This window comes from Arthrobacter sp. YD4, assembly GCF_030410515.1.
Classification (GTDB): Bacteria; Actinomycetota; Actinomycetes; order Actinomycetales; family Micrococcaceae; genus Arthrobacter.
The window spans coordinates 451,648-565,890 of record NZ_JAUHHD010000003.1; the positions used below are offsets into that span (position 1 = coordinate 451,648).

The 114,243-nt window shown below is 68.9% G+C and carries 107 protein-coding genes and 1 pseudogene (2 of these 108 cut by a window edge); 52 read left to right on the top strand and 56 right to left on the bottom strand.

Annotated elements, in window-relative coordinates; translation table 11 throughout:
* Together QWJ39_RS10610 and QWJ39_RS10615 are read left to right on the top strand one after the other, a co-directional pair.
* A protein-coding gene (locus QWJ39_RS10610; protein WP_290257756.1) for a primosomal protein N' crosses the window boundary here: on the top strand, window positions 1–2,121 show its 3' portion. The gene continues 114 nt to the left of window position 1, outside the view; the window shows 2,121 of its 2,235 coding nt (coding positions 115–2,235); the start codon falls outside the window, past its left edge; its stop codon occupies window positions 2,119–2,121.
* A complete protein-coding gene (locus QWJ39_RS10615; protein WP_290257757.1) occupies window positions 2,122–2,646 on the top strand; it encodes an NUDIX domain-containing protein in 525 nt (174 codons plus the stop codon).
* 22 nt (window positions 2,647–2,668) lie between these two features.
* Here QWJ39_RS10615 and QWJ39_RS10620 read toward each other — a convergent pair whose 3' ends face one another.
* The gene (locus tag QWJ39_RS10620; protein ID WP_290257758.1) at window positions 2,669–3,292 is read right to left on the bottom strand and encodes a hypothetical protein; all 624 of its coding nucleotides are present in this window, start codon (window positions 3,290–3,292) and stop codon (window positions 2,669–2,671) included.
* 133 nt (window positions 3,293–3,425) lie between these two features.
* Between QWJ39_RS10620 and QWJ39_RS10625 the strand changes: the two genes are divergently transcribed.
* The 4 genes from QWJ39_RS10625 (at window position 3,426) to QWJ39_RS10640 (ending at window position 5,880) form a co-directional block, all read left to right on the top strand.
* On the top strand, window positions 3,426–3,845 hold the full coding sequence (locus tag QWJ39_RS10625; RefSeq protein ID WP_290257759.1) for a hypothetical protein: 420 nt from the start codon (window positions 3,426–3,428) through the stop codon (window positions 3,843–3,845).
* A 154-nt stretch (window positions 3,846–3,999) separates the two neighbouring features.
* Window positions 4,000–4,497 (top strand): GNAT family N-acetyltransferase, encoded by a 498-nt coding sequence (locus QWJ39_RS10630; RefSeq protein ID WP_290257760.1) that lies wholly within the window; start codon window positions 4,000–4,002, stop codon window positions 4,495–4,497.
* Window positions 4,498–4,558: 61 nt separating this feature from the next.
* Window positions 4,559–5,170, top strand: a complete 612-nt coding sequence (locus QWJ39_RS10635) for a GrpB family protein (protein ID WP_290257761.1) — start codon at window positions 4,559–4,561, stop codon at window positions 5,168–5,170.
* A 275-nt stretch (window positions 5,171–5,445) separates the two neighbouring features.
* Window positions 5,446–5,880 (top strand): DUF2975 domain-containing protein, encoded by a 435-nt coding sequence (locus QWJ39_RS10640; protein WP_290257762.1) that lies wholly within the window; start codon window positions 5,446–5,448, stop codon window positions 5,878–5,880.
* Between the two features lie 36 nt (window positions 5,881–5,916).
* Here QWJ39_RS10640 and QWJ39_RS10645 read toward each other — a convergent pair whose 3' ends face one another.
* From QWJ39_RS10645 to QWJ39_RS10660, 4 genes are read right to left on the bottom strand one after another with little or no spacing between them, the layout of a single operon-like run.
* Complete coding sequence (locus QWJ39_RS10645) at window positions 5,917–7,008, bottom strand: glycosyltransferase family 1 protein (protein WP_290257763.1); 1,092 nt, start codon at window positions 7,006–7,008, stop codon at window positions 5,917–5,919.
* Window positions 7,005–7,925 (bottom strand): alpha/beta hydrolase, encoded by a 921-nt coding sequence (locus tag QWJ39_RS10650; RefSeq protein WP_290257764.1) that lies wholly within the window; start codon window positions 7,923–7,925, stop codon window positions 7,005–7,007. The genes QWJ39_RS10645 and QWJ39_RS10650 overlap by 4 nt, the downstream gene beginning before the upstream one ends.
* A gap of 53 nt (window positions 7,926–7,978) precedes the next feature.
* Entirely contained in the window at window positions 7,979–8,848 is an 870-nt protein-coding gene (locus tag QWJ39_RS10655; protein ID WP_290257765.1) for an aldo/keto reductase, read from the bottom strand.
* 48 nt (window positions 8,849–8,896) lie between these two features.
* On the bottom strand, window positions 8,897–9,859 hold the full coding sequence (locus QWJ39_RS10660) for a sugar-binding domain-containing protein (RefSeq protein WP_290257766.1): 963 nt from the start codon (window positions 9,857–9,859) through the stop codon (window positions 8,897–8,899).
* Window positions 9,860–10,036: 177 nt separating this feature from the next.
* Here QWJ39_RS10660 and QWJ39_RS10665 point away from each other — a divergent pair, with 177 nt between their 5' ends.
* The 8 genes from QWJ39_RS10665 to holA all read left to right on the top strand — a co-directional run bounded on the left by QWJ39_RS10665 (window position 10,037) and on the right by holA (window position 22,131).
* The gene (locus QWJ39_RS10665) at window positions 10,037–11,746 is read left to right on the top strand and encodes a glycerol-3-phosphate dehydrogenase/oxidase (RefSeq protein WP_290257894.1); all 1,710 of its coding nucleotides are present in this window, start codon (window positions 10,037–10,039) and stop codon (window positions 11,744–11,746) included.
* Window positions 11,747–11,904: 158 nt separating this feature from the next.
* Window positions 11,905–12,657, top strand: coding sequence for an MIP/aquaporin family protein (locus QWJ39_RS10670; protein ID WP_290257767.1), 753 nt, complete (start codon window positions 11,905–11,907; stop codon window positions 12,655–12,657).
* A 60-nt stretch (window positions 12,658–12,717) separates the two neighbouring features.
* Window positions 12,718–14,232, top strand: coding sequence for a glycerol kinase GlpK (glpK, locus tag QWJ39_RS10675; RefSeq protein ID WP_290257768.1), 1,515 nt, complete (start codon window positions 12,718–12,720; stop codon window positions 14,230–14,232).
* Between the two features lie 358 nt (window positions 14,233–14,590).
* A complete protein-coding gene (leuS, locus tag QWJ39_RS10680; protein WP_290257769.1) occupies window positions 14,591–17,119 on the top strand; it encodes a leucine--tRNA ligase in 2,529 nt (842 codons plus the stop codon).
* Between the two features lie 73 nt (window positions 17,120–17,192).
* Complete coding sequence (locus QWJ39_RS10685; protein WP_290257770.1) at window positions 17,193–18,239, top strand: DegV family protein; 1,047 nt, start codon at window positions 17,193–17,195, stop codon at window positions 18,237–18,239.
* Between the two features lie 238 nt (window positions 18,240–18,477).
* Complete coding sequence (locus QWJ39_RS10690) at window positions 18,478–19,146, top strand: helix-hairpin-helix domain-containing protein (protein ID WP_290257771.1); 669 nt, start codon at window positions 18,478–18,480, stop codon at window positions 19,144–19,146.
* Between the two features lie 331 nt (window positions 19,147–19,477).
* Entirely contained in the window at window positions 19,478–21,184 is a 1,707-nt protein-coding gene (locus tag QWJ39_RS10695; RefSeq protein WP_290257772.1) for a ComEC/Rec2 family competence protein, read from the top strand.
* Window positions 21,118–22,131: a DNA polymerase III subunit delta gene (holA, locus tag QWJ39_RS10700; RefSeq protein WP_290257773.1), complete on the top strand. Its 1,014-nt coding sequence runs from the start codon at window positions 21,118–21,120 to the stop codon at window positions 22,129–22,131. The genes QWJ39_RS10695 and holA overlap by 67 nt, the downstream gene beginning before the upstream one ends.
* 133 nt (window positions 22,132–22,264) lie before the next feature.
* Here holA and rpsT read toward each other — a convergent pair whose 3' ends face one another.
* Both rpsT and QWJ39_RS10710 read right to left on the bottom strand, forming a co-directional pair.
* A complete protein-coding gene (rpsT, locus tag QWJ39_RS10705; RefSeq protein ID WP_290257774.1) occupies window positions 22,265–22,525 on the bottom strand; it encodes a 30S ribosomal protein S20 in 261 nt (86 codons plus the stop codon).
* 184 nt (window positions 22,526–22,709) lie between these two features.
* Entirely contained in the window at window positions 22,710–23,255 is a 546-nt protein-coding gene (locus QWJ39_RS10710) for a type II toxin-antitoxin system PemK/MazF family toxin (protein ID WP_290257775.1), read from the bottom strand.
* Window positions 23,256–23,425: 170 nt separating this feature from the next.
* Between QWJ39_RS10710 and lepA the strand changes: the two genes are divergently transcribed.
* Both lepA and hemW read left to right on the top strand, forming a co-directional pair.
* Window positions 23,426–25,279, top strand: a complete 1,854-nt coding sequence (gene lepA, locus QWJ39_RS10715) for a translation elongation factor 4 (RefSeq protein ID WP_290257776.1) — start codon at window positions 23,426–23,428, stop codon at window positions 25,277–25,279.
* Between the two features lie 2 nt (window positions 25,280–25,281).
* Complete coding sequence (gene hemW / locus QWJ39_RS10720; protein ID WP_290257777.1) at window positions 25,282–26,520, top strand: radical SAM family heme chaperone HemW; 1,239 nt, start codon at window positions 25,282–25,284, stop codon at window positions 26,518–26,520.
* A gap of 90 nt (window positions 26,521–26,610) precedes the next feature.
* Here hemW and QWJ39_RS10725 read toward each other — a convergent pair whose 3' ends face one another.
* Complete coding sequence (locus QWJ39_RS10725; RefSeq protein ID WP_290257778.1) at window positions 26,611–27,030, bottom strand: DUF4870 domain-containing protein; 420 nt, start codon at window positions 27,028–27,030, stop codon at window positions 26,611–26,613.
* 127 nt (window positions 27,031–27,157) lie between these two features.
* A complete protein-coding gene (locus QWJ39_RS10730) occupies window positions 27,158–28,015 on the bottom strand; it encodes a DUF3097 domain-containing protein (protein ID WP_290257779.1) in 858 nt (285 codons plus the stop codon).
* A gap of 243 nt (window positions 28,016–28,258) precedes the next feature.
* Between QWJ39_RS10730 and hrcA the strand changes: the two genes are divergently transcribed.
* From hrcA to QWJ39_RS10745, 3 genes are all read left to right on the top strand, one after another.
* Window positions 28,259–29,272, top strand: a complete 1,014-nt coding sequence (hrcA, locus tag QWJ39_RS10735) for a heat-inducible transcriptional repressor HrcA (RefSeq protein WP_290257780.1) — start codon at window positions 28,259–28,261, stop codon at window positions 29,270–29,272.
* A gap of 66 nt (window positions 29,273–29,338) precedes the next feature.
* Entirely contained in the window at window positions 29,339–30,469 is a 1,131-nt protein-coding gene (gene dnaJ / locus QWJ39_RS10740; protein WP_290257781.1) for a molecular chaperone DnaJ, read from the top strand.
* Between the two features lie 2 nt (window positions 30,470–30,471).
* Complete coding sequence (locus QWJ39_RS10745; RefSeq protein ID WP_290257782.1) at window positions 30,472–31,263, top strand: 16S rRNA (uracil(1498)-N(3))-methyltransferase; 792 nt, start codon at window positions 30,472–30,474, stop codon at window positions 31,261–31,263.
* 77 nt (window positions 31,264–31,340) lie between these two features.
* On the opposite strand, the gene QWJ39_RS10750 is transcribed toward QWJ39_RS10745, so the two are convergent.
* Complete coding sequence (locus tag QWJ39_RS10750; protein WP_290257895.1) at window positions 31,341–32,249, bottom strand: GerMN domain-containing protein; 909 nt, start codon at window positions 32,247–32,249, stop codon at window positions 31,341–31,343.
* Window positions 32,250–32,751: 502 nt separating this feature from the next.
* Between QWJ39_RS10750 and QWJ39_RS10755 the strand changes: the two genes are divergently transcribed.
* The 5 genes from QWJ39_RS10755 to QWJ39_RS10775 all read left to right on the top strand — a co-directional run bounded on the left by QWJ39_RS10755 (window position 32,752) and on the right by QWJ39_RS10775 (window position 38,274).
* Window positions 32,752–33,840 carry a PhoH family protein gene (locus tag QWJ39_RS10755; RefSeq protein ID WP_290257783.1) on the top strand — a complete coding sequence of 363 codons (1,089 nt, stop codon included), beginning with the start codon at window positions 32,752–32,754 and terminating at the stop codon, window positions 33,838–33,840.
* Window positions 33,837–34,310, top strand: a complete 474-nt coding sequence (gene ybeY / locus QWJ39_RS10760) for an rRNA maturation RNase YbeY (RefSeq protein ID WP_290257784.1) — start codon at window positions 33,837–33,839, stop codon at window positions 34,308–34,310. The genes QWJ39_RS10755 and ybeY overlap by 4 nt, the downstream gene beginning before the upstream one ends.
* Entirely contained in the window at window positions 34,307–35,638 is a 1,332-nt protein-coding gene (locus QWJ39_RS10765) for a hemolysin family protein (protein WP_290257785.1), read from the top strand. Before ybeY ends, QWJ39_RS10765 begins: the two co-directional genes overlap by 4 nt.
* The gene (gene era, locus QWJ39_RS10770; RefSeq protein ID WP_290257786.1) at window positions 35,622–36,581 is read left to right on the top strand and encodes a GTPase Era; all 960 of its coding nucleotides are present in this window, start codon (window positions 35,622–35,624) and stop codon (window positions 36,579–36,581) included. Before QWJ39_RS10765 ends, era begins: the two co-directional genes overlap by 17 nt.
* Before the next feature lie 106 nt (window positions 36,582–36,687).
* Window positions 36,688–38,274, top strand: coding sequence for an LCP family protein (locus tag QWJ39_RS10775; protein ID WP_290257787.1), 1,587 nt, complete (start codon window positions 36,688–36,690; stop codon window positions 38,272–38,274).
* A 78-nt stretch (window positions 38,275–38,352) separates the two neighbouring features.
* Here the strand turns inward: QWJ39_RS10775 and QWJ39_RS10780 are convergent, their stop codons facing one another.
* Window positions 38,353–40,305, bottom strand: coding sequence for a M13-type metalloendopeptidase (locus QWJ39_RS10780; protein WP_290257788.1), 1,953 nt, complete (start codon window positions 40,303–40,305; stop codon window positions 38,353–38,355).
* Between the two features lie 254 nt (window positions 40,306–40,559).
* Between QWJ39_RS10780 and leuA the strand changes: the two genes are divergently transcribed.
* From leuA to QWJ39_RS10795, 3 genes are all read left to right on the top strand, one after another.
* Window positions 40,560–42,299 (top strand): 2-isopropylmalate synthase, encoded by a 1,740-nt coding sequence (gene leuA / locus QWJ39_RS10785; RefSeq protein WP_290257789.1) that lies wholly within the window; start codon window positions 40,560–40,562, stop codon window positions 42,297–42,299.
* 122 nt (window positions 42,300–42,421) lie between these two features.
* The gene (gene recO / locus QWJ39_RS10790; protein ID WP_290257790.1) at window positions 42,422–43,177 is read left to right on the top strand and encodes a DNA repair protein RecO; all 756 of its coding nucleotides are present in this window, start codon (window positions 42,422–42,424) and stop codon (window positions 43,175–43,177) included.
* A 2-nt stretch (window positions 43,178–43,179) separates the two neighbouring features.
* Entirely contained in the window at window positions 43,180–44,022 is an 843-nt protein-coding gene (locus tag QWJ39_RS10795; RefSeq protein ID WP_290257791.1) for an isoprenyl transferase, read from the top strand.
* Here QWJ39_RS10795 and QWJ39_RS10800 read toward each other — a convergent pair.
* A complete protein-coding gene (locus tag QWJ39_RS10800; RefSeq protein ID WP_290257896.1) occupies window positions 43,992–44,972 on the bottom strand; it encodes an alpha/beta hydrolase in 981 nt (326 codons plus the stop codon). The two genes, QWJ39_RS10795 and QWJ39_RS10800, sit on opposite strands and share 31 nt — an antisense overlap.
* Window positions 44,973–45,016: 44 nt before the next feature.
* The gene (locus tag QWJ39_RS10805) at window positions 45,017–46,717 is read right to left on the bottom strand and encodes an FAD-binding dehydrogenase (RefSeq protein WP_290257792.1); all 1,701 of its coding nucleotides are present in this window, start codon (window positions 46,715–46,717) and stop codon (window positions 45,017–45,019) included.
* Window positions 46,718–46,796: 79 nt separating this feature from the next.
* Between QWJ39_RS10805 and QWJ39_RS10810 the strand changes: the two genes are divergently transcribed.
* Window positions 46,797–47,870 carry a quinone-dependent dihydroorotate dehydrogenase gene (locus QWJ39_RS10810; protein ID WP_290257793.1) on the top strand — a complete coding sequence of 358 codons (1,074 nt, stop codon included), beginning with the start codon at window positions 46,797–46,799 and terminating at the stop codon, window positions 47,868–47,870.
* A gap of 110 nt (window positions 47,871–47,980) precedes the next feature.
* On the opposite strand, the gene QWJ39_RS10815 is transcribed toward QWJ39_RS10810, so the two are convergent.
* Window positions 47,981–48,574, bottom strand: a complete 594-nt coding sequence (locus QWJ39_RS10815; protein WP_290257794.1) for a DUF3043 domain-containing protein — start codon at window positions 48,572–48,574, stop codon at window positions 47,981–47,983.
* A 152-nt stretch (window positions 48,575–48,726) separates the two neighbouring features.
* Here QWJ39_RS10815 and QWJ39_RS10820 point away from each other — a divergent pair, with 152 nt between their 5' ends.
* From QWJ39_RS10820 to QWJ39_RS10840, 5 genes are all read left to right on the top strand, one after another.
* Window positions 48,727–50,160 carry a dipeptidase gene (locus QWJ39_RS10820; protein ID WP_290257795.1) on the top strand — a complete coding sequence of 478 codons (1,434 nt, stop codon included), beginning with the start codon at window positions 48,727–48,729 and terminating at the stop codon, window positions 50,158–50,160.
* A 159-nt stretch (window positions 50,161–50,319) separates the two neighbouring features.
* Entirely contained in the window at window positions 50,320–50,709 is a 390-nt protein-coding gene (locus QWJ39_RS10825; RefSeq protein ID WP_290257796.1) for an iron-sulfur cluster assembly accessory protein, read from the top strand.
* A gap of 205 nt (window positions 50,710–50,914) precedes the next feature.
* Window positions 50,915–51,787: a cytochrome c oxidase subunit II gene (gene coxB, locus QWJ39_RS10830; protein ID WP_290257797.1), complete on the top strand. Its 873-nt coding sequence runs from the start codon at window positions 50,915–50,917 to the stop codon at window positions 51,785–51,787.
* Window positions 51,788–51,799: 12 nt separating this feature from the next.
* Window positions 51,800–53,518: a cytochrome c oxidase subunit I gene (gene ctaD, locus QWJ39_RS10835; RefSeq protein ID WP_290257798.1), complete on the top strand. Its 1,719-nt coding sequence runs from the start codon at window positions 51,800–51,802 to the stop codon at window positions 53,516–53,518.
* A gap of 2 nt (window positions 53,519–53,520) precedes the next feature.
* Window positions 53,521–53,922, top strand: a complete 402-nt coding sequence (locus QWJ39_RS10840) for a cytochrome c oxidase subunit 4 (RefSeq protein ID WP_290257799.1) — start codon at window positions 53,521–53,523, stop codon at window positions 53,920–53,922.
* A gap of 81 nt (window positions 53,923–54,003) precedes the next feature.
* Here QWJ39_RS10840 and QWJ39_RS10845 read toward each other — a convergent pair whose 3' ends face one another.
* The gene (locus QWJ39_RS10845; RefSeq protein WP_290257800.1) at window positions 54,004–54,288 is read right to left on the bottom strand and encodes an HPr family phosphocarrier protein; all 285 of its coding nucleotides are present in this window, start codon (window positions 54,286–54,288) and stop codon (window positions 54,004–54,006) included.
* A gap of 170 nt (window positions 54,289–54,458) precedes the next feature.
* On the opposite strand from QWJ39_RS10845, the gene QWJ39_RS10850 reads away from it, so the two are divergent.
* On the top strand, window positions 54,459–55,226 hold the full coding sequence (locus QWJ39_RS10850; protein ID WP_290257897.1) for a GntR family transcriptional regulator: 768 nt from the start codon (window positions 54,459–54,461) through the stop codon (window positions 55,224–55,226).
* A 106-nt stretch (window positions 55,227–55,332) separates the two neighbouring features.
* Here QWJ39_RS10850 and QWJ39_RS10855 read toward each other — a convergent pair whose 3' ends face one another.
* The 4 genes from QWJ39_RS10855 to QWJ39_RS10870 all read right to left on the bottom strand — a co-directional run bounded on the left by QWJ39_RS10855 (window position 55,333) and on the right by QWJ39_RS10870 (window position 59,707).
* The gene (locus QWJ39_RS10855) at window positions 55,333–57,012 is read right to left on the bottom strand and encodes a ubiquinol-cytochrome c reductase cytochrome b subunit (protein WP_290257801.1); all 1,680 of its coding nucleotides are present in this window, start codon (window positions 57,010–57,012) and stop codon (window positions 55,333–55,335) included.
* Window positions 56,990–58,060: a Rieske 2Fe-2S domain-containing protein gene (locus tag QWJ39_RS10860; RefSeq protein ID WP_290257802.1), complete on the bottom strand. Its 1,071-nt coding sequence runs from the start codon at window positions 58,058–58,060 to the stop codon at window positions 56,990–56,992. Before QWJ39_RS10860 ends, QWJ39_RS10855 begins: the two co-directional genes overlap by 23 nt.
* Before the next feature lie 96 nt (window positions 58,061–58,156).
* A complete protein-coding gene (locus QWJ39_RS10865) occupies window positions 58,157–58,945 on the bottom strand; it encodes a cytochrome c (RefSeq protein WP_290257803.1) in 789 nt (262 codons plus the stop codon).
* 87 nt (window positions 58,946–59,032) lie between these two features.
* On the bottom strand, window positions 59,033–59,707 hold the full coding sequence (locus tag QWJ39_RS10870; protein ID WP_290257804.1) for a heme-copper oxidase subunit III: 675 nt from the start codon (window positions 59,705–59,707) through the stop codon (window positions 59,033–59,035).
* 111 nt (window positions 59,708–59,818) lie between these two features.
* Between QWJ39_RS10870 and trpD the strand changes: the two genes are divergently transcribed.
* Window positions 59,819–60,877: an anthranilate phosphoribosyltransferase gene (gene trpD / locus QWJ39_RS10875; RefSeq protein ID WP_290257805.1), complete on the top strand. Its 1,059-nt coding sequence runs from the start codon at window positions 59,819–59,821 to the stop codon at window positions 60,875–60,877.
* A gap of 70 nt (window positions 60,878–60,947) precedes the next feature.
* Here the strand turns inward: trpD and QWJ39_RS10880 are convergent, their stop codons facing one another.
* Together QWJ39_RS10880 and QWJ39_RS10885 are read right to left on the bottom strand one after the other, a co-directional pair.
* On the bottom strand, window positions 60,948–61,229 hold the full coding sequence (locus QWJ39_RS10880) for an Lrp/AsnC ligand binding domain-containing protein (RefSeq protein WP_290257806.1): 282 nt from the start codon (window positions 61,227–61,229) through the stop codon (window positions 60,948–60,950).
* A 98-nt stretch (window positions 61,230–61,327) separates the two neighbouring features.
* Complete coding sequence (locus QWJ39_RS10885) at window positions 61,328–61,762, bottom strand: DUF3054 domain-containing protein (protein WP_290257807.1); 435 nt, start codon at window positions 61,760–61,762, stop codon at window positions 61,328–61,330.
* A 156-nt stretch (window positions 61,763–61,918) separates the two neighbouring features.
* On the opposite strand from QWJ39_RS10885, the gene QWJ39_RS10890 reads away from it, so the two are divergent.
* A complete protein-coding gene (locus tag QWJ39_RS10890; RefSeq protein WP_290257808.1) occupies window positions 61,919–62,494 on the top strand; it encodes a cysteine hydrolase family protein in 576 nt (191 codons plus the stop codon).
* Here QWJ39_RS10890 and QWJ39_RS10895 read toward each other — a convergent pair.
* The gene (locus QWJ39_RS10895) at window positions 62,491–62,880 is read right to left on the bottom strand and encodes a tautomerase family protein (RefSeq protein WP_290257809.1); all 390 of its coding nucleotides are present in this window, start codon (window positions 62,878–62,880) and stop codon (window positions 62,491–62,493) included. The genes QWJ39_RS10890 and QWJ39_RS10895 overlap by 4 nt on opposite strands.
* Window positions 62,881–62,990: 110 nt before the next feature.
* Between QWJ39_RS10895 and QWJ39_RS10900 the strand changes: the two genes are divergently transcribed.
* The 3 genes from QWJ39_RS10900 (at window position 62,991) to QWJ39_RS10910 (ending at window position 64,907) form a co-directional block, all read left to right on the top strand.
* Complete coding sequence (locus tag QWJ39_RS10900) at window positions 62,991–63,356, top strand: metalloregulator ArsR/SmtB family transcription factor (protein ID WP_290257810.1); 366 nt, start codon at window positions 62,991–62,993, stop codon at window positions 63,354–63,356.
* Entirely contained in the window at window positions 63,353–64,450 is a 1,098-nt protein-coding gene (locus QWJ39_RS10905; RefSeq protein ID WP_290257811.1) for a cation diffusion facilitator family transporter, read from the top strand. Before QWJ39_RS10900 ends, QWJ39_RS10905 begins: the two co-directional genes overlap by 4 nt.
* A gap of 109 nt (window positions 64,451–64,559) precedes the next feature.
* A complete protein-coding gene (locus tag QWJ39_RS10910) occupies window positions 64,560–64,907 on the top strand; it encodes a peptidase (protein WP_290257812.1) in 348 nt (115 codons plus the stop codon).
* 85 nt (window positions 64,908–64,992) lie between these two features.
* On the opposite strand, the gene glgX is transcribed toward QWJ39_RS10910, so the two are convergent.
* The 6 genes from glgX to QWJ39_RS10940 form a co-directional block, all read right to left on the bottom strand.
* The gene (glgX, locus tag QWJ39_RS10915) at window positions 64,993–67,044 is read right to left on the bottom strand and encodes a glycogen debranching protein GlgX (RefSeq protein ID WP_290257813.1); all 2,052 of its coding nucleotides are present in this window, start codon (window positions 67,042–67,044) and stop codon (window positions 64,993–64,995) included.
* Between the two features lie 154 nt (window positions 67,045–67,198).
* On the bottom strand, window positions 67,199–67,735 hold the full coding sequence (locus QWJ39_RS10920; RefSeq protein WP_290257814.1) for an SRPBCC domain-containing protein: 537 nt from the start codon (window positions 67,733–67,735) through the stop codon (window positions 67,199–67,201).
* Window positions 67,732–68,184, bottom strand: coding sequence for an ASCH domain-containing protein (locus QWJ39_RS10925; RefSeq protein ID WP_290257815.1), 453 nt, complete (start codon window positions 68,182–68,184; stop codon window positions 67,732–67,734). The genes QWJ39_RS10920 and QWJ39_RS10925 overlap by 4 nt, the downstream gene beginning before the upstream one ends.
* A gap of 496 nt (window positions 68,185–68,680) precedes the next feature.
* The gene (locus QWJ39_RS10930) at window positions 68,681–69,388 is read right to left on the bottom strand and encodes a hypothetical protein (RefSeq protein ID WP_290257816.1); all 708 of its coding nucleotides are present in this window, start codon (window positions 69,386–69,388) and stop codon (window positions 68,681–68,683) included.
* A gap of 120 nt (window positions 69,389–69,508) precedes the next feature.
* Window positions 69,509–70,018, bottom strand: coding sequence for a DUF427 domain-containing protein (locus QWJ39_RS10935; protein WP_290257817.1), 510 nt, complete (start codon window positions 70,016–70,018; stop codon window positions 69,509–69,511).
* 22 nt (window positions 70,019–70,040) lie between these two features.
* Window positions 70,041–70,385, bottom strand: coding sequence for a hypothetical protein (locus QWJ39_RS10940; RefSeq protein WP_290257818.1), 345 nt, complete (start codon window positions 70,383–70,385; stop codon window positions 70,041–70,043).
* 156 nt (window positions 70,386–70,541) lie between these two features.
* Here QWJ39_RS10940 and arr point away from each other — a divergent pair, with 156 nt between their 5' ends.
* Window positions 70,542–70,967, top strand: coding sequence for an NAD(+)--rifampin ADP-ribosyltransferase (arr, locus tag QWJ39_RS10945; protein ID WP_290257898.1), 426 nt, complete (start codon window positions 70,542–70,544; stop codon window positions 70,965–70,967).
* Between the two features lie 432 nt (window positions 70,968–71,399).
* Here the strand turns inward: arr and QWJ39_RS10950 are convergent.
* From QWJ39_RS10950 to QWJ39_RS10960, 3 genes and pseudogenes are all read right to left on the bottom strand, one after another.
* Window positions 71,400–71,873: pseudogene (locus QWJ39_RS10950) on the bottom strand (class I SAM-dependent methyltransferase); the annotation flags it as partial.
* 141 nt (window positions 71,874–72,014) lie between these two features.
* Window positions 72,015–72,404, bottom strand: a complete 390-nt coding sequence (locus QWJ39_RS10955) for a Rid family detoxifying hydrolase (RefSeq protein ID WP_290257819.1) — start codon at window positions 72,402–72,404, stop codon at window positions 72,015–72,017.
* A gap of 54 nt (window positions 72,405–72,458) precedes the next feature.
* Window positions 72,459–74,846: an excinuclease ABC subunit UvrA gene (locus QWJ39_RS10960; protein WP_290257820.1), complete on the bottom strand. Its 2,388-nt coding sequence runs from the start codon at window positions 74,844–74,846 to the stop codon at window positions 72,459–72,461.
* 140 nt (window positions 74,847–74,986) lie between these two features.
* Here QWJ39_RS10960 and QWJ39_RS10965 point away from each other — a divergent pair, with 140 nt between their 5' ends.
* From QWJ39_RS10965 to QWJ39_RS10975, 3 genes are read left to right on the top strand one after another with little or no spacing between them, the layout of a single operon-like run.
* Entirely contained in the window at window positions 74,987–76,204 is a 1,218-nt protein-coding gene (locus QWJ39_RS10965) for a type III polyketide synthase (protein ID WP_290257821.1), read from the top strand.
* An 8-nt stretch (window positions 76,205–76,212) separates the two neighbouring features.
* The gene (locus QWJ39_RS10970) at window positions 76,213–76,983 is read left to right on the top strand and encodes a class I SAM-dependent methyltransferase (RefSeq protein ID WP_290257822.1); all 771 of its coding nucleotides are present in this window, start codon (window positions 76,213–76,215) and stop codon (window positions 76,981–76,983) included.
* Entirely contained in the window at window positions 76,980–78,143 is a 1,164-nt protein-coding gene (locus QWJ39_RS10975) for an NAD(P)/FAD-dependent oxidoreductase (RefSeq protein ID WP_290257823.1), read from the top strand. The genes QWJ39_RS10970 and QWJ39_RS10975 overlap by 4 nt, the downstream gene beginning before the upstream one ends.
* Before the next feature lie 34 nt (window positions 78,144–78,177).
* Here the strand turns inward: QWJ39_RS10975 and QWJ39_RS10980 are convergent, their stop codons facing one another.
* Entirely contained in the window at window positions 78,178–78,582 is a 405-nt protein-coding gene (locus QWJ39_RS10980) for a nuclear transport factor 2 family protein (RefSeq protein WP_290257824.1), read from the bottom strand.
* Window positions 78,583–78,677: 95 nt separating this feature from the next.
* Here QWJ39_RS10980 and QWJ39_RS10985 point away from each other — a divergent pair, with 95 nt between their 5' ends.
* Together QWJ39_RS10985 and QWJ39_RS10990 are read left to right on the top strand one after the other, a co-directional pair.
* Window positions 78,678–79,742 (top strand): hypothetical protein, encoded by a 1,065-nt coding sequence (locus tag QWJ39_RS10985; RefSeq protein ID WP_290257825.1) that lies wholly within the window; start codon window positions 78,678–78,680, stop codon window positions 79,740–79,742.
* 9 nt (window positions 79,743–79,751) lie between these two features.
* A complete protein-coding gene (locus QWJ39_RS10990) occupies window positions 79,752–80,465 on the top strand; it encodes a peptide deformylase (protein ID WP_290257826.1) in 714 nt (237 codons plus the stop codon).
* Between the two features lie 23 nt (window positions 80,466–80,488).
* Here the strand turns inward: QWJ39_RS10990 and QWJ39_RS10995 are convergent, their stop codons facing one another.
* Window positions 80,489–82,552 (bottom strand): S9 family peptidase, encoded by a 2,064-nt coding sequence (locus tag QWJ39_RS10995; protein ID WP_290257827.1) that lies wholly within the window; start codon window positions 82,550–82,552, stop codon window positions 80,489–80,491.
* Window positions 82,553–82,705: 153 nt separating this feature from the next.
* On the opposite strand from QWJ39_RS10995, the gene QWJ39_RS11000 reads away from it, so the two are divergent.
* From QWJ39_RS11000 to QWJ39_RS11015, 4 genes are all read left to right on the top strand, one after another.
* Window positions 82,706–83,641, top strand: a complete 936-nt coding sequence (locus tag QWJ39_RS11000) for a methyltransferase domain-containing protein (protein ID WP_290257828.1) — start codon at window positions 82,706–82,708, stop codon at window positions 83,639–83,641.
* Window positions 83,642–83,769: 128 nt separating this feature from the next.
* Window positions 83,770–84,258 carry an NfeD family protein gene (locus tag QWJ39_RS11005; protein ID WP_290257829.1) on the top strand — a complete coding sequence of 163 codons (489 nt, stop codon included), beginning with the start codon at window positions 83,770–83,772 and terminating at the stop codon, window positions 84,256–84,258.
* A 78-nt stretch (window positions 84,259–84,336) separates the two neighbouring features.
* Window positions 84,337–85,317: an SPFH domain-containing protein gene (locus tag QWJ39_RS11010; protein ID WP_290257830.1), complete on the top strand. Its 981-nt coding sequence runs from the start codon at window positions 84,337–84,339 to the stop codon at window positions 85,315–85,317.
* 332 nt (window positions 85,318–85,649) lie between these two features.
* Window positions 85,650–85,997 (top strand): RNA polymerase-binding protein RbpA, encoded by a 348-nt coding sequence (locus QWJ39_RS11015; RefSeq protein ID WP_290257831.1) that lies wholly within the window; start codon window positions 85,650–85,652, stop codon window positions 85,995–85,997.
* A 99-nt stretch (window positions 85,998–86,096) separates the two neighbouring features.
* Here QWJ39_RS11015 and QWJ39_RS11020 read toward each other — a convergent pair whose 3' ends face one another.
* From QWJ39_RS11020 to QWJ39_RS11105, 18 genes are all read right to left on the bottom strand, one after another.
* Window positions 86,097–86,834, bottom strand: a complete 738-nt coding sequence (locus tag QWJ39_RS11020; RefSeq protein WP_290257832.1) for a polyprenol monophosphomannose synthase — start codon at window positions 86,832–86,834, stop codon at window positions 86,097–86,099.
* Window positions 86,835–86,977: 143 nt separating this feature from the next.
* Window positions 86,978–88,678: an amidohydrolase family protein gene (locus QWJ39_RS11025; protein ID WP_290257833.1), complete on the bottom strand. Its 1,701-nt coding sequence runs from the start codon at window positions 88,676–88,678 to the stop codon at window positions 86,978–86,980.
* 106 nt (window positions 88,679–88,784) lie between these two features.
* Entirely contained in the window at window positions 88,785–91,751 is a 2,967-nt protein-coding gene (locus tag QWJ39_RS11030) for a DEAD/DEAH box helicase (RefSeq protein WP_290257834.1), read from the bottom strand.
* A 24-nt stretch (window positions 91,752–91,775) separates the two neighbouring features.
* Window positions 91,776–92,570, bottom strand: coding sequence for a twin-arginine translocase subunit TatC (gene tatC / locus QWJ39_RS11035; protein WP_290257899.1), 795 nt, complete (start codon window positions 92,568–92,570; stop codon window positions 91,776–91,778).
* 48 nt (window positions 92,571–92,618) lie between these two features.
* A complete protein-coding gene (gene tatA, locus QWJ39_RS11040; protein WP_290257835.1) occupies window positions 92,619–92,888 on the bottom strand; it encodes a Sec-independent protein translocase subunit TatA in 270 nt (89 codons plus the stop codon).
* Window positions 92,889–92,924: 36 nt separating this feature from the next.
* A complete protein-coding gene (locus QWJ39_RS11045) occupies window positions 92,925–93,326 on the bottom strand; it encodes a hypothetical protein (RefSeq protein ID WP_290257836.1) in 402 nt (133 codons plus the stop codon).
* 10 nt (window positions 93,327–93,336) lie between these two features.
* Complete coding sequence (locus tag QWJ39_RS11050) at window positions 93,337–95,409, bottom strand: WYL domain-containing protein (RefSeq protein WP_290257837.1); 2,073 nt, start codon at window positions 95,407–95,409, stop codon at window positions 93,337–93,339.
* A 130-nt stretch (window positions 95,410–95,539) separates the two neighbouring features.
* Entirely contained in the window at window positions 95,540–95,935 is a 396-nt protein-coding gene (locus QWJ39_RS11055) for an FKBP-type peptidyl-prolyl cis-trans isomerase (protein ID WP_290257838.1), read from the bottom strand.
* A gap of 47 nt (window positions 95,936–95,982) precedes the next feature.
* Complete coding sequence (locus QWJ39_RS11060; protein WP_290257839.1) at window positions 95,983–96,921, bottom strand: FKBP-type peptidyl-prolyl cis-trans isomerase; 939 nt, start codon at window positions 96,919–96,921, stop codon at window positions 95,983–95,985.
* A gap of 112 nt (window positions 96,922–97,033) precedes the next feature.
* Window positions 97,034–98,398: a Pup--protein ligase gene (gene pafA, locus QWJ39_RS11065; RefSeq protein WP_290257840.1), complete on the bottom strand. Its 1,365-nt coding sequence runs from the start codon at window positions 98,396–98,398 to the stop codon at window positions 97,034–97,036.
* 1 nt (window position 98,399) lies between these two features.
* Complete coding sequence (prcA, locus tag QWJ39_RS11070; RefSeq protein ID WP_290257841.1) at window positions 98,400–99,107, bottom strand: proteasome subunit alpha; 708 nt, start codon at window positions 99,105–99,107, stop codon at window positions 98,400–98,402.
* Between the two features lies 1 nt (window position 99,108).
* Window positions 99,109–99,966, bottom strand: coding sequence for a proteasome subunit beta (gene prcB / locus QWJ39_RS11075; RefSeq protein WP_290257842.1), 858 nt, complete (start codon window positions 99,964–99,966; stop codon window positions 99,109–99,111).
* Window positions 99,967–100,029: 63 nt separating this feature from the next.
* Window positions 100,030–100,230, bottom strand: coding sequence for a ubiquitin-like protein Pup (locus tag QWJ39_RS11080; RefSeq protein ID WP_290257843.1), 201 nt, complete (start codon window positions 100,228–100,230; stop codon window positions 100,030–100,032).
* Between the two features lie 89 nt (window positions 100,231–100,319).
* Complete coding sequence (gene dop, locus QWJ39_RS11085; protein ID WP_290257900.1) at window positions 100,320–101,930, bottom strand: depupylase/deamidase Dop; 1,611 nt, start codon at window positions 101,928–101,930, stop codon at window positions 100,320–100,322.
* Window positions 101,931–101,977: 47 nt separating this feature from the next.
* Window positions 101,978–103,771 (bottom strand): proteasome ATPase, encoded by a 1,794-nt coding sequence (gene arc, locus QWJ39_RS11090; RefSeq protein ID WP_290257844.1) that lies wholly within the window; start codon window positions 103,769–103,771, stop codon window positions 101,978–101,980.
* A gap of 81 nt (window positions 103,772–103,852) precedes the next feature.
* Window positions 103,853–104,902 carry a tRNA (adenine-N1)-methyltransferase gene (locus QWJ39_RS11095; RefSeq protein WP_290257845.1) on the bottom strand — a complete coding sequence of 350 codons (1,050 nt, stop codon included), beginning with the start codon at window positions 104,900–104,902 and terminating at the stop codon, window positions 103,853–103,855.
* 136 nt (window positions 104,903–105,038) lie between these two features.
* Complete coding sequence (locus QWJ39_RS11100; RefSeq protein WP_290257846.1) at window positions 105,039–106,223, bottom strand: site-2 protease family protein; 1,185 nt, start codon at window positions 106,221–106,223, stop codon at window positions 105,039–105,041.
* Window positions 106,216–106,956 (bottom strand): HAD family phosphatase, encoded by a 741-nt coding sequence (locus QWJ39_RS11105; RefSeq protein ID WP_290257847.1) that lies wholly within the window; start codon window positions 106,954–106,956, stop codon window positions 106,216–106,218. Before QWJ39_RS11105 ends, QWJ39_RS11100 begins: the two co-directional genes overlap by 8 nt.
* Before the next feature lie 154 nt (window positions 106,957–107,110).
* On the opposite strand from QWJ39_RS11105, the gene QWJ39_RS11110 reads away from it, so the two are divergent.
* Entirely contained in the window at window positions 107,111–108,016 is a 906-nt protein-coding gene (locus tag QWJ39_RS11110) for a PAC2 family protein (RefSeq protein WP_290257848.1), read from the top strand.
* 69 nt (window positions 108,017–108,085) lie between these two features.
* Here the strand turns inward: QWJ39_RS11110 and mshC are convergent, their stop codons facing one another.
* A complete protein-coding gene (gene mshC, locus QWJ39_RS11115) occupies window positions 108,086–109,387 on the bottom strand; it encodes a cysteine--1-D-myo-inosityl 2-amino-2-deoxy-alpha-D-glucopyranoside ligase (protein WP_290257849.1) in 1,302 nt (433 codons plus the stop codon).
* Window positions 109,388–109,402: 15 nt separating this feature from the next.
* Window positions 109,403–110,236, bottom strand: a complete 834-nt coding sequence (locus QWJ39_RS11120; RefSeq protein ID WP_290257850.1) for an undecaprenyl-diphosphate phosphatase — start codon at window positions 110,234–110,236, stop codon at window positions 109,403–109,405.
* A gap of 51 nt (window positions 110,237–110,287) precedes the next feature.
* Between QWJ39_RS11120 and QWJ39_RS11125 the strand changes: the two genes are divergently transcribed.
* Entirely contained in the window at window positions 110,288–111,223 is a 936-nt protein-coding gene (locus tag QWJ39_RS11125) for an aldo/keto reductase (protein ID WP_290257851.1), read from the top strand.
* A 212-nt stretch (window positions 111,224–111,435) separates the two neighbouring features.
* Here the strand turns inward: QWJ39_RS11125 and QWJ39_RS11130 are convergent, their stop codons facing one another.
* Together QWJ39_RS11130 and QWJ39_RS11135 are read right to left on the bottom strand one after the other, a co-directional pair.
* Window positions 111,436–113,007, bottom strand: a complete 1,572-nt coding sequence (locus QWJ39_RS11130) for a DUF222 domain-containing protein (RefSeq protein WP_356903273.1) — start codon at window positions 113,005–113,007, stop codon at window positions 111,436–111,438.
* 95 nt (window positions 113,008–113,102) lie between these two features.
* Complete coding sequence (locus tag QWJ39_RS11135; RefSeq protein WP_290257853.1) at window positions 113,103–113,378, bottom strand: hypothetical protein; 276 nt, start codon at window positions 113,376–113,378, stop codon at window positions 113,103–113,105.
* A gap of 39 nt (window positions 113,379–113,417) precedes the next feature.
* Between QWJ39_RS11135 and QWJ39_RS11140 the strand changes: the two genes are divergently transcribed.
* Window positions 113,418–113,651, top strand: coding sequence for a DUF5703 family protein (locus tag QWJ39_RS11140; RefSeq protein WP_290257854.1), 234 nt, complete (start codon window positions 113,418–113,420; stop codon window positions 113,649–113,651).
* Between the two features lie 36 nt (window positions 113,652–113,687).
* Here the strand turns inward: QWJ39_RS11140 and QWJ39_RS11145 are convergent, their stop codons facing one another.
* Window positions 113,688–114,243 carry the 3' end of an acyl-CoA dehydrogenase family protein gene (locus QWJ39_RS11145; RefSeq protein ID WP_290257855.1) on the bottom strand. Its footprint extends 605 nt past the window's final position, so the window shows 556 of its 1,161 coding nt (coding positions 606–1,161); its start codon lies beyond the right edge, outside the window — the gene reads right to left on this strand; it ends in the stop codon at window positions 113,688–113,690.

A 114,243-nucleotide genomic window follows, 5' to 3' on the forward strand; every position in this document is an offset into this window, starting at 1 on the left:
GTGGCACGGGTGCAGTTGGAGAGCTTCCTGCCGCACCTGGACCGGCCCTTTGACTACAGCGTGCCCGCCGACCTGGACGCGGCGGCCCGGCCCGGCGTGCGGGTGAAGGTCAAGTTTGGCGGGCAGGAGCTTGGCGGCTTCCTGCTGGAACGCGTAGCCGCCTCCGATGCCGGGCATGCGCTGGTGCCGCTGCACAAGGTGGTTTCCCCGGTGCCCGTGCTGACTCCCGGGGTGGCAGCGCTGGCGGAGCGCGTTGCGGCCCGCTACGCCGGCACCGTCAGTGACGTCCTGCGCGTTGCCGTGCCGCCGCGGATGGCGAGGCTGGAGAAGGAATTCGCCCCAGGCGGTGACCTGGACCCGTCCGTGTTTACCGAACCCGAACCGGGGGACGACGGGACCGCGGACCCCCAGCCGGACAAGGCGGCCCCGGCGGCAGTTCCGCCGCCCTCGGGCTGGTCCGCCTACCGCAACGGCGGTGCGTTCCTGCAGCACCTTGGCGCGGGGGAGTCGCCCCGTGCGGTGCTCTCGGCGCTGCAAGGCTTCGGCCCCGCGGCGTGGCCCCGGCTGATCGCCGAAGCCGTCGCGGCCGTGCGCCGCTCGGGCCGGGGCGCCGTCGTCGTCGTTCCCGACTACCGGGACCTGGACCGGGTGGAGGCGGCGCTCTTGGAGCTGCTGCCCGCCGCCGACGTGGCGCGGCTGACCGCCGACGACGGGCCCACCCCGCGCTACCGGAACTTCCTGCGGGTGCTCAGCGGGGCGGCAGGCGTCGTGGTCGGGACGCGGTCCGCCGCCTACGCCCCGCTGCACCGCCTCGGACTGGTGGTCTGCTGGGACGACGGGGACGACCTGCACATCGAACAACGGGCGCCGTATGCCCATGCCCGTGAGGTGCTCCTGCTGCGGGCGGTGCACGAAGGAGCGGCCTGCCTGCTCGCCGGGCACGCCCGTAGCACGGAGACCCAGCGGCTGGTGGAGTCCGGCTGGGCGCTTCCCGTCGAAGCGGACCGCACCGTGGTGCGCCGGACCGTGCCGCGGGTGGTGAATACCGCGGACAGCTTCGAGCAGGAGCGCGACCCGCTGGCCCGGATCGCCAGGCTGCCCGGCGCTGCATGGCGTGCGGCGAAGGAGGGCCTGGAGCGCGGCCCGGTGCTGGTTCAGGTGGCCCGCGCCGGGTATGCGCCGTCGCTGGCGTGTGAGCGCTGCCGCGAACCGGCCCGCTGTACCGCCTGCAACGGTCCGCTGGCCATCAACGGCCCCGCCGGCAGCGGCGCCGTCCCGGTCTGCCGCTGGTGCTCCACCGCGGCGGGTCATTGGCGGTGTGCCACCTGCAACGGCACTCAGCTCCGCCGGGGCGCCACCGGGGCGCTCCGGACCGCGGAGGAACTGGGTCGCGCGTTCCCCGGCAAGCCCGTGGTGAACTCGTCCGGTGACCGGGTCCTGGCCACCGTCCCGGACACCAAGGCCCTCGTGGTGGCCACCGTGGGAGCCGAGCCCGTGGCGTCGGGCGGATACGCCGCCGCGCTACTGCTGGACGGCGATTCCCTGTTGCGCCGCGAGAACCTTAGGGCGGGGGAGGACGCCGTGCGCCGCTGGTTCAATGCCGCCGCCCTGGTCCGGCCCGCCGCCGATGGCGGCCTGGTGGTGATCACCGCCGACGACGCCGCGGGCGTGGGTGCGTTGCTGCGGTGGGATCCCGCCGGTTATGCCGGCCGGGAACTCGGACTCCGGCAGGAACTGTCGCTGCCCCCGGCGGTGCGGGTCGCGTCCCTGACCGGACCAAGGACGGCGGTCGGGCATTTCACCTCCGCCGTCGAGGCCGGCCTGGCGTCGCGGGTTATCACGCTGCGGACCGCCGGACCGGCGCCGCTTCCCGGCTCCGGGTTTCCGGCGCCGGGCGTGCCGGGTGCCGGTGTGTCAGGCACCGGTGGGCCGGGTACGGGTGGGCCGGGTGCCCAGGCCGGCGGCGCGTCCCGCGGCGAAGACGTCCGGACGCTGCTGTTCATTCCGTACGCCCAGGCAGCCGAAGTGACTAAGGCGCTACGGGCCGTGAAGGCGGCCGCCGCGGCCAAGCGAAGCGACGACCCGGTGCAGGTCCGGCTCGACGGCGTGGACGTGCTGTAGATGGCGCCCATCCATGGTCCGGAAGCCGTTGCCGCGGCGTTGAACGATCTGGCCGATGCCGAGACTGTCGAGGACGGGGCGGAGAGTTGGTTCCGAAGCGTCTGGATGGTGGAGCAGCGCCCCCTGGCAGCAGATGTGTGGGTTTTTTCGCCCGACTACCTGAGCATCCTCGTGGTGGATCATCCCTGGCGAGGGCTGGTACCGCCAGGCGGGAAGGTGGAACCGGGGGAGACCCCGCGTGAGGGCGCCGTACGGGAGCTGGCCGAGGAGACCGGGCTCGTCCTGGAGGTCGCCGCGGCTCCGGTGTTCGCTGCTGTCCGGTCCTACCGGGACGACTTGCCGCCGACGTTGAACCTCTCGTACTGGACGGTCGCCAGCCCTGGGACGGCCCGCCTCGTTCCCGAGGCGGACCAACCCGCCCTGTGGGTTGACGTCGGCAGCGCTTGGAGGACTTACCACGCCAACGACGCACAGGTGATCTCGGGATTTGCGGAACGGAAGCGCCGCGAACAGCGACCCCTTTAGGCAGACGGCTCGGCTGCTGTTCTCAGAGGAACGCTGAGGCGATGACCGCGCCCATGGAGAGCAGCCCGGCCACGATGACGGGAACACTCCACGTTGAGGCGGCAGACCCGTATTGGGCGGTGCCGTGCGCGGACCGGGCCAGCTGCCACGCCGCCACGATGTCATCCCGTCCGGTCCGGGTCTCCGGCTGGCTGAGCCGTTCGTTGCTGGGGAGCACAGTGAAGGGGCGGCTCTTCAGTTCGACCTCCCGTCCGAAGCCCGCACCGAACGCCGACGGCGGCGTCGGGGCACCCCAGCTCACATACTTCCTGCCGGCCGCGTAGATGACCGTGGTGAACCTGACTTCGATGTCGGTCACTGCCGTGAACGGTATCCGGTGATCGCGTACACCGTTGATCACGTCGAACCCCGTGGTGTCGACGCGCAGGCACGGGCGCCACTGCGAGATATAGACAAACCATGACGCCAGTGCCAGCCAGGGGGCGGCACTGCTAACGGTGTGAAGGTCGCCGGCGGCAACCAACCAGGTAAGCGCTGTCGTCGCGCAGACCCACACACCGGCGGCCACGGGCCGGGCCGATGCAGACCTGTAGGTCGCTGCCGGGCGCGCCACGCCAACGTCGCGGCCGGATACGTGGCCGCTCACCGGCTCCTCCTTCGATGTGCGCAATGGTCCCCCTCCATGCACGGGCGCCTGCCCGGATGAATGAAACCTATCCCATGAACCCGCCGTAGGCCGCGTCACGCCGGTCAATCGATGGAGGCAGTAGGCTCACCGCATGAGGACCCGGGGGATCTTGCTCATCGTGCTGGGAACGTTGGCCGTCGTGGTCGCCGTCGTGGTGTTTGTCCGTGGAGGGTCCAACACCGCTTGCCCGGCGATTGGTTACGTCTACACCGGGGACGTGGAACTGACGTTTCCGCAGGAGCCCCCGTCCGTCGCGGCCTGCTTCGGGAGCGGCTGCACTCCGGCCCCGGTCAGCCGGAGTGCGGACGGACGGTGGCTGGTGCCTCAATCCGCGCCGTACCTGGCGCCGGGGACGGCCGTGACTTCCATCGTTGTGAGGGCCGTCGATTCCTCCGGCGTCGGTGGCGCGAAGGAACTGAAGATCGAGAGCGAGTCGACGGGTGAGCACCCCTACGGTCCGACCTGCGGCGGACCGTTTCGTTTCACGCCGGTGCGGGTGCCACCGTCGTAGTAAATCGGTGGGATGGGTGCTGTGATGTCCCTGCTCGACGGCAGGGTCCGGACGTGCGCGCCACAATCTCATGGGCCGCCCCCGACGCGACACGGCCTCCATACGTCCTTCCGCTCGTCGTATCGTGGCAAGGCGGCTCTGGCATCATGTGGAGATGTCGTTCTCTCTGCGCCAACCCGCCCTCTCCGACGCGGCTAACGTCGCCGAACTGCACGTTCACACCTGGCGGGAGACGTACTCGCATCTGCTTCCTGAGGACTTCTTTACGGAACGGCATGTCCAGGGGCGCCACCGGATGTGGGAACACATTCTCGGAAACCCCGGCGGGGATCGGTGTGTCCGGATCGCCGAGGACGAGCAAGAGCAGATCCTGGGTTTTGCGATGACCGGACCCAGCTTCGGCCCCGAAGACGAGGAACTGCCCCGCGACCGCCAGTTGTTCTGCCTCTATGTGGCCGCGGCCCATCACGGCACTGGGGTGGGACAGGCACTGCTTGACACCACCGCAGGAAACGCTCCGACCATGCTGTGGGTCGCGAAGGACAATCCACGTGCGGTGGCCTTCTACCGTCGCAACGGCTTCGAGTTCGACGGCGTGGAGCAGCAAGATCCGGGCGCGCCGAAAATTACCGATGCCCGCATGGTCCGCTAAACGCACAACATGATCGGTCTCGGTCCATCCCGCGGAATCGGGGCCGCGCAATAATGGCCGGATGCCCTCCACCCATGACATCGTTACTTTCCACGATCCCCCCGTCCCCGAGGGACAGTCGCCCTATGTGGGCGACGCCGGCCCTTCGCCTGACGTCGATGTCGTCGAGTCGAAGGCGATCTGGCCCGACCAGTTCCGCCACCTTGAGGACCGAGTCCGACGGGCGCTGGGCTGGCGCGTCCTGGAACTGGAGCACGTCGGTTCAACCGCTGTTCCAATGCTCCCGGCAAAGGCCATTATCGACATCGATCTTGTAGTTGCGGACCCCAATAATGAGCGGGCGTACGTCCCGGCCCTCCTGGATGATGGTTTCGAGCTGCGCATCCGGGAACCTTGGTGGTTTGGTCATCGAGTACTTTGGCACGGTGAGCCCGCCTGCCATCTGCACGTTTTCGGTTACGACAGCCCAGAAACAGTGAAGCACCGGATCTTCCGCGACTGGCTGCGCGCCAATCCCGATGAACGTGATCTCTACGCGGCAGCCAAACAACAAGCGGCAGCGGAGGCCTTTTCCTCGGGCGAGCATTCGATGCAGTACAACGCACGCAAACAAAAGGTCATGAGGGAGATCTACCACCGGGCTTTCGTTGCCACGGGACTGCTGGACTCATAAGCGCAGGCTCCTGCTCGATCGGTACGCTCGTCTCCGTTGCGCCGCCCTCGTGCAAGAATGTGGTCATGACACCCAGCGACGGCGGGCGTAGAGTCGCTCACACTTCGGAGAGCAACGCAGTCGGCTTCGGTTCGCTCCCGGAGCGCCGGAATCAGCCATATACGTGAACTTTATCCGCGCTGATGCGGGTGACCGGGAGAAGTTTAAGGGCGGTGACATCGATGCGGACGAGTGAACTGGACGACGGCGGCCGGCGTCCCGGCACTACGGTGGCCGTGACAGTCGGACTCTCGGCAATATTCGGAGCGTCGGTGCTGGTTCAGGTATGGCTCTTGCCGGCGGCGGTGGCGAGGGCCGTTGCCCTCTTTCCGGAAGCAGTTCCGCTCGCCGCCCCCGCCCTTGTCTGGGGTGTTTGCGCCATCGCCTGCTGGCAGGCTGTAGCCGTGGGAGGGTTGCGGCTCGTCCACCTTCCTCGCACGCCGCAAGCAGAGGCGTCGACGCGCCGATGGGTCTTCGGAGTCATCGGCTGCCTGCTGGCCTTCGTAGTCCTCGATGGATTGGCCTTCACCCGGCTGAATGAAGCAGGCTTCACCCCTCCCGGGCTGATGCTAGGACTCATCGCGAGCGGACTTATCAGCCTGATCGCTGCCGCGGCATTGGCTCTGTTCCTGGCAAGCGGTCCGTCACTTCGCGTAGCGATCCGCCGCTAGATCTGCCCGCGCCCGGCAACGCCAACAACCGAGGCCCTACCGCCGTCGTCGGCCCTGCTTCCTCAGCGCCACCGCTTCCTCGGCCGCGGTGAGGAGCCGGCGGGCAGATTCGTCCCAGCTGAACTCCGCGGCCCGGCGCACGGACCGCACGGACCGGTCCTTCCACAGCGCCGGATCCTCCAGATCGCGGACGGCGGCCGCGAAGTCGGCCGGCGAGGATGGATCCACGTAGCTGACCACGTCGGAACCCACCTCGCGGAAAATTGGGATGTCGCTGGCGATCACCGGCGTCCCATGAGACATCGCCTCCACCAGCGGCAGCCCGTAGCCCTCTGCCTTGGACAGGCTTACCAGCGCGGTGGTCCGGGCCAGCAGGGCTTCGTACTCCGCATCCGTGACCCCGTTGTGGAACACCACATTGGCGCCCGCGGGAATCAGAGCCTCCAGCTCGGCACGGCGCTCGGGCGTAATCCGGCTCAGCAGGTGGAGCGTCATCTCCGGCAGCTCCGCCATGCCGCGGACCATTGTCTCAACGTTTTTGTAGGGCATGAACGAGCCCATGTAAAGCAGCGTCTTCTCGGCCCCGGCGCCGGGATCACGAGGGGTCAGCCCCGGCTGGGGTGCGTTCCCGACGATCCGCACCGGGCGCCTGGTCAGCCGGTACTTGGCCATCAGCGCCTCGGTGGTGGCGCTGATGGTGGCCACGACATCGGCCCGGTTGAGCAGCACCCGCTGCGGCCAGAACGCCTTGTGGTACAGCCTCCACAGCACCCGAACGGGCGCCGGCAGGAAGCCGGGGGGAGCCGGGTGCTCGTAATAGATCAGGTCGTGGAGGGTCAGGATTAGCGCGTACTTCCGCCCCCAGCTGCCCATGGTCTGCATCGGGCAGACGACGACGTCGGCCCCCAGCGTGTTGATCTTCCGGGCGACGAACAGCTCGGCCGGGGACAGCGGGCTGTTGATCAGCGTGTAGGGCACGTCCGGCAGCAGCGCGAGCTGGCGGGTGTCGCTGATCAGCATGGACACGTCGGCCACCTTGGCGGCGGCCGCGATCAGGCTGGAACCGTAGCGGCTGATGCCGTCGTGGTGGTCCAGCCGGGTGAAGCGGGCGTCGATGAGAATTTTCACGCGGCGTGGTCCTTCAGGAAGCGGCGGATGAAACCGGCGGCGGGTTCCGGGGTCTCATAGTGGATCAGGTGTCCGACGCCGGGGATGACGTCCAGGGTGCCGTCGGGAAGGCGGGGGAGCAGTTTGTGCTGGTCCGGCAGGGCGGCGATCTCGTCCTTCTCCCCGGCGATCAGCAGCACCGGCAGCGTCAGACGCTCGGCGACCTCAGCCACGTTGTTTCCCACCGAGGCCTTGAAGGCCTCCAGCAGGCTGTCCCGGTCCGCGAAGGCGGAGAAGTAGGCGGTGTGCTGGGCGTGGACGAATTGCCGCAGGCGCTTGTCCCTGGTCTTGGCCATGGTCTCGCTCATCACACGCACGATCAGCTGGTTGCGCAGCAGGGCGTTGCCCAGCCGGCGGGGGAGCCGGGCCGCGGCCTCGTAGTAGAGCACCGCGGCCTTGGTCATCAGCCCCTTCGGGCCCTCCAGGGCCGGCGCCGCGATCGGGTTGATGAGGATCAGTTCGGACACCGCGTCCGGGTGATGGGCGACGAAGTGGCTGGTGATGATCGAGCCGAACGAGTGGCCCAGCAGCACCGTGTCCGGTCCCAGCCCCAGGGCGGCCATGAAGTCGGCCACGAACCGCCCGTAGCCCTCCACGCTGTGCGCACCGGCGGCAAGGGCACCGGAGACACCGAAGCCCGGCAGGTCGGGCATGACCAGGCGCATCTCGGGGAGCTGGTCCGCCACCCGGAGCAGGCCGTGGTGGTCGCCGCGAAAGCCGTGGATCACCAGGATGGTGCGGGTGTCCGGGGTCTCCTGCTCGGGTTCATACGTCCAGTACGCCACCCGGGTGCCGTTGAGGTCCACGGTGGAGGCGGCGGCGCGGGTCTGCAGGGCGGCGCTGAGGAGCGGTTGCGGGGGAGGGGGTTGGGTCGCCACGTGTTCCATTCGTTGTGGTGGGGGGCCTGTGGTGGGGTGCGGGCGGCGGGGCGTCAGTTGACGTTGTCCGGGTTGGACCCGGTGCGGAAGCCGCGGTCCAGACCGGCCAGGGCGTCCAGGTCCGCCGTCGTCAGCTCGAACCCGAAGACGTCGTGGTTTTCGTGGATCCGGGCGTAGGAGCTGGCCTTCGGGATGACCACATTGCCCAGTTGCAGGTGCCACCGGATGATGACCTGCGCGGGGGAGCGGCGGTGGGCGGCGGCGATCTCCGTCACCACCGGGTCCTCGAGGACCTGGCCGCGGCCCAGCGGGCTCCAGGCTTCCGTCACGATTCCCAGGGAGGAGTGAAGTTCGCGCAGTTCGGCCTGCTGCAGCCACGGGTGCAGCTCGATCTGGTTCACGGCGGGGACCACCTCTGCGTCCTGCAACAGCCGGTCAAGGTGCGCCGGCTGGAAGTTGGACACGCCGATCGCGCGGACCCGTCCCTCCCGGTAGAGGGTCTCCAGCGCCCGGTAGCTGTCCGTGTAGAGACCGCGCCCGGGGCAGGGCCAGTGGATCAGGTAAAGGTCGAGGTACTCGAGGCCCAGCTTGGCCATCGAGGTGTCGAAGGCCCGCAGCGTCGCGTCGTAGCCCTGGTCGTCATTCCATAGCTTGGTGGTGACGAAGAGGTCCTCACGCGTCAGCCGGGGGTGCCGCTCCCCGGAGCCGCCGGTGGCGCCGTCGAACGCTGCCAGCGCACCAATAGCCTTGCCGACGCCGGTCTCGTTGCCGTACATCGCGGCGGTGTCGAAGTGCCGGTAGCCGGCCTCCAGTGCCATGGTCACCAGCCCGGCGGCATCGGCCGGCGGCACCTTATACAGCCCGTAGCCCAGGCGGTCCATCAGCACACCGTTGTTCAGCGTCACCCGCGGCGTCATTCTCATATCAACGACTCTACCTAGTACCCCGGCCTCTCCGGCGTTCCGTCCGCCTTAGCCGAGCCCCTCGGTGCTTACCAGCCGCCGGGCACTGGCCTCGTCCAGGATCAGGTCCGTGGCGAGGCCCGCGGCCAGGGCGCCGCGCAGTCCGTTGATCTTGGAGGCGCCGGAGACCACGCAGATCCGCCGCCGGACCTGCCGGAGCTGCGCCAGGTCCGGCCCGGTGGAGCGTTCGTTCAGGGTGATGCCGTCGGAGGAGCCGTCCGCGCGGAAGAACACGGTCGCTACGTCGCCCACGACGTCGGACCCGGCCAGGACGCTGAGGTCGTCCTCGTCGAGGTAGCCGCCCGCGTAGACGTGGCTGGGGTAGTCGGCGTCGACCGATCCGACACCGAAAATGGCGATGCTCATCCGCGCCTGCAGCTGAAGGATGCGCTGCACGCTGCGCTCATTCCACATGGCTTGCTTGGTGGCGGCGTGGTCGAAGAACGCGGGCACCGGGAACTGTTCCACGCGCGCGCCGTAGGCGCTGCCGAAGCGGCGCATGATGTCCGAGGCGTAGGTGATGCCGGTGGTCTGCATGTTTCCGGCGCCGTTGAGCTGGACGATGATGCTGTCGTGCGTAATCTTTCGGGTCAGGTGTCGGCTGACCGCACTCAGCGTGGATCCCCACGCGACGCCGATGATCGCGTTCGAATCAACCAGCGGGCCGATGGTCCGCGCGGCCTGCATGGCCACCCGGTCAAGGGTTTCCGCCTCGTTCAGGGTGTCCACCACCGGAACCACGTGGACGTCCACCTTGTATTCGGCCTTGATCCGGCTGGCGAGCTCGGGGCCGGTGTCCAGCGGGCTGCGGATTTGGATCTGCACCAGGCCCGATTCCCGGGCAGCGGAGAGCAACCGCGAGACGGTCGAACGCGAGGTCCGCAGCTCCCGTGCGATCGCGTCCATGGTCAGGTCCTGGAGGTAGTACAACTGGGCCGCCCGGAGGGCGTCCGACTGGCGCGTCGGCGACATTGCTGCTCCCTTCTGCACGTTTGTGCATAGTGCTTGACTCCATTTTCCATTACTCCAAAGAATAGTCATGAACGGCGTCGTGCCTGAGGCGCGCCGCGCAGCGTCAAGCCCCAAGGAGCAGTGTTGGGAAACAAGGTCAGTTCCGGTCATCCGGCCCCCGGTCAGCAGCGCACATCGGTGCAGCAATTGCGGGACCGTCCGCACGCGCAGGTACTCATCATCGGCGGGGGCATCAACGGAGTCGGGACGTTCCGGGACCTGGCGCTCCAGGGCGTCGACGTCGCTCTCGTCGAGCGCGGCGACTTCTGCCAGGGGGCCAGCGGCGCCTCCTCGCACATGATCCACGGCGGCATCCGCTACCTAGAAAACGGCGAGTTCCGCCTGGTGCAGGAGTCCGTGGTCGAACGCAACCGCCTGCTGCGGATCGCCCCGCACTACGTCAAACCGCTGCAGACCACCATCCCGATCTTCAGCACCTTCTCCGGCATCCTCGCCGCACCGCTGCGGTTCCTGACCCACAAGCAGGGCAAGCACACCGAGCGCGGCGCCTTCCTGATCAAGGCCGGCCTGACCATGTACGACTTCTTCTCCCGAGACGGCGGCACCGTGCCCAGGCACCAGTTCCGCGGCCGGAAGAACGCATTGGCCGAGCTGCCCCGCCTCCACCCCGGCATCAAGTACGCCGCGACCTACTTCGACGCCTCCGTGCACAACCCGGAGCGCCTCACCCTGGACGTTCTCCAGGACGGCGAGAAGGCCGGTGAGGCTGGCGGCAACGGCGCCCGCGCCAGCAACTACCTCTCCCTGGTCTCGATGGGCACGGCGGCCGACGGCAAGTCCGGTTCCGTGCAGCTCCGTGACGAACTGACCGGCGAGGTCTTCGACTTCACGGCCGACGTCGTGGTCAACACCACCGGTGCCTGGGTGGACCTCACCAACGAGGCCATGGGCGCCGCGTCGAAATTCATGGGCGGCACCAAGGGCTCGCACATCGTGCTGGACCACCCGGAACTGCTCGAAGCCTGCCAGGGCCGCGAGATCTTCTTCGAGCACACCGACGGCCGCATCGTGCTGATCTACCCGATGGGTGACCGCGTCCTGGTCGGCACCACCGACATCGACGCCGACATGGCCGAGGACGCCGTCTGCACCGACGCCGAGATCGACTACTTCTTCGACCTGATCGGCCACGTCTTCCCGGACCTGCCGGTCAGCCGCGAGCAGATCGTCTACACCTTCTCCGGCGTCCGCCCCCTGCCGCGCCACGACGAAACCCAGCCCGGCTTCGTCAGCCGCGACTACCGCATCGAACGCCGCGGCGGCAACGGCAGCCCGGTGGTGCTGAGCCTGGTCGGCGGCAAGTGGACCACGTTCCGCGCCCTCGCCGAACACCTCAGCAACGACGTGCTGGCCGAACTGGGACGCAGCCGCAAGGTCTCCACCGCCAAGATGGCGATCGGCGGCGGCGCCGGCTTCCCCGACTCCGAGGAAGGCGTGCAGCGCTGGATCAAGGCCCACATGGCCTCCGGCCGCGACGCGGACCGGACCGCCGGCCTGCTCACCCGCTACGGCACCCGCGCCGAGGCAGTCATGGAGTTCCTCGACGCCGGTGAGGACCGGATGCTGCGCTCCACCCGTGAGCTGAGCGTCCGCGAGCTGGAGTTCATGGCGCGCAACGAGCAGATCGGCCACCTGATCGACGTGCTGATCCGCCGCACCTCGCTGGCGTTCCGTGGCCTGGTCACCGGCGAACTGCTCAACGAGGTAGCCGATGTCCTGTCCGGCCCGCTGGGCTGGGACGCCGCCACCCGCAGCGCCGAAATCACCCACGCCCAGGAGGTGCTGGAACGCTTCCACGGCGTCCAGGTCCACAGCCTGGTTGCCTAACACTTGAGCGGCCGGGGGCACTTTTCCCCCGGCCGCTCAGGCTGCCACCAGGGCCCGACGGGTCCGAAGGCAGTTGCCGGCCGGCACCGTGAAACCGCTGCCGGCCACACGTCCCCTCCACCCGCGAGGGACGACAACAGAAAATAGAGGAGTCAAAGATGTCTCTTGGAATAGTTTTCCTGTCCGAAGTATTCGGTACCGCAATGCTGACCCTGCTGGGTTGCGGCGTTGTGGCCAACGTCGCGCTCAAAGGCACCAAGGGCAACAACGGCGGGTTCCTGATGGTCACCTGGGGCTGGGGCATTGCCGTCTTCGCCGGTGTCTTCGTGGCCGTCAAGTCCGGCGCGCACCTGAACCCGGCCGTGACCTTCGGACTGCTGCTCAACGGCAAGAAGGAGTACGCGCCCGGCGTCGCCGTCGACTTCGGCTCAACCCTGACCTACTTCGGCGGCGAACTGCTCGGCGCCTTCCTGGGTGCCGTCGTCATGTGGCTGGCCCACAAGCAGCACTTCGACGCCGAACCCGAACCCGCCAGCAAGCTGGGCGTATTCTCCACCGGCCCCGCCATCCGCTCCACCCCGTGGAACCTGATCACCGAGATCATCGGCACCTTCGTCCTGGTCTTCGTTATCCTGACCTTCGGCGGAACCCCCTCTGGCCTCGGCCCGCTGGCCGTCGCCCTCCTGGTGGTCGGCATCGGTGTCTCCCTCGGCGGCCCCACCGGCTACGCCATCAACCCCGCCCGTGACCTCGGCCCCCGCATCGCCCACGCGCTGCTCCCGATCAAGGGCAAGGGCTCCTCGGACTGGAGCTACTCCTGGATCCCGGTCGTGGGTCCGCTGGTCGGCGGCGGCCTCGCCGGCATCGTGGCGGCCATCGTGCCAATCATCGCCACCGCTGCCGCTTCCTAACCCGAACACCCCCGTACGCATTACCTTCAACCGCCAGGCAATACAGACAAGGACGTCAACGTGAACCAGTACGTAATCGCCATTGACCAGGGAACCACCAGCACCCGCGCCATCGTGTTCGACCACAGCGGCAACATCGTCTCCACCGGCCAGATGGAGCACGAGCAGATCTTCCCGCAGGCCGGCTGGGTGGAACACGACCCCGCGGAGATCTGGAACAACACCCGCGAGGTCATCGCCTCCGCCCTCTCCAAGGCCAACCTGACCCGCCACGACATCGCCGCCGTCGGCATCACCAACCAGCGCGAAACCGCCGTCGTCTGGGACAAGACCACCGGCAAGGCGGTCTACAACGCGATCGTCTGGCAGGACACCCGCACCCAGTCGATCGTGGACGAGCTCGCCAAGGACGGCGGCCCGGACCGGTTCAAGCAGAAGGTGGGCCTGCCGCTGGCGACCTACTTCTCCGGTACCAAGATCAAGTGGATCCTGGACAACGTCGACGGCGCCCGTGCCAAGGCCGAAGCCGGTGACCTGGTCTTCGGCAACACCGACAGCTGGGTGCTCTGGAACCTCACCGGCGGCACCGACGGCGGCGTGCACGTCACCGACGTCACCAACGCCTCCCGGACCATGTTCATGGACCTCGAGACCCTCTCCTGGGACCAGGAAATCCTGGATGCTTTCGGCGTCCCGGCGTCCATGATGCCCGCCATCAAGTCCTCCTCCGAGGTCTACGGCACGGTCCACACCTCCCAGCTGCTGCGCGAGGTACCGGTCGCCGGCATCCTGGGCGACCAGCAGGCCGCCACGTTCGGCCAGGCGGCGTTCGACGCCGGCGAGGCCAAGAACACCTACGGCACCGGCTGCTTCCTCATCTTCAACACCGGTGAGGAGATCGTCCACTCCAAGAACGGCCTGCTGACCACCGTGGGCTACAAGCTCGGCGACGCCAAGCCGCACTACGCCCTGGAAGGCTCGATCGCCGTGACCGGTTCGCTGGTCCAGTGGCTGCGCGACAACCTGGGCATGATCAGCAGCGCCCCCGAGGTCGAGACCCTGGCTGCCGCGGTTGAGGACAACGGCGGGGTCTACATCGTCCCGGCGTTCTCCGGCCTCTTTGCTCCGTACTGGCGCTCCGACGCCCGCGGCGCGATCGTCGGCCTGACCCGGTACGTGAACAAGAACCACATCGCCCGGGCCGCCCTGGAGGCCACCGCCTTCCAGACCCGCGAGGTGCTCGACGCCGTCAACGCCGACTCCGGCGTGCCGCTGAGCGAGCTCAAGGTCGACGGCGGCATGGTCGCCAACGACGCGCTGATGCAGTTCCAGGCCGACATCCTCGGCGTGCCGGTGATCCGACCGAAGGTCGTCGAGACCACGTCGCTGGGCGCAGCCTACGCGGCCGGCCTCGCCGTCGGCTTCTGGAAGGACCTGGGCGAGTGCTCGGCCAACTGGTCCGAGGACAAGCGCTGGGAGCCGCAGATGGACGACGCCGAGCGCGACCGCCAGATGCGCCTCTGGAAGAAGGCCGTCACCAAGTCCATGGACTGGGTCGACGAGGACGTGAAGTAGCCTTCCGAGCCCCAAAAAGGGGCCGGTGACTCCCGCCCGCCCGCTTCGCGGTGCCCACCACACCATGGCGGGGAGTCACCGGCCCCTTTTTGTCTGCCCGTACTTCAGCCGCTCGAATCGACGTGGCTCGGGTGGGGCGGGGTGCGGGTGCGCTAAAGTAGTCGTATGCGTGCGATCCTCCTGCTTAGCTAGCCGCCCGGCATCCCGGTTAGACCTTCCGGATTGTCGAGCGGCAGCCCCTCCGTGTGAGGGGCTTTTGTGTGTCCGGGACGAAGTGCGGGCCCGGAGCAGGGGACCGAAGGATCAGGCGCGACCCGTCCTGATCGGACAAGATCGAAAAGAATAGAAGAGGCCAGCAGTGAGCGTTCAGCCGGAGACAGAGACCGGAACAGCAGCAGCCGTCGCAGGTGCCGCCCCCGAGGAGGGGACCTACAATTTCGCCGCCATGGAGGCGAAGTGGCCGCAGGTCTGGGAGGACCTCAAGGTCTTCACTCCGCTCGACGACGGCTCCAAGGAACGCCGCTACGTGCTGGACATGTTCCCCTACCCCTCCGGCGACCTGCACATGGGCCACGCCGAAGCCTTCGCGATGGGCGACGTCGTCGCCCGCTACCTGCGCCAGCAGGGCTTCGACGTGCTGCACCCGATCGGCTGGGACTCCTTCGGCCTGCCCGCCGAGAACGCCGCCATTAAGCGCAACGCCCACCCCAGCGAGTGGACCTACGCCAACATCGACACCCAGGCCGCGTCCTTCAAGCGGTACGCGATCTCCGCCGACTGGTCCCGCCGGCTGCACACCTCCGACCCGGAGTACTACCGCTGGACCCAGTGGCTGTTCAAGCGCTTCTACGAGCGCGGCCTGGCGTACCGCAAGAACTCCCCGGTGAACTGGTGCCCCAAGGACCAGACCGTGCTGGCCAACGAACAGGTGGTCAACGGCGCCTGTGAACGCTGCGGCACCGCCGTGACCAAGAAGTCCCTGAACCAGTGGTACTTCAAGATCACCGACTACGCGGACCGGCTGCTGGACGACATGGAGGAACTGCGCGGCCACTGGCCCGAGCGGGTCCTGGCCATGCAGAAGAACTGGATCGGCCGCTCCGAGGGCGCCCACGTCACCTTCGTCGTCGAGGCCGACGGCGGCAAGCCCGCCAAGGACGTCACCGTGTTCACCACGCGCCCGGACACCCTGTATGGTGCGACGTTCTTCGTGGTCGCCGCAGACGCGCCGATCGCCGTCGAACTGGTCACCGAGGAACACGCCGCGGCCCTGGACGCCTACCGCGAGCAGGTCAAGGCCCTCTCCGAGATCGAACGCCAGTCCACCGAACGCGAAAAGACCGGTGTTTTCACCGGCCGCTACGCCATCAACCCGCTGACCGGGGAGAAGCTGCCGGTCTGGGCTGCCGATTACGTGCTGGCCGACTACGGCACCGGCGCCATCATGGCCGTGCCCGCCCACGACCAGCGCGACCTGGACTTCGCGAAGACCTTCGACCTGCCGGTCCGGGCCGTCCTGGACACCGGCGAGGAGGACCCCGCCGTCTCCGGCACCGCCACCGCCGGCGAGGGCACCCTGATCAACTCCGGCGAGCTGAACGGCCTGCCCAAGGCCGAGGCCATTCCCGCCGCCATCACCATCCTGGAGAAGCTGGGAACCGGCGAGAAGTTCGTGAACTTCCGCCTGCGTGACTGGCTGCTGAGCCGTCAGCGGTTCTGGGGCGCCCCCATCCCGATCATTCACTGCCCCGACTGCGGCGAGGTCCCGGTCCCGGACGACCAGCTGCCGGTCACTCTGCCCGATGACCTCCGCGGCGAGGACCTGTCCCCGAAGGGCACCTCCCCGCTGGCCGCCGCCGAGGCCTGGGTCAACGTGGACTGCCCCTCCTGCCACGGCCCGGCAAAGCGCGACACGGACACCATGGACACCTTCGTGGACTCCTCCTGGTACTTCCTGCGGTTCGTTTCGCCGCAGTACACCGAGGGCCCCTTCGATCCCGCGAAGATCAACGACTGGATGCCCGTGGGCCAGTACGTGGGCGGCGTCGAGCACGCCATCCTGCACCTGCTCTACGCCCGCTTCTTCACCAAGGTCATCCACGACATGGGCCTGATCGAGGCCGACGAGCCCTTCCGGGCGCTGCTGAACCAGGGCCAGGTCCTCAACGGCGGCAAGGCCATGAGCAAGTCCCTCGGCAACGGCGTGGACCTGGGCGAACAGCTGGACAAGTACGGCGTCGATGCCGTCCGCCTGACCATGATCTTCGCCTCCCCGCCGGAGGACGACGTCGACTGGGCGGATGTCTCGCCGTCGGGCTCCGCGAAGTTCCTGGCCCGCGCCTGGCGGCTCGGCCAGGACGTCACCAGCGAGCCCGGCGTCGACTTCGCCGCCGGTGACCGGGCGCTGCGTGCCGTCACGCACCGCACCATCGCCGACGCCCAGGCGCTGCTGGACGCGAACAAGTTCAACGTCGTCGTGGCGAAGCTGATGGAGCTGGTCAATGCCACCCGCAAGACGATAGATGCAGGTGCGGGCGGTGCGGATCCCGCCGTCCGTGAGGCCGTCGAGGCTGTCGCGGTGATCCTCAGCCTCTTCGCCCCGTACACGGCCGAAGACCTGTGGAACGTCCTGGGCCACCCGGCATCAGTTGCCAACGCCGGCTGGCCGGCCCACGACCCGGCCCTGCTGGTCCAGGACACGGTCACCGCCGTGGTCCAGGTGCAGGGCAAGGTCCGCGACCGGCTGGAGGTCTCTCCGGAGATCTCCGAGGATGAGTTGCGCGAACTGGCGCTGGCCTCGGAGAACGCCCAGCGCGCCATGGACGGCCGGGGGATCCGCACCGTGATCGTGCGGGCCCCCAAACTGGTCAACATCGTTCCGGCCTAGCCGGACCGAGCTATGCAGTCACCGGCCGTCGGCGCTTTCGCCGGCGGCCGGTCCACATTCCAGGGGGTGTTTCGTGCCTGACCGTGAGCCGCCGGGCTGGCCCTGGCTGCGGGAACGCTTGTTGCGGCTGCGCCGCGCCACCCGGCCGGATGCCGCCGAACTGGCCGTGGTCCCCGTTGTCCGGACCGCGGTGGTGACCGATTCCGCAGCGGCCCTCCCCGCCGACTGGGTGCGCGACTTTACCTCCGACGGGCGCCTGACCGTGGTGCCCATGCCCGTCATGGTGGGCGAGGAAATCTATGGTGAGGGCGAGGACGACATCGCCGAAACCATCGCCGTGGCGCTGGCCGGGGGTGTGGCGGTCCGCACCTCGCGTCCGTCGCCGGGTCAGTTCGAACGCGCCTACCGCGAGGCCGCCGCCCGCGGGTTCGAAGCCGTGCTGTCCATCCATCTCTCCGCCGAGCTCTCGGGCACCGCGGACTCGGCCCGGCTGGCGGCCGCGCGGGTGGACATTCCGGTGGAGGTGCTGGATTCCCGCACCGCCGGCATGGCCGAGGGAATGGGCGTGCAGAGCGCCGTCGTGGCCGCGGCCGACGGGCTGGACGCCGCGGCTGTGCGCGGCTTCGCCGAGGCCCGCCTGGCCCGGACCAAGGTGTATTTCTACGTCCCCAGCCTGGAGCAGCTGCGCCGCGGGGGACGGATCGGAGCGGCCGCGTCCCTCTGGGGAACCATGCTCTCGATCAAGCCGATCCTGGCGGTTGAGGACGGCAGGATCGTCCCGCTGGAACGCGTCCGGTCCGCGGCCCGGGCGGTGGCGCGGCTGGAGGAAATCGCGGCCGACGACGCCCTGTCCCGGCCCGCCGGTGAAGCGCGGATCGCCGTGCACCACTTCGGGAACCCTGCCGAGGCCGAACAGCTGGCAGCCCGGCTGGCGGACCGGTTGCCCGGCTGCCCGCCCGCACAGATCAGTTCGCTGCCGGCCGTCCTCGCGGCCCACGCAGGGCTGGGGGTGCTGGCCGTGGTGGTGGGGGAGAGCAGTACCCCGGTACCATCCCCGGCGGCGTCCTCCGCCCCGAGCGGTCCGCCGGCCGGTTCTCAGCAGGGCCAGCTGTCCACATAGGCCCGCCGGCGCCTGTCGGCAGAGTTGCGCTGGCACCTAGCGTGGACGCATGCCGCGCCGTTCCCCGACTTTGACCCTTCCGGGGCCCGTCGCGGCCCGGCATCGTTGGGCCGCCAGCCTAGGGCCGTCCGGAAACACGTCTGCGGAGGGGTCCGCAGACGACGCGCCCCTGCTGAATCCCCTCGATTCGTCCCCTGACGCCCGGCCGGACGACGGGATGCCGGAGTATGCGCCGCCCGTGGTGCGCTGGCGTACGGCCCGCGGGGCCGCCGTCCTGCTTGCCGTGGTTGCGGTGCTGCTCGGCGGCTGGTTCTGGTGGCGGGCCGCCGGCTCCGCTCCGCAGGTCGTGCCCCTGAGTGAGACGTCAACAACTGCCGCGGCCGTGGAGACTGCACCCGCCGCTCCGGCCGAGCGGGTCGTCGTGCACGTCACGGGCGCCGTCATCCGGCCGGGGGTGCTCACACTGCCGGCGGGCAGTCGGCTCCATGAGGCAATCGCCGCCGCCGGCGGGGCCACACCCACCGCGGACTTGGACCGGCTGAACCTGGCCGCGGCCGTGGAGGACGGCCAAAAAATCGTCGTGCCCGAACGGGGCAGCCCCGAGGCGCAGGATTCGCAGGGCGGGGCGTCGGGGGAGGGAGGCGGGTCCTCCGTCGGGTCCGGCGGGACAGGTGGCGGCAGCGGAAGCGGGTCCGGGGCTTCAGGGAACGGGACCGCCAAGGTCAACCTCAACACCGCCGACGCGGAGGAGCTCGCCACACTGCCGCGGGTGGGCCCGGTGCTCGCCCAGCGCATTGTGGACTGGCGCAAACAACACGGCCGCTTCACCCGGGTCGAGGAGCTCGACGCCGTGGACGGCGTCGGCCCAAAACTCCTCGAGGCCCTGCTGCCGCTGGTGCGGGTCTGACATGCCACTCGAAAACCGGCAACCGGCGCACGGGCACCAGCAACGTCCTTGGCAGGCCTATCGGGACGCCGCGGTCACCAGCCTGGCGCACCGGCCGAAGTCGCCGGACACTTCAGCCGCGCTGACGGACAGGCGCACGCGGAAGAAGTCGGACGGGCAGGCACGGTCCTTGCGGGCGGCCAGCATCAGGGGGCGGCTGGAGGCGCACCTCGGGAAGACGCTGTCCGGCCGGCTCCCATGGGCGTCGAACACCCGGCCGTCGAGTCACGTGTCTGCCCCGCGGAACGGTCCGCCCGACCGCGGAGCCCGGCGGCGGAGCGACCTGCGCCTCGTGCCGGCCGCATTGCTGGTCTGGGCCAGCTCCCTGGCCGGCGCGTGGATTCGGCCGCTCGATCAGGCACTGATCTGCGCCGTGTTCCTCGCGGGCATCGTCTTCCTGCTGATGCGGAAACGGACGGCCGAACGGGGCGGGAAAGGCCACGCCCGGCGAAGCGCAAGGGCGACCCTGGCCGTGGGACTCGCCCTCGCCGCCGGGGCCGGATCGCATGCCGGCGCCGCCGCCACCGAACGGCAGCAGGGTGCCGTGGCTGAAGCCTTCGCCGCCCGCGCGTCCGTCGTGGCAGAACTGGACATCACCGCCGCTCCGGAACGACTCGCCGCACCGCCGGGCCGCGGCGCCCCCGCGCGATGGTCCGTCGAGGCGACCCTCCGCACCCTCATCCACGATGGCCAGCGCATCGGGACGGCCACCCCGCTGACGGTCCTCGGCGGGGAGGACTGGGCCGGTGTGGAACAAGGCCAGCACATTCGCGCCACCGGGAAGCTCAAAGCCGCCGAGGCCGGGCGCACCGAGGCCGGGACGCTCTCCGCCACCACGTCCCCGGTTCTGCTAGCCGGGACGGACGGCACCGGGGGTGATCTGGAGGCGGCGCTGTCCGGGCTGCGCGCCCGCTACACGGCCGCGGCCCGGACACTGCCCGGGGACGCCCGCGGACTGCTTCCCGGCATGGTCACGGGCGACACCTCCGCCCTGGACCCCGGAGTGGCCGCGGCGATGAAGGCCGTCGGCATGACCCACTTGACCGCCGTGAGCGGGGCCAACTGCAGCCTGGTGCTCGGAGCGCTCCTCCTCGGGGCGCGGAGCCTGCGGCTTCCCCGTCCCGTTGCCGCGGGGCTGGCGCTGGCCGGGCTGGCACTGTTCGTGGCGCTCGTGGGCCCGGATGCGAGTGTCCTGCGCGCCGCCTGCATGGGTGCCGTCGGGCTGGCAGCGGTCGCGGCGGGGCGGTCCGGGCAGGCGCTGAGCCCGTTGTGCACGGCGGTGATCGGGCTGCTCCTGATGGACCCCGGGCTGGCGGATGACTTCGGGTTCCTGCTGTCGGTCCTCGCGACCCTCGGCGTCATCGCAGCCGGGCGGCCCGTGATGGCGTGGTTTCCGTCCCCGGTGCCCCGCGCCGTAGCCGCGGGTGTCGCCGTGCCGTTCGCCGCCCAGTTGTTCTGCGGCCCGGTAATCGTCCTCCTACAGCCGAGTTTTTCGACGTATGCCCTCGCGGCGAACCTCGCTGCCGCCGTCCTGGTGGCACCGGTGACGCTGCTGGGCACGGCCGCCGTACCGCTGCTCGCGGTGTCACCGGCACTCGCGTCCGTGCCGATGGCTCTTGCCGGGATCTTCGCAGCCGGGGTCGGGGCCGTCGCCCGCTTCTTCGCCGGGCTCCCGGGAGCCGCGCTGCCATGGCCCGAGGGCGGAGTCGGTGCCGCCACGATGGCGCTGCTGTCCCTGCTCACCTTTGGCGCCGCCTGGCTGCTCTGCCACCCGGTGCGGGCCTGGCTTCTCATGCTCGCGATGCACGGACGGACGGTGCGGGTACTGGCCCTGCTGCCGGACGGACGTGACTGGGCTCCCCGCGGCTTGGCGGTCCGCCGACGCCGTGGGACGCTTAGAGTCTGCACACCAAACCTCCGGAGGAATCACCAGTGGCTGCTGCCCAAAACCCACGCACCAAGGCCGCGGCCACGAACACCGCCTCCTGGCGGGACGTGACGCCTGCTCCCGTGGTGCTGGTGGGCGGCCCCGAGGATTACCTGGCGTCCCGCGCCATGGACCGGCTGCGGCAACTGGTCCGTGCGGCAGCCCCCGACGTCGAGGTGACCCGGATGAGCGCCGCCGCCTACGAGCCCGGCGCGCTGGCCATGAACGTCAGTCCGTCCCTCTTCGGTGAGCAGAAGCTGATCGAGGTCGAGGCGCTGGAATCGATGAACGACGCGTTCCTGGCCGACGCCCTGAAGTATTTGGCTCAGCCCGAACCCGACGCGGTCATGGTGATGAGGCACGGCGGCGGAGTCCGCGGCAAGAAGCTGCTGGACGCCATCAAGGCCGGCGGCTGGCCGGTGGTCGACTGCCAGCCGCTGAAGAAGGACGCCGAGAAGATTTCCTTCGTCATGACAGAGTTCAAGGCCGCCTCGCGACGGATCGAACCCGACGCCGTCCAGTCCCTGATCAACGCCGTCGGGGCGAGCCTGGCCGAGCTGGCCGCCGCCTGCAGCCAGCTGATTGCCGACGCCACCACCGCCGTCGACGCCGATATGGTGGACCGTTACTACGGCGGCCGGGTCGAGGCCTCCGGGTTCAAGGTCGCCGACGCCGCCATGGCCGGCAACGCCCCGCTCGCGCTCTCCACTCTGCGCCATGCGCTGGATACCGGTGCCGACCCGGTGCCGATCGTCGCCGCGCTGGCGGCCAAGCTCCGGTCCCTGGCCAAGGTCGCCGGGGCTCAGGGCTCGTCGGCCCAGATCGCCAAGCAACTCGGCATGCAGCCCTGGCTGGTCGAGCAGGCTCAGCGGGACGTCCGCCGGTGGACCCCGGAGGGGCTGGTGCGCTCCATCCAGGTCACCGCCGAGGCGGACGCACAGGTCAAGGGCCTGTCCCGGGACCCGGTCTACGCCGTCGAACACGCCGTCACGGTCATCGCCGGCTCCGTCCGCCGCTAGGGGGCTGGCCGCACGTAGCTGCGTCGGGAACCCGGGACGGCAGCCCGGCGACCCGGAAAGCCGGGTTAACTGGCTGTGGCCGGCACCTTGGCGGTGCCGGCCACAATCATCAGTTCAGCTGAACTGGAAAACCTTAGAGTGCGTTGACCTTCTTGGAGATCGCCGACTTGCGGTTTGCAGCGTTGTTCTTGTGCAGAACACCCTTGCTGACAGCCTTGTCGAGCTTCCGGCTGGCGGAAACCAGTGCAGCAGATGCGGCATCCTTGTCGTCGGACGCAACGGCGGTGTTGACGGCGCGGATGGCCGTCTTCAGCTCGGACTTGACTGCGTTGTTGCGCAGGCGAGCCTTTTCGTTGGTCAGGATGCGCTTCTTCTGGGACTTGATATTAGCCACGTGTGAACTCTCTTTTTCAATGCGGAAAATGGTCTAGAGGGCTTTCAGATTGGCCATTGACTGAGCGGCGTGGGGATACCTATGGCGACCAACCATCTGTGGCCGTCGACCTGCACGGACACACAGCTGTCAATAATAGCAGAAACGCCCGCCTGATGACGAGATGCCCGGTGACGGATGGCCGTCAGGACCAGCCCTGCCGGTCGCGAAGCGCCGTTGCCACTCCGCGGAACCTGCCGGCATCCAGAATGGCACCCTCCCGGCGGACGGCCGCCGGGTCGATCTGCAGAACCCGGTCCAGCCGCGCCTCGCTGGGCCGCCACTGACGGTCCCAGGGCCCCGTGCCGATGTCCACGTAGTTCGCCGCCCGCCGCGGATCGCCGTCGTGGTCCTTGCTGGTGAGCATCAGGCCGAGGAGATAACGTCCCTTGCTTCCCACCAGCAGCACGGGGCGGTCCTTGCCTTGGCTGTGGTCCTCCTCGAACGGCACCCAGGTCCAGACGATCTCCCCGGGCTCGGGCACCCCGTTGGCGTTCGGCGCATACCTGACCGTGGCCTTGCCGCGGAAGTCCCCGGGATAGGAGCCGGGAACAGGTCCGCCGCGGCGCGTACCGGACGACGTCCCGGCCGGGCGGCGCCGTGCCGGGGGAGCGGCCGGCGCGCCACCGATGCCAAGGAAGCGGAGCGTGCCGCGGACGGCCTTGCCGAGGGAGCGAAGGTTCAATGCCATGGGCAAACCCTACCGGCGCCGGGTTCGGACGGGCCGGAATGCAGACCCACGCGCCCGGACGTGGGAGACTAAGGAGACGAGAATTGCGGCCTTCGGCAGCACGGCGCGACGCCGGCTGTTCAGCCCGCGGACAAAACCTTCACCAGTTCAGCCAAGAGTTAGGACCCTGCGTGTCTCCCATGGCCCGCACCGCCCCGGTGCCTGCCGCAACAGATCCGGCCCTCATCCGGAACTTCTGCATCATTGCGCACATTGACCACGGCAAGTCCACGCTCGCCGACCGGATGCTCCAGTTCACCGGCATCGTCCAGTCCCGTGACATGAAGGCCCAATACCTGGACCGCATGGACATCGAGCGGGAACGCGGCATCACCATCAAGTCGCAGGCCGTCCGGATGCCGTGGGAGCTCGAGGGCACCAGCTACGCGCTGAACATGATCGACACCCCCGGCCACGTCGACTTCACCTACGAGGTGTCCCGGTCCCTGGCCGCCTGTGAGGGCGCCGTGCTGCTGGTCGATGCCGCGCAGGGCATTGAGGCGCAGACCCTCGCCAACCTCTACCTGGCGATGGAGAACAACCTCACCATCATTCCGGTCCTGAACAAGATCGACCTGCCGGCCGCCCAGCCGGAGAAGTACGCCGAGGAGCTCGCGAACCTGATCGGCGGCGACCCGGAGGACGTGCTGCGGGTCTCCGGCAAGACCGGCGCCGGCGTCGAGGCCCTCCTGGACAAGATCGTCCGCGACCTGCCCGCCCCCGTCGGCGATCCCGATGCCCCCGCCCGGGCCATGATCTTCGACTCGGTCTACGACACCTACCGCGGCGTGGTGACTTACGTCCGCGTTGTCGACGGCATGCTCCACCCGCGCGAACGCATCCAGATGATGTCCACCCGCGCCACCCACGAACTGCTGGAGATCGGGGTCAGCTCCCCGGAGCCCACGCCGTCCAAGGGCCTGGGCGTCGGCGAGGTGGGCTACCTGATCACCGGCGTGAAGGACGTCCGCCAGTCCAAGGTGGGCGACACCGTCACCAACATGGCCAAGCCCGCCACGCAGTCGCTGGCCGGCTACGCGGACGCCAAGCCCATGGTCTTCTCCGGCCTGTACCCGCTGGACGGTACCGACTACCCGGTCCTCCGCGACGCACTGGAGAAGCTGATGCTCAACGACGCCGCGCTGGTCTACGAGCCGGAGACCTCCGCCGCGCTGGGCTTCGGCTTCCGCGTGGGCTTCCTGGGTCTGCTGCACCTGGAAATCACCCGGGAACGGCTGGAACGCGAATACAACCTGGACCTGATCTCCACCGCCCCGAACGTCGAGTACGAGGTGACGCTGGAGGACAAGAAGGTCATCCACGTGACCAACCCCAGCGAATACCCCACTGGCAAGGTTGCCGAGGTCCGCGAGCCGATGGTTTCCGCCACGATCCTCGCGCCGAACGAGTTTGTCGGCGCCATCATGGAGCTCTGCCAGAGCCGCCGCGGCGTCATGGGCGGCATGGACTACCTCTCCGAGGACCGCGTTGAGATTCGCTACCGCCTGCCGCTGGCCGAGATCGTCTTCGACTTCTTCGACATCCTCAAGTCCCGCACCCGCGGCTACGGCTCGCTGGACTGGAAGGCCGACGGCGACCAGGTCGCCGACCTGGTCAAGGTCGACATCATGCTCCAGGGCGAGCAGGTGGACGCATTCAGCGCCATCACCCACCGGGACAAGGCCTACGCCTACGGTGTGATGATGACCGGCAAGCTGCGTGAACTGATCCCGCGGCAGCAGTTCGAGGTGCCCATCCAGGCTGCGATCGGCTCCCGCATCATTGCCCGCGAGAGCATCCGCGCCATCCGCAAGGACGTGCTGGCCAAGTGCTACGGCGGTGACATCACCCGAAAGCGCAAACTGCTCGAGAAGCAGAAGGAAGGCAAGAAGCGCATGAAGATGGTGGGCCGCGTCGAGGTGCCGCAGGAGGCGTTCATCGCCGCCCTGACCACGGAAGAATCCAAGGACAAGGCCAAGAAGTAATCATGCCAAGCGCACTACCCCTCGGCGACCCCGCGCCGTCGGACGGGCTGCTGCCCGCCCAGGCGCTGGAGGGCGCCGGGGGCCGGGCCTTCGGGCTCTACGTCCACATCCCGTTCTGCGCGGTGCGCTGCGGTTACTGCGACTTCAACACCTACACCGCCACGGAACTCGGCGGCGGGGCGTCCCAGGATGCCTACGCAGACACCGCCGTCGCGGAGGTCGGGTTCGCGGCCCGCGCCCTGGCCGATTCCGGGTTGCCGGAGCGTCCGCTCAGCACCGTCTTCTTCGGCGGCGGCACCCCCACCCTCCTCCCTGCGGAAGACCTGGCCCGCATCCTGCGCGCCGCCGTTGACACCTGGGGCCTTGCCCCCGGCGCCGAGGTGACCACCGAGGCGAACCCGGACTCGGTGACCCGCGAGTCCCTTCAGCTCCTGGCCGACGCCGGCTTCACCCGGGTGTCCTTCGGGATGCAATCCGCCGTGCCGCACGTGCTCAAGGTCCTGGACCGGACCCACACGCCCAGCCGGGTGCCCCTGGTGGTCGAGTGGGCACGGGAGGCCGGGCTGGCCGTCAGCCTCGACCTGATCTACGGCACGCCCGGTGAGTCGCTGGAGGACTGGCGCCATTCACTGGAGACGGCCCTGTCCTACCGCCCGGACCACATCAGCGCCTACGCCCTGATCGTCGAGGAGGGCACCAAGCTCGCCGCCCAGATCCGCCGCGGCGAGGTCCCGGGGATCGACGACGACGACCACGCGGCCAAGTACGAACTGGCCGACGAACTCATTTCCGCCGCCGGGCTGGGCTGGTACGAGGTCAGTAACTGGGCGGCGACGCCGGAGCAGGCCTGCCGCCACAACCTCGCCTACTGGCGCGGCGACGACTGGTGGGGGATCGGTCCGGGGGCCCACTCTCACGTCGGCGGAGTCCGCTGGTGGAACGTCAAGCACCCCGTCGCCTACGCCGCGCGGCTGGACTCCGGCGCCTCCCCGGCGGCCGGCCGGGAAACCCTGGACTCGGAGACCCGCAATATCGAGCGCATCATGCTCGAGGCGCGGCTGGTCTCGGGCCTGGACATCCCCAGCCTGGGCGGGCTGGAGGAAACCGGCCGGCACGCCGTCGCGGGACTGATCGCCGACGGACTCGTGGAACCGGCACAGGCCTTCCGCGGCCGGCTGGTCCTCACGCTGAAGGGCCGCCTCCTGGCCGACGCCGTCGTCCGACGGCTGCTGCCGGACTGACCCGCCGGGCCGGCGAGCCGCGCACACCAGACAAAAACGGGCACCCCGGGAGAAATCCCGGGGTGCCCGTTGACGTTGTGGGAACCGGCGCTACTTGATCCAGCGCAGGTTGAACTCGTAGCGGTGCGGCTGGCCGCGGTTGACGTGGATGCCGGCCGCCACGGAGAAGCAGGCCAGCGCGATCCAGATGACCGTGGCCAGGACCGCGAACAGGTTGCCCACCACGGGGACGAACACCAGCAGGTTGGCCACCACGGCCGCGATCGTCGGCGGCAGGGTGAAGTTCAGCGCTTCCTTGGACTCCTGGGCGGTGAAGGGGCCGCGGTCCTTGAAGATCAGGTAGATCAGCAGCGACGGGATGCAGCCGAGGATGCCTCCGAAGTGCGACAGGGTGGCCCACTGACGGTCCTCGCTGGCGGTCAGGGGAAGCGCATTTGCGGGAACGCCATGGTACTGCGACTGGCCGTGACCGGCCTGGGGGTCCGTGTGTTCGCGTGCGTCTTCTGCCACGTTTCGTCCTTTGGATTGCGGTGGAGCGTTGGTACCTGTGCGGGCGCGGCCACCGTCACAACGCGGCGGCCACCGTATCAAGAATACTTGCTTGGGCGCCGACGCCCGCCACCTTGCCGGACGGGCCCTACTGTTCCGGGGCGGTGAGGAAGTCGATGACCTCCTCCACCCGGCCCAGAAGCGAGGGTTCCAGGTCGGCATAGCTGCGGACGGCGCCGAGGAGTTTCTGCCAGCCCAACCCGATGTCCTCCTTGGTGCTGTGCGGCCAGCCGCAGGCGGTCAGGATGCCGGTCTTCCAGTCCACGCCGCGGGGGATCACGGGCCAGCGTTCGATGCCCAGCACGGACGGCCGGATAGCCTGCCAGACGTCGATGTACGGGTGGCCGACGATCAGGACGTTGCCGCGGGCTCCGGGGGAAGCCATGACGGCCTCGGCGATCCGGGATTCCTTGGAATCGGCCACCAGGTGGTCCACCAAGACGCCGAGGCGCCGGGCGGGACCCGGGCGGAAGTCCCTGACCGCGCCCGCGAGATCGTCGATGCCGTGCAGGGGCTCGACGACGATGCCCTCGACCCGGAGATCGTCGCCCCAGACCTTCTCGACCAGTTCGGCGTCGTGCTTGCCCTCAACCCAGATCCGGCTGGCCTTGGCTACCTGCGCCCGCTGGCCCTCCACGCGCACCGAGCCGGACGCCGTGCGCGTCCCGGCTGCCGGTCCTGCGGCCGCCCGGGGTGCCGGCGGCATCAGCCGGATGGGCCGGCCCTCCAGGAGGAAGCCGTAGCCGAGGCGGAAAGTCCGGGACTTCCCGCGCCGGTCCTCAAGGGCCACGACGTGCATGCCGCCGGACTTCTCCACCCGGGTGACGGCACCAACCCAGCCGGACTGCACGTCCTCGAGGACCATGCCGCGCTGCACCGGGACCTCGGGCAGCTGGGAAGGGGCGGGGGCGGTGAGGTCCTGCGGGCCCCAGTTCTGATAGGACATCGGTTACACACTGCTTTGCATCGGGGCGGAACTGCAACGGGGGACGGCGTCGGGCCGGGGTGGTGGCCGGCCGCGCCGGGCAGTCGCCCGGCTTGCCACGGTCACGCCCGGAGCGAATCCAATGCTAACAACGCGGCCGGACATATTAGACTGGTTAGCACTGAGGCATGCCGAGTGCTAACCCCCGGGTTCTTCCGGGCGGCGGGCGCCGGTTGACGGTTGAGGCTCGATTGGAGGTGCGGCGTGAGCGAACCACGCAAACTCGAAGTGCTGCGCGCCATCGTGGAGGACTACGTCCATTCCCGTGAACCCGTGGGCTCCAAGGCGCTGGTGGAACGCCACCGCCTGGGCGTCTCCAGCGCAACGATCCGCAACGACATGGCCGCGCTGGAGGACGAGGGGCTGATCACCGCCCCGCACACCAGCGCCGGACGGATCCCCACGGACAAGGGCTACCGGCTCTTCGTGGACCGCATCTCCGCGGTCAAGCCGCTGTCCCCGGCGGAGCGGCGGGCCATCCAGGCCCTGCTGGAGGGCTCCGAAGACCTCGACGACGTCCTGGACCGGACGGTGCGCCTGCTGGCGCAACTGACCAACCAGGTGGCCGTGGTGCAGTACCCGCTGCTCAGCCGGGCCCGGGTGCGGCACATCGAGTTCGTGCTGCTGGCACCGCGAAAAGTGCTGACCGTGCTCATCGCGGACACCGGCAAGGTCGAACAGCGCGTCATCGACGTCGGCCAGGACCTTGGCGACGAAACCCTCGCCGAGCTGCGGGGCGTCTTCCTCGGCCGGCTCGGCGGCACCCCGTTGAGCCTGCTCCCGCAGACCCTGCCCGACGTCGTCGACAGCACCGCCCCCGCCCGCCGCGGCGCCGCCCAGGCGCTGGCCCGCGGACTGGAGGCGCTGGCCGCCAGCAGCCGCGAGGAGCGGATGGTGATGGCCGGCACGGCCAACCTCGCCCGCTCCAACGTTGACTTCCCGCTGAGCATTGGCCCCGTCCTCGAGGCCCTCGAGGAGCAGGTGGTCATGCTCCGGCTGCTCTCGGACATGGCCGAGGACCCCCGCGGCGTGACCGTCAGCATCGGCCGGGAGAACCCCTACGACGGGCTCTCCGAGGCCTCCGTGGTGGCCACCGGGTACGGCCCCGACGCCACCGCCAAGGTGGGCATCCTCGGCCCCACCCGGATGGATTACCCCACCACCATGGCCGCCGTCCGCGCGGTGGCCCGCTACCTTTCACGGATCCTCGGGCCCTGACCGGCCGGATCCACCACCAGGCTTGTCGCCCAGCACCGGCAGTACAAAAAGGAAGAGATACACACTTTGAGCAGCCACTACGACGTTCTTGGAGTCTCCCGCGAAGCAACCGGCGAGGAAATCAAGAAGGCCTACCGCAAACTCGCGCGGACCCTGCACCCGGACGTCAACCCGGGCGAGGACGCGTCCGAGCGCTTCAAGGCGGTCACCCACGCCTACGAGGTGCTCTCCGACCCGCAGAAGCGCCGCGTCTACGACACCACCGGCAACGAGAACGGCACGGACAACGGCTTCGGCGGCGGCAGCTACGCCGGTCAGGGCTTCGCGTTCCAGGACATCTTCGAGACCTTCTTCGGCGGTGCCGCCGGAGCCGGCGGCCCGGCCTCCCGCGTCCGCCGCGGCCAGGACGCGCTGATCAGCGTCCGGATCGAGCTGCGCGACGCCGTCTTCGGGGTCAACAAGAAGCTCGAGGTGGACACCGCCGTCACCTGCCCCACCTGTGAGGGCTCCTGCTGCCGCGAGGGCAGCCACCCGGAACGCTGCGACATTTGCGGCGGCAGCGGCCAGGTCCAGCGCCCGGTCCGCTCCATCCTGGGCCAGGTCATGACCACCGCCCCGTGCGGCAGCTGCGAGGGCTTCGGCACCGTCATTAAGGACCCCTGCAACGAGTGTGCCGGCCAGGGCCGGATCCGCAGCCGTCGGTCGCTGACCGTCAAGGTCCCCGCCGGCGTCGCCACCGGCACCAGGATCCAGCTGTCCGGCCAGGGCGAGGCCGGCCCGGCGGGCGGCCCCTCCGGCGACCTGTACGTGGAGATCCGGGTCAACAACGACCCGACCTTCGTCCGCGAGGGCGACGACCTGCACGCCAGCCTCACCATTCCGATGACGGCCGCGGCCCTGGGCACCGAGCTGACCCTGGACACCTTCGACGGGCAGCAGGAGATCGACGTCAAGAGCGGCACCCAGTCCGGCGAGGTCATCACCCTGCGCGGCCTCGGCGTCACCCACCTGCGCGGCTACGGCCGAGGCGACCTCAAGGTCCACCTCCAGGTGGAGACCCCCGCCAAGCTCGACGCCGCCCAGGAGGACCTCATGCGCCAGCTGGCCAAGCTCCGCGGCGAGCAGTTCACCGAGGGCAAGCTGGCCGCCAGCGGCGGGGTCTTCGCCAAGCTGCGGGACCGCCTCGGTAACCTGTAGCGGTGAGCAATCCGGTCTTCTTCACCCCCGCCGGAACCCTGGACAACCAGGCCCCCGGTTCCACCTTCGTGCTGGACGGCGCCGAGGCGCGGCATGCCGTCACGGTCAAGCGCCTCGCTGCGGGGGAGCAGGTGGACATCGCCGACGGCGCCGGCCGCCGGATCACCGGCACGGTCACCGCCGCCGGGCCCCAGGAGCTGACGCTCGAGTGCACCGCGGTCAACGACGAGCCGCGTCCCGCGGTGCGGCTGGTGCTGGTGCAGGCCCTGGCGAAGGGTGACCGGGACGAACTCGCGGCCGAGACCGCGACGGAGCTGGGGATCGACGCCGTCGTCCCGTGGCAGGCCGAACGGTCGATCGTCCGCTGGAAGCCCGAACGCGCCGCGAAGGCGCACGCCAAGTGGCAGTCCGTGGTGACGGCGGCGGCGAAACAGGCCCGCAGGGCCTGGATCCCCGAGGTCCGCGCCGCGGTGGACGGCGGCTCGCTGCAGGCGGCCGTCGCCGCCACGGTGACTTCCGGCGGCCTCGCCGTCATCCTGCACGAAGACGCCGTCCGGCCGCTGCGCCGGGTGCTGGCCGACTGGCAGGAGAGCGTTAATAGCGCGGACGACGGCGCGGCGCCGCGCGAGGTGCTGCTGATCGTGGGACCGGAGGGCGGGATCAGCCCGCGGGAGGTCACCCGGCTCTGTGATGCCGGGGCCGTGACCGCGCTGTTGGGGCACCACGTGCTGCGGTCCTCCACCGCCGGGCCCGCGGCCACCGTGCTGGCCAGCGACATCCTGGGCCGCTGGTAGCGGCTACCCGGCAGGCTGCTTAGCGGTGTTTTAGGTGGTCAATTAACCGGGCTATTTGACGGTGCTATTGGACCGGGCTACTTAACCGTGAAGCCGCGGGTGTCGACGTTGAGCTCGGTGGCCTTGCCGTTCGCGTCCACCTGGGACACCCGCGCCTCGTAGCTGCCTGGTCCCAGGTTCAGGGTGAAGCTGAACAGCCCCGACTGCTGCGCGTCTGCCGCCGCGGTCATCATGCCGCTCTGGTACGGGGTCTTGGCGTTGCCGTCGACCTTCTGGATCTCCCAGCGGAGCTTCCCGCCCGGCGAGGTGCTGCGGCCGGAGATCTTTACCGCGCCGTCGGCCACGGTGGTGCCCTCCTGCGGGTCGATGATCCACACCGGCGCCACCATGCCGGCGCTGCGGGAGGTGGGTGCGCCCAGCCGGACCCGGTTGAACGCGACGTAGTCGGTGTGGCCGTCCACAAGGATGACCACCTGGATCTGCTGCCCGGAGTCCGTCAGCCCGGCGCTGGCCGCGGCGGCGGTGGCCGTGTAGACCAGCTGCTGGATGGCGCGCCCGGCCATGTCGGCGTCGAGGTTGCTGTTGAACGCGTCGGAGGACACGTCCACCGTGATGGTGTTCTTGCCGGAGATCGACGTGGCGAGCTTGCGCGGATTCTGCCACGGGGTGAAGAAGTCAGGGTCCAGCGGCTTCTGGGACATCATCACCCGCAACGCGCGGGTCACGGGGTTGTCGTCCTCGGAGACGTCCCGGAATTCGCGGTAGAGGAAGACGTTGTTGTTGCTGCGGCCGATCCAGTACACCGGGGCCTTGTTGGAGGCCTGCGCGGATTCCAGCGGGGCGCTCGTGGCGGTGGTCCCGTCCGCGGGTCCCGGCACCGTCTGGGTGGGGGAGCCGGCATCGGTGATGTCCTGCCGGGGGTTGGCGACGCAACCGGAGAGCACCAGGGAAGCGGGCAGCACGACCAGCAGCAGGCCGCGGCGCATGCGCCGTGCCGCCGTCGCGGTCCTCGTGCCCTGACTGCTGGCGCCCTTGATGCCGATTGCGGTGCTCCCTCTCGCGGTGGTCGTTGATGTGCGGGCCGTCGCCGGCCGGGACCGATAGGCCCAATCCAGCATGGCACAGGGGAGGTGCCCGCCGGCGGGGAAGCGGGGCACCCGAACAAACTGCAACGGGAACGATATGAGGCCGATATGAAGTTGATACCTAAAGCCGGCTAACCGCTGCCGCCACGGCGTCGACGGGACGTCGAACAGGGCGTCGGGCGGGCCACCGGAAGGCGCCGTGGAAGCGGCCGGTGGCGACGGCGGCCCTGCGTTGGGGCGCCCCGTCCGGCCGGGCCTGGAGCGCGGCACGGCGGCGGTCTCCTGACGTAAGATGGGAGGACCGCCGGACCCGGCGACGCCGCACCTCACGGCGGCCAGACGGGAGCGGCGGCGACGGAGCATATTCGAGCTGGAGGGAACCAGAGGCCCGCGGGCCATCACCATGACTGAAGCAGCCAACGGCAAGGCCCGGACCACCGCGGGCGAACGCACCACCGGGGAATTTCCCCACTCCATCCCAGGCGTGCGGACGGAGGTCGTGGTCTTCGAGAACTCGGGCCAGATGGTGCAGTCGCTGGGCAGCCACGACGAGGCGCTGCGCTACATCGAATCCCAGTACCCCGGCGTCGACTTCCACGTCCGCGGAAACGAACTCTCCATCAGCGGCCCGCCGGCGGACGTCCCCCGGATCATGCGGCTCCTGAACGAGGTGCGCGGCCTGGTGGCCCGCGGCACGGTCATCACCCCGGCCGTCCTGCAGCAGCTCGTCTCCATGCTCCGCAGCCAGTCGCTGCAGAACCCGGTGGAGGTGCTGACCACCAACATCCTCTCCAGCCGCGGCAAGACCATCCGGCCCAAGACGCTGAACCAGAAGAACTACGTGGACGCCATCGACGCGAACACCGTGATCTTCGGCATCGGTCCCGCCGGCACGGGCAAGACCTACCTGGCCATGGCCAAGGCCGTGCAGGCGCTGCAGCAGAAGGAAGTCAGCCGGATCATCCTCACCCGCCCCGCCGTCGAGGCCGGTGAGCGGCTCGGCTTCCTGCCCGGAACGCTGAGCGACAAGATCGATCCCTACCTGCGGCCGCTCTACGACGCGCTGCACGACATGATGGACCCGGAGTCCATCCCGCGCCTGATGGCCGCGGGCACCATCGAGGTGGCCCCGCTGGCGTACATGCGTGGCCGGACCCTGAACGACGCCTTCATCATCCTGGACGAGGCCCAGAACACGACGCCGGAGCAGATGAAGATGTTCCTCACCCGCCTGGGCTTCGGCTCCAAGATGGTGGTCACCGGCGACATCACCCAGGTGGACCTGCCGTTTGGCACCCGGTCCGGCCTGCGGATCGTCGAGGACATCCTGCAGGGCATCGAGGACGTCAACTTTTCCGTCCTGGACGCCGCCGACGTCGTCCGGCACCGGCTGGTGGGCGACATCGTCAACGCCTACAGCGCCTGGGACGAAACACAACGAAACCGGGTCAAGCACTCCGTCGCCCGGGACAACCGGGGAGAACACGCATGAGCATCGAGGTCAACAACGAATCCGGCATCGCCGTCGACGAGGCCGAACTGGTGGCGCTGGCCCGGTACGTCTTCGAACGGCTCTTCATCCACCCGCAGGCGGAGCTGTCCATCCTGCTGGTGGACGAGCCCGCGATGGAAAAGCTGCACATCGAACTGATGGACGAGCCGGGTTCCACCGACGTCCTCTCCGTCCCGATGGACGAGCTGACCCCCGGCACCCCGGACAAGCCCACCCCGCAGGGCATGCTCGGTGACATCGCCATCTGCCCGCAGGTCGCCGAGATCCAGGCCCAGAACGCCGGCCACTCCACCCAGGACGAGATGCTGCTCCTCACCACGCACGGCATCCTGCACCTGCTCGGCTTCGACCACGCCGAGCCGGAGGAGAAGGAAGAGATGTTCGGCCTGCAGCGCGAACTCCTCTCCGGCTTCACCGGCCGGGAAGCCCCGGCAGAGACGATTCAGTGACCCCACTGATCCTGGCCGGCATGTCGCTGGTCTTCCTGAGTTTTGCCGCGCTTTTGACAGCGGCCGAGGCAGCCTTCAACTACCTCCCACGGCACGACGCCGAGGCGGCGGTGCTGAACAGCCGCGGCACCGCCCTCAAACGGATCCTCGCCCAGCCGGTGGCGCACATGCGTGCCCTGCGGTTCTGGCGGATCTGGTTCGAGATGGCCTCCGCCGTGGCCGTGACCGTGCTGCTGCACAGCGTGCTGGACAACGTCTGGCTGGCCGGCCTGATCGCCACCGGCATCATGGCGATCCTCGGCTTCGTGATCGTGGGAGTTTCCCCGCGCCAGCTGGGCCGGGTGCACTCCGCCGGGCTGGTGCGCTTCTCCGCGCCGCTGATCCGCTGGCTCTGCTGGGTTCTCGGCCCCATCCCGGGCTGGCTGGTCACCCTCGGCAGCGCCGTCGCCCCCGGCGCCCCGGCGGACAACGAGGCCTTCTTCAGCGAAGAGGAGTTCCGCGAACTCGTCGAACGCGCCAGCGAATCCGAGGTGATCGAGAACGACGAGGCGGAACTGATCCAGTCCGTCTTCGACTTCGGCGACACCCTGGTCCGCGCCGTGATGGTGCCCCGCACGGACATCCTCACCATCGATTCCGGCTCCAGCCTGCACCGGGCCATGTCCCTGTTCCTCCGCTCCGGCTATTCCCGGATCCCCGTGATCGGCGAGAACACCGACCAGGTCCTCGGCATCGTCTACCTCAAGGACGTCGCCGCCGTGATCCACAACCTGGAACCCGGCGTCGAACCGCCCGCGGTGGACGCCCTCGCCCGCGAGGTGCGCTACGTTCCCGACTCCAAGCCCGTCAGCGAACTGCTGCGCGAGCTGCAGAAGGAATCCACCCACGTGGCCATCGTCATCGACGAATACGGCGGCACCGCCGGCCTGGTCACCCTGGAGGACCTGATCGAGGAACTCGTCGGCGAGATCGTCGACGAATACGACACAGAGTCCGCCGAGGCCGTCGAGCTGGGCGACGGCACCTACCGGGTGAGCGCCAAGATGAGCATCGACGACCTGGGCGAGCTCTTCGACCTGGAGCTCGACGACGACGAGGTGGACACCGTGGGCGGCCTGCTCGCGAAGGCCCTGGGCCGGGTCCCGATCGTGGGAAGCACCGTCACGGTCGACGGCGTGACCCTCCGCGCCGACCGGCTCGAGGGCCGCCGGAACCGCGTTAGCCACGTCATTGCGGCGGCCGCGCCAAAGGAAGACACTGACCTTGGAGAGCTACTCGACGAGGCCGACACAATGCAACAGGGAGTTCCACGTGAGCAAGCAGAATAAGTCCGACGGCGGAGCGCCCTACGGCGGGTACCGGGCCGGGTTCGCGGTGCTGGTGGGACGCCCCAACGCCGGAAAGTCCACCCTGACCAACGCCCTGGTGGGCCAGAAGGTGGCCATCACCTCCGCCAAGCCGCAGACCACCCGGCACACGATCCGCGGGATCGTGCACCGCGAGGACTCGCAGTTGGTCCTGGTGGACACCCCGGGCCTGCACCGGCCCCGCACCCTGCTCGGCAAGCGCCTGAACGAACTCGTGGCGGACACCCTGGCCGAGGTCGATGCGATCGGTTTCTGCCTCCCGGCGAACGAGAAGATCGGCCCCGGCGACAAGTTCATCGCCGCCCAGCTGGCCGCCCTCGGCCGCAAACCCGTGATCGCGCTGGTCACGAAGGCGGACACCGTGGACCGGCAGGCCCTCACCGAGCAGCTGCTGGCCGTCGCCGCCCTGGGCCGCGAGGTTCTCGGGGAGGAGGGCTGGAAGGACATCGTGCCCGTCTCCGCCGCCGACGGTTTCCAGGTCGACACGGTCGCCGACGTGCTGATCAGCCACATGCCGCCGTCGCCGCCGCTCTACCCGGACGGCCACCTCACGGACGAGCCCGAGGCCGTGATGATCGCCGAACTGATCCGCGAGGCCGCGCTCGAGGGCGTCCGTGACGAGCTGCCGCACTCCCTGGCCGTCGTCGTGGAGGAAATCGTGCCGCGCGAGGACCGTCCCGAGGACCGTCCTTTCCTGGATGTCCGCGTCAACCTGTACGTCGAACGGCCCTCGCAGAAGGCCATCATCATCGGCAAGGGCGGCTCCCGGCTCCGGGAAGTCGGCACCAACGCGCGCAAGGGCATCGAGGCGCTGCTGGGCGCCCGGATCTACCTGGACCTGCACGTAAAGGTCGCCAAGGACTGGCAGCGGGACCCGAAGCAGCTGGTGAAGCTGGGCTTCTGACCCTCCCCGGCCGGCCCCAACCCGCGCAGGGCGGGGGCCGGTCACAGCTTTTCCGCCGCGGGGCACTAAAATGGGTAGACCCACTCCGCGAAGGAAGGCACCATCCGTGGTTCGACCCCGTGACAACCGTTCAGACGGGACCGTTCCACCGGCCCGGTCAGGCGCCGCTGCCCGGCACGCGGATGACCCCTCCGTCGGGCCCGCCCGGCACCTGGGCGCAACGCACCGGACCCCCACCTGGCTGAAGGCCACCACCATCGTGATCTCCGTGCTCCTGGTGGGCGTGATCGCGTTCGGGTCCTACTGGTTCATCCGGCTGCAGGGGAACATCAGCAAGCAGGCCCTCGGCGCCGGCAACGGCCGCACCGAGGACGCCGTCAACGAGGCAACGGACCGGATGCAGATCCTGATCCTGGGCTCGGACACCCGCGACGGCAAGAACTCCGAGTACGGCAGCGCCGAGGACTCCGCCGGCTACGGCCACTCCGACGTGATGATGATGATGGACATCTCCGCGGACAACAAGCGCGTCAGCGTCATCAGCTTCCCCCGCGACCTCCTGGTGGACATCCCCAAGTGCGTGGACCAGAAGACCAAGAAGGAATACCCGGCCCAGCGCCAGGCCATGATCAACTCGGCGATGTCCGAGGCGGGCATCGGCTGCGCGGTGGACACCGTCAACAAGCTCACCGGCCTCGAGATCGACCACTTCATGATGGCCGACTTCAACTCCGTCAAGGAACTCTCCAACACCGTCGGCGGCGTGGACGTCTGCGTCAGCGACGCCGTCTACGACCCCGACTCCGGCCTGCGGCTGCCCAAGGGCACCTCCAAGGTCCAGGGCGAGCAGGCCCTCTCCTTCGTCCGGACCCGGCACGCGTTCGGCGACGGCGGCGACCTCGGCCGCATCAAGGCCCAGCAGGGCTTCCTCTCCTCCCTGGTCCGCAAGATCAAGGATGACGGCACCCTGACGAACCCGGGCCGAATGCTCGGCATCGCCGACGCCATCACCAAAAACCTCACGGTGGACGATGGACTGGCTTCCGTGCCCACCCTGCTCACCGTCGGCAACCGGCTGAAGAACATCGACATCAGCAAGGTCGCCTTCGTTGCCACCCCCACAGAACCGGCCGTCTCGGACAGCAACCGCCTGCAACTGGCCGAACCTGCGGCGTCCCAGCTCTTCGCCGCACTCCGCAGCGACGTGGACCTGACCGACCCGAAGGCCCCGGCCTCGGCCGCCCCCACCGCGGGGGCCACCGACGCGGCGTCGTCCGCTCCCGCACCGGCCGCCACGAGCGCCGCCGCCTACAACAAGGCCGCGCAGCCGGTCACGGTCGCCAACGGCAGCTCCAACGCGGCCAACGCCGCGAAGGCGGTGACCGCCTTGAACGCCGCCGGTTTCACCCAGACCGCTCAGTTCACCGCGCCCGCCGTCGCGTCCACCGCCGTGTACTACGGCGGGAACTTCGCGGACGTCGCCGCGGACGTCGCCGCCCTGCTGGGCGTCCCGTCCTCCAAGGTCCTCCCCGCGGCGTACGTCACCGGCGTCCAGGCCTACCTCGGGGCCGACTACGCGGCCGGCGCGCAGCCGTCCACCTCCGCGTCCGCGCAGCTGCCGCCGGACATCGTGAACCAGACGGCCGGCGACACGGTCTGCCAGCAGGTCAACCCCGCCATGATCGTCCGCTGACCGGACGGATTCGGCAGGTACGGAGGAGGCCCGGGCGTCAACGCCCGGGCCTCCTCGTGTATCGATGTGCCTGTCAGGTCACCAGATGCTGACGCGCTCCGCGGGGGCGAGCCACATGCCGTCCTGTTCCGTGGTCCCGAACGCCTCGTGGAAGGCGTCCAGGTTCCGGGCGATCTCGTTGGTGCGGAACTCGTTGGGGGAGTGCGGGTCGGTCGCGAGCCGCTTGATGGCCTCCTCGCTGCGGATCACCTGGCGCCAGACCGCTGCCCAGGATGCGAAGAACCGCTGTGCCCCGGTCAGGCCGTCCAGCACGGGGGCCTCCTGGCCGTCGAGGCTGATCAGGTAGGCCTTGTAGGCGATGGTCAGGCCGCCGAGGTCGCCGATGTTCTCGCCGAGGGTCAGCTTGCCGTTGACGTGCCGGCCGGAGGCCTCGGCGGGGGAGAGGGCGTCGAACTGGGCCACCAGCTTCGAGGTGAGGGCCTCGAACGCGCCGCGGTCCGCCTCGGTCCACCAGTTGCGCAGCAGGCCGTCGCCGTCGTACTGGGAGCCTTGGTCGTCGAAGCCGTGGCCGATCTCGTGCCCGATCACCGCGCCGATGCCGCCGTAGTTGACGGCGTCGTCCGCGTCTGCGGTAAAGAACGGCGGCTGCAGGATCGCGGCCGGGAAGACGATCTCGTTCAGCAGCGGGTGGTAGTAGGCGTTGACCGTCTGCGGGGTCATCAACCACTTCTCCCGGTCCACGGGCTTGCCCACCTCGTCCAGGTGCCGGTCGACGTCGGCGTTGTGTGCGCGCTCCACGTTGCCGAGCAGGTCGTCCTTGTCGATCACGACGGCGGAGTAGTCGATCCACTTCTCCGGGTAGCCGATCTTGGGCCGGAAGGCGTCCAGTTTCTTCAGCGCCTCCTGCTTGGTGTCCTCGCCCATCCAGGACAGGCCGGTGATCGATTCACGGTAGGCCTCGATCAAGTTCCCCACGAGGACCCGCATGCGTTCCTTGTGCGACTCCGGGAAGTGCCGGGCCACGTAGATCTGTCCCACGGCCTCACCCAGGGCGGCCTCGACGACGGCGACGCCGCGCTTCCAGCGGTCGCGGTTGCGCGGGGTGCCGCTGAGGGTGGTGCCGTAGAACGCGAAGTTGGCGTCCACGAACGCCGAGGACAGATACGGGGCTGCGGCGCTGACGACGCGCATGGCGAGCCACTCCTGCCAGGTGCCCAGCGGCACCGTCTCCAGCAGCGACGCCGCGCCGGTGAAGAAGTCGGGGGTGCTGACCACCAGCTCGGCGCGCTTGTCCGCGTCGATGCCGGCGGCGTCGAACCAGTCGTTCATGAGCGGGAAAAGCCCGGCCACCTCGTCGGCGGTCTTCAGGTTGTAGGTCTTCCGCGGATCGCGCAGGGACACCTTGTCCCAGTGGTGGGACGCCAGGGCCGTTTCCAGTTCCACCACGCGCCCCGCGGCGGCCTCCGCGTCGGCGACGCCGGCCAGTTGCAGCATGGTGCGCACGTGCTCCCGGTAGGCGGTGACCGTGGCGGCGAACTGTTCTTCCCGGTAGTACGACTCATCCGGCAGGCCCAGGCCAGCCTGCCCGGTGTAGAGCAGGATCCGGTCCGGATTCCCGGCATCGGGAGCCGGGTAGATGTAGAACAGTCCGGACACGTCGGCACGGAACAGGCGGCCGGCCAGCCGCAGCAGCTCGGCGACGGACCTGGTGGCGGCCACCTCGGCCAGCCGCTCCCGGATCGGTTCGGCGCCCTTGGCCTCGGCGGCGTCCTCGTCCATGAAGCTGTTGTAGAGGTCGCCGATCTTGCGTTCGATGCCGCTGGCCTCCGTGCCCCGGCCGCCGGCGGCCAGGATGATCTCCTGCACCGCGAGCTCCGCGCCGTCGCGGAGGGCGGTGAAAGCACCGTCCAGCGGCCGGTCATCGGGGATGGTGGCGGACTTCAGCCAGGCGCCGTTGAAGTGGCGGTACAGGTCATCCTGCGGCCGGACGGCGTCGTCGATGGTGGACTGGTCAATCCCGGAAAGCGGCACTGCGGCTCCTTCTGTTCAGGCGCCGCCGCGGGCGTGATGACCGGGCCGGCGTCTGCATGGTGGACGTTGCTGGGGGTATCGCTCCTTCATCTTACGCACCGTGTTATCGTGAAAATGTGCGTGCAGAACTGCTTCTTCTTAGCTGCCGCGGCGGGGCCTCAGACGCGATCTAGCGCAAGGCCAAACCTCGCTGCGGAGTTTGTGTTGCCCGGCCACCCTTTCATCAGGAATCACAGAAAAGGCCCCGATAAGTAATGCGAAACGCACAGCAGCCCTCAGGTATGCCGGTCCACCGCTACGTCCCGTTCCAGAACCTGATCACGGTCGAACTGCCGGACCGGACCTGGCCGGACAAGGTCATCACCAAGGCCCCGCGCTGGTGCGCCGTTGATCTCCGCGACGGCAACCAGGCCCTGATCGATCCCATGAGCCCGGCACGCAAGATGAAGATGTTCGACCTGCTGGTCCGGATGGGCTACAAGGAAATCGAGGTCGGCTTCCCGTCGGCCTCGCAGACGGACTTCGACTTCGTCCGCCAGCTCATCGAGGGCAACCACATCCCGGACGATGTCACCATCCAGGTCCTGACCCAGGCCCGCGAGCACCTGATCGAGCGGACCTACGAATCCCTGGTCGGCGCCAAGCAGGCGATCGTGCACCTCTACAACTCGACGTCGGTCCTGCAGCGCCGCGTCGTGTTCAACCAGGACGAGGACGGCATCCTGGACATCGCCCTGCAGGGTGCCCGGCTGTGCAAAAAGTACGAGGAAACCCTCGCGGACACGCACATCACCTACGAGTACTCGCCCGAATCGTTCACCGGCACCGAGCTGGAATACGCCGTGCGCGTCTGCAACGCCGTCGCCGACGTCTTCGAAGCCTCCGCGGACCGCCAGGTGATCATCAACCTGCCCGCGACCGTCGAGATGGCCACCCCGAACGTCTACGCCGACTCGATCGAGTGGATGAGCCGCCACCTGCACCCGCGCGAGGGGATCATCCTCTCCCTGCACCCGCACAACGACCGCGGCACCGGCGTCGCCGCCGCCGAGCTGGGCTACCTGGCCGGCGCGGACCGGATTGAGGGCTGCCTCTTCGGCAACGGTGAGCGGACCGGCAACGTTGACCTGGTGACCCTGGGCCTGAACATGTTCGTCCAGGGCATCGACCCGATGATCGACTTCTCCGACATCGACGAGGTCCGCCGCACGGTCGAATACTGCAACCAGCTGCCGGTGGCCGAGCGCACCCCGTACGGCGGCGACCTGGTCTTCACCGCCTTCTCCGGCTCCCACCAGGACGCCATCAAGAAGGGCCTGGAGGCCCTGGAGCGCGACGCCGCCGCCGCCGGCAAGGACGTGGCCGACTACGAATGGCAGGTCCCGTACCTGCCGGTCGACCCCAAGGACCTGGGCCGGAGCTACGAGGCCGTGATCCGGGTGAACTCGCAGTCCGGCAAGGGCGGCGTGGCCTACCTGCTGAAAAACGAGCACAACCTGGACCTGCCGCGCCGGGCCCAGATCGAGTTCTCCGGCGTCATCCAGCGCCGCACCGACGCCGTGGGCGGCGAGGTCAGCGGCGCCCAGCTGTGGCAGGTGTTCCAGGATGAGTACCTGCCCTCCTCGGCCGCCGAGGGCCAGTGGGGCCGCTACGCGCTCGGCGCGGTCAGCACCGAGTCCGACGAGGACGGCACCATGACCCTCACCGCCGCGCTGAAGGTCGACGGGAAGCCGCTGCGCCGCACCGGCACCGGCAACGGCCCGATCGCGGCGCTGCTGAGCATCCTCCGCGAAGACGGCGTCGACGTCCGCGTCCTGGACTACAGCGAGCACGCCCTGTCCGAGGGCGGGAGCGCCCAGGCGGCCGCGTATGTCGAATGCGCCGTCGGCGAGCGGGTCCTCTGGGGCGTCGGCATCGACGCCAACACCTCGATGGCCTCGCTGAAGGCCGTCATCTCCGCCGTCAACCGGGCCATCCGGGACGCCCGCGGCTAAAAAGCGGACCAGCCCGCCAGCCCAGCCGCTGCGCCGCCGGAGACTCCGGCGGCGCAGCGCTGTTTCCGCGGTGCGGGCGCCCCGCGGCGGCGATTACGCGAAGTCAGTGCGAAGATAAAACTGTGGCCCAACCATCCTCCTACGCCGCGCGCGCCTACCGGGACGACGCCGTCGTCCTGCGCACCCATAAGCTCGGCGAGGCCGACCGGATCATCACGCTGCTGACCAAGCACCACGGCCAGGTCCGCGCCGTCGCCAAGGGGGTCCGCCGCACCAGCAGCCGCTTCGGGGCCCGGCTGGAACCCTTCATGGTCGCGGACCTGCAGCTGATCTCGGGCCGCACCCTGGACGTGGTCACCCAGGCCGTCGCGAAGGGCGCCTACGGGACCGGCATAGCGGCCGACTACGGCCGCTACACGGTGGCCGCGGCGATGACCGAAACGGCCGAGAAGCTCACCGACGTCGACGGCGAGGCCGGCACCGCCCAGTACAACCTGCTGGTCGGGGCGCTGGCGTCGCTGAGCCGCGGCGACCACGCCCCGGAACTGATCCTCGATTCCTACCTGCTCCGCGCGCTGTCCACCGGCGGCTGGGCGCCCAGCTTCACCGACTGCGCCCGCTGCGGGGCGCCGGGCCCGCACACGGCCTTCTCGGCACCCCTGGGCGGGATGGTCTGCCCGGCCTGCCGCCCGCCCGGATCGCCCGCACCGGCACCGGAAACCGTCGTCCTCCTCGGTGCCCTGCTGACCGGAAACTGGACTGCCGCGGACGCGTCCGTGGCCGTCCACCGCCGTGAGGCGGCAGGCCTGGTGGCCAGTTACCTGCAGTGGCACCTGGAGCGTGTCCTCAAATCCCTCAAGCATGTGGAGCGAACCTGACCGTGGCCCTCGGCAAGAAGAAAACCCCCACCCCGCAGCGCACCACCCCCGTGGTGGCCCCTTACCCGCACCCCTCCGGCGCGGTGCCGCCGGCCATTCCGGCCGAGCTGGTGCCGCAGCACGTCGCGATCGTCATGGACGGCAACGGCCGTTGGGCCAACCAGCGCGGACTGCCGCGGATCGAGGGGCACAAGGCGGGGGAGCCGGCGCTGCTGGACGTGGTGGCCGGGGCGATCGAGCTCGGCATCAAGCACCTGAGCGTGTACGCCTTCTCCACCGAGAACTGGCGGCGTTCCCCGGAAGAGGTGCGCTTCCTGATGGGATTTAACAAGGATGTGCTGCGTCGCCAGCGCAACCAGATGAATGAGTGGGGCGTGCGGATCCGCTGGTCCGGCCGGCGGCCGCGCCTGTGGGGCTCGGTCATCAAGGAGCTGGAGGAGGCCGAGGAGTTCACCCGCGGTAACAGCACCTGCACCCTGAACATGTGTGTTAACTACGGCGGCCGCGCGGAGATCGCCGACGCCGTCTCGGCGATCGCCGAGGAGGTGGCCGCCGGCCGGCTGAAGCCCTCGGCTATCTCCGAGAAGACCATCCAGAAGTACCTCGACGAGCCCGACCTGCCGGACGTTGACCTGTTCCTTCGCAGCTCCGGCGAGCAGCGCCTGTCCAACTTCCTGCTGTGGCAGTCCGCCTACGCCGAGTTCGTCTTCCTGGACACGCTCTGGCCGGACGTGGACCGCCGGACCCTGTGGGAGGCCGTGGAGATCTACGCCCGGCGTGACCGTCGCTACGGCGGTGCCGTGGACGCCGCGGCTCAGTCGGCGCCGCCCTCCTCAGGGGCGTAGGCCGTCATCCAGCGGGCCAGCCGGGCGTAGGCGTCCGCCCGGACGCCGGGGGCGGAGAGGAAGACGTCGTGCAGTGCGCCGTCGATCCTCTCCAGCGTGACGGTCCGGCCGAGGCTCAGGGCGCGCAGGGCGATGGTGTTCACGTCCAGCACGGCGTCGGTGCGGCGCATGGATTCCTTCCAGAACATGCCGTTGGCGCTCGCCCCGGAGATCAGGACCAGGATGGGCACGTCGATGTTCAGGCCCCGTGCCACCCGGGTCTGCCCGGACAGGACGGCGCTGAGCCAGCCGGCCCGCACTGGAAAGGCATGCGGCGGCCGGTAGGCGTCGTCGAGCAGCCACTCGCCCTCGGCGGCGCTGCTGATGCTGCGCCAGTAGAACGGCCGCGCCGGCAGCCGGATCACGGACTCGGGCCGGAACCGGGCGAGGGGTTCCACCATGGTTCGGGCCGCGCGGCGGAGGACGGGGGTGCCGTGCATCTCCAGCCACGGGCTGTCCAACACCAGCTGCGCGGCGTTTCCCGGGTGGCGGCTGGCCCACAGCGCCGCGATCAGGCCGCCGGTGGAGTGGCCCATCAGCGTGACCGGGTACCGGCCGCCCGCCCCCATCGACCGGACGATCGCGATGGCCGTCGTGATCTCGGCGTCGTAGTCGGCCAGGTCCGCCACGTAGCCGCCGTGGGTGCCCGGCCGCAGGCTGCGTCCGTGGTTGTGCATGTCCAGGGCGAAAAAGTCGAAACCGTGCCCGGTCCAGAATTCCGCGAGCTCCTCGTTGAAGAAGTAGTCGCTCCAGCCGTGTAGGAACAGTACCGCCCGGCGCGGCCGCCGGCCTGCGCCCAGGGAGGGGACGTGACGGACCAGCGTGGCTTCGCGTTCGACGCCGTCCGGGCCCGCCGCGGTGAAAGTGCACGCGGCGAAATCCTCGCCCAGGATGTCCTGCTGCCACTGCAGCCCCTCGTCGGCCACCGTCCGTCCTCCCTGCGCTGGACGTCTGCCTAGGCCACGGCCGCCGCGGCGGCGCGCCCGGCGGCCCGCCCGGAGAACAGGCACCCGCCCAGGAACGTCCCCTCCAGGGCGCGGTAGCCGTGGATGCCGCCGCCGCCGAAACCTGCCGCCTCGCCGGCGGCGTACAGCCCGTCCACCGGTGCGCCGGACGCGTCCAGCACCCGGGACTGCAGGTCGGTCCGGATCCCGCCCAGGCTCTTGCGGGTCAGGACCGAGAGCCGGACGGCCAGCAGCGGGCCGTGCCGCGGATCGAGCAACGGGTGCGGCGGTGCCACGCGCATGAGCTTGTCCGTGGCGAAGCGGCGGGCGGCGCGGATGGCGGCCAGCTGCGGGTCCTTGCCCAGGCCGCTGGCAAACTGGCGGTCCCGGGCACGGATGGTGCGCTCCAGTCCATCCGCGTCGATCAGTCCGCCGCCGGCCAGCTCGTTCATCCGGGCGGCCAGTTCGTGCGGGGTTGCGGCCTGCAGGAAGTCGACCCCGCGGTCCAGGAACCGCTGCAGGGGGTTGTCCGGGGAGGGCCGCCGCCGGGTGGCCAGCAGGCGCAGGTCCTTGCCGGTGAGGTCAGGGTTTTGTTCCGAGCCGGAGAGGGCGAATTCCTTAAGCGCGATGCTGCGGTTCAGCACGAACCAGGAGTGGGCGTGCCCGGTGCCCAGGATGTGCCGGAGCGCGCCCAAGGAGTCGAAACCCGGGAACAGCGGAGCCGGCAGCGTCCGTCCGGTCGCATCGAGCCAGAGCGCGGACGGCCCGGGCAGGATGCGGATGCCGTGCCGGGGCCAGACGGGAGAGTGGTTGTGGATGCCCTCGGGGTAGTGCCACAGCCGGTCGCCGTTGACCAGGGTTCCGCCGGCCCGGGACACCGCCCCCAGGAACTCCCCGTCCACGGAGGCCGGCACCCCGGAGAGCATCTCCGCCGGGGCGTTTCCGCCCGGCCACTGGGCGCGTACGGCCGAGTGGTTGCCGCCGATTCCGCCGCTGGTGACGATCACCGCCGCCGCGGAGGCCTCGAAGCTGCCCGCCTCCTCCCGGGAGGACTGTTCGCCGCGGGGGGCGGTGCTCGGTGCGAGCACGGCGCCGTGCACCCCGTTGACCCGGCCCGCCGTCGTCGTCAGCCCGGTGGCACGGTGCCGGAAATGGAAGCTCACCCGCCCGGCGGCCTGGCCCTCCCGGAGCTTGGCCAGGAATGGTGCCACGATCGCGGGGCCGGTACCCCAGGCGACGTGGAAGCGGGGCACCGTGTTGCCGTGGCCGTCGGGTCCGTAGCCGCCGCGTTCGGCCCACTGCACGAGCGGGAACAGCCCGACGCCGAGGGAGGCCAGCCAGGACCGCTTCTCACCGGCGGCGAAATCCACGTACGCCTCGGCCCACTGCCGGGCGGAGGCGTCCTCCTCGCGGTCGAACCCGGCGGAGGCGAACCAGTCGGCGAGGGCCAGCTCGGCGCTGTCCCGGACGCCCAGGCGGCGTTGTTCCGGGGTGTTGACCAGGAAAAGCCCGCCGAAGGACCAGTGGGCCTGGCCGCCCGCGGAGGCCTCGGGTTCCTGGTCCAGCACCGCCACCCGGCGTCCCGCCGCGTAGGCCTGGGACGCGGCGACCAGCCCGGCCAGGCCGGCGCCCACCACCAGCACGTCCGCCTCAATCCGGGCGGGGGAGGGGGAGCCCGGGGAGCGGGCGGGGACTGCTTCATCGCGGGTCATGGCATCATGCTAGCGCCCGGCCCGGGACACCTGCCCGCGCCGGTTGGATTTGTCGCGCCGGACCCGGAAAACTAGGACCATGCGCCTTTACCCCACCTTCTTCCGGCTTGCCTTCTCCTGGATGGACGCCGAGCGTGCCCACAAGATCGGCTTCCAGGGCATCCGCCTCGCCCACCGCTGCGGTGCGGGCCGGCTGCTGCAGCGGCTCACGGCACCGGCGCCGTCGCTGCGGACCGAGGCGTTCGGCCTGACCTTCCCCTCACCGTTCGGCCTGGCCGCCGGCTTCGACAAGGAGGGCCACGGCATCGAGGCCCTCACGGACCTGGGCTTCGGCCACATCGAGGTGGGCACCATCACCGGCCAGGCCCAGCCCGGGAACCCGTCGCCGCGGCTGTTCCGCCTGATTGAGGACCGCGCCGTGATCAACCGGATGGGCTTCAACAACGACGGCGCCGCCGCCGTCGCGCCCCGTCTCCGCGCCGCGCGCGCGGCGCTGCAGCGCCGCTACCGGACCGTGCGGCCGGTGATCGGCATCAACATCGGCAAGAGCAAGGTGGTGGAACTTGAGGACGCGGTCGCGGACTACCTCATCAGCGCGCGCAGCCTGGCGCCGGCCGCGGACTACCTGGTGGTCAACGTCAGTTCCCCCAACACCCCCGGCCTGCGGCTGCTGCAGGACGTCGAGACCCTGCGCCCGCTGCTGACCGCCGTGGGGGAGGCGGCCGACTCCGCCGCCGGACGGCACGTTCCGCTGCTGGTCAAGATCGCCCCGGACCTCAGCGACGAGGACATCGACGACGTCGCCCGGCTGGCGCTGGACCTCAAGCTCGACGGCATCATCGCCACCAACACCACCATCGGGCGCACGGGGCTGGCCTCCGACCCGGATGCCGTGGAGTCCTGCGGGGCCGGGGGTCTCTCCGGCGCTCCGCTGAAGAAGCGGTCCCTGGAAGTCCTGGCCCGGCTGAAGGCGGCGACCGGCGGCGCGCTGACCCTCGTCTCGGTGGGCGGGGTGGAATCGGGCGAGGACGTCCGTGCCCGGCTCGAGGCCGGCGCCACCCTGGTCCAGGGGTACACCGCTTTCCTCTACGAGGGCCCGTTCTGGGCGGCGCGGATCAACCGGTACCTGGCGAAGCACCCCGTCCGTCGCTAGGCGAAGGGCCCCCGCGGGACACGCAACGCCCTCCCAGGCAGCAGCACCCACAGATGCGAAAACCCCCGGCAGCGAGGCTGCCGGGGGTTTTTAGTGGGCTGGTGGTGGGGTCAGGCCGGGTACTCGCCGCGGCCGACCTGGGGCTTGGGCATGCGCAGGCGGCGGAACTGCAGCGAACGCATCGAGCCGTACCAGACCGTGCCGCGTTCGACGTCGCCGAACTTCTCCGTGAGGCGCTTCTTCAGCTTCCGGGACAGGAAGAAGACATCGACGAAGACGGCCAGGAACATCACCCAGAAGGCGCCCAGGACGTAGATCATCTGCTCGCTGCTGGCGGGCACCAGCAGGGAGATGACCACGAAGACCAGCGCACCGAACATCAGGTATTCACCCAGGCTGTAGCGGGCGTCCACGTAGTCACGGGCGAAGCGCTTCTGCGGACCCTTGTCCCGGAGCGGGAGGAACTTCTCGTCGCCGGTGTCCATGGCCTGGCGCATCTTCAGCCGCTGCTCGGCCACCGCGGTGCGCTCCGCGGCGCGCGAGGCCTTGCGGTCCTGCGGCACCAGGGGCCGCTTGCGGGCCGCTTCCTGGGCGCTGCGCTTCGGGGTGGGCGCGCCCTTGCCGGCGGTGGGGGTACGAGCCGCGGCCACCTGCTGGTCAACTACATCCTGCGCCGAGGGCGCTTCCTTTTTCCGTCCAAACACCCCTACAGACTACCCTGCAGGGGTGCCGCTCCCGCCCCGATGACGCGGCGGCGGACGCGGGCGCCGGAGCGCGTGCCGGCGCCCGCGCCGTGCCTCCGGCGGGGCCTGTGGTGCTGTTTGAGGTGATCGGGGACACGGGTAGTGTTTTGGCCATGACTTCATCACCCGCGGGCACCCCGCAGCATTCAACAGGCGGCACCACCCAGACCGTCGATACCGCAGCCTTCCGCCAGGCCGTCACCGAGGCCTTTGACGCCACGGTCGAGCAGCTCAAGGCACTCGTCGCGATCCCCGGCATCGCCTGGCCCAGCTTCGATACCGCTCCCTTGAATGCCAGCGCCGACGCGGTGGCCGAGCTGGTCCGCGGCAGCGGTTTCGATGATGTCCGGATCCTGCGCTGCGACAAGGAGGACGGCACCCCGGGCGGACCCGCCGTCGTCGCACGCCGTCCCGCCGCGGCCGGCAAGCCAACCATCCTGCTCTATGCCCACCACGACGTCCAGCCCACCGGCGACCTCTCGCTCTGGGAGACCGAACCGTTCACCGCCGTCGAGCGGGACGGAAGGCTCTACGGCCGCGGCGCCGCGGACGACAAGGCCGGCATCCTGGCGCACGTCGCCGCCTACTCCGCGGTCAGCCGGGTGCTGGGGGAGGAGTTGGGCCTCGGCGTCACGTTCTTCTTTGAGGGCGAGGAGGAGGCCGGTTCGCCGACCTTCCGCGCATTCCTCGAAACCCACCAGGAACTGCTGCGCTCCGACGTGATCGTCGTGGCCGACTCCTCTAACTGGAAGGTCGGCATCCCCGCCCTGACCACCAGCCTCCGCGGCCTCGTGGACGGCACCATCGAGGTCAAGGTCCTGGACCACGCGGTGCACTCGGGAATGTTCGGCGGCCCCGTGCTCGACGCCCCCACCCTGCTCTCCCGCCTGATCGCCACCCTGCACGACGACGACGGCAGCGTCGCCATCGAGGGGCTGGTGGGCCGGGACGACGCCGCCGTGGACCTGACCGAGGAGGAATACCGCAAGGACGCGTCCGTGCTCGACGGCGTCAAGCTCGCCGGTACCGGCAGCATCGCCTCGCGCATGTGGACGAAGCCCGCGCTGTCCATCATCGGCATCGACGCCCCCGCCGTGAACGTCGCCTCCAACACCCTGCTGCCGCGTGCCAAGGCCAAGTTCAGCCTCCGCCTGGCCCCGGGCCAGAACCCGGACGAGGCCATGGACGCGGTCCGCCGCCACGTGGAGGCCAACGCCCCGTTCGGCGCCCAGGTGGTCTTCACCCCGGGGGAGACCGGCAGCGCCTTCATGACCGACACCTCTTCCCCGGCGGCCCGGCTGGCGATGTGGGCCCTCGGCGAGGCCTGGGGCGTGCCGGCCGTCGAGACCGGCATCGGCGGCTCCATCCCGTTCATCGCGGACCTCACCGAGCTGTATCCGGACGTCCAGATCCTGGTTACCGGCGTCGAGGACCCGGACTCCCGCGCCCACAGCGCCAACGAGTCCCTGCACCTGGAGGACTTCCGGAACGCGATCATCGCCGAGGCGCTGCTCCTGGCCCGGCTGAACGCCGAGGGACTGGCCTGATACCGGGCTTCCGGGGAACATCCGGCGGACGCGGACGGTTATCCCAGGAGTTAGAGCTACAGCACTGATCGACGTAGCATGTAGCTATAGCCCATATCGTTAAAGCAGGGGCCGGCGCCGCCGGGCGGCGCCGCTCCGACCGTCGTCAGAAGGTAGGCCATGAGCACTACAACCAATGAAACCAGCACCGACACCGCAGTCCAGGAGAGCCAGGAACTGGCCAGCCACGAGGTGCAGCTGACCGACGTCGCTGCCGGCAAGGTCCGCAGCCTGCTGGAACAGGAAGGCCGCACCGACCTGCGCCTCCGCGTCGCCGTGCAGCCGGGCGGCTGCTCCGGCCTGATCTACCAGCTCTACTTCGACGAGCGCCTCCTCGAGGGCGACGCCGTCCGCGACTACGACGGCGTCGAGGTCGTCGTGGACAAGATGAGCGTGCCCTACCTCAGCGGTGCGAGCATCGACTTTGAGGACACCATCTCGAAGCAGGGCTTCACGATCGATAACCCCAACGCCGGCGGCTCCTGCGCCTGCGGAGACTCCTTCCACTAAGGTCAATGGCCGGGCTTTCAGCCCGGCCATTGTTCCGTCCGGGGACCCTAACGCGGAAACCCCGAAAAAGGTGCCGGACCACGGCGCGGACATGTGGGCGAAAACTCCCAGGGAGCGGTAAGCTCTACACCGAGTAGTAAAACTTTTAGTGTGCCCGGATCGTTGTATGCGGCCGGGCGACAGCAACAAGTAGGAAGGGCCGTCTGTGAGTTCGCAGAACCGAACCGGCAGCCGACGCAAACAGATCACTTCGATCACTGGCTTGGCACTAGCCGGCGCGTTGGCTTTGACTGGATGTTCACCAGAGGTACAGAAAGGGTGGCTGCCGACCGAGCGCGGCACCACCAACCACACTGACCGCATCATGGACCTCTGGGTCAACTCATGGATTGCAGCCCTGGTCGTTGGCATCATCACCTGGGGCCTGATGATCTGGTGCATCGTCGCCTACCGGCGCCGCAAGGGCACCGTCGGGTTCCCCCGCCAGAACAGCTTCAACCTCCCGCTCGAGGTCTTCTACCTGACGATCCCGCTCTTCATGGTCCTGGTGTTCTTCTACTTCACCGACAGCGACCAGAAGGCAATCGACGACCGCAGCCAGCCTGCCGACGTCGTCGTCGACGTCCGCGGCAAGCAGTGGGCCTGGGACTTCAACTACAAGAAGGGTGACGTCGTCACCGAGGACGTCCACGAGGCCGGCGTCCAGGCGCACCTGACCGGCAACGACGTCGACAAGGAAAAGCTGCCGACGCTGTACCTGCCCGTCAACAAGTCCGTGGACCTGGAGCTGAACTCCCGCGACGTCATCCACTCCTTCTGGGTTCCCGCCTTCCTGCAGAAGCGCGACATGATCCCCGGCAAGACCAACTACATCCGGTTCACTCCCACCAAAGAGGGAACCTACGACGGCAAGTGTGCCGAACTCTGTGGTGAGTACCACTCCGAAATGCTGTTCCGCGTGAAGGTCGTCTCCGAGTCGGAGTTCGCCGCCCACATGAACCAGCTCCGCCAGGACGGCAACACCGGCCTGCTCGGCGAAGAGTACGACCGCAACCCGGCCCCGACCGAGAACAAGTAAGGGGAGCGCGAAGTGGCAACAACCTACTCTCAGCCCTCCGGGATCCTTGAGGCTCCCGTAGTACCCAAATCCAAGGGGCGCATCGTCGTCAACTGGATCACCTCCACGGACCACAAGACCATCGGGTACATGTACCTGATCGCGTCCTTCGTGTTCTTCTGCTTCGGCGGCGTCATGGCGCTGCTCATCCGCGCCGAACTGTTCGAACCCGGTATGCAGATCCTGCAGACCAAGGAACAGTACAACCAGCTCTTCACCATGCACGGCACGGTGATGCTCCTGATGTTCGCGACCCCGCTGTTCGCCGGCTTCGCCAACGTCATCATGCCGCTGCAGATCGGTGCCCCCGACGTCGCCTTCCCGCGACTGAACGCGCTGGCCTTCTGGTTCTTCCTCTTCGGTTCCACGATCGCGGTCTCCGGCTTCATCACCCCGCAGGGTGCCGCCTCCTTCGGCTGGTTCGCCTACGCGCCGCTGTCCAACACCACCTTTAGCCCCGGCGTCGGCGGTGACCTCTGGGTCTTCGGCCTGGCCCTCTCCGGCTTCGGTACCATCCTGGGTGCGGTCAACTTCATCACCACGATCATCTGCATGCGCGCCCCGGGCATGACCATGTGGCGTATGCCGATCTTTACCTGGAACACCCTGGTCACCGCCATCCTGGTGCTCATGGCCTTCCCGCCGCTGGCCGCGGCCCTCTTCGCCCTCGGCGCCGACCGCCGCTTCGGTGCGCACATCTTCGACCCGGAGAACGGCGGCGCCGTCCTCTGGCAGCACCTGTTCTGGTTCTTCGGCCACCCCGAGGTCTACATCATCGCCCTGCCGTTCTTCGGCATCGTCTCGGAGATCTTCCCGGTCTTCAGCCGCAAGCCGATCTTCGGCTACAAGGGCCTGGTCTACGCCACCATCTCCATCGCCGCACTGTCCGTCACCGTGTGGGCCCACCACATGTACGTCACCGGCTCGGTCCTGCTGCCGTTCTTCTCCTTCATGACGATGCTGATCGCGGTTCCCACCGGCGTGAAGTTCTTCAACTGGATCGGCACCATGTGGCGGGGTTCCATCACCTTCGAAACCCCCATGCTGTGGAGCATCGGCTTCCTGGCCACCTTCCTCTTCGGCGGCCTGACCGGCATCATCCTGGCCTCCCCGCCGCTGGACTTCCACGTCTCCGATACGTACTTCGTCGTGGCGCACTTCCACTACGTGGTGTTCGGTACCGTCGTGTTCGCCATGTTCGCCGGCTTCTACTTCTGGTGGCCGAAGTGGACGGGCAAGATGCTCAACGAGCGCCTCGGCAAGATCCACTTCTGGATGCTGTTCCTCGGCTTCCACGGCACCTTCCTCATCCAGCACTGGCTCGGCGTCATGGGCATGCCGCGCCGCTACGCCGACTACATGCCGGAAGACGGCTTCACCTGGATGAACCAGTTCTCCACGTACTCCTCCTTCCTGCTGGGCGCCTCGCTGATCCCGTTCTTCTGGAACGTCTACATCACCTGGCGGAGCAACGAGAAGGTCATGGTCGACGATCCGTGGGGCTTCGGTGCCTCGCTGGAATGGGCAACCTCCTGCCCGCCGCCGCGCCACAACTTCACCTCGCTGCCCCGGATCCGGTCCGAGCGTCCCGCCCTGGACCTGCACCACCCGGAGCTCGCCCAGAGCTACACCATCGACTCCCCGGCGCCGGCTGCTGCGACGCTCGGTAACGCCGACCAGAAGGACGCCTAACTGTGAAAATCGAATCTAGAATTTTTGGACTCGGTGTGTTCTTCTTCATCCCGGTCGCGATCGTCTACGGCTTCATGACGAACTGGAGCGAGTGGGTCGGCATCCTGGGCATCCTGCTGGTCGCCGGCCTGGCCGGCATGATCGGCGCCTACCTGGGCTTCACCGGCAAGCGCGTCGGCCTGCGTCCCGAGGACCGCAGCGACGCCGAGATCCACGAGGGTTCCGGCGAGCAGGGCCACTTCAGCCCTTGGAGCTGGTGGCCGCTGGTCCTGGGCCTCGCCTGCGCAGGTGGCTTCCTGGGCATCGCAGTCGGCTTCTGGATCACCTTCATCGCCGGTGGCCTGGCCATCGTGGCGCTGATCGGCTGGGTCTACGAGTACAGCCGCGGAGACCACGCCCACTAGGCACCGCACGGGCTTTCGCCCGGCACCGCTAACGACGACGGGGACCCCACCATCCGGTGGGGTCCCCGTCGTTTTTGTTTGTTACTGCTCCGCCAGCAGGGTGCCAAGGTCGCTGAGGGCGGCCTCCGCGTCCTCGGCGCTGCGGCCTTCCGGAATCCTGGCGGCGTCGATGGCCAGCTCCACCTCGCAGCCGCGTTCGAAGTCCTCCGTCATGACTTCGAGCAGGGACCGGGCGTCCACGCCGCGCTGGCCGGGCCGGGCGATTGTGACGGGCAGGCCGGTGGCGGTGACGGCGCGGACAAACTCTGCCGCCGGCCGGGCGTGCAATCCGATTTCGGCGTGGATGACGGCCTTGTGTACGGGCAAGGGAGGCTCCTGATGGGGTCAAGCGAAAGATGCAGCCTCCAGCGTAGCCGGGGGAGCGGAGAGCCGGGAAACCGCGAGCCCGGATTGGTCTAGACCTGTGGCGCGGGTGCCCTACGCTTAATTCATGACAGCTTGCACGAGGCCCGGCCGTGGGAAGTAACGCCGCCCGGATGGCCGGCGAGATCGACCGTTCCAGCGGGGTTCCCATCTACGTCCAGCTGCGCGAGATCCTGCGCACCCACATCGCCACCTCCTGCCCGCCGGGCTCGGCCCTGCCGTCGGAGCGGGAGCTCTCAGAGCGGTTCGGCTTGGCCCGCATGACCGTCCGCCAGGCTATCGACGCCCTCGTCGGTGAGGAGGTCATCGAACGGGTCGTGGGGCTAGGGACGTTCGTCAGGAAACCAAAGCTGGACCTCCAGGTGAAGCTGACCTCCTACAGCGAGGAAATGCAGCGCCGCGGCATGGTCCCGGCGGCCAAGGTCCTCAGCTTCGAGCAAATCGGCGCCAGCGCGTTCCTGGCCCGCGAACTCCAGCTGGAGGAGGGAACGCCCGTGGTCCGCTTCCGGCGGCTCCTTCTGGCGGACAACGAACCCATGAGCGTGGACGAGAACTTCATTCCCGCACACCGCGTGCCGGGCCTGCTCGACGGTGATCCGCCGACGTCGCTCTACAACGTCCTCAGCGAACGCTACGGCCTGGTGATGGAGTGGGGCGAGGACATGATCGAGGCGACCGCCGCCTCGCCGTCGACCGCCCGGCTGCTCAATGTCGAGGTAGGTTCGCCGCTGCTGAAGATCCAGCGGCACGCCTTCGTGGCCCGCGCCATGGTGGACTACTCAGTCTCCTATTACCGGGCCGACCGGTACAAGCTCTGGGTCCCGTTGCAGCGGCCCGGCGTGCGTCCCACCAGGAACTACGTCAGCGGCTACCGGCCCTAGGCGCCGGTCGCCACGGGGACCAGGCCATAGCACTGGACGTCCCCGGAAACACAGAAGAGGCCCGATCCATCAGGACCGGGCCTCTTCTATGTCTTATGAGGGGAGACTAGTGGCTGAGCGTCTTCTGCTCGGCGTTCGCCTCGACCGCCTCGTGGGCGCCGTGGTGGCTGTGGGCCGCCGCGAGCTCCGTGGGCGTGACCGGTGCCACCCGGTCCTCGAAGAACCAGCGGGAGAGCTTGGCGCGGCGGTTTTCCTTGCGGTCCACCACACCCTTCTCGTTCGGCTGGGCCGGGAGCGGCTTCGGGGACTCGAAGCCGACCAGCTTGTAGCGCTTGTACTCGTCCAGCGGGGCGTGGACCTCGATGAACTCACCGTGCGGCAGGCGCACGATGCGGCCGGTCTCACGGCCGTGCAGGGCGATCTCACGGTCCTTGCGCTGCAGCGCCAGGGCGACGCGCTTGGTCACGATGAACGCGATGACCGGGCCGATGAAGAACAGTGCGCGCAGCCAGTAGGTGACGTCGTTCAGGGCCACGTGGAAGTGCGTGGCGATGAGGTCGGAACCAGCTGCTGCCCACATCACGCAGTACCACACGAAGCCGGCCATGCCGATGGCGGTACGGGTCGGGGCGTTGCGCGGACGGTCCAGGACGTGGTGCTCGCGGTCATCCTTGGTGATCCAGCGTTCGATCCACGGGTAAGTGAACATCACGGTGAAGAGGATGCCCGCCGGGACCAGGGCCGGCAGCAGGACGTTGAAGGTGAATACGTGGCCGAAGAAGATCTGCTCCACGTGCCAGTTGCCGAACGTGCCGGGCATCAGGCGGAGGGCGCCGTCGACGAATCCGATGTACCAGTCAGGCTGGGTGCCTGCGGAGACGGGGGAGGGGTCGTAGGGACCGTAGTTCCAGATCGGGTTGATGGTGAAGAAACCGGCCATGAGGGCGATGACACCGAACACGATGAAGAAGAAGCCGCCGGCCTTGGCCGCGTAGACCGGGCCGAGGGGGTAGCCGACGACGTTGCCGTCGTTGCGTCCCGGGCCGGGGTACTGGGTGTGCTTGTGCACGACGACCATGAACAGGTGCGCGGCGATCATCAGGAGGATCAGGGCCGGAACCAGCAGGATGTGCAGCACATACAGGCGGCCGATGATGGCCGTGCCCGGGAACTCGCCGCCGAAGAGGAAGAACGAGATGTAGGTGCCGATCACGGGGATGGACTTGATCACGCCGTCGATGATGCGCAGGCCGTTACCGGAGAGCAGGTCATCGGGGAGGGAGTAACCGGTGAAGCCGGCGGCCATGGCCAGGATCAGCAGGACGGAGCCGATGACCCAGTTCATCTCGCGGGGCTTGCGGAAGGCGCCGGTGAAGAACACGCGGAGCATGTGCACGGCCACGGAGGCCACGAACAGCAGTGCCGACCAGTGGTGCACCTGGCGCATGAACAGGCCGCCGCGGACATCGAAGGAGATGTTCAGCGAGGAGTTGTACGCCACGGACATCTCGACGTTCTTCAGCGGCATGTAGGAACCCTGGTAGTGGGTCTCAGCCATCGACGGATCGAAGAAGAAGGTCAGGAAGGTGCCGGAGAGCAGCAGGATGACGAAGGAGTACAGCGCCACCTCGCCGAACATGAAGGACCAGTGGTCGGGGAAGACCTTCCGGCCGAATTCGCGGAGGATGCCCGATCCGCCGACGCGCTGGTCGACGAAGTCGGTGATGCGGCCGCCCTTGGTCTTGGCGACGAAGGTGGGGGTGTCAGCTGTTGATGTTGCGCTCATGCTCATCACGCTCCCAGTAGCTAGGTCCAACAGGTTCTTTGAAGTCGCTCGTCGCGTAGAGGTAACCCTCATCGTCAACGGCGATGGGCAGCTGCGGGAGCGGCCGGCTGGCGGGGCCGAAGATGACCTTGCATTCCTGGGTCAGGTCGAAGGTCGACTGGTGGCACGGGCACAGCAGGTGGTGCGTCTGCTGCTCGTAGAGAGCGACAGGGCAACCGACGTGGGTGCAGATCTTGGAGTAGGCAACGATGCCGTTGTAGCCCCAGTCCTCGCGCCCCGGGGAGGGGTTGAGCGATTCCGGGTTCAGGCGCATGAGCAGGACGACCGACTTGGCCTTCTCGTTCAGCTTGCCCGACTCCAGCTCGTTCAGGCCTTCCGGGATGACGTGGAAGGCGGAGCCGATGGTGACGTCCGAGGCCTTGATGGGGGTGCCATCAGGGTCGCGGGTGAGGCGCTTGGTCTTGCCGTTGACCGGTGCCCACATGGTGTGGGCCAGCTTGTCGTCCGGACGGGGACCGAGGTCGCCGAAGACGGCCAGGGCCGGCAGCGGGGCGAGGGCGACGGCACCGAGCAGGGTGTTGCGGATCAGCGGGCGGCGCTTGATGCCGGTTTCCTCGACGATGTCGTCGACGATCCGGACGGCGGCCTGGCGGTCCTCTTCGGTGCGGATGGCGTGACGCTCTTCCGACACTTCGTGGTCCGGCATGAGGGCCTTCGCCCAGTGCACGATGCCCGTGCCGATGCCCAGCATCGCGAACGCGGTGCCGATGCCCAGCAGGGTGTTCTGCAGCCGGATGGTGGCGATCGAGGAGTCGTTTCCAAGATCGATGGCGAAGTACGCCACCAGGAATATCAGGGTACCAACGACGGATACGCCGAACAGGAGGGCCACCTGCCGTTCCGCTCGCTTTGCGGCCTTCGGGTCCGTGTCAGCCAGGCGCAAACGGTGCGGGGGAATTCCAGGATCCTGGAACTTCTCCACCTCGCTCTGACCAGCCGTAGCTACGGTGCCCGAGTGGTTCGGACTGCCGTCACTATGGTTGCCCATAATTCGCCTCATCCTTCTCTCGTCCCGGCTCTCGCCGGGTTAGTTTTCAATTCAACCTGCCGGCGGGCCGGCAGAAATTCTTACGGGGTGCGGAGCCTAGGAGGTCCGCGAGGTCAGCCAGATGGTGAAGGCGATGATGACGCCCAGGCCGGCGATCCAGACAAACAGGCCTTCGGAGACCGGGCCGAGGGCGCCGAGGTCGTTGCCGCCCGGGGAGCCGTTGGATTCGATCTGCTTGAGGAAGGTGATGATGTCGCGCTTGCCCTCGGGGGAGACGTTGGCGTCGGAGAAGACCGGCATGTTCTGCGGGCCGGTGACCATGGCCTCGTAGATGTGCTTGCCGGACACGTCGGCCAGGGCCGGGGCGAACTTGCCCTTGGTCAGCGCGCCACCGGCAGCGGCGGCGTTGTGGCACATGGCGCAGTTGGTGCGGAACAGCTCGCCACCCTTGGCGGCGTCGCCCTTCTCGTCGAGGACTCCGGCTTCCGGGATGGAGGGGCCGGGGCCCAGGGAGGCTACATAGGCAGCCAGCTGGTGGGTCTGCTCCTCGTTGAACTGGGCGGGCTTCTTGTAGGCCTGCGGACCGTTCATCTGCATGGGCATACGGCCGGTTCCCACCTGGAAGTCAACCGCGGCGGCGCCGACGCCGACGAGCGACGGGCCCGCCTGCGATCCGCTGGCACCCATGCCATGGCAGGTGGCGCAGTTGGCGGCGAACAGCTTGCCGCCTTCCTCCGCGTCGCTTGCGCTGAAGCTCGTGGTGTCGGCCTTGGCCTGGTTGACGGTGGTGGCGACGGCGTACAGCCCACCAGTGATGAGGAGGCCCATCAACAACAGTGCAACTGCTGCCAGTGGGTGACGTCGCTTCTGCGAGAGTGCCTTCACGTGGTGGTTCCTTTTTTCGATGCTGCGTTGGCTCCGGGAGCCGCTTCTTGAAATTCTATCTCTTGTAGAAAGAGAGACAAGGGGTGGCTACTTGAGGACGTAGATGACCAGGAAGAGGCCGATCCACACGACGTCGACGAAGTGCCAGTAGTACGAGGTGACGATCGCGGACGTTGCCTCGAAGTGTCCGAACTTCTTGGCCGCGAAGGAGCGTCCCATGATGAGCAGGAACGCGATGAGGCCGCCGATGACGTGGAGGCCGTGGAAGCCGGTGGTCATGTAGAACGCCGAGCCGTAAGCGTTGGAGGAGAGCGAGACGTGCTCGGAGACGAGCATGGCGTACTCGGTCGACTGGCCGGCCACGAAGAACGCACCCATGATGAATGTGAGCGTGAACCACTCATTCATTCCCCAGCGGGAGAAGCTCAGCGGACCGCCAAGGCGGCGCGGCTGAAGCCGTTCCGCGGCGAAGACGCCCATCTGGCAAGTGAAGGAACTGGCCACGAGGACGATCGTGTTAACGAGCGCAAAGGGGAAGTTGAGCTTGGCCGTCTCTTCAGCCCACATCTGTCCGGACGTCGAACGGAGTGTGAAGTACATGGCAAAGAGACCGGCGAAGAACATCAACTCACTGGAGAGCCAGACAACGGTTCCAACGGAAACCATGTTCGGGCGGTTCAGCGTGGGGTGCGCCGGGGTACTGGGGGCATGGGTCGCAGATGTCACATAGACATTATGTCTGTAAAAGTCCTGTGTGCCCAACGCGAACCGCCTTTTGAGGGCACTTTTTCTACAAAGACGCGAAATCGCGGGGAAAAGTTCCGCGGGCCTTCGCATTGGGCATTGCGGCTCCCGGCTCGATAGCATCGGACCGTGACTTCCCAGGCATCTACACCGGCTGCAAGCAGGACCTGGCCGCGCCTTATCGGCGCCCTGATCAAGGGTGAGGACCTCACCGCCGGCGACACCGCCTGGGCCATGGCCTCGATCATGTCCGGTGAGGCCTCGCCGGCACAGGTGGCCGGGTTCCTTGTATCGCTGCGCGCCAAGGGCGAGACGGTGGCCGAACTCACAGGCCTGGTCGAGTCGATGATCAACTCCGCCAACCCGCTGGAGATCGTCGGGGAGAAGCTGGACATCGTCGGCACCGGCGGGGACCAGCTGAACACCGTGAACATCTCCACCATGGCCGCGCTCATCTCCGCCGGCGCCGGCGCCAAAGTGGTCAAGCACGGCGGTCGGGCGGCGTCGTCGGCGTCCGGCTCCGCCGACGTTCTCGAGGCGCTCGGCGTCCGGTTGGACCTGCCGATCCCGCGGGTGGCCCGCAACGCCGAAGAAGCGGGCATCACCTTCTGCTTCGCCCAGGTCTTCCACCCCTCCATGCGGCATGCCGCCGTCGCCCGGCGCGACCTTGGTGTTCCGACGGCCTTCAACTTCCTGGGGCCAATGACCAACCCGGCGCACGTCCAGGCCTCCGCGGTGGGTGTGGCTAACGAGCGGATGGCGCCGCTGGTGGCCGGGGTGCTGGCCCGGCGCGGCAGCCGCGGCCTGGTGTTCCGCGGCGACGACGGCCTCGATGAACTGACCACCACCGGCCCCTCCCGCATCTGGGAGATCCGGAACGGCGACGTCGCCGAGCAGACCTTCGACCCGCGCGAGCTGGGCATCCGTCAGGCGACGGTGGCGGAACTGCGCGGAGGCGACGCCGCGGCGAACGCCGCCGTCGTTCGGTCCGTGCTGGCCGGAGATCCCGGGCCGGCGCTGGACGCGGCCCTGCTTAATGCCGCGGCGGGCCTGGTGGCCTTCGACCTGGATGCCGCCGGGCCGCTGACCGAGCGGATGGCCGCGGCGATGAAGCGGGCCGAGGAAGCTGTGCACTCGGGTGCCGCCGCCGCCGTCCTGGACCGCTGGGTGGCGCTGTCCCGCGACTAAACAGTCGCCGGCCGCGCGTGGCTGTGAGCGCTCGAGTGTCTACTGCCTGAGCCTTTGTTGCGCGAGGCGCTTACTGCTCGAAGCCGAGGGCGAAGGCCGCGTCGAGGTCGTGCTGGGAGTAGGCGCGGAAGGCGATGTGCGTGGTGGTGTGCACCACAGCCGGAACTTTGGAGAGCTTGTCCGCGATGACATCCGCCAGATCCTCGTGCTTGGCCACCCGGGCGATGGCGATCAGATCCCACTCGCCGGTGACGGAGTAGACCTCGCTGATGCCCGGGATCGACGAAATTTTCTCGGCCGTCTCCGGGATGGCGGAAGCGTCAGTCTTGATCAGGACGAAAGCGGTGATCACGTGGGGACCTTTCGGAGCGGGTGCATCATTGCCGGGGTGCCGCAGCAGGGCCGAAGCCGCCGGTGCGGGCAGGCCCGGATGGTTGCAAGCCTAGTCCATCAGCTCCCGCTGCGGCGGGAGCGCAGCCGCCTCACGCCCGCGGCCAGGAGGCGCCAGCCGAGCAGGAAAACGGCGACGGCAATCAGGGCGACAATCACGAACGGAAGTACCACTACCTGGCCGGTGAGGGCCCGAAGCAGCATGCCCACCGCCACCGTGGCGAGCCAGATGACGACGCCGGTCGGCCACACCGCCAGCGGACGGCGCCAGAGACGGAAGACCAGCCAGCCAGCCGCGGCTCCGGCCAGGAACGGCCACGCGGTGGCCAGCACGCCGGTGACGATTTCGCCGCGCTGGTGGGCGTCGCGCCCGATGGCGGCGAAGAGCAGGATCAGGAGCGCGTCCGCGGCAGCCGCCAGGATCGCGGTGCGCGGCGCGGGGCGGCGCCCGTCTAGGGGCTGGTTCTGGTGCGGTGCTGGGGCGCTAAGGGGCATGCCCCAAGTTTAACCGGGATCGGCAGGACCGGATTCCTGTGCCCGGAAGCTCGACCGATCCCCGGCCGGTTCCCCGGACCGTGGATTTCGTCGCCCCGCGCGGCTAGCATGGGCGCGACTCATTACATCGGCAGAAACAGCACGAAGGGGTGCGCAATGACAACACTCGCCGATCGGCCGACAACGGGCCTGGTCGTGATCGACGTCCAGAATGGCGTCGTCGAGGGAGCCTACGAGCGGGACCGGGTGGTCCGGAACATCGGTGGGCTGGTCGAGAGGGCCCGCGAGGCGGGGGTTCCGGTGGTCTGGGTGCAGCACTCTTCCGAGCACCTGGCACGCGGCAGCGAAGAGTGGGGAATCGTCCCCGAACTCTCGCCGCACGACTCCGAGCCGGTGGTCCACAAGAAGTATGCCGACTCGTTCGAGGACACCGACCTGGAGGAGGTCCTCGCTTCGGCCGGGATCGGCAGGCTGGTGGTGTCGGGCGCCCAGACGGACGAATGCATCCGGTCCACCATCCACGGCGCGTTCGTCCGCGGCTACGACGTGACGCTGGTGGGTGACGCGCACACCACCGAGGACCAGTCCGAGTGGGGTGCTCCCAGCCCGGACCTGGTCATTGCGCACACCAATCTCTACTGGCAGTTCCACACCGCCCCGGGCCGCACCGCGGCGGTGCAGGACGCCGCCGCGGTGGACTTTGCCGGCGACAGTACGGGGGAGGAAGCCTAAAGCTCCCCGGTGAGGAACTGGGCGGTGCCGTTGCCGAAGGACCAGTCGGCGGCGTCGTTCTCGGTGATGGTGACGATCAGGTCCTGGGGGCTGATGCCGCACTTCGCCTCGAGTCCCGTGGCCAGGAGCCGGTAGAGCTTCTGCTTCGCGTCCTCCGCCCGGCGCCGGCTGGTGAAGCGCAGGACGACGAGATCGTTGCTGCGGGTCATCCCCAGCCCGGTGTCCAGGGCGACCATCTCGTTGGGCTTGTGCTGGGTCAGGATCTGGTATCGGTCGGTGGGCGGCACCTCGAAGGCCTCCACCATTGACTCGTGAACCGTGTCCAGCAACGCCTGCAGCTGGTCCTGGGTGCGTCCTTCGACGACGTCGATGTTGATCAGTGGCATGGTGCCTCCCGGGTCGGTGCAGTGCGGGACTGCGTTGAATGCTGTCACTTATGGGCAAGTCACCGGAGCTGGCCAAAATTCCGCCAATACCTCTGTGTCATAATATTCGCATGAATGCAGATAAGCCGTGCGGCCTGGACGTCGACGGCGAGTACGTCGAGTTGGCCGTCGAGGTCTTCGCGATGTTGGCGGACGCCACCCGGGTCCGGATCATCCTGGCGTTGCGCGACGGCGAGCTGTCCGTCAACGAGCTGGCCGAGACCGTGGGGAAGCCCCAGTCCGCGGTCTCCCAGCATCTCGCCAAACTCCGCATGGCGCGGATCGTCTCAACCCGGCACGAGGGCACGCGGGTGTACTACCGGCTCGAGAACGAACACGCCCGCCAGCTCGTGGCGGATGCGATCTACCAGGCCGAACACACCTTGGGCGGCACCCCCCGGCACCACCACGCAGACCAAGAGAGCGGAACGGCATGAAAGACATCACCGATGGCAGCGTGCCGCAGGCCGCCGCCCACCAGCACGACCACGACGACGCGAACGGCCACAGTCACGACCACGACCATGCGCACAGTCACGACCACGACCACTCGCATGACGATGGGCACGGGCACGGGCACGACCACTCGCACGACCATGGCCACGAACACCCGGGCGGACTTCGCGGGTTCCTGCACGGACTGTTCGTCCCGCATAGCCACGACGCCGCCGACTCCGTCGATGAGGCCATGGAGTCGTCGGCCAAGGGCATCCGGGCGCTGAAGATTTCGCTGGTGGTCCTGGCAGTTACGTCGCTCCTGCAGCTGGTGGTCTTCCTCTTCAGCGGCTCCGTGGCGCTCCTGGCAGACACCATCCACAACTTTTCGGACGCCCTGACCGCGGTGCCGCTCTGGATCGCCTTCATCCTCAGCCGCCGCGCCGCCACCCGGACCTATAACTTCGGTTACGGCCGGGCCGAGGACCTCGCCGGCCTGTTCATCGTTGCCATGGTGGCGCTGTCCGCCGTCGTCGCGGCCGTCGAATCGGTCATCCGCATCTTCCAGCCCGAGCCCCTCACCAACCTCGTCTGGGTGCTGGCGGCCGGTCTCATTGGCTTCGCCGGCAACGAGATCGTGGCCGTCTACCGCATCAGGGTGGGCAAGGAAATCGGGTCCGCGGCCCTCGTGGCGGACGGCGTGCATGCCCGCACCGACGGTTTCACCTCCCTGGCCGTGGTGGCCGGCGTCGTCGGCGTCTGGCTCGGCTTCCCGCTGGCGGACCCGCTGATCGGCATCCTGATCTCGATCACCATCTTTGTGCTGCTCTGGGGAACGGTGCGGGACATCGGACGGCGCCTGCTCGACGGCGTCGACCCCGCCTTGGTGGACCGGACCGAGGCGGCCATCGAACCCGTGGCACCCGGATCCACTGTCCGGCTCCGCTGGTCCGGGCACCGGCTCCACGTCGAGGTCACCACCCCGGCGCACGCCCACTGGACTATGGCCGAGCTGTCAGACGCCACCCGGTCCATTGAGCAGGCGGTGCGGGGCGGAGTCCGCAACGTCGGAACGGTCGTCGTCGTTGCCGGCTAGGCAACGGACCGGCCGGGTATCAGTGCATCCGGAGGAGGGGAGCCCCGCGAGAACCGGGGCGGCCATCCCCGGCCATGGACGCTTTTTCGTCACAGACGCCGCGCTGGAGATGATCGGCGTGTTCGGTGGCACCCTGCACTGCTACCTGGCCGACGGCGGATGCCGGAAGCAGGGCCTCTATTTTTCCAGGACCCTGCCGCGGAAACCGCTGCGGTGCCAGCTGGAACCGGCGGGGGAGGACGCCGTCGAGCTAAGCGTCAGCGCGGACCTTGCTCCCAGGCTGGACGGGGCGGTGCTCGACTTCGGGCTCTACAACAAGATGCAGCGGTTCGTCTGGACGTCGCTGCCGGGGACCAAGGGGCCGCAGTGCACCTGCCTGCGCTCCACCGGGGCGCCCGCCGGTAAGCGTTCGCCGTGCCTCGACGATCAGGGCACTGGCCTGACCGATCTCCGCTAAGAGCCAGGACGCAGGCCACAACGGCCCGGGCATGACTGTGGGGCGGGACCGAATGGTCCCGCCCCACAGTCACTTCAGGGTGTGATCAGGCCCGCGAACGAAGGACCGTGACCGAGCGGTCACGCACGATCAGGGTCTCGACCGGGGCCTGAACCTGCTGCTCCGGGTCGGTGGAGAGCGCCAGCTCCCATTCCTGACCGGGTGCCGACGGGATTGTGAACTCCACCCCGTTTTCGGCCGCATTGAAGAGCACCGCGAACGCGTCGGCGCCCTCGTGCTCGAGCACGAAGGCGATGGCGCGGTGGTCCTCGGTCCAGTCCTCGTCGCCGAAGCCCTCGGCGTCAGCCCGCAGCACCCGGACGGTGTCCGCGCTGCCGGCCTCGGGGGCGTGGCGGTACCAGGTGGGGCGCAGCGCCGGGTTCTCACGGCGGAGGGTGATCAGCTGGGTGGTGAACTCCAGCAGGTCGCCGTCCACCTTGTTCCAGTCGAACCAGGAAATCTCGTCATCCTGGCAGTAGGCGTTGTTGTTGCCGCCCTGGCTGCGCCCCATTTCGTCGCCGCCGAGGATCATCGGGACGCCGGCGGAGAGCAGCAGGGTGGAGAGGAAGTTACGGCGCTGGCGGTCCCGAAGCTCGTTGACCGCCGAATCGTCGGTCTGTCCCTCCACGCCGTGGTTGGCCGAGCGGTTGTCGCTCTCGCCGTCGTTGTTGTCCTCGGCGTTGGCCTCGTTGTGCTTCTCGTCGTAGGCGGTCAGGTCGGCCAGGGTGAACCCGTCGTGCGCGGTGATGAAGTTGACGCTGGAGACCGGGGCGCGGCGGCTGCCCTCGTAGACGTCCGGGCTGCCGAGGAAGCGCTGGGCGAAGTCGCCCAGGATGTTCTCGCCGCCGTGCCAGAAGTCACGGGCGTCGTCGCGGTATTTGCCGTTCCATTCGGACCAGTCGGCCGGGAAGCCTCCCACCTGGTAGCCGGCGGTGTCCCACGGCTCGGCGATCATCTTCACCGGGGCGAGGACCGGATCCTGCTCGATCAGGGTGAGGAAGGCGCTGTGTAGTTCGGCGCTGCCGTCCTGGCGGGTCAGCGTGGTGGCCAGGTCGAAGCGGAAGCCGTCGACGTGCATCTCCGTTACCCAGTAGCGGAGCGAGTCCATGATCAGGCCCAGGGCGGCGGGGTGGCCGACGTTGAGGCTGTTGCCCGTGCCGGTGGTGTCGAAGTAAGCCGACTCCTCGCCCTCGACGAGGCGGTAGTAGGCCGCGTTGTCGATGCCCTTGAAGGACAGGGTGGGGCCCATGTGGTTGCCCTCGGCCGTGTGGTTGTAGACGACGTCGAGGATGACCTCGAGGCCGGCCGCGTGGAGCGCCTTGACCATGGCCTTGAACTCGGCGACCTGGCCGCCGCCGTCGCCCGCGGAGCTGTAGTCGCCGTGCGGGGCGAAGAAGCCGATGCTGTTGTAGCCCCAGTAGTTCCGGAGGCCCTTCTCCTCGAGGTGGCTGTCTTGGACGAACTGGTGGACGGGGAGCAGTTCGACGGCGGTCACGCCCAGGTCCGTCAGGTGCTTGATGGCCGCCGGGTGCGCCAGGCCGGCGTAGGTGCCGCGGATGTCCTCGGGGACGTCCGGGTGCTGCTGGGTGAAGCCCTTGACATGGACCTCGTAGACCACAGTCTCGGCGAGGGGAGTGCGGGGGGCGATGTCGGGGGAGCCCGCGTCCCAGTCGAAGGACGGGTCGGTCACGACGCAGCGGGGCGTCGAATCGGCGGAATCGGACTCGTCGAAGACGGTCGGATCGTTCAGGTCGTGCGAGAAGACGGCCTGGCCCCAGTCGTAGCCGCCCTCGACGGCGGTGGCGTGCGGGTCCAGCAGCAGCTTGTTCACGTTGTGCCGCAGGCCGGCGTCCGGGTTCCAGGCCCCGTCGACGCGGATCCCGTAGCGGGTGCCCACCTCGACGCCGGGGACCACGGCGTGGAAGACGTGGCCGGTGCGTTCGGCGAGCGCGGTCCGGGTCTCGTTGCCGTCTCCGTCGAAGACGCAGAAGTCGACGGCGTCGGCAGTCTGCGAGTAGATCGCCACGTTGGCGCCGTCTTCACGCAGCGTGACGCCCAGGGGATAGGGGAGGGAACGCGTGGCGGATGCCGAAGTCATGCGATGCTCGTTTCTCTACGGAAGTGTTAGCCCTCAGTATAGTAAGCATGCTGACGAAAGCTTGAACCGCGACGGCGGGATGTCACAGTTCGGTTGGGGATCGCTCCGGACTCCGCCGGGGCGGGTCCATGCCGGGCGTTAATGCCTGCGCTGATCAATGCGTGGGCTGCTGGAGATAGAGCGGATGCAGTTGCTGCCAGAGCAGCCGGGCGTCGCAGCGTCCCTTGCCCGCGAGGTGGGACCGCAGGTCCACGACGTGGATCTGGTCCCCGGCGGCGTAGGCGGCCAGGTTCGTCAGTGGCAGGCCATGGTCCTCGAACACCAGCAGGGTCCCGGTGCCGTGAGGTGCCAGGGTGATCTTCATCAGCCCCTCGGGTTCATCCTCGGACGAGGTGGCGATCCGGATGGCCCTGCCCTTCTCGCACGCCTCGATGCGGCAGGTACCCTCCCAGCCGCTCGCAAAGTAGCGCGCCCGGTACTCGCCCCCAACGGTGGGGGCTGCCGCAAGCGGCTCTCCCGACATCCCTGCCAGCTCGCCGAGCCAGGCGCCCAGCTCGCTTAGCCCGGTCAGCGCCCTCCATACGGTACCGACGGGCGCGTCCAGGTATTCCTCGAGGCGGACGAACCCCGACGTGCCTGCGGCGTGCAGGGTCCCCAGCAGTCGCGGTGTGTCAGTTTCGGCGTCGGTCATGGGGCCGAGCCTAGCCCGCTTCCATCCTGCAGTCGACGGACCAGGCGGAACCGTTCGAGGACCACCAGGGTGTCGTCGCGGACCGTGAAGCCGGGCTCGCCCAGTGCCGCCCGCATCTGGTCGCTGTGCCAGAAGTTCTCATGTCCGGCGCGCCACTCGGCCACCGTTTCGTAGCCTTCGCCCTCGTCCCGGGCATGGTCCAGATCCACCTCGGCCAGTGACACCCGGCGCACACCCGTGGTCTCGATGACAGCAACGGCACGCCCCGCCGAATCCAGGACCTGCTGCCGCGCCCCGACGATCGGTAATGGCTCGTCGGCGCGCGCATACTCCACGGCGAGCGACGTCGTCGACGTCTTCCGGCCATCCAGGATGGCACCCACGAGCGCGTCCCTCAACGGTCCGGGAAAGGCGAACTCGGCGTGTGGCAGGTCCTCGTCAGTACTCATAGCTCCCCATCCTCCATGGGCTGGACGCTTCAGGCTAAACGGCGAAGATGGATGCCTGCGGGAGCTTCCCCCGACGCGCCGGATCGGGTTGACTGACAATAGGGTCCGTCCTTGGACCTCTAAGGGGGAGATTGTGGGATCAAAGGGAACGTTGTTCATCGGGTCCGGAGTGGCCCTTCTGGCGGTAGCGCTCATCATGATGCCGTTGCCCCTGTTCGATGCGCTCTCGGGCCGGGGCGCGCCGGGGGTGGCCCTCATCGCCGGTACCGTATGCCTGCTCGCAGGGCTGGGGCTCCTGGTGACGGGACTTCGACGCCGGTCCCGCAACCTGCGTACGCCGCGTACCTACGCGACGCAGGAGCCGACGTCGCTTGACGAGGATCGTCCGGCCAACCCCTATGCACTGCCGAAGTCCTACGGGGCCATCCCGCCTCTCCACTGACGCGTCCGGACGCAGGTGTGGGATGCCCCTCCGCAGGCACCCCACACCCCGGGCTCACCGGACGGTGACGCTGACCAGCAAGTCCTTGAGACGGTCATAGTCTTTGGTCTTCATCCACGCCTTGGCCGCCCCCTGGCTGGGAAACGCCGGGTCGGCGAAGATTACCCGCGTAAAAAGCCCATCCCCGCCAGAACCCACCAGGCCGCACCAGGAGGAGACGCCGTCGCCCTCCTGCAGGGAGCGGGGATCCGTGAGGCCCATGGAGTAGGTCTCGCCGCCGGGGGAGACTTCGCTGACAAAGCCGAACGCTGCTGGTCCGCCGTCGGCTGTGGGAATGCCGGGAGCGGCGGCGCGGTCCAAGACCGTGCGGGAGACGGGGCCGCCGGCGCAACCGGCCGTAACACCCCGGGCCAGTAGCACCCGGTCCTTGCCGTACTGGTCCGTGACCAGGGCCTCCACGCCGGGCAGCCCTGCGGGGGGCGTCGAGGTTTGCACGGTCCAGTCGGCAGGGTAGGCGAAGCTCAGTCCGCCGTCCGGAAAGGTGTAGACCTTCGCGTCGCCGGCGTCGCGGCCTTTTGCAGTGGGCGGAGGGACGGAGGCCTTGGTCGTTGCTTCAACGGACGACGTCGACGTCAACTCGGCGGTGTCCCGCACCACCGGAGACCCGGCGGAGCTCATGCCGGCGTTGCCCGGGTAGGGTCCGCACGCTATGAGCGCGAACCCAAGGCCCAGACCGGCGGCCATGACAACGGGCAGCAGCACTTTTCGGTGATTCAACATCTTCGACCCCATTTCAGTTGCGGCGGACATTTGTCCGTGTGAAATGAAGGTTTCCGGGGGACGCCGGATCCTTACGGCGTTGGTACATTCGACCGCGCCGGGTTACCAGCCGCCGGTGCCGGGTGCGCCCTTGAACGGGCCCACGATGTTGGCGGTGATCCAGCCGCCGTAGAAGCCGCCCTCCTGCGGGGTGACCCGTTCGCCGTCGATCTCGCAGGCGTCCATCAGGCCGGGATAGAGCGCCACCCGGCCACGCAGGGATTCGAAGCCCTTAGCCGGCTCCGGGTACGTCCAGCCGGCCCGATGTGCCGTCGATGACCCGGAGACGACGTCGAAGTACCGGGCCTCGCCCTTGAATTCGCAGAAGCTGGACCCCTCCGCCGGCCGCAGCGCCCGGGCCGGGAAGGCCTCGATAGGCAGGTAGTACACCGGGGGATGGCTGGTTTCCAGGACACGGACCGAATCGGTGGTGTCGGCGATGACCTGCCCGCCGAAGCGCACCACCACGCGTTCGCTGCGGTGTTCGACGCGAGGGGGCCGGGGATAGTCCCAGACGGATTCCTGCCCGGGGGCCGGGGGAATGGGACGGGGATGCCGGGAGAAGAGGCTCATTGGATCGTTGCCGGGGCCGAGGTCAGGCGCCGGCCGCGTTGATGCCCTGACCCGTGCGCGCCTGCATCGCATGCCCGTAGGCGAGGGAAAGGGCCCAGGCGAGCGGGGCCCCGTCGCTTGGCCGGTACGTTCGTGCCCGATTCCAGACGGAGGCGTAGACGGCCTCCAGGACTGCCTGCGCGGCGCGTGCCTCTGGGACGATCTGCCGGATGAGGCCATAGCACCGGGCCGAGGTAAGGGCGTAAAAGCCCTCCAGCGACGGCTTGTCGGCGGCAGCAACCCCGGCGATGAGGCGGATAAGGTCAGCATTGCGGACATCGACCTCGGGCGCCCAAGGCCCGGCAGAGATGGTAGCCGTCACGGTCACTCCCAAACCTCTCAAACGTCTTTACTAGTTTGTCTAGTATTACGCCTACTTAGCATCTTGTCTATAAGGAGGCCGCGCCTCGCCGGGGGATGATAGGAATGCGGGCTAACGTAGAGAAGCGGCGTCGACGTCGGCGCAGACAGGCGAGGAGTGCAGGTGTCCGGAGCATCCAGTGAGAATGGTCCCTTCTTCCACGGCACGGTCGCGGATCTGCGGGCGGGGGACCGGCTGACTGCGGGCCGACGGTCGAATTACCGTCCCGAGGTAGTGATGAACCACATCTACTTCACGGCCCTCGTCGATGGCGCCGGGTTGGCGGCGGAAATCGCTGCAGAGTTGTCCGTCGGCGCGTTGCGCCCCCGTGTTTACGTCGTCGAACCCATCGGGGCGTTTGAGGACGACCCGAACGTGACGGACAAGAAGTTTCCGGGCAACCCCACCCGGTCGTATCGGAGCGCTGAGCCGCTGCTGATCACCGGGGAGATCTTTGAGTGGACCCGGCTTACGCCCGAGCAGCTGCAGATGTGGCGCGAACGGCTTTCGGTTCTGACATCCGACGCAGGCGGCGAGATCATCAACTAGCTGTTCTATCTCGCGGCAGCCAGGGTGATTAGTGCCGCCCGCTGGTGGGTCGGAGGGGCTTCTGGCCGACGCCGAGCAGTGCAACCGCAGGGAGCACGACTTTTCCGTTCCTTGTGAGGGGGAGCCCAGCCGAAGGTATTCCCGGTGCATGGCGCCCTGAACCACTGGCGCCTGGCTGCGAACGACCTTGCCGATTCCCCCGACGCCTCCGGCCGGGCCGGCCCACAGGTCTTCCGCATCGATCATGAAGTCCCGTGAGAGGGTCTTTGTCTGAACGGCTTCCACGCCTGCCTTTTCGAGCAACTCACGCAATCCGGGCTCTGTTCGATCAAAATCCATGTCCGCCGGAAGTCTCTCCTGGCCGGCTGCCGTTACCCCGCTGGCATTCACCACCTCCGCCCACAGGGTGTTAATCGCCGAAAGCTCCGAGGGCCAGATGGTGACGCCGACCACGCCCTGCGGCCGGCACACCCGGATGAGTTCGACGACGGCGGTGCGGGGATCCCCGACATGGTTGACGACGAAATTGGCGAGGACGGCGTCGAAATCAGACGAGGGGAGGGGCAGGTCAGGCAGCCCGCCCAGAAGCAGGTCCTTTTGAGGCGCCACGACGCGGGCCATGGAGAGCATCCCGGCATCCGGGTCTACGCCTTTGACGTCGGCGCCCAGTTCGATCGCCACGGCGGCGAGGTTCCCATTTCCGCACCCGACATCGGCCAGCCTGCGACCGGACAACGGGCCAATGATCCCGGCTGTTGCCTCAAGCAGCGGCGCGATGGCACCCGCGCACAGGTGGGCAAAACTTTGCGCGTACGAAGGCCCGACGCCGGACCAGGCATCGGCGCCTTTCTGATCGGTTCCTGCTGCTGCCACGATTTCCCCACCTCGATGATGTCTTCCCGGCATCCAGTGTGGTCCACGTGTGGGGAGAAACGGGGACGACGCGGTACGCGGAGCCCGGGAAGGCACGCGGGCGGAGAGGGGTAGTTCAGCTTTACTTTACATAATGTTGATTATCGGCGTTATAGCCAGGAACCCGGGAGGGGCTTAGCGCAGTGCCGCTGTCAGTTCGATTTCCACGCGCGCGTTGAGCGGAAGTTCAGCGACAGCCACCGTGGTGCGCGCCGGAAACGGCTCATTGAAGATGTCACGGTACACCGAGTTCATCGCCGCAAAGTCAGCCATCGACGTCAGGTACACGTTGACCTTGACGACGTCGTCCCAGCCCAGGCCGGCTTCGGTCAGAACCTGCTCCAGATTGTGAAAAACCCGCCGGGTCTGTGCTTCAGCGTCGCCGTCCACCAGTTCGCCGGTGGACGCATCGATGGGCGTCTGACCGGACAGGAACAGCACGCCCAGTCCGGGTGCCGTGGCGGCCTGTGAATACGGTCCAATGGGCTTCGGTGCCGTCGATGCGAGAACACTCTGGCGGGTCATGGACACCAGTTCCTTTCCTGCGGTTGAACTTTCAAGGGCTTAGTTGTCTGCGGTCTAGTGGCCCACGTAGGTGGCCAGATGTTGGCCCGTCAGCGTGGACCGTGCGGCTACCAGCTCAGCCGGTGTGCCCTCGAAAACGATCCTGCCGCCGTCGTGCCCGGCACCCGGACCCAGGTCGACGATCCAGTCCGCGTGCGCCATGACCGCCTGATGGTGCTCGATGACGATCACCGACTTGCCCGAGTCCACCAGCCGGTCCAGCAGCGCCAGAAGGTTCGCGACGTCGGCCAGGTGCAGTCCGGTGGTCGGCTCGTCGAGGATGTAAATGTCGCCCTTTTCGGCCATTTGGGCCGCCAGTTTAAGCCGCTGACGCTCGCCGCCGGACAGGGTCGTCAGCGGCTGGCCCAGGCTCAGGTAACCCAATCCCACGTCGGCGAGCCGGTCCAGGACCTTATGGGCGGCCGGGGTGGCTGCCTCTCCCCCGCCGAAAAAGTCCTTCGCCTCGGCCACGGACATCGCCAGCACCTCGGCGATATTCCGGCCGCCCAGCGTGTACTCCAGGACGGAGGCCTGGAAGCGTTTGCCGTCGCATTCCTCGCACGTCGATTCCACCGTGGCCATGACACCCAGGTCCGTGTAGATCACGCCCGCGCCGTTGCAGGCCGGGCAGGCGCCCTCCGAATTGGAGCTGAAAAGCGCCGGCTTGACGCCGTTGGCCTTGGCGAAAGCCTTCCGGATGGGCTCCAGCAGCCCGCTGTAGGTCGCCGGGTTGCTGCGCCGCGAACCCTTGATGGCGCCCTGGTCAATCACCACCACGCCGTCGCGCCCGGCCACCGATCCATTGACCAGCGAACTCTTCCCGGAGCCGGCGACACCGGTCAACACGCAGAGCACGCCCAGCGGGAGGTCGACGTCGACGTCCTTGAGGTTGTGCGTGGAGGCGCCGCGGACCTCCAATACCCCCGCCGGTGTCCGGACCGGATCCTTGACCGCGGCCCGGTCGTCCAAGTGCCGCCCGGTGACGGTGCCGCTCCCCCGCAGCCCCGCCACGGTGCCCTGGTAGACCACCTCACCGCCGCCCGTTCCGGCCCCTGGCCCCAGGTCGATGACGTGGTCCGCGATGCCGATGGTCTCGGGTTTGTGCTCGACCACCAGCACCGTGTTGCCCTTGTCCCGCAGCTGCAGCAGGAGCCCGTTCATTCGTTCGATGTCGTGCGGGTGCAGGCCGATCGAGGGCTCATCGAAGACGTAGGTGATGTCCGTCAGCGAGGAGCCCAGATGGCGGATCATCTTGGTCCGCTGCGCCTCTCCCCCGGACAGCGTCCCGGCCGGCCGGTCCAGGGAAAGGTACCCCAGGCCAATCTCCGCGAAGGAATCCAGCAGATGCTGCAGGCCGCCCAGCAGCGGCGCCACGGACGGTTCCCGGAGCTCCCGGATCCAGCCGGCCAGGTCGGTGATCTGCATGGCGCAGAGTTCGGCGATGTTCTTGCCGTTGATCCGCGCGGACCGGGCCTCCTGGCTGAGCCGGGTTCCGTCGCACTCCGGGCAGGACTGGAACGTGACCGCCCGCTCCACGAAGGCGCGGATGTGCGGCTGCATCGCCTCCGGGTCCTTGGACAGCATGGACTTCTGCATCCTGGGGATCAGGCCCTCGTAGGTGAGGTTGATGCCTTCGACCTTGATCTTGGTCGGTTCGCGGTACAGCAGGTCATCCAGCTGTTTCTTGGTGAACTTGCTGATCGGCTTGTCCATGTCGAAGAACCCGGAGCCGCTGAAGATCCGGCCGTACCAGCCGTCCATGCTGTAGCCGGGAATGGTCAGCGCCCCGCCGGCCAGCGACTTGGTCTCGTCATACAGGGCGGTCAGGTCGATGTCGGACACGGACCCCATGCCCTCGCACCGAGGGCACATGCCGCCCAGGTAGACGACGTTCTGCACCACATTCTTCTCCACCCGGCCGGACTTCTCGGTGCTCATGACACCGCTGGCCTTGCGGGTGGGGACGTTGAAGGAGAATGCCGTGGGCGGCCCGACGTGAGGGGTGCCGATCCGGCTGAAGAGGATCCGGAGCATCGCGTTCGCGTCCGTGGCGGTGCCCACCGTGGACCGGGGGTTGGCGCCCATCCGCTCCTGGTCCACGATGATCGCCGTCGTCAGCCCCTCGAGGAGGTCGACGTCGGGGCGCGCCAGGGTAGGCATGAACCCCTGCACGAAGGCGCTGTAGGTCTCGTTGATCATGCGCTGGGACTCGGCCGCGATGGTGGCGAACACCAGCGAGCTCTTGCCGGAGCCGGAGACGCCGGTGAATGCGGTCAGGCGGCGCTTCGGGATCTCGACGCTAACGTCCTTGAGGTTGTTCTCCCGTGCCCCCTGCACCCGGATCAGGTCATGGGTGTCGGCGACGTGGACCGCCGCCGGGGCCGGCTCCCCTGCTGGTGTCATGCTGCCGCGTCTCCTTCCATTGGGCGTGCAGGGCCAGCTTAGAACAGACGGTGGTGTTATTGGGCGGGAACGACGACGGCGGGCGCCAGCCGCGGCCAAGACGCCATTGTCTAATCCGCCGGGCTCCCACAGAATGAACCATGACGGTCTACCTGAGGTCCCTGGAAACTGCTGTCCCGCCCACTGTCCTGATCCAGTCCGAAGCCCGTGACGTCTTCGCCGCCCAGCCGGGCCTCAGCAGGCTCGGAGCCCGCCTGGTGGCCACCTGTTTCGACGGCGCCGCGATCGATACGCGCTACACCGCCCTCGACGAACTGACCACGCGCAGCACCGCCGCCGACCCGCAGTTCTTCGACGCCGCCTCCGGACTCCTGCTCAGCCCCGGCACCAAGGCCCGTAACGACATCTTCGCCGTCGAGGCCAGCAAACTCTTCATCGAGGCCGCGGAGAAGGCCGTCGACGCCTGCGCCGGCATCGCCCGGGAGGACATCACCCACCTGGTCACCGTCTCCTGCACCGGGTTCTTCAACCCCGGACCCGACTACAAGATCGTCCGCGGCCTGGGCCTCAAACCCTCCGTCCGGCGGTACCACCTCGGGTTCATGGGCTGCTACGCCGCGTTCCCGGCGTTGCGGGCCGCAGCGTCCTTCTGCGAGGCGGACCCGGACGCCGTGGTGCTGGTGGTCTGCGCCGAGCTGTGTTCGCTGCACGTGCGCACCTCGAACGACCCGGACACCATCATGGGCTCGGCCCTCTTCGCCGACGGGGCGGCCGCCGCTGTCATCACGGCCAGGGGTGTCCCGGACGCGCCGGCGCTGATGACCCTGGACCACTTCGAAACCGTACTCACCCCCGTGGGCGAGGAGGCCATGGCCTGGAACATCGGCGACGCCGGCTTCGAAATGGTGCTCGGCACCTACGTCCCGCACATCATCGACGAACACATCGTCGGCGCCCTGGAACCCCTCCTGGCCCGTGACCCCTCGCTGACCGGTGCCGCGTACGGCGACATCCGGCACTGGGCCATCCACCCGGGCGGCCGCAGCATCCTGGACAAGGTCGAGACCCGGCTGGGCCTCAGCGAGGAGCAACTGCGGCCGGCCCGGGAAACGCTGCGCAACTACGGGAACATGAGCAGCGCCACGGTGCTTTTCGTCCTCCGGCACATCCTGGACCTTCCCGCCGATCCGCGAGCGGACGACGGCGACGGGCGCGGCGAGCGGATCTGCTCGATGGCGTTCGGTCCGGGGCTGACCGTGGAGACCGCGTTGTTCACCAAGGTCACCGGGGCTCGTGAGGATTCCCCACGCGCGTTGAAGCCGGCCGCTGCGGCGGCCGCCGCGTCCGCCCTCGCCTGAGAGCTTCCGTGCTGCTTAGTGACCGGGCGGCCGATGCCGTCGAGGAAATGGACCAGGATGACTGCGATCCCGGCCGGCTGGAGCGCACCTACGCGCAATTTGACCTGGTGAACCGCGCCGTCTCGGGCTGGCGGGGGATCTACCGGCAGCACCTCAGGCCGCTCTTCGCGGCAGGGGCCCCGGTGTCCCTGCTGGACGTCGGCTGTGGCGGCGGGGACGTCGCCGTCCGGCTGGCCCGCTGGGCCGCCCGCGACCGGCTTCCGCTACGGGTCACGGCCGTGGACCCGGACCCGCGGGCCGCCGCCTTCGCCGAGGCCCGGGCTGCCGCGGGGAAGGCCCCAGGAGTCAGCTTCCGGAGGCAGGACACCACCGGGCTCCTGGCCGCCGGGGAGCGGTTCGACGTCGTGGTCTCCAACCACGTCCTTCACCACTTCCCGGACGACCATCTGCCCGGGTTCCTGGCCGAGTCGGCGGCGCTGGCCGGCCGGCTGGTCCTGCACAACGACCTGCGGCGCAGCGCACTGGCCTACGGGCTGTTCTCCGGCGCCGCCCTGCCATTCCGTGGATCGTTCATCCGGGCCGACGGGCTGACGTCCATCCGCCGCAGCTACACGCCCGCCGAACTGCGCGCCGCCGCTCCCCCGGGCTGGACGGTGCGGCCCGGCTTTCCGTTCCGCAACCTCCTACTGCTGGAGCGCCCCGCCAGTGAGGTCCCTCCCGGCACCGGGAACCCTCAGGGTGCATCGGGCGATTCCGCGACGCCGGGCCGTCGCCCGTGATCGACGTCGCGATCGTCGGCGGCGGGCCCGTCGGCCTGTTTCTGGCCACGCTGCTGCTGCAGCAAGGAGTATCCGTCACTGTCCTGGAGCACCGGACCCCCGGGACCGCCGGGCACTCCCGCGCCATCGGCATCCACCCGCCGGCCCTGGGCGCACTGTCCCGCGCCGGCGTGGACCAGGAGCTGATCCGCCGGGGCGTCCCGATCCGGCGCGGTGTTGCGGTCAACGCGGGCCGCACCCTGGCAGGCATGAGTTTCAATGCCGTGCCCGGGCCCTACCCGTTCGTGCTGTCCCTACCGCAAAACACCACGGAAGAGGTCCTGGCGGCCAGGCTGCGCGGCCTGGACCCCGTGGCGCTCCGCTGCGGGGTACGGGTGACGGGGCTTGCGGGTAGGGGGCGGCAAGACGGCCCCGTGCGGGTGTGCACCGACAGCGCCGGGCACGAGGAGGAGTTCGAGGCGACTTTGGTGGTCGGCGCCGACGGCGTCCGCTCCGTTGTGCGCTCCGCCGCGGGCCTCGGGACACTCGGCAGGGACTACCCGGACCGGTACCTGATGGGCGATTTCGACGACGGTACCGACCTCGGCCCCGACGCGGCGCTCTTCCTCGCAGCCGACGGGATCGTGGAGTCCTTCCCGCTGCCGGGCCGGCAGCGGCGCTGGGTGGTGCGCCTCAACGGGCGCACCATCCCGGGCGACGGGGCACATGGGCTGGCCGGGGAGGTTCGACGGCGCACCGGCGTCACCGTCGACGCCGGCAGCAACACCATGCTGAGCACCTTCGGCGTGCGCTCGCGGCTGGTCCAGCGGATGGCCGCGGGGCGCTGCGTCCTCATCGGCGACGCCGCCCACGAGATCAGCCCGATCGGCGGTCAGGGAATGAACCTCGGCTGGCTGGACGCCGTCGAGTTGGCCGGCCTCATTCCCTCCTTACTGTCCACCGGGCGGGCCCATGACCCGTCAATGGCGCCCGGGTTGCGGGCGTTCGAGCACCGCAGGCTCAGGGCCGCGGCACGGGCCGTGCGGCAATCCGAAATCAATATGGCGTTGGGACGGCCGTTGCCGGCGGGACTCCTCGCGGCCCGGAACGGGGCAATTGCGGCGGCCGCCGCGGTTCCGGCGCTGAACCGGTGGACGGCCCGCCGCTTCACCATGCAGTGAGCCCCTTCACCGTGCACTGACGTGTGGGCGGCGCCTACTCGGGGGTGTAGTAACAGTCGTAGCTGTGCTGGCTGACGATCAGGCCGTCGCGGAGTTCGAAGACCGAGGCGGTCCGGGCGCGGATGGTCTCACCCTTGTCCCAGAGCGGCAGGTCCAGCTGCAGGACGGCCGACCATTCCGCCTCCACCGCCACCCGATCCTCTTCGCACGTGGTCCGGCGGACGTCGAAGTGTTGCCCGATCACGACCTCTCCGCTGCGGTCCGCGGCGGCGAGCACCTGCTCCCGGGTCCGGGTGCTCCCGGCGGGGTCCAACAGGTGGGGAGCCTCCGTCAGGACATAGTCCTCGGCGAGAAATGGCTCCAACGCCGCGGACCCGGCACCGGACTCGATGGCACGGAGCAGTCCCAGCACACGATCCAGGGGCGCGGCGTCAGTCATACCTTGAGACTAACCGAGTGACCAACCGCCCCGGACCCGGCACCTCCCCGAGCCGGCTCCTGCCGCGGTGCGGCACCCGCGCCTACACTGGCCGCATGGGCAGCCCTCCGACCCGCCGCAGGCCACCGCCGGAAAGGCGGACGGCGCAGATCCCGCCACGCCGGGTCCGCGCCGCGCTGACGATCGTGCCGCTGCTGGTGTCCGTGTTTCTGGCCGTGGCCTGCACCGGCCCCGCCAACCCCGCCGCCACGGGTACATCGCCGCCGGCCGCGCCCACGCCCGGGTCGTCCGTCCCCGGCACCGCGTCTGTCCCGTCCGGCACCCCGTCCGCTGCACCCGTGACCGCGGCGATGAACCAGTTCCGGGACAACTACAGCAAGCAGATCGTCGAAATCCAGCTGACCAACACCACCTCTGCCGCCCTCACCGTCGAGGCGGCCGACGTGACCACCGCCCTGTTCGCCGGTGCCATCGGCTGGACGGCTCCGGGCGGCGGGACCGAACTTCCGCCGGGCCAGCCCAAGAGCCTCCCCGCCCTACTCCCGGCCGCAGCGTGCCCGGCGGCCGGCGACGCGTCCGGCAATGCCGGCACCGAGGCCACGGGTACGGCATCCGGCAGCGAAGCGAAGGCCGGCGAGGCCACACTGCGGCTCCGTGACACCACCGGGGCGGTCCGCCAGGTCACGGTTGCCGTCACCGACCCCTTCGGGGTGCTGACCCGGAACAACGACGAACAGTGCGTGGCGCAGGCGGCGAATGCCGTCGCGGGTTTCCGGTTCGCCCCGGACCTGCGGCCCACCGCAGACGGCCGCGCCGCCGTCGTCGACCTCGTCATCACCTCGCGCCACGCTGGAGATTCGACGTCGAAGCAAGCGCTCACCATCGATGGCGTCGGCGGCACCACGCTGCTGGCCGAAGACGCCGCGGCGCCGTGGCCGCACGGGCTGGAGATCACCGCCGACCAGCCCGAACGCGTGGTCCCGTTGGGCCTGCGGCCGGCGCGGTGCGACCCGCACGCCGTGGCCGAGGACAAGGTGGGCACGCTGATACCGCTCCACGTCACCGTGGCAGGCCGGGCAGGCACACTCAAGATCGACGCCGGGATGGCGCTGCGCGGCAGGATCTACGATTTCGTCACCGCCGCGTGCGGTCGCCAGTAGTCTGGAGCCATGCCAGCAGACGCCAGCAACCTCAGTCCAGACACCGATCCGACCAGCGCGGACACCGATTCCGCCGGGACTCCCTCCCTCGACGACCGGATCCGGGAAACCGTCCACCGGATCCTCGAGGCCGGAGTGCTGCCGCCGATCGTGCAGGCTGGCCATCCGGTGCTCCGGCAGAGCGCGGCCCCGTTCACGGGGCAGCTGGACGCCCCTACCCTGTCAGCCCTGATCGATCTGATGCGCCGGGCGATGCACAAGGCGCCGGGGGTGGGTTTGGCCGCCCCGCAGCTGGGCATCCCGCTGCGGCTGGCAGTGCTGGAGGACACGTTCGACGTCGACCCGGAGGTCGCTGCCGTCAGGGGTCGGCAGCCGCTGGAGTTCTTCGCCATGCTCAACCCCAGCTACGAACCCCTCGGCACAGAGCGAAAGGCTTTCTACGAGGGGTGCCTGTCCGTCAACGGACTGCAGGCCGCCGTCCTGCGCCCCGAATCGGTGCGCCTAACCTTCACCGACCCGGACGGCGAGGTGAAGACCAGGGAGTTCACCGGCTGGCAGGCCCGGATCGTCCAGCACGAGACGGACCACGTCAACGGCGTGCTGTATCTGGACAGGGCAGAACTGCGGTCCCTGACCACCAACACCGAATACGCCGCCCGCTGGGCCCAGCCGGACATCACAAAGGCCCGGCAGGAACTGGGATTCCTGCCGGGCCTTGGGTGACTCGCGGCCATAGGGCCTGGGGCTTAGGACGCTGCGTTAGTGGCCGTCGGCAGATACCGGCCCCACCACTGCAGGATCTGCTCGAACCGCTGCCGGCGGTGGTGCGGCGTGCCCGAGCGGGACAGCTCGTGGTTCTCGCCCGGGAAGACCAGGAAGGCCGTCTCCACCCCCTGCTGCTTCAGCGCCGTGAAGTAGCGCTGGCCCTGTTCCACCGGGCAGCGCAAGTCCTCCTCGCTGTGGATCACCAGGGTGGGAGTGCGCACCTCGCCGATCCGGGCCATAGGGCTCTGGGCTTCCATCTGCTCCGCCGACCGGCCGGTGTACTCGCCGCCGAAGAACCAGCCGATGTCGGCCGAGCCGGTGAAGCTTACGGGGTCCAGGAAGCCGCGTTCGACGATTGCGCCCTTGAAGCGGTGGTCGTGGCTGATGGTCCAGGCCGTCAGGTAGCCGCCGTAGGAGCCACCCATGATGCCTAGCGCGCCGCCGTCGAGCTCCTCGAACTTCTCCAACGCACCGTCGAGGAAGGCCAGGACGTCCTGCATGTCCACGGTGCCCATCCGCTCCTTGATGCTGCGCCCGTGCTCCTGGCCGTAGCCGGCAGAGCCGCGCGGGTTGCACATCAGCACCGCGTACCCGGCACCGGCGTAGACCTGCGCCTCGTCGAAGAGCGCCCCGGTGAACTGCGCGAAGGGGCCGCCGTGGATGTTCAGCAGCACCGGGTGCGGGCCGCTGCCCTCGGGCATGACCAGCCAGCCGTGCACCGGGTAGCCGTCCGGTGAGGCAAAGGTGAGCTCCTGCGGCACCAGCACGCCGGCCTCCTCCCGCAGCGGAGCCGAGAAGTCGGTGAGCGTCCGGGGCTCCCCCCCGCCGAGCACGGCGACGTCACCGGAGGTCCCGGCGTCGGTGAAACTGATCCAGACGGTTCCGGCTGCTTCCGCGGCGCCGGCGACCACGCGCGGCCCGGTGGTCAGAGCGGTGCTGCTGCCGTCGGGGCCGACGCGGAGCAGCTCAACGGCACCGCGCGCGTTGTTCATCACCAGCACGCTGTCCGTCCCGGCCGGTTCCAGCGGGCCCGCGATGTCCTGGGTTTCCGGGTCGCTGAGCCGGACCGCGTCCGCGCCTGCCGGGGGCATCACGTAGAGGGCGGTGTTGCGGGCCACGAAGTCCAGTCCCTCCGGACCGAGGTCCTGGGCCAGGAAGTAAAGGTGGCGGCCGTCGCGGCTCTCCCGGACGGCACCGATGGACAGGGTGCCAGTGCCGGCGGCAGCGGGCCGGACCTCTTCCGGGGCGGGGGCCTCGTCGGCGTTCGCAGCGGCGCCCACCGGGACACGGTAGATCCCGGTGACCAGGTCCCGATCGTGTCCCTCGTGCAGGGCGGCGGTGAAGTAGACGTGGCTGCCGTCGGCGCTGAAGACTGCGCCGTCGTGGTCGGTTGCCGCGTGGGTCAGCTGGCGCGCATCCGGCAGCTTGCCGGAGGACCTCGCGTCGCCGGCGTCCTTGGACGCGTCCTTGCCGGCGTCCTTGAGGGCCCGGCCGGCCGGTGCCACCCAGGGTTCGTCGGTGAGCGCCGGGACATCCAGCAGGAAGAGCTGCTGGGGCTTGTCGGCCGTGTAGCCCACGCCGTTCATCCGGTACTGGTAGTCGGTGATCAGGCGGGCGTCCTCGCCGCCTGCGGAGACGCCGTCAACCGTGCCGTAGCGGCCGTCCTCCGGGGTGCGGGCGGCGAAAACGATGCTGCGGGAATCCGGGGACCAGGCGAAGGCGCCCACTCCGAGCGGTGCGTCGGTGACGGCAACGGGTTCGCCGCCGCCGGCCTCCACGATGTGCAGTTGCGGCTTCCCGCCCGCCGCGGCGCGGATGAAGGCCAGGACCTGCCCGTCCGGGGAGATGGCGGGCGCGGTGTCGCGGAAGCCGCGGGTCAGCCGGCGCGGTGCCCGGTCCGCGTCCGCGGAGACGGACCACAGCTGGCCCACGTAGGAATCGGCGTCGAAATCGGGGCGCACCACGGACACGACGGCGTGGGTTCCGTCGGGGTGGACGGCGGGCGCGGAGACAGACTTGAGCAGGGTCACATGTTGGGGTTTCACGAGTGCGAGCCTAGCCCCGTCCCGGCGGCAGGTGAAATACCTCACAGTCCGGCGTTGCGCCGGCGTCGCCCAGCCGCGGCGGGAGGCGAGGGAGTTCTCCGGGAGGTCCGCGGGCTCCTCCGGCCGGAGGCGGCCGGCCCTACGATGGAGACTATGCTTTCCGCCTCCCGTGCCCTCCTCGCCTGCCCGCTGTGCCGGGGAGGCTTCCTTCCCGGGGCGGCCGACGGCGGCGGCCTGGTCTGCGACGCCGGGCATTCATTCGACGCAGCCAAACAGGGCTACATCAACCTCCTGACCGGCAAGGGCACCGTGTTCGAATCGGACTCGGCTGACATGGTGGCGGCCCGGCACGACTTCCTGTCCGCCAGCCACTACCGGCCGCTGGCCGACGCCCTCGCGGAGTTCGCCGCGGCTGCGCTGACGGGCGCCGGAGGCGGGGCGGCGGGGGAAGCCAGCACCGCTGAAGGCGCCCCGGAAGCCGGACCGGCCATCCTGGACGCCGGCACCGGCACCGGTCACTACCTCCGCGCCGTCCTGGACCGGGTTCCCGCCGCCGCCGTCGGGCTGGATATCTCGAAGTTCGCCCTGCGCCGCGCGGCCCGGCTGAATCCTGGCGCGGCGAACCTCGTCGCCGATATCTGGCAGCCGCTGCCCGTCCGGGATGCCGCCGTCGACGTGGTCATGGTGGTCTTCGCGCCGCGCAACGCCGCCGAATTCGCCCGCGTCCTGCGCCCCGGCGGGAGGCTGATCGTGGTGACCCCGCGCCCAGGACACCTAACGGAGGTCGCAGGCACCACGGGCATGCTGGGCATCGAACCGGCCAAGGAGGAACGGCTGGCGGCGGGTCTGGCCGGGCATTTCACGGCGTTGCCCGGACGCGAGGTGGACATCGCCCTGGACCTCACGCCCGACGACGTCGTGAAGCTCGCCCTGATGGGCCCCGCCGGGCATCACCTGGACCGGGCATCCCTCCAGGAGACCCGGGCTCGCCTGGCCTCCCGCACCGCGGTGACGGCCCGGTTCCGGATCAGCGTCTTCACGCCGCTGGAGAGGGAGCAGCGGCCGGAACCGCGCCCCGCCGGCGGGTAACGACTTCACTACGTTCCCGGCTGCTCCCGCACCGGAACCCCACCGGGCCCCGCATCCCGCCTAGGATGGAAAGACGTTACGGGGCCGCGTCTGCGGCACCGTACCAAGAAAACATCCAGGGGGAAACGATGTTTGAATGGCTGGCCGACAACTGGTGGGCGCTGTGGCTCACGGTGTTCCTGGTGTTCGCCGTGGTGGAAATGCTGACGCTCGACCTGTTCTTCATCATGCTCGGCGGCGGCGCACTCGCGGGCCTGGCGGCCTCCCTCGGCGGAGCGGACCTCTGGCTGCAGATCGTCATCTTCAGCGTCGTGTCCCTCCTGATGGTCGGCTTCGTCCGCCCCATCGCCCTGAAGCACCTGCGCAGCAGTCCCGCGGACCAGCGCAGCAACATCGAACGCCTCATCGGCGAGCCCGCCGTCGTCCTGGAGCAGGTCAGCTCAGCCGGCGGCCTGGTCAAGATCGGCGGCGACGTCTGGACCGCCCGGCTGGACTCCGGCGTCCTCGAACCCGGCCAGACCGCCACCGTCAGCGCGATCGACGGCGCCACCGCCGTCGTCGTCCCGCGCGGCGGCACCGCAGCCCTCGACCCGGGCGCTGCCGAATCCGGCGCCTAGGCCCGCAAGCACACAACGTGAGATCCCGCGGCGGACCCGCCGCACAGCAAAACCACATATCTGGGGAAAAGGTGATGTATGGATATCGCAGTCGCAGTTGTACTGCTGGTACTCGTGGCGTTCGTGATAATCGTGTTGGTCAGGTCGGTGCGGATCATCCCGCAGGCCCGGGCCGGCGTGGTGGAACGGCTCGGTAAGTACCAGCGGACGCTGAACCCCGGGCTGACCATCCTGATCCCCTTCGTTGACCGGCTCCTGCCGCTGCTGGACCTGCGCGAACAGGTGGTCTCCTTCCCGCCGCAGCCGGTGATCACCGAGGACAACCTGGTGGTCTCCATCGACACCGTGGTCTACTTCCAGGTCACCGACGCCCGCGCCGCCACCTACGAGATTGCCAACTACATCCAGGCCGTGGAACAGCTCACCACCACCACGCTGCGCAACGTGGTGGGTGGCCTGAACCTGGAGGAGGCACTGACCTCCCGCGACCAGATCAACGGCCAGCTCCGCGGCGTGCTGGACGAGGCCACAGGCCGGTGGGGCATCCGGGTGTCCCGGGTTGAGCTCAAGGCCATCGATCCGCCCCACTCCATCCAGGACTCGATGGAGAAGCAGATGCGCGCCGAGCGTGACCGCCGCGCCGCGATCCTGACCGCCGAGGGCACGAAGCAATCCGCGATCCTCACCGCCGAGGGCCAGCGGCAGTCCTCCATCCTCAAGGCCGAGGGCGACGCCCAGGCGGCGATCCTGCGGGCCGACGGCGAGGCCCAGGCCATCCAGAAGGTCTTTGAGGCGATCCACCAGGGCAACCCGGACCAGAAGCTGCTGGCCTACCAGTACCTGCAGACGCTGCCCAAGCTGGCCGAGGGCAGCTCGAACAAGCTCTGGATCATCCCGAGCGAGGTGGGCGAGGCCCTCAAGGGCATCGGCGGCGCCCTGGGCGGCCTCTCCCCCGAACCTCCGGCCGGTGCGCCGGCTGCGGGTGGGGCACCGACGACGCCGGCAGTCCCGGCAGCTACGTCGTCGACGGGCACTGCAGCGGGCGCCGCGGAGCACTGACCGCACTCCCTGCGAAATCTTGGAAACGCCGGGCCGGCAGCGGCCCGGCGTTCTCTTTGCCGCTTTGCCTTTACCGCGTCCCCTTTGCCGGACAGGCCCCGGCAGAGTATAGTGGAGTATTTGTCCGGCCGGTTCACCCTGCTGGAACAAATAGGCTTCGCTGAGCGTTATATCCGGTGGCAGAACACCGCGGCACAACGGCAGGTCCTCCGACCGGCCGCGCCGCCTGCAACGGGTTCACCGAGAACGCAATGCACACAGTAGTCCGGCGGGTTCAGCCCACGGACTAGCGCAGGGTTCCGGCCCTGCGAACCGATCATGAGGGAGAAAAAATGAGCGATCGCAGCCTGCGGGGTATGCGCCTGGGCGCACAGAGCATGGAGACCGAATCCGGCGTCGAGCCCGCTCCGCGCCAGCGGGTCGAATATCGTTGTGCGGACGGCGAGCAGGTATTCGTCACCTTCTCCTCCGAGGCCGAGATTCCCCCCGTATGGGTTTCCAAGACCGGTAAGGAAGCGCTCCTGGTTGACGGCGAGCGTCCGGTCAACGGCAACGAAAAGGCTGTCCGTACGCACTGGGACATGCTTCTGGAACGCCGCTCCCTGCCGGAGCTGGAGCAGATCCTCGAGGACCGGCTCACCATCCTCCGCGAACGCCGCGGGGAACGCCGCTCCGCCTAGGTCATTACACAAAGAAGGCCGGGCTGGAACCCTCAGGGGTTCCGGCCCGGCTTTTTGTTTGTCTGCTTTGCCTGCGCCGTTCTGCCGGTCGGCCCCTGGCTACTTGCGGCCGAGCTTGTGGCTCAGGGTGTTCCAGCGGGCGGTCAGGCCCCACTTGGTGACGTTGATCATGGCTTCCACCACGATGTTGCCGCTCATCTTGGAGGCGCCCAGCTCACGCTCGACGAAGGTGATGGGGCGTTCGACGATGGTCAGGCCCAGCCGGGCGACGCGCCAGGCCAGGTCCACCTGGAAGCCGTAGCCCACCGAATCGACCGAATCCAGGTTCAGCTTCTCCAGGGTGCTGCGGCGGAACGCGCGGAAGCCGCCGGTGACGTCCTTGATGTTCACGCCGAGCATGATGCGGGCGTAGGTGCTGCCGACGCGGGAAATCGCCTGGCGGTACAGCGGCCAGTTGACCACGCTGCCGCCGGGAACCCAGCGGGAACCCATCGCCAGGTCGGCGCCCTGCTCCACGGCCTCGATCAGCTGCGGCAGCTGCTCGGGCTTGTGCGAACCGTCGGCGTCCATCTCCACGAGGATGTCGTAGCCGGCGTCGAGGCCCCACTTGAAGCCCGCGATGTAGGCGGCACCCAGGCCGGCCTTGCCCGCCCGGTGCAGCACGTGGACCTGGCTGTCCTCAGCCGCCATCCGGTCGGCCAGCGCGCCGGTACCGTCGGGGCTGTTGTCATCGACCACCAGCACGTCGGAGGCGGGCACGGCGGTGCGCAGGCGTCCAAGGGTCTTGGGCAACGATTCCAGCTCGTTGTAAGTCGGGATGATCGTGAGGACACGCACAGCGGGGCCTTTCCTTGGAGGGAGCGGTCGGCAGGCCGGGATGGTCGGCGGGAGCCGACGACGGGCACAGCTTCCCATTATAGACAGGGAGTCCGGGCGCCGGCGGGCCGTTCGGGCCGCGCCGGCGGCGGGTCAGCCGCGGGTCAGCGGCCCAGCGAACCGCTCGCGTAGAGTTCGACGCCGTCGCGGACGGTCTGCAGGCAGACCGGGTCGCTGCCGGTGTCCAGTGCCGGGAGCAGCGGTGTGCGGGCGCGCGGGTCGGTGCTCCAGGACTGCACCCGGCCGTCGGCCACCTGGACCATGAGTTCCTCGACCTCCCAGACCGCGAAGCTGGCCGGGGCGCCGGGGACCAGCTGGCCCGCCATCGGGTTTCGGTAGCGGGCCGCGCGCCAGCCGGCGCGGGTGTGTCCCAGGAAGGCTGCCCGCGCGGAGATGCGTTCGCCCTCGTCGTGGTGTTCCAGGCAGGCCCGGACGCTGGACCAGGGGCTCAGCGGGGTGACGGGGCTGTCGCTGCCGAAGCACACCGGGACGCCGGCGGAGTAGAAGGACCCGAAGGGGTTCATGCCCTGCTGCCGGCCGCCGAGGCGCCGCGCGTAGAGGCTGTCCGGGCCGCCCCACAGGGCGTCGAAGACCGGCTGGGCGCTGACCGTCACCGAGTACTTGGCCAGGCGCTCGATCGCGGCGGCGTCGGCCAGTTCGACGTGTTCCAGGCGATGGCCGGCGGCGCGCACGCGCTGCTCGCCCACCTCGGACGCGGCCTGGTCCAGCGCCTCGAGGGCGGCGTCCAGGCCGGCGTCGCCGATCACGTGGAAGCCGGCCTGCAGGCCCAGCTGCGAGCAAGCGGCGATGTGGGCGGCGGCCTCATCGACCGAGAGGTACCGGGTGCCCCGCTCCCCCGGTGCATCCGCGTAGTCCTCGCGCAGCGCCGCGGTCCGGGAGCCGATGGAGCCATCCATGTTCAGGTCACCGGCCAGGCCGAGGACGGAGACGCCCAGGTCCGCCAGGATGGACCTGGCCTCGGCCTCCGAGCAGGCCAGCTGGCCCCAGTACGGCAGCACCTCGGCCGTGGCGGGGCCGGGACGGCCGGCGTCGTTCCAGCCTGCGGCGATCCGCAGGTCCTCGACGCCGCCGATATGCGGGGCGCCCATCTCGGCCAGCGCCACGTAACCGTTGGCGGCTGCCCGGGCCAGCGCCGCCTGCTGGTAGCCGCGCAGCGCGGCGGCCGGGAGGTCACGGGCGGCGCGGCGGGCGGCCGTGTGCGCGGCCCGCTTGACCTGGCCGTCGGCGCCGAAGCCGTCGAGCCCGAACAGCCCGGCGGCGGTGGCCAGGGATGCGGAGACCAGCGCGGAGTGGACATCAACCCGGGACAGGTAGACCGGGCGGCCGCCGGCGGCGCGCTCAAGTTCCTCGCGGCCGGGCAGGGTCGGATCGGACCACTGGGACTCGTCCCAGCCGTGGCCCAGGATCGTCCCGCCGTCGGACCCGGCTCCCGTGCTGCTGCCGGATGCCGCGGCGGCGTGGCGGGCGACGGCGTCGAGCAGCTCGGCGCCGGAGCGCACCTGGCCCAGCTGCAGGGATTCGAGCGCAATGCCGGTCTCGGTCAGGTGCACGTGGGAATCGACGAAGCCCGGGGCCAGCAGCGCGCCCTGCAGGTCGACGATGGTCATCGAGTCGTCCGCGATGGAGGTGGCGGCCTGCTCGGACCCCACCCACGCCACCGTGTCCCCGTCCACCAGCATCGCCGTCGCGAAGGGGTCGGCCGCGGTGTAGACGGAGCCGTTGCGGTACAGCGTGACCTTACGCTCGGTGGTGGCGAGCCGGGACTCGGAGGGTGAAGCGGTCATGGACAATGAACTCCTTACTGCGGGCCGCCGGGCACTCCGGCGGCGTGACTGCGGTGGGCGGCCGGAACCGCCGTGAATCTGGTGGGGGCCAGGGAGCTGACCGGCGTCAGGCGACGGCCGAGTAGGCGACGACGCCGCGCTTGACCAGGCTGATGGCATCGGAGCAGAGCCGCGAGACCCTGGGTTCAAGCCCGGGGATCTTGGCCAGCTGGTCCAGCAGGTCGATGATCTGCTTGACCCAGCGGACGAAGTCGCCGGCGGCCAGGTCGGTGCCGCTGAGCACCTCCTGAAGGTGCCGGCCCTTGGCCCACTTGAAGACCGGCCAGACCAGCCCCAGCTCCGGTTCCCCGGTCAGGGGCAGCTTGTTCGCCTCCTCGACGTCCTCCAGCGCGGACCATTCCCGGACCACAATGTCGACCGCGGACTCCAGGGAAACGCTCGGCATCTTGGGCCGCAGGCCCCGGTCCTCGCGTTTGGCCTGGTAGACCAGCACGCTGGCGAGGGCCGCGATCTCGGCGGCATCCAGGTCACTGAACGCTCCGAGGCGCAGCGACTGGGAAATCAGCAGGTCCTTCTCGCCGTAGATCCGGCGCAGCCGCTGCCCGTCAGGGCTGATCGAGACCGTTCCGGACTCCCCTGTTTCCAGGTAGCCGTACGCGGAGAGGACACCGCAGACCCTGTCGAAGGTCTTGGCGATGGTGTTGGTCCGGGCCTGGATCTGGCGGACCAGGCCGTCGGTCTCCTGCCGGAGCTTCCACCAGCGCTCGGACCAGCGGGCGTGGTCCTCGCGTTCGCTGCAGCCGTGGCAGGGGTGGGCACGCAGTTCCCGCCGCAGCTCGGTGATCTTCCGCTCCAGGTTGGGCGCCGCGGCGGCGCGGCCGAAGTCCTCGTTGCGGTTCGGCGGCGCCGGCGGCCTGTTCTCCCGCAGCGCGTTGTGCACGGAGGAGGCCAGGTCCCGGCGGGACTTGGGCACCTTGGCGTTGAACGACTTCGGGATCCGCACCCGGGTCAGGGGGCTGATGGGGCCCTCGAGGTCGTGCAGGCCGATCCGGCGCAACTGGTGCTCCATGGTCATGATGGCCGGACGCGGTTCGCGCGACTGGTGGTCGGAGCTGAGGACGACGGCGAGACCGGGCGTGCGGCCGGAGGGCACGTCGACGACGTCGCCGGGCAGCAGCCGGCTCAGGGAGTCCTCGGTGACGGATTTGCGGGCTCGCGAGGAGTTCTGCGACGCCGACTTTTCGGCCTCGGAGAGGGCCCTGCGGATCCGGGTGTATTCGGTGAAGTCGCCCAGGTGGCAGGTCATGGCCTTGTGGAAGCCGGCCAGCGACTCCTCCCGGCTGCGGACCTGCTTGGCCAGGCCCACCACGGACCGGTCGGCCTGGAACTGCGCGAACGAGGATTCGAGGATCTCGCGTGCCCGGGCCCTGCCGAATTGGGCCACGAGGTTGATTGACATGTTGTAGGTGGGCCGGAAGCTCGAGTTGAGCGGGTAGGTGCGGCGGGAGGCGAGGCCTGCGACCGCCGCCGGGTCGGTGCCGGGCTGCCAGAGCACGACCGCGTGGCCCTCGACGTCGATGCCGCGGCGTCCGGCGCGGCCGGTGAGCTGGGTGTACTCCCCCGCCGTGATGTTCACGTGCGCCTCACCGTTGAACTTGTCGAGCTTTTCAAGCACGACGCAGCGGGCGGGCATGTTCACACCCAGGGCCAGCGTCTCGGTGGCGAACACGGCCTTGACCAGGCCGTCGACGAAGAGCTTCTCCACTACCTCCTTGAAGGTGGGCAGCATGCCGGCGTGGTGGGCGGCCAGGCCGCGAAGCAGCCCGTCCCGCCAGCTCCAGAAGCCCAGGACGTCCAGGTCGTCGGAGGGAATGTCCTGGGCGGCCTCATCCACGCGGCTGGCGATGATCGCCTGTTCCTTCTCCGTGGTCAGCCAGAGCCCGGCCGAAACGCACTGGGCCACCGCGGCGTCGCAGCCGGCCCGGGAGAAGATGAAGGTGATGGCGGGGAGCAGATCCATCCGGTCCAGACTGGCGATCACCTGCGGGCGGCTGGCTTTTCGGACCGGGCTGCGCTGCGCGGACTGGGGCGCCTCGTCGCGCTGGTTCCGGTGCCGGCGCTGGCTGCGCCCGCCGTGGCCGAAGCGTCCGCGGAAGTTCATCTGGCTCTCGGCCTTAGCCATCGAGAGTAGTTCCGGGTTGACCTCGAAGCCGGCCTTCTCGGTGATGGGCCGGCGCTTGGCGGGCGCCGCGGGGCGGCTGCCGCCGTCGTCCGTCCTGCCACCCTCGAGGGTGCCGGCAACGGTGACCCCGTCGCCCGCGGCGACGTCGTCCGCATCAGACGGTCCGGCGGCGGCGACCTCGTCGAAGGTGGTGTCGCCGGCAAAGAGGTCAACGATCTTCCGGCCCACCATGACGTGCTGCCAGAGCGGGATGGGCCGGTGTTCGGAGACGATGACGTCGGTCTGGCCGCGGACGGTGTCCAGCCAGGCGCCGAATTCCTCGGCGTTGGAGACGGTGGCGCTGAGCGAGGCCACCTGGACCTCGCTGGGGAGGTGGATGATCACTTCCTCCCAGACCGCACCGCGGAACCGATCGGCGAGGTAGTGGACCTCGTCCATCACCACGAAGCCCAGGTCGTCCAGGGTCTCGGAGCCGGCGTAGAGCATGTTGCGCAGCACCTCGGTGGTCATCACCACCACGGGGGCCTCGCCGTTGATGCTGGTGTCACCGGTCAGCAGGCCCACGTTGTCGGCGCCGTACTTGCCGGCCAGCTCGGTGTACTTCTGATTGCTGAGGGCCTTGATGGGCGTGGTGTAGAACGCCTTGAGGCCGCGCTGGAGCGCCAGGTAAATGGCGAATTCGCCGACGATGGTCTTGCCGGCGCCGGTGGGCGCGGCCACCAGCACCCCGCGGCCGGCCTGCAGGGACAGGCAGGCCTCGCGCTGGAACGGGTCAAGGTCAAAGGCGAGCGAACGGGTGAAACCACCCAGGTAGGTCCTGGCCTCGGCGGCCCGTTCGACGCTGGCCCGGTAGCGCTCGGAGGGCGACTCGGGCTCAGGGTTCAACGACATGCTTCCAGCCTAATGCGCTCCGGCCTAGAGATTCTTCAGTTCGGAGCTGGGGGTGGCGCGGTCTGCCGTGGCCTCGGTCTCGGCGTCGATCTTCGCCGCCTTCTTCTCGCGGCGCCGGTCGTTGAGCAGGCACAACCCGATCGCGGTGAAGAACAGCACCAGCATGGGCACGGCCAGGTAGAACATGCTGGTCGCGTCCGCGCCGGGGGCGGCCATCGCCGCGAACAGGCAGACCAGGAAGACCGTGATCCGCCAGCTCTTGAGCAGCTGGCGGCCTTTGACCAGTCCGGCCAGGTTGAGTCCAAACAGCACCACCGGCAGCAGGAACGCGATGCCGAAGGCGAGCAGCAGACGCAGCACGAAGGACAGGTAGACCTGGGCGCTGATGAAGTTGGAGCCGCCGGAGGGGGTGAACTCGGTGAGAACCCGGACCGCGTTCGGCAGCACCAGCCAGGCCAGCAGCACGCCGCCGACGAAGAGCGGGACGGCCGCGGCCACGAAGGAGAGCGCCAGGCGGCGTTCCTTCTTGTGCAGCCCGGGCACGATGAAGGCCCAGAGCTGGTAGATCCAGACCGGGCTGGCCACCAGCAGGCCGAGGAACACGGAGACCTGGATCATCAGGTCGAAGGAGCTGGCGACGCCGTCGAAGTTCAGTGACGCCTGCCGGCCCTCGTGCTCGTTGAGGTCCCGGATCGGTTTGATCAGGGCCGCGAGGATGGGCTGGTAGACCAGGAAACCGACGACCGTGCCCAGCACGACGGCGATCGCCGACTTAAAGAGCCGGTTGCGCAGCTCTTTGAAGTGATCGATCAGGGCCATCCGGCCCTCGGGGTTCGACCGACGGTTCATGGTCACTCCCATGTGGTTCTAGGCGCGCGTGGACGGGGGAACGTCGGTTCCGCCGCCGGGGTGGCCTTCGGGGCCCGCGGTCCGGGGGTGGTTGACCACGCGGCCCTCGACGGCGTCCGGGTCAACCTCGGCCTCGGGCTTGCCGTCCTTTTTCATTTCGCGGACCTCGGACTTGAAAATCCGCATCGACTGGCCCAGGCTGCGGGCCATTCCCGGCAGCTTCGGCGCTGCGAACAGCACCAGTGCCAGGACGATGATGATGATGAGATGCCAGCCTTCAAGCCTCATGCTGGGTGGTCCTTTCGTTTAGGTACATCCTAATGACTAACGGATATCGAGGTCCCGCAGTGCCTGCGGCTGGCCACGTTCCGTTTTTCGCCGGATCCGGCGAATGCGCCGGGCTTCCTGCCGTGCCGCTTTGGATGCATGGTAATTCTGACGCATCAGCGCGGGAGCGGCAAAAACCGCCGCGCCCGGAGCCGTCACAGGACCCGGGGCGCCGTCGTCTGCCGTTCCGCCGTCCGAGCCTAGGCCGTCCACATGAACAACGGCTGAACCGGGAGTGGACGGCGCCGCCCCGAAGGCCGCGAGCCTGTCCCCCGCCTCACCGAGGTCCTTGAGGGTGGCCATGAACTGCCGGAACAACCGCACGCCGAGCACGCCGATGAAGAGCAGCGACAACGCAATCAGCGCCGTCCAGAGCAGGATCCAGGACCACCAAGGCATGCTGTTCAGTCTAGCCGCGCTGCTGCCGCTGGTGCGCCGGAGCCGGCCGGTGTCCGGCCGCGCCGTACGATTCCAGCGCGGCGGCCAGCCAGTGGGCGGTGTCGGCGGCGAGCCCCGCGGGGGCCACCACGCGGGCGTCGCCGCCGTTGCGGGCCATCAGCATCGGCACCCAGTCGGTGCTGCCGAAGCGCACCTCGGCCATGAGGTTGCCCCCTGGCAGCGGGGCGGTGCGTTCGGCGTAGTACTCGTCCGCCAGGCCCGCGCCGCGCGGGGTCAATTCGAGGACCACGACGGCGTCGTCGTCGTTCGGGGTGAAGAGCTTCACCGGGAAACCGCCCGCGGGCGCGCCGGCGGCGGTCACCGGGCGTCCGTTGGAGCGCAGGTCCTGGATTCGGTCGAGGCGGAAGTTCCTGACCGCCTGTGCCGAGTGGCAGTAGGCCTCGAGGTACCAGGTGCTGTCCAGGGAGTAGAGGCGCAGCGGGTCGATGTCGCGTTCGGAGACGGCGTCCCGTTGCGGGGCGAGGTACTGCAGGTGCAGCTGGGAGCCGGAGCGGATGGCCTCCCGTGCGGTCTCCAGCGCCGCCGAGTCCTGCGGGGTGACCTCGGGACCGGAGAGGGCGGCGGCCTTGAGGCCCTCCTCGCCGGCGGCGGCCATGAGCTTGAGGGTCACGGACTCCAGGGCTCCGCCCTCCGCGATGCCCGGCAGCCCGTTGAGCGCCTCCAGGCCGGTGAGCAGCGCGCAGGCCTCATCGACGGTGAAGCGGACGGGCCGGGTGAGGTCCAGGTCCTGGATGATGAAGACGTGGTCGTCGTCCCAGCGGATGTCCAGCAGGTCGTCCGGGTAGCCCTCCGGGAGGCCGGAGCAGATCAGGATTTGCAGGTCCTCCTCAAGCACCTTCCGGGTGACGCCAAAGCGGTCGGCCACCTCGCTGATGTGCAGTCCCTGGTTGTGCACCAGGAACGGGATCAGCTGGAGCATGCGCTTGAGCTGGTCTTCGGAGGTGCGTTTGCGGGTGCGCTTCCCTGCCTGCGGTCCGGCGGGGGCGAAGTCGACGGCGGGCACCGGGGCGGCCGCAAACTCCGCCGCGGCTTCCAGCCGGCGCAGCACCGCGTCCCGCAGCGGGGCCGGGCCGGCGACGACGGCCTTCGCCCCGTACGCGGCGAGCTCGGCGGCAAACGTCTCCTCGTCCCGGTACGGCACCAGCAGCCGGTCGTAGCCCTCGCGCTGGGCCGCTCCGCCGTCGTCCGCTCCACCGTCCGCTCCGGTCGCCGTGTCCACTGCGCCGGGGTCCGCTGCGTGCCGCCGCAGCCCCGGCAGGGCGCCCGCGGCGACGTCGACGGCGGCGTGCCGGACGGGCAGCTCGGGCAGGGCCGCGAGCTGGTCGCGGACGTTGAACGCCGGCGGCGGGGTGAAGGTTTCCTGCTCCACGACCGTGACGGCGGAGGTAAAGCGGGAGAGCCGGAAGAACCGCTTGTCCTTGCGGCCCCGGTCGTAGCCGATCAGGTACCACTGGCCGAAGCGGCTGCCAAGGCCCCAGGGTTCCACGGTGCGCTGTTCCTCGCGGCCGGTGCTGCCCGCGCGGTAGGCGAACGCCACCGGGTGCTGGGCGTGGACGGCGGTGACCAGGTCCTCGAAGCCCTGCCCGGCGGGGCGGATCCGGGGCTGGACGCCGGCGGGGAGCTCGGCGTCGGCCAGGCCGCCGGCGGCCTGGAGCTTGCGGACGGCGTTGCGGGCGGCGGAGCCCAGCGCTGCCTGCTCCCACAGCTGGGCCGCGAGCATGAGGACCGCGGATTCCTCCGGGGTGAGGCTCACGTCCGGCAGCCGGTTGGATTCCTTGCCGATCCGGTAGCGGGTGGTGGCCGGGTCGTCAGAGCCCCAGCCCTTGTCCATGACGGTCTCCACCTCGAAGCCGAAGCGGCGGAGTTCGTCCTTGTCCCGTTCGAACATCCGCCCGAAGGCGGCCTCGGAGCTGGTGGTGTCGTGGTAGACCTTGCGGCGCAGCTCACCGCGGCGCAGGCCGTAGGTGGTGTTCAGCAGCGCGATCAGCAGGTTCAGGAGACGTTCGGTACGTGAGGCGGACACCCCGCAAGGCTACTAAAGTTCCGCGGCTTTAAACGGCGGAAGCGCGGCACCCGGGGAAGTTGTTTCCTCCTGGGTGCCGCGCTGCCGCGGAAGGTGCCGGGCTTAGGGCCTCGGCAGGGGTGGTACCCCCTTAGCGGACGGCCACGAGGTCGACCACGAAGATCAGGGCCTCGTTGGGGCCGATCGCTCCGCCGGCGCCACGGGAGCCGTAGGCCAGTTCGGAGGGGATCTCGAGCCGGCGGCGACCGCCGACCTTCATGCCCAGGAGGCCCTGGTCCCAGCCCTGGATGACCTGGCCGACGCCGACCCGGAAGTCCAGCGGTGCGCCGCGGCCCCAGGAGGCGTCGAATTCTTCACCGGTGGACCAGGCCACTCCCACGTAGTGGGTGGACACGGTGTCGCCGGCCTTGGCCTCGGCGCCGTCGCCCTCGATCAGGTCCTTGATGACCAGCTCGGTGGGGACATCGCCTTCCGGGAAGTCGATCTCGGGCTTCTGGCGGTCGAGGTTGCGCTGTCCAAATGACATGTGTGCTCCTTCGGGGGTGCTTGGGTGTGGTGCGGAATGCGGAAGGGTTACTTGACGCCGAGGATGTCGACGACGAACACGAGGTCGCCGACCGGCTGGCCGCTGGCGGCAGTGGCGTCGGGGTAGGCGAGGGCCTTGGGAACGACCAGGAGGACGCGGGAGCCGACGGTCTTGCCGGCCAGGCCCTGGGTCCAGCCCTTGATCACGCCGTTGAGCGGGAAGGAGGCCTTCTTGCCGCTGTCGAAGCTGGAGTCGAAGACCTTGCCGTCGGCGAGGGTCGCTCCGACGTAGTTCACCGTGATGGTGTCGGTCTCCTTGATGGCCTGTCCCTTGCCCTTGATCAGGTCCTGGGAGACGAGCGCGGTCGGTGCCGCTACGCCGTTGACGGAGATGACCGGAACACCCTTGTCGTTATCCTTGACGGTCGGCAGGCCGGCCGGCGGTGTCACGGCGTCGCCTTCGGGCTTGTCGAGGACCTTCGGGGCATCCTTGGCGGCCAGGATCTTGATGACGATCAGCTGCGAGGGCTGCGCGGGGGCACCCTCGGCGCCGGCCTGGCCGGGGACGGCGAGGGCCAGTTGGGAGCCGACCTTGGCGCCGACGAACGCGTTGTAGATGACGGCGCTGCCGGACTTTAGGTCGTCATTGAGTTCGAGCTTCTCCGGGTCCTTCGGGAAGGTGTCCTCAACGGTGGAACCGTCCTTGCCGTTGAACGCGACGATCGAGATGTCCGCGACCTGGTTCGCCTTGACCTTGTCGCCGTTGCCTTCGGTGACCACCTTGATGGTGGGGTCCTTGACCTCCAGCGGCTTGGCGAAGTCGACGCCGGGGGCCTTCTTGTCGCCGTTGTCGGTCAGTTTCAGCGAGTCCAGCTTCGCGGTCTCGCCGGCGGACTGGCTGGTGGGCTCCGGGGCCGCCTTGTCGCCGCCACTGCAGGCGGTGAGCAGCAGCAGTCCGGGAAGAAGAATTGCTAATAGTCGGCGCACGTAAGAACTTTCGTCGGGGCAGGATGGACGCCATGCCGGGCTCATGCCGGCGGCAAGGCAAGCGGTTGCCGGGAAACGGCACCTTCTCCAGAGTAACGCGGAAAGCTGGGTATCAGCCCATAGAGTCCAGCAGGGCATCCACCCGGTCGTCCACGCTGCGGAACGGATCCTTGCAGAGGATGGTCTGGTGGGCGCGGTCGTTGAGCTTGAGGTGGACCCAGTCGACCGTGTAGTCCCGGCCCAGTTCCTGGGCCCGGCGGACGAAGTCGCCGCGGAGCTTCGCGCGGGTGGTCTGCGGCGGGGCGTCGACGGCGTCCTTGACCGCGGTGTCGTCCACCAGTCGCCGGGCCGCGCCGCGCGACTGGAGCAGGTAGAACAGCCCGCGGCTGCGCGAAATGTCATGGTAGGTCAGGTCCAGCTGGGCGATCCTGGGGGCATCCAGTTCCAGGCCGTGCCGGGTCCGGTAGCTGTCCATCAGCTTCTTCTTGATGGCCCAGTCCACCTCTGTGTCGATGGGGCTGGTGTCCCCGCTCTCGATCGCGTCCAGCGTCCGCTCCCAGAGGTCCAGGATCAGCGGGACGTGGGCGTTGTGCGCGCCCTTGTCCGCCACGAACTCGGTGACCTTGTTCAGGTATTCGCGCTGGATCTCCAGGGCGGTGAGCTGCCGGCCGTTGGCCAGGCGGACCAGGGCCCGGCCGGTCAGGTCATGGGAGATCTCGCGGATGCTCCGGATCGGGTTCTCCATCCGCATGTCGCGCATGATTACCCCGGCCTCGATCATCCGCAGGATCAGGTCCACGGTGCCGACCTTGAGCAGCGTGGTGGTCTCGGACATGTTCGAGTCGCCCACGATCACATGCAGCCGTCGGTAGAACTCGGCGTCGGCGTGCGGCTCGTCACGGGTGTTGATGATCGGCCGTGACCTGGTGGTGGCCGAGGAGACGCCCTCCCAGATGTGGTCCGCGCGCTGGGAGAACGCGTAGGTGGCCCCGTGCGGGGTCTTCAGGATCTTGCCGGCACCCGCAATCAGTTGGCGGGTGACCAGGAACGGGATCAGGATCTCGGCCAGCCGGGAGAACTCGCCGCGGCGCGGGATGAGGTAATTCTCGTGGCTGCCGTAGGAGTTTCCGGCCGAGTCGGTGTTGTTCTTGAACAGGTAGACGGTGCCGTTGAAACCCTCGGCGGCGAGCCGCTCCTGCGCCTCGGCCACGAGGTCATCCAGGATCAGCTCGCCGGCGCGGTCGTGGGCGATCAGCTGCACCAGGTCATCGCACTCGGCGGTGGCGTACTCCGGGTGCGATCCAACGTCCAGGTATAGCCGTGAGCCGTTGGTGAGGAACACATTGGAGGAGCGTCCCCAGCTGACCACCTTGCGGAACAGGTAGCGGGCCACTTCCTCCGGGGCGAGCGGCCGGGACTCCGGGCTCGAATAGGAGATCCCGAATTCGGTTTCGATGCCGAAAATTCTCTTGTCCATGTCAGTTTCCCTCCGCCAGCAGCGCGGCAAGTTCGGCGTCGTCGAGCCGGCGGAAGGCCCGCCGGGTGCCGCGCGCGGTTTCCGAGCCGCGGTCCAGGACGGCCACCTCGACGGCGGTGACCGGCAGCGCGTCCGCGTCCCGGTCCGCCACGAGGCCGGCCAGCGCGAGCCGGATGGCCCCGCCGAAGTCGAGGTCCCCGCGCCAGCCGTCGGCCACGGCCTCGGAAACCTTGTCGGCCTGTCCGCCCATCACGATGAAGCCCTGTTCATCGGCGATCGAACCGTCGAAGGTAAGCCTGTAGAGGTGGTCCGCCTCCTGGACGGGTCCCACCTCGGCGACGGCCAGCTCCACCTCGAAAGGCTTCTGCTCCGCGGTGAACACGGCCCCCAGGCTCTGGGCGTAGACACTGGCCAGGCCGCGCGCGGTGACGTCCTCACGGTCGTAGGAGTAGCCGCGGACGTCGGCGTAGCGCACCCCCGCCTGCCGGAGGCTCTCGAACTCGTTGTACTTGCCGACCGCGGCGAAGGCGATCTTGTCGTAGATCTCGCCGATCTTGTGCAGCGACGGGGAGGGGTTCTCCGCCACCAGGGCGATGCCGTCCCGGCAGCTGACCACCACCACGGACCGGCCCCGGGAAATACCCTTCCGGGCGAAGTCGGCCCGGTCCTTCATGAGTTGTTCCGGGGAGACGTAGAACTGCTGGGTCATCTCAGGCCTCCCTCTGTGCGGCCGTGCGGGCATCGATGATGCCGCCGGCCACGGCGGCCAGCTGCGCTTCGGGGACCCGGACCGCGCCGGCCCGGTCGACGGTGTAGACCACGGGCCAAAGCTGCCGTACGGGGTCGGGCCCGCCGGTGGCGGAGTCGTCGTCGGCGGCGTCGTAGAGGGCCTCGACGGCCACCTGGACGGCGTCGGCGCCGCTGAGCCCCGGCCGCCACAGTTTCTTCAGCGCGCCGCGGGCGAAGACGGAGCCGGAGCCGACAGCGTGGTGCTCCTGCTCCTCGTAGCGGCCGCCGGTCACGTCGTAGGAGAACAGCCGGCCGATGCCCGCCGTGCGGTCGAAGCCGGCGAACAGCGGGACCACGGCCAGGCCCTGCATGGCCATCGGGAGGTTGCCGCGGACCATGGCGCCGAGGCGGTTGGCCTTGCCGTCCAGGCTCAGCTGCGTGCCCTCGATCTTCTCGTAGTGTTCGAGCTCGACCTGGAAGAGACGGGTGATGTCGATGGCGATGCCGGCGGTCCCGGCGATGCCCAGCACCGAGTAGTGGTCGGCCGGGAAAACCTTTTCGATGTGCCGGCTGGCGATCATGTTGCCCATCGTTGCGCGCCGGTCCCCCGCCATCAGGACTCCCCCGGCGTAGGTCAGGGCGACGATCGTGGTGGCGTGCGGCACTCCGGCCAGGGCCGAGCCGTTGCCGGGAAGGTGGCCGGCGGTCAGTCCCGCCGGGGCGCCGGACCCCGCAGAGAGTGCGTTGTAGGGCAGCAGTTCGGGCCGCGAGCGTTGCAGGTGTTCGGCGAATGAGGACGACGCCCCCGCCATCACCTGGTCGGCTGAATTGTCCAGCATTGGTGCACTCCCTCCACGTAGTGAATCAATGGCTGCCGCGGCCCGTCCGCGGCCCGGGGCTGGCTACTGGCCGCCCTTTTGCACGAATGCGCGGACGAACTCCTCGGCATTGGATTCCAGGACGCCGTCGATTTCGTCGAGCAGGTCGTCCACGCCCTGGGTCGCCTCTGAAGCCTGGGCCTCGGGCGCGGCGGGCGGCGGGGCGACGTCCTCCTCGACCTCGGTGTCGCGGGACTGCGGCTGCATCTGCTCCTGGCCTGCCATGATCTTCTCCTTCGCTGTCCGTCCCGCTCGGCGCGGGACTTCCTGTAAGCCATATTGCCACGCTGCCGGACCCTGCGGGGGCTTTGGCGTCAGGAGGCCGGCGCCTGCCCCAGCAGCTCTGCCAGGAACGCCCCGGCGTCCTGGTGCCGGTCGAACAAAGCGCCGGTCAGGGCCTCGGTTCCGCGCAGCGGTTCGCGGGTGGGGACGCGCTGCAGTTTGCCCCGGCCGGGGAGGTCGAAGATCACGGAATCCCAGCTGGCACCGACCAGGTCATGCCCGAAGCGGCTGACGCAGCGGCCGCGGAAATAGGCCCGGGTGTCCGACGGCGGCTCGCCGACGGCGCGCTCGATCTCCGCCTCCGTGGCAACCCGTTGCATCCGGCCGCGGGCGAGGAGCCGGTGGTAGAGGCCCTTCTCGGGGCGGATGTCCGCCCACTGCAGGTCCACCAGGCCCAGCCGGGCATCGGACCAGTCCAGCCCGTCCCGCTGCCGGTAGCCCTCCAGCAGGGACAGCTTGGCCAGCCATTCCACGGAGGACGCGGCCGCCGCCCGGTCGCCGTCGAGCGCGGTCAGCGTCGCAGCCCACCGGTCCAGCAGCGCGCGGGTGTGCCCGTCGCCGTCGACGGCGTCGCCCACCCCGGTCTCTTGGGCGAGCTTGGACGCGGCCTCGTGGTACATCCACTGGATGTCCAGGGCGGTGACGCGGCGGCCGTCCTTGAGCCGAAGCGTGCCGGTCAGGGCCGTGTCGTGGCTGACGGACTGCAGCGCCGCCACCGGGTCGTGGACCTCGATCCGCGGGGCCAGGCCCGCTTCGATCAGGCTGAGGACCGCCGCGGTGGTGCCGAACTTGAGGTAGTTGGCGGCCTCGCTCAAGTTGGCGTCGCCGATGATCACGTGCAGCCGGCGGTACTTGTCCGCCGTGGCATGCGGTTCGTCGCGGGTGTTGATGATCGGCCGTCGGATGGTGGTTTCCAGCCCCACCTCGGTCTCGAAGAAGTCGGCGCGCTGGCTGATCTGGTAGCCGGCGCGGGAGCTGTCCTGGCCGAGACCCACGCGGCCCGCCCCGCACATGACCTGCCGGGTGATGAAGAACGGCGTCAGGCCGCGGACGATGTCGCCGAACGGCGTGGAGCGCGGCATCAGGTAGTTCTCGTGTGAGCCGTAGGAGACGGACTTGTTGTCCGTGTTGTTCTTGTAGAGGTTGATCGGCGGCAATTCCGGGTCGGCCGCCAGCCGGCGCACGGCGGCGAGGGCCACCAGGTCACCGGCGGCGTCCCAGACGACGGCGTCGTGCGGGTTGGTGACCTCGGGGCTGGAATACTCCGGGTGGGCATGGTCGACGTAAAGCCGGGCCCCGTTGCCCAGGACCATGTTCATCAGCAGCGAGCCGGACTCGTCCTCGCCGTCGCGCTCCAGCTCGCCGCGGCCGTAGGCCAGCGCCACCGACTCGGCATCAAGCACCGGCGGCCGGTCGGTCAGCTGCTCGGGATCCGCCGCGGCCCGCTCCACCGTCCAGCCGCGGGCGTCGTGCAGCGGCTCCTCGTCGGTGTAGTCCCAGCGGGTTTCCGCTCCGCCGGCGGCCCGCTGGCGGGTGACCTGGGCGTATGCCTGGATCACCCGGGCGGACATCATGGTGGCGTTCGCGCCCGGCGCGGACGGGGCGTGGATCCCGTATTCGGTTTCTGATCCCATCACCCGCATCACGCCGCCGGCGGGCAGGGCGCCGGTTCCGGCGGCGGGGCCAGCCGTCACAGGTACTGGCCTGTGGTGGGCATCGTCTCGATTGTCTTGCCGGGTTCCTGGCCGGCCTTGCCTTGGACGATGGTGCGGATATACGTGATGCGTTCTCCCTTCTTGCCGGAGATCCGGGCCCAGTCATCCGGGTTGGTGGTGTTGGGCATGTCCTCGTGCTCGCGGAATTCGTCCACCACGGCGTGCAGGAGGTGGTCGATCCGCAGGCCCTTCTGGCCGGTGGTGAGCAGGTCCTTGATGGCGGACTTCTTGGCCCGGTCCACCACGTTCTGGACGACGGCGCCGGAGTTGAAGTCCTTGAAGTAGAGCATCTCGGTGTCGCCGTTGGCGTAGGTAACCTCGAGGTATTCGTTGGACTTTTCGGTGGAGTACATCGCCTCGACGGTGCGCTGGATCATGGCGTCCACGGTGGCTTGGACGTCGCCGTGGTGCTCGGCGATGTCGGACTCGTGGAACGGCAGGTCCGTGGTGATGTATTTGTTGAAGATGTCCGCGGCGGCCTCGGCGTCGGGCCGCTGGATCTTCACCTTGACGTCCAGCCGGCCGGGGCGCAGGATGGCCGGGTCGATCATGTCCTCGCGGTTCGATGCGCCGATCACGATCACGTTGTCCAGGCGCTCCACGCCGTCGATCTCGCTCAGCAGCTGCGGCACGATCGTGGTTTCGACGTCGGAGGAGATGCCGGTGCCGCGGGTGCGGAAGAGCGAATCCATCTCATCGAAGAAGACGACGACGGGGCTGCCGTCGGAGGCCTTCTCCCGGGCGCGGGCAAAGATGAGCCGGATGTGCCGTTCGGTCTCGCCGACGTACTTGTCCAGCAGCTCCGGGCCCTTGATGTTCAGGAAGTAGCTCTTCATGTCGCTCTTGCCGGCGCGTTCCGCGGCGCGTGCGGCCAGGGAGTTGGCCACGGCCTTGGCGATCAGGGTCTTGCCGCAGCCGGGAGGGCCATAGAGCAGGATGCCCTTGGGGGCCTTGAGCCCGTGCTCGCGGTACAGGTCCGGGTGCAGGAACGGCAGTTCGACGGCGTCGCGGATCTGCTCGATCTGCGGGCCCAGGCCGCCGATGTCCTGGTAGGTGATGTCCGGGACTTCCTCGAGGACCAGGTTCTCCACCTCGGACCGCGGAATCTTCTCCAGGGCGTAGCCGGTGCGGGTGTCGACCGAGAGCGCGTCGCCCACACGGAGTTTCCGGGTCAGCAGCGAGCCGGAGAGCCGGACGACGCGTTCCTCGTCGGCACGGCCCACCACCAGGGCGCGGTCTGAGCCGAGCAGTTCCTTAAGGGTGACCAGTTCGCCGGCGCGTTCGTAGCCGAGGCCGGCCACCACCAGCAGCGCCTCGTTGAGGAGCACCTCCTGGCCGACCGCCAGCTGGCTGATGTTGACCAGCGGGCTGATTCCCACGCGCATCTTGCGGCCGGCATTGAAGATGTCTACCGATTCCTCGGTGGTGGCCTGGCCGCCGCCGTTGGGAACGTGCCGTTTCGGGTTCAGCTGCAGGATGGTGCCAAAGCTGTAGGGCGGCTGGCCCTCCTGGTCGAGGGCGTTCTTCAGCCGAAGGATCTCGGCCTTGGCCGTCTCCAGCATCCCCACGAGCTTGGCGTTGTTCTGCGTGGCGGCCGCAAGCTGCCGGTCGATGTGGCGCAGCTTGTCGCGGAGGATGTTGATTTGCCGCTCGGCAACGGTGGCCTCGGCGGCGGTGCGTGCCGCGTCCCCGGTGTTCCCCTGCTGCCCTACGGCGGCGGGGAACTGCTCATCGGGCGTGCGGCCCTGGTCGGTGTTCGGAGTCTCCATCGTGCATCAGCCCCTTCAGTACAGCTATTAAGACCATAACGCGAAGAGGGCCGACGCCGGGGAAGACTTCCGAAATACGGACTAGTTCGTGACCTCGGGGCCGTCCACCACGTTGGTGCCGGCGATCGCGTCACGGGCCGCGCGCCGCAGCTTCTTATCCGACACGGCCCGCTCCCCCACGGCGCCGGGGGTCCAGGCGTTGACGTCTTCGGCGTCGAACTCGGTCTTGGACGGGCGGCGCTTGACGGAGATACCGGTGACGCCGTCGGCGAGGCGGCGGGTGACCAGCAGGAAGCCGGTGTGGGCCACCATGCGGTGGTCCGGGCGGACAGCCAGGCCCTCAAGGTGCCAGCCGCGGACCATGGATTCCCAGGCATCGGGTTCGGTGAAGCGGCCGTCGGCGCGGATGGCCTCGGCGGTGCGGGACAGCTGCGTCACGGTGGCGACGTAGTTGATCCAGACGCCCCCGGGCGCCAGGACTGTGGCGACGGCGTCGAGGCATTCCCAGGGCGCCAGCATGTCCAGCACCACGCGGTCCACGGAGCCGGGTTCCTCGGTCTTGACGACCTGTTCCTGGAAGTCGCCCAGGGTGATCTGCCAGGCCGGGTGCGGGCCGCCGAAGATGGTTTCGACGTTGCCGCGGGCGATGTCGGCGAACTCTTCGCGCCGTTCAAAGGAGTGCAGGTAGCCGTTGTCGCCCACCGCGCGGAGCAGTGAGATCGACAGCGCGCCGGAACCGACGCCGGCCTCGACGACGCGGGCGCCGGGGAAGATGTCCGCCATGGTGACGATCTGGGCGGCGTCCTTGGGGTAGACGACCGCCGCGCCGCGCGGCATGGAGAGGACGAAGTCCGAGAGCAGCGGCCGCAGGGTCTGGTACTGCTGGCCGACGTTGTTGACCACCACGGAGCCGTCCGGCTTGCCGATGATCTCGTCGTGGTTGAGGAAGCCGCGGTGGGTGTGGAACGCGCCGCCGGTCTCGAGGCTGATGGTGTTCATCCGGCCGCGTTCGTCGGTCAGCTGCACCCGCTCGCCCACCCGGAACGGACCTCGGCGGCGGTTTGCACCGGCCGGGGTCAGCGGGGGGACGTCCCCGTGAGGGGTGGCGTTGGCGGCGGTGTCGCTGCTCATGGGATGTTCCTCGCTCCTGTGACGCTGGGTGGCCGCAGATTCGGCGGCGGCCCGTGGGTTGGCCGGAGATTCACGGCCGGCAGGTAACTCTACCGGTTTCCGGCCCGCTTGGGGGTTTCGGGTGGTCCGGTGACAGTCAGCCGCGCTGTTTGCCGGTGAGGGTGTTGAGGACGGTCAGCTGGCGCAGTAGGCCGGTGACGCGCCCGGCGTCGTCGATCACCGCGTAGTCCGAGCCCTCCAGTTGCGCGAGGTACGTCAGGAGTTCCGCGCCCCGGTCCGTCCCCTTGACGTAGGCGCCGGCCGTGAGCGGGTACGCGACCGCCGTCGCCGGCGTCGTGTCGGCAAGATCGGCGGGAACCTGCGCGGCGGAAGCGGGGTCGACGACGGCGGAGGGACGGCCGTCGGGGCCGTAGAGGACGACGGCGGGGCTGCCGGCGGGCGAGAACCGCAGCACCTCGGCGACGCTGGTTGCGGCGGGTAGGCCGATGGCCGGTTCGGCCAGTGCGGCCGCTGCCACGAGCGGGAGCCGGCTACGGTACCGGGCCTGCTGGATCGAGGCGGTGGCGCCGAGCCAGAGGAAGCTCCCCACCAAGAGCGTGATCAACAGCAGGGAGGTGTCCGGCCGGTTGCCGCTGAGCAGGGGAAGCGCCACGAACCAGATGACCAGAGCCGCCACGATGATCCGGCCCGCCCAGCCGGCGGCGATGGTGCCCTTCTCGTGGCTGCCGGTGGCCTTCCACACGGCGGATTCCACCAGGCGGCCACCGTCGAGCGGAAGGCCGGGCAGCACGTTGAAAATGCCGATCAGGAGGTTGGCCCACACGAAGATGTTCGCCAGGGTGTCCGCGACGCCCGTCAGCTGGCCGCCGGAGACCACCAGCCAGCCGGCGCCGGCCAGGACCAGGTTCGCGACGGGGCCGGCCATGGCCACCAGCACGGACTTCCCGGGCGAGGCGGTGAACTCCTCGAACTGGGTGTGGCCGCCCCATAGGTTAAGGACGATCTTGCTGGTGGGCCAGCGGTACATCCGGGCGGTCAGGGCGTGGGCCAGTTCATGGACCAGCACCGAGATGAGCAGCAGCACGGCATAGGCGAACGCCACGAGGTAGGCGGTGGCGCCGAGCCGGGGGTTGTTGTGCGCCAGCACCGGGCCGTAGGCGATCACGGTAAACGCGGCGATCGCGAACCAGGAATAGGCCAGGATGACGGGGATGCCGGCGATCCGGCCGAGCGGAATGCCGCCGCGCAGGGAGAACGGCTTGTCCTCGGCCGGTTTGTCGGTGCGCTCCCTGCCTGCCGGGGGCCCGGACGGTTCAGTCATTGCGGCCACCGCCGCTGAAGGCCGGGGCGGGTGCCGGGGTGGTTGCGTGGCGCAGGGTTACGAGTTCCTGGAGGTCCGCGACGGTGCGGCCGGCCAGGGTGTCCCAGGTGGCGCGGCGGGGATCTTCCGGCAACGGAACGATGTGCGGGATGGCCACCGTGGTGACGCCGGAGGCGACCGCTGCGGCGACGCCCGGGGCGGAGTCTTCGAGGGCCACGCAGTGCTGCAGTCCCAGCTCCGGGTCGGCCTCCTGCAGCAGTTCCACGGCCTTGAGGTAGGCCTCCGGGTGGGGCTTGCCCTGGGTGACGGTGTCTCCGGTGACAAGGAACTCGAAGTAGGGCTTGGGCAGGCTGGCCACGATTTCACGCGCGAGCGGCGCCTCGGACATGGTCACGAGTGCGCAGCGGATGCCGGCGGTGTGCAGTTCGTCGAGCAGTTCGCGGGCTCCCGGGCGCCACGGCACCTCCTCGCGGACCTGGCTGACCACATGCCCGGTGAGAGTGTCGATGATCTCGCGGATTTCCAGCCGCACGCCCGCGTCCTGCAGGAGGCCGGCGGAGAACACCAGGGACTGGCCCACCAGCTGCATGGCTTGTTCGTGCGACCACTGGCCGCCGTGTTCCTCGACCAGCGCGTGCTCGGCGGCGATCCAGTACTGCTCGGTGTCTACGATGGTGCCGTCCATGTCCCAGAGAGCGGCTTTGAGCAGGGGCGTGGAGGCTGGCGATCGCATGTCTTCCAGTCTACGGTGCGCTGTCCGAGGGCCGATTCCGCGGCGGCGTACGGGCCCGCCCCCTCGCGCGGACCGCTACGCCGAGGGCGAAGACGACGGACTCAGGGGCCCGGCCTGACTGCATTCGTCCGGAACTTGGACGTAGGGTGAAGTCATGAATAGCTTCGAGTCGGACACCCCGGAAACGGACGCCCTGCCTGAGCCGGAACGGTTGCTGCAGCCCGTCCCGGAAGGCCAGCGGATCACGGTGATGCTGGCGGCGTTCGAGGGCTGGAACGACGCCGGCGAGGCCGCCAGCGACGCCCTGCGCTACCTGAACAAGCTCTGGGGCGGCAAAAAGGTCGGCACCATCGACGCGGACGAGTACTACGACTTCCAGTTCACCCGCCCGGTCATCCGCCGGACCGCTTCCGGCGACCGCAAGATCAAGTGGCCCTCCACCCGGATCTTCAAGGCCAGCGTGCCGGGCTCGAACGTGGACGTGATCTTCGTCCAGGGCACCGAGCCGTCCTATAAGTGGCGCGCCTACACCGCCGAACTCCTGGTCCACGCCGAGGCGCTGAACGTCGACTACGTCATCCTGGTGGGGGCGCTCCTGGCGGACGTGCCGCACAGCCGTCCCATCCCGGTCAGCGCCTCGACCGACGACGCCGCGCTGCGGGAGCGAATGGACCTGGAGGCCTCGCAGTACGAGGGCCCGGTGGGGATTGTCGGCGTCCTGTCCGAGGTGGCGCTGCTGGCCGGGTTGCCGACCATCTCCCTCTGGGCCGCCGTGCCGCACTATGTGGCGCAGGCGCCGTCGCCGAAGGCCCAGCTGGCGCTGCTGCACAGGATCGAGGAGCTGCTGCAGCTTCCGCTGGACACACAGGAGCTGGTGGAGGACGCTGACGCGTGGGAGCGCGGCGTGGACGAGTTGGCCACTGAAGATCCCGAGATCGCGGCCTACGTACGCCAGCTCGAGGAGGCCAAGGACACCGCCGACCTGCCCGAGGCCAGCGGCGAGTCGATCGCCCGGGAGTTCGAGCGGTACCTGAAGCGCCGCGGCAAGGACAAGCCGTAGGCCCTGCTTAAACTGCAAAGCGCCGGCGCCCCTGCCAGAGGGGCGCCGGCGCTTTGCGTTGGCGGTTGCCTAGAGCTCGAGGCCGAGCAGGGCGTTGACGGCGTCGGACACCAGAGCGGCGTCGGTGGCCGAGGCCGGGGTGTCTCCGGCGGCGAGGGCGGCACCGGCCCAGGCGTCGACGGCGGCCAGTGCCTCAGGGGCGTTGAGGTCGTCCGAGAGAGCGGCGCGCATCTGTTCGATCAGGGCCTTGGCGGACCCTGCGGGCGCGGACTGGAGCGCCTTGCGCCAGGAATCGAGGCGGCGCTTGGCTTCCCCGAAGCCTTCGGCCGTCCAGGACCAGTCGCTGCGGTAGTGGTGGGCCAGGATGGCCAGGCGGATGGCGGCCGGTTCCTCGCCGGCGGCGCGGAGCTTGGAGACGAGCACCAGGTTGCCCTTGGACTTGCTCATCTTCTCGCCGTCGAGCCCCACCATTCCGGCGTGTGCGAAGTGCTTCGCCAGCGGCGTCCCGGTCAGGGAGTAGGCGTGGCCGGCACCCATTTCGTGGTGTGGGAAGACCAGGTCCGAGCCGCCGCCCTGGACGGTGAAGGGTGCGGGCAGGTACTTCTGCGCGATGACGGTGCACTCGATGTGCCAGCCGGGGCGGCCCTCCCCCAGATCGCCGCCGGCCCAGCTGGGCTCACCGTCGCGGGCAACACGCCAGAGCAGCGGGTCCAGGGCCTGCCGCTTGCCGGCGCGGCCCGGGTCGCCACCACGCTCGGCGAAGAGCTCGAGCATCTCGGCGTCGGAGAGGTGCGACACGCAGCCAAGGGTCCAGGCATCGGCGTCCTCGGCCGAATGCTTGCCGGCGGCTTCGACGTCGTAGTAGACGTCGCCGTCGGGCTCGCCGTCGTTGCCGGGAACCCGGTACGCCAGGCCGCGCCCAAGCAGGGACTCGATGGCGGGGACAATCAGCGGGATGGCCTCAACCGCGCCGATGTAGTCATCCGGGGCGAGGACGTTGAGGGCTTCCATGTCCGTCTGGAAGAGCTCGATCTGGCTGGCGGCGAGGTCGCGCCAGTCGACGCCGGTCGCCGTCGCGCGCTCCAGCAGGGGGTCGTCGACGTCGGTGACGTTCTGGACGTAGGCGACCGTCTGTCCGCCGTCGCGCCAAGCCCGGTTGAGCAGGTCAAAGGCGACGTAGCTGGCAGCGTGCCCCATGTGGGTGGCGTCGTAGGGCGTGATGCCGCAGACGTACATGGACTGCTCCCCCGCCGCGTCGAGGGTCACGGGGCCGCCCTGGGCGGTGGGGCCGCCCTGGGCGGTGTCGAAGAGACGCACGGCGGGCATGGCGCCCGGCAGTTGGGGAACGGGGCGGGAGGTCCAGGATTTCACAGACCAAGCCTAGTGCTAGGCGCTGATGACATTGAAACCGAGCAGTAGGTACAGTGCCAGGCCCAGGAGGATGCGGTACCAGACGAAGAGCCGGTAGCTGCGGGTGGAAACGTACTTGAGGAACCAGCCGATGATGACGTAGCCCACCACGAACGCGATTACGGTGGCCAGGCCCGTTTCGGGGAGGCCGTAGGGGCCGCTGAGGCCTTCCTTGGTGAGCACCTTATAGAGCTGGTAGAGGCCGCTGCCGAAGACGGCGGGGATGGCCAGGAGGAAGGAGTATCGGGCGGCGGCCTCGCGGGTGTAGCCCATGAAGAGGCCCGCGGTGATGGTGCCGCCGGAGCGGGACACGCCCGGGATAAGCGCGAGGGCCTGGGCGAACCCGTAGAGGATGCCGTGCTTGTAGGTGAGCCGGCTGAGGTCGCGCTCCTGCCGGCCGGTGGCGTCGGCGACAGCGAGGATCATGCCGAAGACGATCAGCATGGTCGCGACGATCCAGAGGCTGCGCAGCACGGATTCGATCTGGTCCTGGAAGAGCAGGCCGAGGACGATGATGGGGAGGCTGCCGAGGATGACCAGCCAGCCCATCCGCGCGTCGGGGTCCTGGCGGGAGACCTTGCCGGTGAGCGAGCCGAACCACGCCTTCACGATCCGGACGATGTCGCGCCAGAAGTAGACGATCACGGCCGTCTCGGTGCCCAGCTGTGTGATGGCGGTAAAGGCGGCTCCGGGGTCCGAGGCGTCCGGGAGGAACTCCCCGACGATCCGAAGGTGGGCGCTTGAGGAAATCGGGAGGAACTCTGTCAGTCCCTGCACAAGGCCCAGAAAGGCCGCTTCTATCCAGTTCACGTTTATAGACCCTACCGGTACGGCCGGCCGAAGCACCGTAAGCTTGCAGGCATGCAGCAGCGTTATGTCGGCAACAGTGGGTTGCGTGTCTCGTCCCTGTCCCTTGGCACCATGTCCTGGGCCGGTGAGACCGATGAGCAGGATGCCGCTGCCCTGCTCCATACCTTTGTCGATGGCGGCGGCACCCTGATCGACACCGCGGCTTCCTACGCCGGCGGCCGGGCCGAGGCGATGCTCGGCAGCATGCTCAACGACGTCGTGGCGCGCAGCGAGGTGGTCATCTCCACCAAGGCGGGGCTGACGACGTCGGGCGCACGCCACAGCGTGGACACCTCACGCAACGCCCTCCTCTCCAGCCTCGACGCCTCCTTGGCCCGGCTGGGCACCGACTATGTGGACCTGTGGTTCGCGCAGGCCTGGGATCCGAACGTCCCGCTGGACGAGACCCTGGCTGCGCTGGAGTACGCGGTCCGCTCCGGCCGGGTGCGCTACGCCGGCGTCTCCAACTACTCCGGCTGGCAGACCGCGAAGGCCGCGGCGGTGGCCGGGTTCCCGCTGGTGGCCAGCCAGGCCGAGTATTCGCTGCTGCAGCGCAAGGCCGAGGCCGAGCTGATTCCCGCGGTTGAGGACGCCGGCCTGGGCCTGATGGCGTGGGCTCCCCTGGGACGCGGCGTGCTGACGGGCAAATACCGCGGCCACATCCCGGCCGACTCCCGCGCCGCCCAGTCGAAGCTGGCGGCGTACGTCGAGCCGTACCTGGAGGGAAGCTCCTCCAGCGTGGTCGAGGCGGTTGCCATGGCGGCGAAGGGCCTGGGCCGCAGCATCCTGGACGTCTCCCTGAGCTGGCTGTTGTCCCAGCACGGCGTGGCGACCGCGGTGGTGGGCGCGCGCACTCCGGTGCAGTTGAAGGAAATCCTCGATGCCACGCTCGCACCCCTGCCGCCGGAGATCGCAGTGGCACTCGAGGACGTCTCCAGCCCGGCGTAGGGCTTTTCGGGCCGTCGACGCCGGACGGTCTCCATTCCTGCGCTGCATCTAGGCGTCTCGAATACCGCGGTGCTCGCCTCGGAAGCAATTGCTCCCGGTATGCCATTCGAAAGGAAGCGCCCTGTAGATCATCGCGCCTCCTCGCCCGCCGCCTCCCGCCCGCTCGCGGCTCCGTCCACGCACCAGGACTGCCGTTTCAATCATTCGCATCTTCACAACGTGAAGTAGTGGTTTTGTCGGGGTTTTTGGTGGGGGTCGAGGTGGGGTGGCGGGATGTACCAGGGAGTCCCGGCGCGGGATTGGATGGTCCATTGTTCTTTGTGGATCAGGTGATGGTGGTGGGCACACAACAGGACACCGTTGTCTGTGCTGGTTGGGCCGCCGCGGGACCAGTAGTCGATGTGGTGGGCCTCGCACCAAGGTGCTGGGATGGTGCAGCCGCGGAAAGTGCAGCCTTTGTCGCGGGCGGTGATGGCTTTGCGGATGTGGGGCAGGAAGATTCTGCTCGTCCTCCCGATGTCCAGGACCCGGCCCTCGCTGCCGAGGAGGACGGGAATGATGTCCGCGTCGCACGCGATCTTGCGGATGGTGGCGGCGGTGACGGGTCCGGTGAAGGCCAGCGTCCCGGTCCCGGCCAGACCCAGGGTCCCGGAAGCCGTCATCCCTTCGCCGGCTGTTTGATCCCCGATGCCGGAGTCGGTGGTGAGGCGGGTGAGGAGGTCGCGGTAGTCGATAGTGACCATGACCTGAGGGCGGAATCCGCCCGCGGCGGGGAGCCCACCGGTGGCGAGGGCGGCCTTGCAGGCGCCGACCAGGCCGTCGAGCAGCAGTTGCGGACGGGTCCGGAGATCCAGCCGTTCCTCGGAGACTCCCGGTCCGGTGGCGAAGGCCTCCTCCGGCGAAACTATGCAGCCTTCAGCGGCGGCTTTGTCGGCAGCGGCCGGGGTGGTCCCGCTGGCATCCACTGCGCCGGGAACGGTCGCGGCTGTTCGTGGGTTGGTCGCGGTGTTCATCACCGTGAGGAGGTGTTCGAACTGGTCGGTGGTGGCGAAGATTTCCAGGTGCTGGAGTCCGTGCCGGGGACGGCGGATGAACGCACCCTGGAGTTGGCGGAGGAGTTCTTCGGTGGGTTCGGTGCCGTCCTGGTCGAGGCCGTCGATCCAGCGGCGGGCGACCCGGGTCAGGAAGTCCGGGTCATGAACCGCCGCGAGCGTGGTCAGGACTTCTTCCATCCGGGCCAAGGTGGCAGGGTCGGACAGAACCCGGACCCGGTCCAGTGCCTGGGTGATGATGGTCGCCGACCGGGACGGGACCTCCCCTCCCGCGAACGCCGCGGCCAGTTCCTCATGAACGGCCGGGATCGGCTGGCCGGACAACCCAACCCGGGGCAGAAGTTCCCCGGCAAGGCACAGTCGCCGGTGCGCCTCGGCGGTACTGATGCGTAGACGGTCTCGCAGGAAGTCCGTGGTCCGCCGATACCCGTCACCCACCGGCCCAGGCTTTGAGCGATCAGAAGCATCGGTTGAGTCTGCGGCGGCTTGAGTGCGCGTTCGGTCGACGGCTCCCGCAGCAACAACCTGCAAGAACTCCACCGCCCGGGCGAGCTCCTCCACATCCCCGGCGAAAGCCGCCGCCTCGGCGAAACCCAGCACCCCAGCGTCGTCGACCGCCGCCATGCAGACCTCCCGCAGCGAAGCGGCGATATCCCCCAACGCAATACCGCCGAACCCGCCAGCGACCGGCCGGTAAGCCGGAAGAAGCGAAAGCGCCGAGGGAGTTCCCATGCACTAACAATGCCAAGGGGGTCTGACATTATGGGCCGCTGACCGCGAAAGGGGGCGGAACCGGCGCAACCGGCTAAATGAGCTAAGGGGCTCCCCTAGTCCTGGAGGAGCTCGAGGTCTTCCTCGTCGTCGACGGCCTCACGCTCGTCGTCGTCATCTTCGTCATCGTCCTCGTCGAGGACCTCCAACGGTGTGACTTCGCCATACGCTTCGTACAGAGAGTCGTCGTAGACTTCAAAGGCATCGGCAACGGCAAAGAACGCCGCCTCCACCGCCGGATCACCGTCGCTACGCTTCGACGCTGCGGCGGCCAGATGCTCCTCCAAAGCGGAAGTGAGTGACTGAAGCGCGACACGCGGATCGATGCTCATGACTTCACGTTAGCCCGAAAAAGACGAATATGGAGAGCGATGAGGGAACATTTTCTGAACAGCTCGGTCCGTCGGGAACGGGACTATGCACGGCAGTACGAATACCTCGTACTGACGGTCAGCCCTGAGGATTCCCTGCCCGAGGCGCGCCGCCTGCTGGCCGCCCATTCCGAATACGGCAAGTGGGAATTGGAACGCAGTGTCCTCTACGTCGGCGGGAGCCGGCGCTTCTGGCTCCGCCGCAAGGTCATCCAGGTCCAGCGGACCGTCTAGACCCCAAAAACCGCTAAGCGGCCCCCAAGGAACCCGCTACCCCTCCGCCGGTCCCAGCCACGAGTTCGCCACCGTGTTGTGCGCCGACTCGTCGTCGGACGGGTGGAACATCCCGGCCAGCACGTCCCGGTAGAGCCGCTCCAGCTCCGAGCCGCGGAAGTAGCTGGACCCGCCCGAAACTCGGATCGCCAGGTCCACTACCGTGCGGGCGGTCTCCGTGGCGCGCACCTTGACGCCCACCAGCTTGGGGAACCACTGGCCGCCGTGGTCCGCTAGGGCGTCGACGTCGGCCGCCACCGCGGCGAGGTAGGGGTAGAGGGCATCCATGGCCATCGCCGCCTCCGCGACCTTCCAACGGATGTCCGGGTCCTGGGCGTAGCTGCGGCCGCCGTTCTTGTACGAGGTGCGCCGCTTGACCGCCTCCACGCCCAGCTGCAGCGCGCGCTCCCCCAGACCGGTGTACACGGCCGCGAGGAGCGTCTCAAAACAGGCGAAAATGGCGAAAATCAGCGGGTCCGCATTGGGTCCCACCGGCAGCTTCCGAAAAATCCGCTCCGGCGGCACCGCGGCGCCCTCGAGCAGCGTGGTGTTG

Excerpts from the sequence above, each read along its gene's own strand:
- QWJ39_RS10615 (WP_290257757.1), top strand. The coding sequence starts at position 2,122 with ATGGCGCCCATCCATGGTCCGGAAGCCGTTGCCGCGGCGTTGAACGAT.
- QWJ39_RS10625 (WP_290257759.1), top strand. The coding sequence starts at position 3,426 with ATGAGGACCCGGGGGATCTTGCTCATCGTGCTGGGAACGTTGGCCGTC.
- QWJ39_RS10630 (WP_290257760.1), top strand. The coding sequence starts at position 4,000 with ATGTCGTTCTCTCTGCGCCAACCCGCCCTCTCCGACGCGGCTAACGTC.
- QWJ39_RS10635 (WP_290257761.1), top strand. The coding sequence starts at position 4,559 with ATGCCCTCCACCCATGACATCGTTACTTTCCACGATCCCCCCGTCCCC.
- QWJ39_RS10655 (WP_290257765.1), bottom strand. The coding sequence starts at position 8,848 with ATGAGAATGACGCCGCGGGTGACGCTGAACAACGGTGTGCTGATGGAC.
- QWJ39_RS10660 (WP_290257766.1), bottom strand. The coding sequence starts at position 9,859 with ATGTCGCCGACGCGCCAGTCGGACGCCCTCCGGGCGGCCCAGTTGTAC.
- QWJ39_RS10670 (WP_290257767.1), top strand. The coding sequence starts at position 11,905 with ATGTCTCTTGGAATAGTTTTCCTGTCCGAAGTATTCGGTACCGCAATG.
- QWJ39_RS10710 (WP_290257775.1), bottom strand. The coding sequence starts at position 23,255 with ATGGCATTGAACCTTCGCTCCCTCGGCAAGGCCGTCCGCGGCACGCTC.
- hemW (WP_290257777.1), top strand. The coding sequence starts at position 25,282 with ATGCCAAGCGCACTACCCCTCGGCGACCCCGCGCCGTCGGACGGGCTG.
- QWJ39_RS10730 (WP_290257779.1), bottom strand. The coding sequence starts at position 28,015 with ATGTCCTATCAGAACTGGGGCCCGCAGGACCTCACCGCCCCCGCCCCT.
- QWJ39_RS10750 (WP_290257895.1), bottom strand. The coding sequence starts at position 32,249 with ATGCGCCGCGGCCTGCTGCTGGTCGTGCTGCCCGCTTCCCTGGTGCTC.
- QWJ39_RS10755 (WP_290257783.1), top strand. The coding sequence starts at position 32,752 with ATGACTGAAGCAGCCAACGGCAAGGCCCGGACCACCGCGGGCGAACGC.
- ybeY (WP_290257784.1), top strand. The coding sequence starts at position 33,837 with ATGAGCATCGAGGTCAACAACGAATCCGGCATCGCCGTCGACGAGGCC.
- leuA (WP_290257789.1), top strand. The coding sequence starts at position 40,560 with ATGCGAAACGCACAGCAGCCCTCAGGTATGCCGGTCCACCGCTACGTC.
- QWJ39_RS10805 (WP_290257792.1), bottom strand. The coding sequence starts at position 46,717 with ATGACCCGCGATGAAGCAGTCCCCGCCCGCTCCCCGGGCTCCCCCTCC.
- QWJ39_RS10810 (WP_290257793.1), top strand. The coding sequence starts at position 46,797 with ATGCGCCTTTACCCCACCTTCTTCCGGCTTGCCTTCTCCTGGATGGAC.
- QWJ39_RS10820 (WP_290257795.1), top strand. The coding sequence starts at position 48,727 with ATGACTTCATCACCCGCGGGCACCCCGCAGCATTCAACAGGCGGCACC.
- QWJ39_RS10825 (WP_290257796.1), top strand. The coding sequence starts at position 50,320 with ATGAGCACTACAACCAATGAAACCAGCACCGACACCGCAGTCCAGGAG.
- QWJ39_RS10850 (WP_290257897.1), top strand. The coding sequence starts at position 54,459 with ATGGCCGGCGAGATCGACCGTTCCAGCGGGGTTCCCATCTACGTCCAG.
- QWJ39_RS10855 (WP_290257801.1), bottom strand. The coding sequence starts at position 57,012 with ATGAGCGCAACATCAACAGCTGACACCCCCACCTTCGTCGCCAAGACC.
- QWJ39_RS10860 (WP_290257802.1), bottom strand. The coding sequence starts at position 58,060 with ATGGGCAACCATAGTGACGGCAGTCCGAACCACTCGGGCACCGTAGCT.
- QWJ39_RS10885 (WP_290257807.1), bottom strand. The coding sequence starts at position 61,762 with ATGCCCCTTAGCGCCCCAGCACCGCACCAGAACCAGCCCCTAGACGGG.
- QWJ39_RS10890 (WP_290257808.1), top strand. The coding sequence starts at position 61,919 with ATGACAACACTCGCCGATCGGCCGACAACGGGCCTGGTCGTGATCGAC.
- QWJ39_RS10895 (WP_290257809.1), bottom strand. The coding sequence starts at position 62,880 with ATGCCACTGATCAACATCGACGTCGTCGAAGGACGCACCCAGGACCAG.
- QWJ39_RS10900 (WP_290257810.1), top strand. The coding sequence starts at position 62,991 with ATGAATGCAGATAAGCCGTGCGGCCTGGACGTCGACGGCGAGTACGTC.
- QWJ39_RS10905 (WP_290257811.1), top strand. The coding sequence starts at position 63,353 with ATGAAAGACATCACCGATGGCAGCGTGCCGCAGGCCGCCGCCCACCAG.
- QWJ39_RS10910 (WP_290257812.1), top strand. The coding sequence starts at position 64,560 with ATGATCGGCGTGTTCGGTGGCACCCTGCACTGCTACCTGGCCGACGGC.
- glgX (WP_290257813.1), bottom strand. The coding sequence starts at position 67,044 with ATGACTTCGGCATCCGCCACGCGTTCCCTCCCCTATCCCCTGGGCGTC.
- QWJ39_RS10920 (WP_290257814.1), bottom strand. The coding sequence starts at position 67,735 with ATGACCGACGCCGAAACTGACACACCGCGACTGCTGGGGACCCTGCAC.
- QWJ39_RS10925 (WP_290257815.1), bottom strand. The coding sequence starts at position 68,184 with ATGAGTACTGACGAGGACCTGCCACACGCCGAGTTCGCCTTTCCCGGA.
- QWJ39_RS10935 (WP_290257817.1), bottom strand. The coding sequence starts at position 70,018 with ATGAGCCTCTTCTCCCGGCATCCCCGTCCCATTCCCCCGGCCCCCGGG.
- QWJ39_RS10955 (WP_290257819.1), bottom strand. The coding sequence starts at position 72,404 with ATGACCCGCCAGAGTGTTCTCGCATCGACGGCACCGAAGCCCATTGGA.
- QWJ39_RS10960 (WP_290257820.1), bottom strand. The coding sequence starts at position 74,846 with ATGACACCAGCAGGGGAGCCGGCCCCGGCGGCGGTCCACGTCGCCGAC.
- QWJ39_RS10965 (WP_290257821.1), top strand. The coding sequence starts at position 74,987 with ATGACGGTCTACCTGAGGTCCCTGGAAACTGCTGTCCCGCCCACTGTC.
- QWJ39_RS10980 (WP_290257824.1), bottom strand. The coding sequence starts at position 78,582 with ATGACTGACGCCGCGCCCCTGGATCGTGTGCTGGGACTGCTCCGTGCC.
- QWJ39_RS10985 (WP_290257825.1), top strand. The coding sequence starts at position 78,678 with ATGGGCAGCCCTCCGACCCGCCGCAGGCCACCGCCGGAAAGGCGGACG.
- QWJ39_RS10990 (WP_290257826.1), top strand. The coding sequence starts at position 79,752 with ATGCCAGCAGACGCCAGCAACCTCAGTCCAGACACCGATCCGACCAGC.
- QWJ39_RS11000 (WP_290257828.1), top strand. The coding sequence starts at position 82,706 with ATGCTTTCCGCCTCCCGTGCCCTCCTCGCCTGCCCGCTGTGCCGGGGA.
- QWJ39_RS11005 (WP_290257829.1), top strand. The coding sequence starts at position 83,770 with ATGTTTGAATGGCTGGCCGACAACTGGTGGGCGCTGTGGCTCACGGTG.
- QWJ39_RS11010 (WP_290257830.1), top strand. The coding sequence starts at position 84,337 with ATGGATATCGCAGTCGCAGTTGTACTGCTGGTACTCGTGGCGTTCGTG.
- QWJ39_RS11015 (WP_290257831.1), top strand. The coding sequence starts at position 85,650 with ATGAGCGATCGCAGCCTGCGGGGTATGCGCCTGGGCGCACAGAGCATG.
- QWJ39_RS11025 (WP_290257833.1), bottom strand. The coding sequence starts at position 88,678 with ATGACCGCTTCACCCTCCGAGTCCCGGCTCGCCACCACCGAGCGTAAG.
- QWJ39_RS11030 (WP_290257834.1), bottom strand. The coding sequence starts at position 91,751 with ATGTCGTTGAACCCTGAGCCCGAGTCGCCCTCCGAGCGCTACCGGGCC.
- tatC (WP_290257899.1), bottom strand. The coding sequence starts at position 92,570 with ATGGCCCTGATCGATCACTTCAAAGAGCTGCGCAACCGGCTCTTTAAG.
- tatA (WP_290257835.1), bottom strand. The coding sequence starts at position 92,888 with ATGAGGCTTGAAGGCTGGCATCTCATCATCATCATCGTCCTGGCACTG.
- QWJ39_RS11045 (WP_290257836.1), bottom strand. The coding sequence starts at position 93,326 with ATGCCTTGGTGGTCCTGGATCCTGCTCTGGACGGCGCTGATTGCGTTG.
- QWJ39_RS11055 (WP_290257838.1), bottom strand. The coding sequence starts at position 95,935 with ATGTCATTTGGACAGCGCAACCTCGACCGCCAGAAGCCCGAGATCGAC.
- pafA (WP_290257840.1), bottom strand. The coding sequence starts at position 98,398 with ATGGACAAGAGAATTTTCGGCATCGAAACCGAATTCGGGATCTCCTAT.
- prcA (WP_290257841.1), bottom strand. The coding sequence starts at position 99,107 with ATGACCCAGCAGTTCTACGTCTCCCCGGAACAACTCATGAAGGACCGG.
- prcB (WP_290257842.1), bottom strand. The coding sequence starts at position 99,966 with ATGCTGGACAATTCAGCCGACCAGGTGATGGCGGGGGCGTCGTCCTCA.
- QWJ39_RS11080 (WP_290257843.1), bottom strand. The coding sequence starts at position 100,230 with ATGGCAGGCCAGGAGCAGATGCAGCCGCAGTCCCGCGACACCGAGGTC.
- dop (WP_290257900.1), bottom strand. The coding sequence starts at position 101,930 with ATGCGGGTGATGGGATCAGAAACCGAATACGGGATCCACGCCCCGTCC.
- arc (WP_290257844.1), bottom strand. The coding sequence starts at position 103,771 with ATGGAGACTCCGAACACCGACCAGGGCCGCACGCCCGATGAGCAGTTC.
- QWJ39_RS11095 (WP_290257845.1), bottom strand. The coding sequence starts at position 104,902 with ATGAGCAGCGACACCGCCGCCAACGCCACCCCTCACGGGGACGTCCCC.
- QWJ39_RS11100 (WP_290257846.1), bottom strand. The coding sequence starts at position 106,223 with ATGACTGAACCGTCCGGGCCCCCGGCAGGCAGGGAGCGCACCGACAAA.
- QWJ39_RS11105 (WP_290257847.1), bottom strand. The coding sequence starts at position 106,956 with ATGCGATCGCCAGCCTCCACGCCCCTGCTCAAAGCCGCTCTCTGGGAC.
- QWJ39_RS11110 (WP_290257848.1), top strand. The coding sequence starts at position 107,111 with ATGAATAGCTTCGAGTCGGACACCCCGGAAACGGACGCCCTGCCTGAG.
- QWJ39_RS11125 (WP_290257851.1), top strand. The coding sequence starts at position 110,288 with ATGCAGCAGCGTTATGTCGGCAACAGTGGGTTGCGTGTCTCGTCCCTG.
- QWJ39_RS11130 (WP_356903273.1), bottom strand. The coding sequence starts at position 113,007 with ATGGGAACTCCCTCGGCGCTTTCGCTTCTTCCGGCTTACCGGCCGGTC.
- QWJ39_RS11135 (WP_290257853.1), bottom strand. The coding sequence starts at position 113,378 with ATGAGCATCGATCCGCGTGTCGCGCTTCAGTCACTCACTTCCGCTTTG.
- QWJ39_RS11140 (WP_290257854.1), top strand. The coding sequence starts at position 113,418 with ATGAGGGAACATTTTCTGAACAGCTCGGTCCGTCGGGAACGGGACTAT.